Below are 113,664 nucleotides of genomic sequence, written 5' to 3'. Positions count from 1 at the left end.
TACCGGGTAGGACCAGGCGGCGGCATCGTGGACATTGTCCTGGGCGGACTTATCTTGTTGTTGCACACGCGGCTCGTCGGCAGCGGCGTAAGTCAAGACCTTGACCAGCTCTGGAACGTCAACGAACTTTGGCGTCAGGCCACCGCGCAACACGTTATCGGAGTTCGCCATGATCTCCACGCCGAGGCCGGAGACATAGGCATGGAGCTGGCCTGCGTCTAGGTAGACGGCCTCGCCGGGCGAGAGCTCGATGTGGTTGAGCAGCAATGCGCCCAGCACGCCAATATCGCCTGGGTAGCGCTGATTGAGATCCAGCACCGTAGACATGACACGGGACTTCCAATCGGCCGAGTCCGCGGCGATCAGGCGCTCGCCGGCGGCAACAATGGCGGAAATGAGCTCCTTGCGCTTGGCAGACGGAATGGTAATCCACGTGGTGAAAAGGACGCGCAGGTTGGCGGACTCGGTGGTTGCCGAGGGGTCGTCGTCCAGCATGGCAACGTAGTGGTCCAGCTCAGGGCACTCGAGGGCGGCAAAAAGCTCGCGGGTGCGCGCCAAGGGGCGGAAGCCGGCCATGGCATAGAAATCCGTGAGCGCGACAATGAGCTCGGGCTTGTGATTATCGTCCTTGTAATTTCGATTAGACGCGGTGAGTTCGATGCCGGCGGCGTTTTCGCGGGCAAAGCCCTCTTCCGCCTGCGCCTTTGACGGGTGCGCCTGCAAGGACAGCGGCTCCTCGGCCGCAAGCACCTTGAGCAGGAAGGGCAGGCGCTCGCCGTACTCGGCAGAAACGCGGCCGCCTAGCTGCCCTGCCGGATCCTCTGCAATGACCTCATTGAGCAGGCGGCCATCCACCGTGGAAGGGTCGCCGGGGTGAGCGCCGAACCACAGCTCTGCGACGGGCTTATCGGCATCGGGCTGGCCCTGCAGGTGCGGGATAAGGGTACGCGAGCCCCAGGAATAGTTGCGGGTGGCGCTGTGCAACAGCTGCATGTGTTTCTATCCTTTAGAAATCTCGTAGGCGGTCGCGGCAAAACTCCGCGTAATAAGCTGCAGTGAGCGGGCAAGATGCCCCAGGCCCGGTTCCGGGTCAATGCTGCGGACTGCAAGCGAGTTGGGCAGGTTCGCCTCTTCCTGCCCCCAGAAAACCACCTTCAAGGGTACCAAAGCGCCCTCGGCACCATCGCCATCAATGAAGGGGTCATAGAAGAGATCATTAGCCGGGGAACTATCAGAATCCCGGTCGAGCGCGCGACGCAATTCGGCTGGGTCCACATAAGCGCTCGGCAGGCCGTGTACGGCCCAGATGGTCGTAGCCATGCGGGCCACGAGGGCGTCGAGCTGCACGTGCTCGCGACGATCGGAATAGGAGTAGGGGTCGAGCACGCAGGAATGGATGATGCGGGCGCCGTCGATAAACTCGCGCAGTTGGCGGCCCGGATTAGTAGTGGCATCGCGCTCGGGAGAAAGCTGCGCAAGCTCGCGGTCCACGGCCGCCGCAAGGTCCTCGAGGGTCTCCTTCACCACGGTCGGGCCCTGATAGAGCAGGCAGCACAGCGCATGCAGGGCGGCAATGCTGCGCGCGGGCGAGCTCCCCTCGGTCGTCGGCAAGCAAGGGGTGACGAGCGTATCCTCCGGGCAGTCCTCCACCAGCGGGCCCTTGGCCGGCCCGATGAGCACGGTGGTGGCACCGCGCTGGCTGGCAGTAATGAGGGCGCGCGACGCCCAATCGCACTCGCCGGGCTCGCCGACAACCACCACCAGGTCCAGCGCCCCCACGTAGCGCGGGAGTGATTCAGTGACCACAATCGGGATCCGCAGCGGCTCGGCTAGGCCAACGCCTAGGTGGGCGGCCTGGCGGGCAATCGCGTCGGTGGGAATAATTACAAGCGAGCGGGGATTGAGCCCACTGAGCGCCTCGCCCCAGCGCTCCACTTCTCCGGCCACCAGGCGGATTTGGGCGCCTTCGTGCGCCACATCAAAAAAGCGCACGGTTTCGGCGTCATAATTACCGGTATCCATGTGGCCCAAGCATAGTCGGGCGCCCACTAAGATGAAGTCCTATGACTTCCGCACAGATTCATCCCGTAACCCTGATTGGCGGCGGCCCCGGCGCGTGGGACCTCATTACCGTGCGCGGCATGCGCGCCCTGCAGGATGCAGAGGTTATTCTTGCCGATCACCTGGGACCTACGGCGCAGCTCGATAAGCTGTGTGATATTTCTTCCAAAGAGCTTATTGACGTCTCTAAGCTCCCCTATAAGAAGTCAATCTCGCAGGAAAAGATCAACGAGCTGCTCATCGAACACGCCCGTGCCGGCCGCAAGGTGGCCCGTCTTAAGGGGGGCGATCCTTTCGTCTTTGGGCGCGGCTTTGAAGAGGTGCAAGCGCTGGCGGATGCGTCTATTCCTGCTACGGTCATTCCGGGCGTGACCTCAGCTATTTCCGTTCCCGCGGCCGTCGGCATCCCGGTAACTCAGCGCGGCATTGTCCACGGATTCACGGTGGTCTCCGGCCACCTTCCGCCCGGCCATGAGAGGTCCTTGGTGGACTGGGCAGCGCTCGCCCGCTCTGGCGCCACGCTCGCGGTCATCATGGGCGTGAAAAATGCCCCGGCGATTGCCAATGCGCTTATCGACGCCTCCCTCTCCCCCTCCACTCCTTGCGCCATCATCCAAGAGGGCACGCTTTCTACCGAGCGCGCCTATCGTTGCACCTTGGGTACCTTGGCGCAGACGATGACCGAGCACGAGATCTCCGCGCCAGCGGTCTACGTCATCGGCGAGGTGGCCGGGCTGTAGCACCCTCGAGGCCTTCCGGGTCCGCGAGGCCAACTTGTGGCCGCGCTCTACCCCACCGCAGTTGGGGTTTGGTCCGTATCGTGGCCAAAGGTCGCGGCGGAAGTGCTACGCGCGGTCAGCAGCGGGGCTTTCGGGCGCCTTATCCTGCACGATGGTCACGCCGGACTTGCGCGAACCGTGGACGCGGTGGGCGGCAGCGACGCGCTCCGGATAATCCGGGGCATGGAAATCAGCATGGGCGGCTTCCTCAGCGTTTTCGGCTTCCAATTCCGCCGCACGCGCACGCCTGGTGCGCAACGCGCCACGAATGGTGGCCGCTACACCAGCCGCGACCACGATCGCGATGGCAACGGGGGTAACTGCTGCAGGCACTGCCCAGCCAAAGTACGTCTCGGCACCGCCGATGACTTTGCCGATATTCAGGCCCACGATGGCCGTGCCCACCAGTCCGCCGAGCAGGACGGGGTTGATGCGGGAGATAAGCCACGCAGCGATGGGCGCGGTGATAGCGCCACCGATAAGCAAGGCAAGGACTGCGGCCAAGTTGGCGACAATATCGTGCCAGAGCCCCACGATAAAGCCTGCGGTAGCGCCGAAGGTCACTAGGAACTCAGCGGCGTTGACCGTGCCGACGATGCGGCGCGGCTGCTCCCGGCCGATAGCCATGAGCGTGGAGGTCGACACCGGGCCCCAGCCGCCGCCACCGGTGGAATCGACGAATCCGCCCACAAGGCCAAGGCCGGCCAGAAACGGCGTGGAGTGGGTGCGTTTATAGGCGGAGCCACGGCGGCGCGGTTGGGAAAAGCGCCAAATGAGGTTGGCGCCGATGCCCACCAAGATGAGTGCGGTCACCGGCGCGGCCGCCGCGGTGGAGATATTCGACAGCAACGTGGCGCCCAAAAAGGCGGCGATCCCACCCGGCACACCGAGACGGACCACGGTTTTCCAATCCACGTTGCCGAAGCGCGCGTGGCTCAATCCGGAGATAGCAGTGGTGCCAAGCTCGGCGGTATGCACGACGGCAGAGGCCTGCGCGGGGCCGAGGCCCGCCAGCAACAGCATCGTGGTAGACGTGACGCCAAAGCCCATGCCGATACCACCGTCCACGAGGTTGGCGGCCGCACCGGCGAGCGCAATGAGGATGAGGGTTAGCATGGCGCGAACACCTCCTGTGCGGTGCGGCGGGCGTGGTGAAAGCGATCTGCCACGAGGCCCGCGAGATCAGTGCCAAGGGGACGGTCCACGGTCGCGGGAACGCCCGCCAACCGGTCTAGGAGCAGGCCCTCGGTCACGAAGAGCGGAATAACGCGTACGCGAGAGGGGTCTTGATGCTCGCGACACAAGGACACGATCCCTTCGCGACCACCGCGGGTGGCAAATTCCACCGTCGTGGGCACGCCGGTGAGCGCGAAGGTGCGGTGGGCGAGTTTTCGGATGGCGTCGTTAGCCGCGGTATCGGAGGAACCGACGGAGTAGATGACCACCTGGGCATCGCCAGGCCGGGTACGGGAGGCGAGCACGCGGGCGAGGTCCTCACCCGTACCAAGGCCAGCGGCGAGGTGGAGGGAAAGGTGGGAGGTTGTGGAGGCGTCGGCAAGCGCGCGCGGGACGTCCACGCGCTGGTGGTAGCCCTGGGTAAAAAGCAGCGGAACCACAATGGCCTCGGTCTCCCCTAGCTGGGCGAGCTCGAGCGCGGCCGTGGTGAGGTCGGGCTCGTTGAATTCCAGGTGCGCCGCGCGGGCTGGTCGCAGGCCGGTGGCCTGGGTCAAACGCTCAATGCCGGCCGCGGCGCCCGGATGCCGCGAACCGTGGGACAGGGTAATAAGTGTGGGCATGGGGGCATCCTTAAGCCTGCGGTGCCGTGGAGTGTCCGCGGCGGGCAAGCGAGCGCTTCAATGCCTCATTGGAGGACACGGCCGGTGCAGGGGCTACCGGGGCATCGTCTTGGCCGTGAAAACGCACGGAGAATATCCGCAGGCACTCCTGGCACTTCCAGGCAAAGTCATCTTCCTCATCTGGGAAGAGGTCAGTGCCGGCGCAATACGGGCAGAAGCTGGGATGGTTGCGGTTGGGGTTGGGCTGGCGGCGAAAATTCACTGCAAGTCCTCCTCCTTGGCACGCAAGACCCAGTGGCGGAATTGCTCGCCGTCCTCGCGCTGCTCTTTGTATTTATTGACCAAGCGAATGACGTATTCGGGCACCTCATCGGCGACGACCTTGTGGCCGCGCAGCTTACGGCCCCAGTCCGGGGACAGGCCAAGGGCGCCGCCCAGGTGGACCTGGAAGCCCTCAACGCGGTTGCCCTCGGAATCGGTAACAATCTGGCCCTTCAGGCCGATGTCCGATACCTGCGACCGCGCACAGGCGTTGGGGCAGCCGTTGAGCGCGATGGAAATCGGCACGTCCAGATCGCCCAAGGTGTCTTCCAGGATGTCTACCAACTCGATGGCGCGGGCCTTCGTGGTCACGTGCGCGAGCTTGCAAAATTCCAGACCGGTGCAGGAGATGACGCCGCGGCGGAATTCGGACGGCTGGGAGTACAGGCCGGTCTCATCAAGCGCGCGGGAGAGCGCCGGAATGTCTTCTTCCTCCACATCAAGGAAGAGCAATTCCTTCATCGGGGTGGTGCGAATGCGGCTGATGCCGAACTTTTCGGCCACGTCCGCGATGGCGATGAGCTGCTCGCCGGTGGCGTGTCCCACGGTAGGCTTTACGCCAACGTAGAACTTGCCGTCTTTCTGGCGGTGCACGCCCAAGTGATCGCGGGAGCCAGGCTCAACCTCCAGTGGGATGCCATCCAGCAGCGGCTTGTCTAGGTATTCTTCCTCCAGCACCTGGCGGAACTTTTCGATGCCCCACTTGGCTACCAAGAACTTCAGGCGGGCACGATTGCGATTGCGGCGGAAGCCGTAGTCACGGAAGATGCCGACCACACCGGCCCAGACCTCCGGCACGCGCTCTAGGGGAACCCAGGCGCCGAGGGACTGCGAGAGCATCGGGTTGGTGGATAGGCCGCCGCCAACGAAGCAATCGAATCCCGGGCCGTACTCGGGGTGATTCACGCCCACGAAGGCAACGTCTTGAATCTCATGCGTGACGTCCTGACGGGAGTTGCCGGAGATAGCGGTCTTGAATTTGCGCGGCAGGTTATGGAATTCCTCGCGCGGCAGGTAGTTATTCTTAATCTCTTCGATGGCTGGGGTGGCATCGATAATCTCGTCCTCGGCCACGCCGGCAACTGGAGAGCCTAAAATGACGCGCGGCACATCGCCGCAGCCCATGAGCGTGCTCAGCCCCACAGACTCGAGCTTGTCCCAAATGGTGGGCACATCCTCGATCTGAATCCAGTGCAACTGGATATTCTGGCGGTCCGTAAAGTCCGCCGTGGAGCGGGCATAATCGCGCGAGATCTCACCGACGGCGCGCAGCTTGGCAGGATCGGCGCGGCCACCGTCGAAGCGCACGCGCATCATGAAGTACTCGTCCTGCAGCTCGGCGTTGGACAGCTTGGAGGTCATTTCGCCGCCCAAGTTCTGGTTGCGCTGAGTATAAAGGCCCAGCCACTTGAAGCGAGGGGCTAGGTCATCAGCCGGGATAGAAGAAAATCCCTGCTTGGAATAGATATCGATGACGCGCTGCTTAGCAGAAAGCCCGCCGTCTTCCTGCTTAATTACCTCATCGTTATTGAGGGGCTCGGTGCCGTCAATCTTCCATTGGCCTTCGGGCTTTTTGGCGCGGGGCGTGCGCTTGGTATTAGTCGCGGTGGTCATGGTGTAGATCTCAACCTGCCTTTCCAAAGTATTGAAAGACAACCTACCCGTCTAAAATGAGCAGACAAAGCGGTCTTTTTTAATTTCAAGTAAAGAATCGCCGTGAACTGCATGAACGGCAGTATGTTTTTAGAATCTAATTCAACTCCTTGCCGCAACCTAGACTAAACGGTTCAATTGCCAGAAAGATAAGCCACAAAAATGAACCTAGCGGTCTAGACCCCGCGCTTGAGAGAAAGGCATTCACACAGCATGAATCAGCCCTTGAAGGTAGCCGTCATCGGCGCAGGCCCAGCCGGCATTTACGCCTCCGATATCCTGGTGAAAAAGACCGGCGGCGAGGTACAGATTGACCTCATCGAGCAGATGCCCGCACCCTTCGGCCTTATCCGCTATGGCGTGGCGCCGGACCATCCGCGCATTAAGGGCATCATCAAATCCTTACACCGGGTGCTCGACACCGAGCAGATTCGCCTGTTGACCAACGTGCACATCGGCCGCGATATCACCGTCGACGAGCTACAGCAGCACTACGATGCCGTGGTCTTTGCCACCGGCGCCGTGGGCGATCGCCACCGCGATATCCCTGGCGCGGACTTGGACGGCGTGCATGGCGCCGGTGAGTTCGTGGGCTTTTACGATGGCAACCCGCGCTTCGAACGCGACTGGGATTTGTCCGCCAAGGAGGTGGCGGTCATTGGCGTGGGCAATGTGGGTCTGGACGTCTCCCGCATCTTGGCCAAAACCGGCGATGAGCTCAAGGTCACCGAGATCCCCGATAATGTCTACGAGTCCCTGGCTAAGAACCAGGCTGAGACCGTGCGCGTCTTCGGCCGCCGCGGCCCGGCACAGGCCAAGTTCACCCCACAGGAGCTCAAGGAGCTGGACCATTCCGAGTCCATCAACGTTGTGGTCTCCCCCGAGGACATCGATTATGACGAAGCCTCGCTGGCCGCGCGCCAGGAGAGCAAGTCCACCGATTTGGTGTGCCAGGTGCTCGAGCAGTATGCCATCCGCGATCCCAAGGAGGCGCCACACACCCTGCAGATCCACCTCTTCGAGCAGCCGGTAGAGATTTTGGGCGAGGACGGCAAGGTCAGCGGCATCAAGACCGAGCGCACCGTGCTCAACGGCGATGGCAGCGTGCACGGCACCGGCAAATTCACCGAATGGCCCGTGCAGGCGGTCTACTTCGCCACCGGTTACCGCTCGGATGCGGTCGATGGCGTGCCCTTTAACCAAGACAAGAACGTCATCAATAACGATGGCGGCCATGTCATCGATGCGACCGGCGCGGTAGTGCCGGGCCTCTACACCACCGGGTGGATTAAGCGCGGCCCAGTGGGGCTCATTGGCAATACCAAGTCCGATGCCACGGAGACGATTGGCATGCTGCTTGCCGACGCCGCTTCTGGCACCCTCCCCTCCCCCTCCAGCACCGCGGATATCACCGAAGTCTTTACCGAGCGCGGTATCGATTACCTGACGTGGCAGGATTGGCAGCGCTTGGACGCGGCAGAGCGCGCCCTAGGCGAGCGCGAGGGCCGCGAGCGTAAGAAGTTTGTGGAGTGGGAGGACATGGTCTCCCACTCGCGCGCCGAAGTTTAGCGGCGAATGATGGCAAGGACCTCGTCGACGATGGACTGCACCTCGTCGGCGGTCTTTGCCTCTACGTTGAGGCGCAGCAGCGGCTCCGTATTAGACGCGCGCACGTTGAACCATGCCTCGGTTCCCTTGAGCTCTACGGTCACGCCATCGAGCTCATCGACGGACTCAATCTTATCCGCCAGCTCATCCAGCACCGCTTGGGTAGCGGCCTTCTGGTCCTCCACGGTGGAGTTGATCTCACCGGAGGCCTCGTAGCGGGAGTATTCCGCCATGAGCTCGCTCAGCGGCTTATCGGACTGGCCCAGAGCGGCCAACACGTGCATTGCAGCAAGCATGCCGGAATCGGCGTTCCAGAACTCCTGGAAGTAGTAGTGCGCGGAGTGCTCGCCACCGAAGGCGGCCTTGTGCTCGGCCATCTGCGCCTTGATGAAGGAGTGGCCCACGCGGGTGCGCACCGGGGTGCCGCCCTTTTCCTTAATGAGCTCCGGCACGGTCTTGGAGGTAATCAGGTTGTGGATGATGGTAGCGCCGGGGAACTTCTCCAGGTAGCGCTCAGCGACCAGTGCACAGATGGCAGACGGGGAGACCGGCTGGCCCTTTTCATCCACCACGAAGCAGCGGTCCGCATCACCGTCGAAGGCCAAGCCAATATCGGCCTTCTGATCCACGGTGAACTTCTGCAGATCTACGAGGTTCTTTGGATCCAAGGGGTTAGCCTCGTGGTTCGGGAAGGTGCCATCGAGCTCGAAGTACAAATCGCGGACGTCGAAAGGCAAGCCATCGAAGACGGCCGGCACGGTGTGGCCCCCCATGCCGTTGGCAGCGTCAACGGCTACAACGAGCGGCTTGGAATCCTCCAGCGGCACCAGCTTGCGCAGGAAGTCGGCGTAGCCGGCAAGAATCTCCTGTTCGGCAATTGCGCCCTCGGTGCCGGTGAACTCCGGGGTGCCGTCGATAAGCATCTGCTTAATCTGTTCCAAGCCGGTCTCCTGGCCCACCGGTACCGCGCCGGCGCGGCAGAGCTTAATGCCGTTGTACTTGGCTGGGTTATGAGAGGCGGTAAACATAGCGCCCGCACACTCCAGGGAGCCGGCGGCGTAGTAGAGCTCGTCGGTAGAGGTTAGCCCCAGCAGGGTCACGTTGAGGCCCTGCGAGGTCACACCCTCAGCAAAAGCGCGCGCCAGAGACGGCGAGGACGGGCGCATATCGTGGCCGACTGCTACGGTATTTTCGCCTTCTTCCCGCAGGATGGCGGCAAACGCGGCGCCCGTATCGCGCACGAAGTTCTCATCGATATCTTCGCCCACCACGCCACGGACGTCATAGGCCTTAATTACTGCATCAAGATGCTCACGAGTTCGCATAACCTGCAATAGTACTCCCGCCCGCTGGGAAACTACCGCACCACGGGGTTCGTGTCAGTCCTGTTCCGGTTCCGCGGGCGTCGATTCATCGGGCACGACGGAAAGGTGTGCGCGGCGCGCCTTTTTGGCATAAGCCACGCGGCGGGTGCGAAAGACCGGGTGATTCGAATTGGCAGGGTCTGCCCCATCAAAGGTCGCGGAGTAGTCGATGGGGTCGGCACCGGAGCCGGCGCTGCGGTCATCGACCAAGCCGGTAGTCACGCGGCCATCTTCCTTGACGGCCTCTGCCAAAGCCATCAGGTCATCTTCCTCATCCAGCTCAATGCGATCCACACGCACCAGTTCCCAGCCCACTGGGGCGGAGATGCGGTCGCGGTGGGTGGCGCATAGGTCCCAACTGTGTGGGTTCTCCTCTTCCGCCAGCGGTCCAACGACGGCCGTCTGGTCCGCGTAAGCGTAGGTCAATGTCGCCACGGCGGGGCGGCCGCAGCCTGGGCGGGAGCAATGGCGAGAAATAGTCACAGCGCATAAGTCTAAACCCTTGGTTGAGATTTAGATAGTCTTCGCCCCGGCGTGGCTCCGCTAAATCCGGCCCGCCAGCACCTTAGAATCAGGGTCATGACCGCCGCTCGCCCGCATATCCGCCCCGCCCGCGACCGCCACGGCCACGGCATGCGCGGACCTCTCCTCCCCCAGCAGACCCCGCGCTACCGCAGCGCGCGCGAGCACTTCGACATGGCCGTATTGGAGGCCTATGCCCCCATCCAAAACGCCTTCGCGCCACAATTGCGTGGCCTCGACTTGGCCGTAGACACCATCCCGCGCATGCGGCTTTCTCCCGATATGACCGTACTACCGGATGAGATTATCGCCGATGGCCCAGTTCCCCTCGGCCGCGTGGTTCCCGCCGGTGTAGATTCCGAGGGCCAGCCCACCCGCGCGCGCCTGGTCATCTTCCGCATGCCTATTGAGCAACGTGCCTCTACCCCGTCCGAGCGTTCCGAACTCCTGGGCACCGTTATTACCGCGCTGGTGGCCAACTACCTCAACTTGGACCCCGAAGAAGTGGACCCGCGCTATAGCTGGTAGCCCCAGTAGGTTTCGCGGCAGCAGAAAAGCCCCTGGCCGCACATTGCGTGCTAGCCAGGGGCCTCACTGGACACCTTAATTATCCAATCTCGCGCTTGAGGCGGCGGCGCTCGCGGTCCGATAGCCCGCCCCAAATACCGAAGCGCTCATCGTGCTCCAGCGCGTACTCCAAGCATTCATCGCGTACCGCGCAGGCCTGGCAGATGCGCTTGGCCTCACGGGTAGAGCCTCCCTTTTCAGGGAAGAATGCTTCAGGGTCGGTCTGTGCGCACAGCGCCTGGTCCTGCCACTCCTGCTCGACGGCACCGAAGAGTTCATCGAGCGACATCTCTGCAGCAGCACCGCCACGGAGAATGGCGTTGTTATTAGCCATTTTGTCCACGCCTTTTCCTTTCTCCGAGGTTGGGTAATTCTCATCAGTGCGACCGACTGTACACCACATTCCCCTTGGGCAACCCCGCCGGGATGGTGTGGAAGTAACGGCGCCGGCCGCTGTTTCTTTCACTGATGTAATTTCACACCGGATCACTAAATATCGTCAACCCGAATTGGCGGCTTCTTCGCGCTTTCCGGCAAAAACGCAGCACACGATCCCCATCCGTCACATCTGTAACAACTGATCCCCTATGGGGGTGTAGGTAGGGGGTACTACATGTAGTGGTACCCCGTTTTTCTGTCAACAATTTTCAGGAAATTCCGGCGTGTCGCGCGCACAACGCCGCAAAGAAGGGATCCACCCCCTCCGCGCCCGCACTGATTCCGCACCATGTCGGCCGTTGCGGACAGGCGGGCTCGGTGGCCCATAAAAAGAGAGGCCGAACCGAGGCTCCATTGTCCTCAGTTCGACCTATGTCAGCTGGACCTAGTGCAGTGCCCAGACCACGGCGAAAGCGTTAAGCATCGGAGCTAAAACGCACGCCGGCATCGGGGATGGAAACGCCGGGGAAGACACGCATGCCGTCGAGAAGCTCGCAGCGTGCGCCGACGTGGGCACCTTCACCAATGACACAGTTCTCAATGACCGCGTTGGCGCCAATGTGGGCGCCGGAGGCAATGATCGAGTTGTGGATGATGGCGCCGGGCTCAATGCGCACGCCGTCGAAGACAACGGTGCCCTCCAGGCGGGAGCCCGCGCCCACCTCGGAGCCACGGCCCACGGCGGTACCGGATAGCAACAGCACGCCACCGGCGATTCCGGCGGAAGGATCTACCAGGGATTCACCAGTCTTGCCCTCAATCAGCGGGGAAGGCGCGATGCCGCGTACTAGGTCGGAGGAACCACGGGTGAAGTCATCCGGGCGGCCCATATCGCGCCAGTAGGAGTTGTCTACGTGGCCTACAACCAGCCGGCCTTCAGCCAAGAGCCCTGGGAAGGTTTCGCGTTCCACGGAAACAACGCGGTTGGCCGGGATGGACTCGATGACGGAGCGCTTGAATACATAGCAACCGGCGTTGATCTGGTTGGTTGGCGGATCCTCGGTCTTTTCTAGGAACGCAGTAACTCGGCCGTTGGAGTCGGTCGGCACGCAACCAAACGCACGCGGGTCAGCCACGTTGAGCAGGTGCATGGTGACATCGGCGTCTTTGTCATGGTGCGTGGTGAGGATGCCTTCCAGATCCATGCCGGAGAGCACGTCACCATTGAAGACCATGACCGTGTCATTGCGCAGCTTGTCGTAGACGTTGCGGATGCCGCCGCCGGTGCCGAGCGCGGTCTCTTCCACCACGTACTCGATTTCTAGGCCCAGCTCGGAGCCATCACCGAAGTACTCCTCAAAGACCTCGGCCTTATAGGAAGTAGACATGACGACGTGCTCGATGCCGGCGGCCTTGATGCGGGCGAGCAGGTGCTGCAGGAACGGGTAGTTTGCCGTCGGCAGCATCGGCTTCGGCGTACCGATGGTTAGTGGGCGCAGGCGGGTGCCGCGGCCGCCGACGAGAATCACTGCATCCGTGCTGGCACCGTGGGTGGTGGCTGCTTCAGTCATAGTCTTCCTTATGTATGCGGACAGTTTTATTCTGTGATTTTCTGAGGGACAGTGTAGAGCGTATGGCGCGCAATCCAGTTCAACGGCACGCGCACCGAGCCTTAAGAACGTGCCGAGGCTGAGGCAATAAGCCCGCGGACTCGCAGGCCCAACCACAACGCGCCGCGCAGTGGGGCCTGCCACCATGCGGGGTGGCGGTCTGCCTGAAAGCGATAGGCGGAGTTGTGGTGGGCGCGCAGCATCGCTCCGGCGTGCGCTTGGGTGGAATGCCCCTTAGCGTGGCTGATGACGGCCTCTGGGCAAAAGATGTTTTGGTAGCCGGCGCGCGTGAAGCGATCTCCTAGATCTACGTCTTCGAGATACATGAAGTAGCGCTCATCAAATCCGCCAATGGCGTCGAAGGCATCCCAGCGCACAAGAAGGCAGGAACCGGATAACCATCCGGCTGGGCGCTGGGAGGTCATATCGGCTTCATCGCGGTAGGCGCGCGACCATGGATTGGACGGCCAGATCGAAGAAAAGAGTGCGTGCCCAATGCCGGTAGCCACGGTGGGCACGGCGCGGGCCGAGGGATAGTTGCTGCCATCCGGCTCCACGATGCGCGGGCCCACGGCCGCAGCATCCGGCCACTGGCGGGCGCACTCAATGAGTTGATCAATAGATCCCGGGGTAAAGGCAACATCGGGATTAGAGATAAGGAAAAATTCCTCGTCCACGCCACCGTGCTCGCGGGCGAAGCGGGCACCCGCATTCATGCCAGCGCCGTAGCCGATATTTCCGCCAGTATCGAGAAAGTCCACCCCGGCACGTTCGCGGGCGGCGGCCTCGGGCACGCCGTCGGTGGAGCCATTATCCGCAAGCACAACATTGGTGCCGCGAGCGCAGGCGCTCGGCAGGGAGTCCAAAAAACTACCGAGGTATTCACCGGGACTATAGGTCACGGTAATCACGGCCAGCGGGGATTGATTTGGTGTAGTCACAATGGCCCCGAGCTTAGTCACAGACGCTCCTCGCACTGGGCAGGGACACTGCCCGAACACGCGAAATCGGACACGGATCACTAATTTTTGGCTTTTCTGCCCTAAACTGTCTCCAGATCCCCACCAATCTAGAAAGCCTCCACTTGTGACTTCTGAGAACACTCGCCGGGCGCGCACCATCCAGCCGGCGCCCTCTGCCGCTAGTGCGGTAAAGCAAAAAGGTTCCACGGCCATCAAGGCGATCGTGGCACTCCTGTCTGCCTTGATCCTGGTGGTATCTGGCGTGGGTTATGCCACCGTAGGCCGGCTGGATAGTGGCATGTCTTCGGCCACTGACTTGTCCCTAGACGGCCAGGGCTTGTCCGGTAACTCGCTCGATGGCGCAGTAGATATCTTGCTGGTGGGCAAGGATTCGCGCACCGATGCCAAGGGCAATCCCCTCTCCGAGAAGGAACTGGCGGACCTGCACGCCGGCGTGGCCGATGGTGAGGAAAATACCGACACCATGATGCTCATCCGCGTTCCGGAGGACGGTTCCCGCGCCACCGCCGTATCCATTCCGCGCGATACCTATGTCAAGGATCCGGACTACGGCAATATGAAGATGAATGCCGTCTTCGCCTCCCACAAGAACGCCAAGGTGGAAGAGCTCGAGCAGGAAAATGCCGAGGCGGAGGCCAAGGGCAAAAAGAAGCCGCATTCGGATAAGGACATCGAAAAGCAGGGCGTCGAAGCCGGCCGCGAAGGATTGCTGGCCATGGTGCGCACCCTGACCGGCGTGTCTATTGATCACTACGCCGAGGTGGGCCTGTTGGGCTTTACTTTGCTCACTGACGCCGTCGATGGCGTAGATGTCTGCCTCAACGATGATGTTGATGATGACATGTCTGGCGCTAAGTTCAGCAAGGGCAAGCAGACCCTCGACGGCGCCAAGGCCCTAGCCTTCGTGCGCCAGCGCTATAACCTCCCGCGCGGCGACCTCGACCGCATCGTGCGCCAGCAGGCCTTCATGGCGTCCCTGGTCAATAAGATCCTGGACAACGACACCCTGGCTAATCCTTCCAAGCTGTCTAAGATTGCCAAGGCGGTAGAGCGCTCCGTAGTCATCGATGAGGGCTGGGACATCATGGGCTTTGTTACCCAGCTGGCCGGTCTGGCCGGCGGCAATGTCACCTTCACCACTATCCCGGTGACCTCCATCGACGGCCAGGGCGATTATGGCGAATCCATCGTCACCATCGATTCCGCCGAGGTCCACCGCTTCATGGATGACCTGGCCAAGACCCACGATGAAGCCACCGATGAGTCCAAGGCCGAAGATAAGGACAAGCAAGAAAAGGCGGACAAGGACAAGGACGTCGATCCGAATATCAATATTCACGTCCTCAACGCCGGCAATATTGATGGCTTGGCCTCCGGCATCGGCTCTTGGCTGGAAGGCAAGGGCTACACGGTGGAGCGTTCCGCCAATGCGCAGCCGGGCATCTACAGCGAGTCGCAGGTGGTCGCCGCCGATCCGACGAGCAAGGAAGCTAAGGCCCTGGCCAAGAAGCTGGGCGGGGTGCCGGTGGCAGAGAATACGCAGCTCGATGACGACACCCTCATCGTGGTTGCTACCGATGATTACCAGGGACCTTCCGATAAGGAAGCCAGCGACCAGCAGCCGGAGGAAGATAAGTCCAGCCAGCCGGTTGGCACCCCAGGCAACGACTTCGGTACCGCCAAGGTTTCCCCAGAGATCGATGCTGGTGGCGACGGCCCGCGCTGCGTGAACTAGCACTTCTCCCCTACGATGGGCGGGTATGGAACTACTCGCCCATCTTTTGCGTGCCGATGCCGCCTCCCCGCGGCTTACCGTATACAACGAGTCCACCGGCGCGCGCATGGATTTTTCCGCACAAACGCTCGACAATTGGGTGGCCAAGATCGCCAATATGCTGGAAGAAGAGCTCGACCTAGAGGCGGATTCCACCATCGCTATCGATCTTCCTTCCTCGTGGCAGGCGGCCGTTGTGGCCTTGGGCGCCCTTGCTTCTGGCCCTTCCTATAGCTTTGGCGAGTCTGCCGCGCTTGCCGACGTCGTCTTTACCTCCCCTTCCCGCTACGCGGCCGCCCACGAGCGCCAGCCCCAGGCCGACATCGTGCTCATTAGCGAGAACCCCTTTGGCCGCGGCGTGGTCGAGTCCGGCGGGGAGCTTCCCACCGGCGCCATCGATTTTGGCCCCACCGTGCGCTTCTACGGCGATCAGTACTTCGGAGAAACCCAACCACTGCCCCAGCTTGTCGATGCCCCCGCTACCGCCGAGCGCCTACTTTCTACCGGCTGGTCCGATAATGAGTCTTTCTCCCGCGCCGTGCTCGAGCCCCTAGCCGCTGGCGGTTCCGCGGTCATCGTTGCCGGCATGTGCCCGGCCGAGCGCTTAGAGGAAATCGCCGCCAATGAGAAGGCCACCGCACGCCTCTAATTGTTTCTGTATGCAGGCTAGACCCAGATATACTTAGCCCTCGTTATGTTTCTGGGAATCTCTGTGGACGCATGGTCCTCTATCTTCATCGGCGTCCTCATCCTCGCTGGCACCATTACTCAGGGCACCATCGGCTTTGGTTTAGGCACCATTGCCACGCCCATTATCGCGCTCATTCGACCTGAGCTCGTGCCCACGCTCATTCTGCTGCTGGCACTGTGCATTTCCAGCTATACGCTCGCGCGCACCTTCCGCGAGACATCCTGGCGCGTGGTGGGCATTTCCTCCCTCGCCCGCATTCCCGGTTCCCTGGTGGGCGCGTGGGCAATCGCCAGCCTCTCTCCCGATGGGCTGTCCATCTTCATCGGTTGCGCCGTACTCCTTGCTATGACGCTATCCAGCTTGGGCTGGAGCCCTCGCCCCACCACCGCCAATACGCTCATCGCCGGCGTAGCCTCCGGCATCCTGGGCACCTCGACCTCCATCGGCGGCCCGCCCATGGCGCTGATTATGAAGCGCTTCGACCCAAACCGCACCCGCGGCACCTTGGCGGGCACCTTTGTCCTCGGAACCTTAATTTCTCTTATAATTCTGGCGTTTAATGGGCAGATCACCAGCACTCAGGTGACCGCAGCGGCGGCCTACTTCCCCCTCGTTGTCGTGGGTCTCGTTGCCGCCAACTACCTCAACCGTTTTATAGATAGGCGCCTCCTCAACCGCATCGTCATCATCGTGGCCATCTGCGCGGCGCTCATGCTTATTGCCGAAGCCGCCCTTTTCTAGCCCTACCCGCTACCCCTCAGCGGAAGGCCCCGGCAGGTTCCAGTTGCGGAACACGTCAACCTCTGCAATGTAAACGCCTTTAACTTATGTCACGTAACATTCACGCTTAGGCATTTTATAACCTCTTTCCACCCGCCTAAATGCAGCGTACGGCGCATATTGTGACATGTCCACAACTTTTCAACAGGGTGCCAATACCTTTCTCGCAGCCACAGGAACACCCCCACCTAGGGGTGTTACAAATTTAAGTCGATCGGCCATTGTATATACATCTATCCATCAATAATTTTTCACACACTGCCAGCCATCTAGCGGGAATAAATCCCAATAAACAGGTTGGTCTATATAAAAAATACCCACCCTCCGCTCCAGTAAATATATAGACATCTAAGAGATGACTTAATTATGAGCCTGTTTTAGCGTTTTCTTAGCGCAACACTGTGAGTTGCTGGATTTCATTCATAAGTTCATTCATTTTCTACCTGCCCAGGAGAAGTTCTATATGTCGATTCGTCGTCGCATGACCGGCCTGACCGCCGGCCTCATCGTCGCCGGCACCGCTTTCGCGGCACCGCTGGCTGGCGCAGCTACCCAGACCGAGTCCTACCCGGAGACCCCGGCTCTGAACCCGGATCTGCCAATCATCCACACCACCCACGGTTCCGACCACAAGAAGGCGAACGTCCTGAACCCTCGCCCGGTATGCAACCCGTGGGAGGACCACCGCACCGTGGTCTACAAGGTCTCCGATCGCTTCCTGCCGGCCGGAACCATCTCCACCACCAACCAGACCAAGAAGGACATCCCGCTGCAGCAGGATCTGTCCAAGTCTCAGTCCATCTCCCTTTCCGTCAACGGTGACCGCACCGAGACCACGTCCATGAACCTGGGCGGCAAGGGCTCCGGCAAGAAGGGTGAGGGCTCCTTCGGCATCTCCCACGAGATCGCCACCAAGATCGGCGCTAGCGCTTCCTACTCCCTGTCCTGGGAAGCTGGCCAGTCCATCGGACCATACGACGTTCCGCCAAACCACACCGGTGAAGCTACCTACGGCTTCCGCGTGCTGAACATGACCGGCACCCAGCAGTACTGCAAGCCTAACGGCACCTGGTCCACCCCGACCGCATGGAATGCAATGCAGCCGGTAAAGAACGAGGTTCGCGTCAAGCTGTACGACAAGCTGTCCGACTCCTACGCTCCTAACAAGGACGCTCAGAACACCACCGACGTCAATGACCCGAAGGTTGTTGAAGAGGACAAGAACCTCGAGGCTGACGCAGAGGTAATCAAGGACTCCGAGGGCAACGCCAAGGAAGCAACCGAGAAGGTCTCTGAGGCAGAGGGCAAGAACGAAGAGGCTGCCGACAAGAAGAAGCAGGAAGAGGTCGATGCCAAGGAGGACAAGAAGGACTCCAAGCACAAGCTCGACCTCGAGCCTTACCTGACCGTGTCCGGCGCTAAGCACGCTGGCTTCGCAGGCACCGTTGCTCTGCGCGCTAAGAACGTTGGCTCCGAGCGTTACTACGGCGAGTTCCCAGCTACCCAGTTCCGCGTTGACGTGAAGACCGTTAAGGGCCCGAAGGGCGTTGACCGCCTCATCACCCCGCGTTCCTCCAACGGCGCTCACATCCGTGACTTGGGCTTCAATGAGAAGACCTCCACCCGCTCCTTCGAGGTAACCCTGGCTAACCCGATTAACGCTGGCGAAGAAGCTCGCATCGCTAACCTGGACTTCGGCGACGGCAAGACCAAGGAAGGCCGCCTCATCAACAACATCGAGGTAACCCAGACCTCCCGCATCAAGGGTGATGACTCCAAGCACAACGACCAGAACGTTGACTCCCGCGAGCACACCATGAAGGACACCGGCAAGAAGGCTGAGGGCCTGTTCTAAGAACACCCTACTTCTGCCCTAGGGACACAGTTTCCTAGCCAGTCACTTCCAGAAGGCCGCTGCACCATCAAATGGTGCGGCGGCCTTCCTTCATGTCCCCCTCCCCATACATGTCATCACTCCGCTCCAGATGCCCCCCACCGAGGCCCTGGACGAGCACCCAGAAATTGCAGAGCTCTTCGCTCCTCTTTCGCAGCTGCTTACCGACGAAAAGATGCAGGAACTCAACGTCCGCGTCGACGTCGATGGCGAGGACTGCACCACCATAGCGCTGGATTTCTTGAAGGAAGAAGACCTGATCGCGGACTAGCTGCGGCACCTTAACAAGATTCTCAAAGACCGCTGCACCACCCTCGGTGCGGCGGTCTTTAACATTTATTTAACGTAGATCACAAATTTGCTTTCGTTCGCTAACACCTTCAGATAGATTGTTTATGTTAGCTCATTCACAAGTACTGAAGGATGAATTCTATGTCTCACACTACTGCGAATGCGCCCGCTTCACCGGCCAGTTCACCCACTACCGGCGGCGCAGACACCCCCAACAACAGCCAGGTGACCGCCAATAAGGCCGTCAATAGCCAATGGACAATCACGCTCTTCGGCACTGCCGTGGGCGCAGGTATCCTCTTCTTGCCGATTTCTGCCGGCAGCTTCGGCTTCATCCCGCTACTGGTAGCCACTCTGCTCATCTTCCCGATGACCTACTTAGCCCACCGTGCCTTCTCCTGGATCATTAGCTACTCGCCGCTGCATGGCGAGGACGTCCTCGCGGTACTCACCCACTTCTTCGGCCGCGGCAACGGCATCATCCTCGCCATCATCTACTGGTTCACTATCTTCCCGGTGGTGCTCATTTACGGCGTATCGATTACTAATACAGTCGATAGTTTCATCGTCAACCAACTAGGCGGACCGGAAATTTCCCGCTACATCTTGGCACCGCTATGCGTGGGACTTATGACGCTGGCACTTGCCTTTGGCAATGCCATCATGCTGAAGATTGCCCAGTTCGTGGTTTACCCGCTCATCGTGGCGCTCGCAGCAGTATCGCTCTACCTCATCCCGCAATGGGACTTGGGTTCCTTCATGGAAGCCGGCGATCACAGCGCCGGCGGTGTGCTCAAGGCCATCATCCTTATCTTTCCCGTCTTGGTCTTCTCCTTTTCCTTTGTTGCCGCCATCTCCCAATTCTCCCTGGGCATGGAAAAGGAATACGGCGCGGACCACCACGCGCAGTCCGATAAGGTCATCCGCAACTCCGCCATCCTGCTGACCCTTTTCACCATGTTCTTCGTCTGGTCCTGCGCCCTGGCCATGGGCGCGGACGGCATGCAGGAGGCTAATGACAAGAACCTTCCGGTACTCTCCTACTTCGCCAATGAAACCGGCACCCCGTTTATGGCCTACATGGCGCCCATTGTTGTAATCTTCGCGGTGGCCTCCTCTTACTTTGGCCACGCCCTTGGCACCATCGAGGGGACCCAGTACCTCTTCAACCTGGCTGCACCGAAGGCCACAAAGAAGATGTCTACGCGCACGCTTGACCTGTGGACCTACCTCTTCATCTTCATCACCACGTCTCTAGTAGGAATTTTCAACCCCTCCATCCTGGATATGATTTCTGTCGTAGGCGGCGTCTTCTTCGCCTTCATGACCTACCTGCTGCCTATTTGGGTCATCTACCGCGTGGAGGCACTAGCCCGCTTCCGCGGTAAAAAGACCAACTACTTTGTGGCAGTCATGGGCTTAATCGTGCTCTTTGCCACCATCTGGGGAATGTTCCAATAATCGCACAAAAACGTGGCTCGACAAGGACTTTTCCTGTCTGGCAAGGTGGGAGACATCATGTCAGAACAGGAAAAAGATCCCGACCTAGAAATCAAGCTCGGGCAGAACAACGAAATCAAAATTAAAAACAAGTACGAGACGTTTTCCATTGCCAATGACATCGCCATCTCCGTGGTCTTCATCCTTGGCTCGGTGCTGACGCTGGCCGGCATGTCAATGGTCGCCACCGTCTTCTATCTTCTCGGCAGCCTAGGCATGGCAGCCCGCCCGGCCATCCGCCTGAAGCGCCGCACGCACCTGCAGCGCATTGGGGCAGATGCCAATACCGCCGAAAGTTACGACTACTAGGCGCAATGGGCAGACGGGGCTAACAGTAAACTTTCAGCAACTGGCAGCGACCTATCAGGCGCAATCCATTGCAGTAGCAGCCCCGTACCCCATACTTAAATCATGCGTTTGAGAGAGCGCATACGAGAGAGATAGAGAGAACCCCTCAGTTTCCAGAGGGCGGCTAAAGCCGATACATGGAAACACCTTGTAGAGAGAGACGCCTGCGGCCCTCGGTTCCTTTTAGGTTCCGAGGGCCGCAGGCGTTTTACACGGCTCCAAGGTACTACTCGTGCAATTTATTCTTCTTCGACGCGAAGAGAACCGCGATGCCGGTCACCAGCGCCGCGGCCACCAAGTAGAAGGCGGGGGCAAGCTGCAGACCAGTGACGTCAATAAGCCAAGTGGCAATCATCGGTGCGGTACCGCCAAATACAGCGTTGGCGGTATTAAACGTCAACGCGAAGCCGGACAGGCGCACGTGGGTGGGGAATTGCTCGGAAAGGAAGGAGGGCAGGACGCCGTCGTTAAGCGCCAGCACGCCACCCAAGCACACCTGGATGATAATGACAAGGAGGAGCCCGGCGCCGTCAAGAAGCATGAAGGCCGGAATGATGGTCGCGCCCATGAACGCGGCCGCGCACAGCATCGTCGTGCGGCGACCAAGACGATCCGAAAGCATGCCGGTGAGCAAGGCAAAGCCCACATAAAATGCGGACGCCACCGAGGATGCGATAAACGCCGGCGTCGCGGCCATGCCCAACTCCTCCGACAGGTAAGTGGGCAGGTAGGTCAAAATGACGTAGAAGCCAATGGCGTTGAGCACCGCTCCCGCAAAGGCAATGGCCAGGGCCTTGGGGTACTTGAGAACCTCGCGCAGCGGGGACTCCTCTGGCCCATCCTGGCCCTCAAAGTGGGAGGACTCTTCCGTGTTGCGGCGAATCCACAGGCCGTACAGACCCAAAGGCAGCGCAATCAGGAATGGCACACGCCAACCCCAGGAATCCAGGGCGGCATCATCAAGGACTCCAGTCAGCAGCGCCGCAATGAGCGAGCCCAAGAGCAAGCCCGAGGCCGTCGCGGACGGCACCACCGCCGAATAGATGCCACGCTTGCCGGCCGGGGCAATCTCAGCCAGGTGCGTGGCCGCGCCCGCATACTCGCCGGCTGCGGAAAAGCCCTGCACCATGCGGCACAGCAATAGCAAGATGGAGGCGGCAAAGCCAATGGTGGCATAGCCCGGCAGGAATCCGATGCACGCGGTTGCCACCGACATCATCACAATAGACACCGTCAGCGTGTGGATGCGCCCGTATTTATCACCAAAGTGACCCCACACGATGCCGCCCAACGGCCGCACTAGGAACGACAGCGCGAAGAGCGCAAACGTCATGATCAGCGCGCGGCGGCCTTCCATCTCCGGAAAGAACACCCGGGAGATAATCGCGGACATATAGATATAGGCCGCATAGTCGAACCACTCGATGAAGGTGCCAATAAACGCCGCCTTAATGGCCGAGCGATGCTGGCGCTTGGTTTCTTCCGTATCCTCTACCTGCGCCGGCAGGGCGTCCTTGGCTGGGGGTTGGACTGTGAGAGGAGACATGCTCCTCACCTCGATTCTGTAGCTCTACAAGCATGTGAAACGGCGCAGCCTGACTGCGCGCATATCTTCCACCCTACAGAAACAAACTATGTTCTACGTCACTTTCACGCGCCAATGTTGCACACGTCCATCTCTGCCCCGCTTTCCGACGCCCTCCCCACCCCATTCCCAGCCACTAACAGCAACCCAACAGCCAGACCCCATGGGCACTACAGCCCAGTGCCCCATACTGAAATCGTGCGTTTGAGAGAGCGCATATGAGAGAGATAGAGAGAACCCCTGCAGTTTCCACAGGGCGGCAGATGCCGATATATGGAAACGACATGAGAGACGCCTGTGGCCTCCAGCTCCGAAAGGAACTGGGGGCCACAGGCGTTTCCCTAGCTAAAGTCTAGGCATCATGCGGAAGAAGGCCTCTGCGGAAGCTTTTTATCAAAATCAATGAGGCGACCCAAGGCCCAATCCTTATCAGTGAGCAGGCGAGAAAACACCAAACCGGCACCAATAGATCCAACTACCATCATTCCGGTCGCGACATTGGCCAATGCTTGATCCATCTGACCATCGTTCAAATAAAACACCGCCCGGAACATTGTCACGCCTGGGATCATAATCACCGCGGCCGGAACGGTAGTTGTAATACGAGGAAGACGCGCCCTTTTAGAAGCTACTGCCCCCAGCAACCCGATGATTAATCCACCCACAAAGGCTGCAAAGAAAATGGTTGTTCCCGCGTGAATTAGAATCAAACGAAGCTCATTTGCCACGGTTCCAACGCACGCCGCTACTAAGACCATGCGGCGAGAAGAGTTAAAAAGAAAAGCAAACCCAGCAATGCCCAGAAAACTTGCTAGCGGCGCCAACAGAAACCATTGCATATCCTGCGCAGGTGCAGGTGGGTCAGGACTAAGTTTTGTCAGCCAGCTAACCATAGAGACCGTGAAAGCCGCCGTGAATATGACGGTAAAGGCGTACCCCAATCTGACAATCCCCGCATCAAGATCAAATCGCGCTATGTCGATCAAAGCAGAGAAAAGTGGAAACCCGGGAATCAGGAATAAAACGGCCGCCACAAAACCCGAGGACAGTTCACTGGGCTCCACCGAACCTAAAGCTCCGAAGATCTCCGTCAACAAGAAGAAAACTATGCTTGCCGTCGCACCACCAGCAATCACTCCTCCAATTTGATGAACGTGACGGTGGAGAACTGTATAACGAACAAACTGGCCTGCAAACGCCGCCAAAGCAACCAACCCTACTGCTTCCAGCGGGAAAAAATTAAGATACGCAAACGCCGCACATGCGATCGCGGCAGCGAAAGAAAGAGTTAGACCGCCCCAGCGCTTTTTGACATTATGCTCAATAGCATCCAGCATCGCCGCTAATTCCTGAGCGGTGATCCCTGCGTAGAGGCGATTGTGGGTCAAATCTTCCAAGGCTTCAATCCGAGAGGCATCAACTGCAGGCGAATGCTGCCGAGCAATGACCGTCCGGAAGTATTCGCCGCGGTGAAACGTACAGGTAATCTGCGTCAGACCCACTGTGGCATCTAGATGGTCAAACCCCAGAGCTCGTGCACTCCGTTTCATCCCCCTAAGTACGCGATAACCAGAGGTGCCGGCACCCATTAGGAGCATTCCCACCCGCAATACAACGTCCGCCTCGACACCCATTTGCCGATGCATCTCCGGATCAAATTGTTGTGCCATCTCTCCTCCTCTGACACCGCTCTTGGCGCACAATTAAAGACCTGTCGACCCCAACCCGATAGCGCGCTTGTAGTTTCCCTAGAATCTTACGCAAAAGAAGCCTCTTGTGAATCAGGCTCATCGATCCAAGAGCCTCCACCTTGATACCCGTAACCTGATTGAGCTATTTTTTATCCTCCACCAAATGACTGCCACTATATTCACAGGCAAATGACAGACCCATGGCAGCCTAGCGCATTATCTTGAATTTGTGTGTTCGAGAGAACGCAAGAGAGATAGAGAGAACCAGTTCCAGCGCCCTGTGGCCCCAAGCGAGGCCCGGGCGTTGGAGCTGTTTTAGGGGTCTGCAGGTTGGGGCGTGGAGGAAGAAGTGGGCGTCGGAAAGCGATGCATGGACCAGATTCGCGGTTATAGATCCTACGGGCTACTCCCCCGCCACCTCATACAGCGTGCATGCCAAAAGGAATGGCCGCACACCCTATTGGAGCCGTGCGGCCGAATGCTGCGCTTCGGTTAGCTGTTTCCTAGGTAACTCAGCGCAGCGGCGATAAGGGCTTCGGTGCCGGTGCGCAGAGTGGGCTGGAGCAGCGGGGCGAAGTGCGGACTGTGGTTGGGGACATCCTTCTCTTCTTCGCGGCCGGAAAATACCCAGAAGCAGTAGGGAACGCCGAAAGCGCGGGCAATGGTGGAAAAATCTTCCGAGGCGGTGAGGGGCTCAGCGTCGAGGACGCGGTCGAGGCCGAAGTAGGACACAAAGGCTTCCTTAAGGCGCTCCGTGGTGCCCTCATCATTGCTGGTAAGCGGGTAGGAATCGTGGTAGGTGAACTCGGCGGGCTGCGGACTGCCGGCAGCTTGACACTCGGCATTGACGATGCGCTCGATCGCACCGGTGATTTTATCGCGTACCTGCTCGCTATAGGCGCGCACATTGATCTTCAGGTTGGCCTCGAAGGGGATGATATTGGCCTTCGAGCCGGCGTTGATGGCGCCCACGGTCAGCACGCCGAATTCGGAGGGGTTGAGTTCGCGGGAGATGACCGTCTGCAAGCGCATGACAATGGAGCTGGCCAGTACCACGGGGTCAACGCTGAGGTGCGGCATGGAGCCATGCGAGCCTTGGCCATAAACCTTGACGTCCATACTTACCGCGGTGGACATGAATGGGCCGGAGGCCAGCGCCACGGTGCCGGCGGGAAAGTTGCTGGCAAAGACGTGTTGCCCAAGTACTACGTCCGGCGTGGCGACCTTATCCACAAGCCCGTCATCCACCATGGACTGAGCACCGGCGGCGATCTCCTCGCCCGGCTGGAAAATGAGCTGTAGGGTGCCGGACCACTGGTTGGTTGCCTCCGCCATGAGCGCGCCCATGCCCAACAGGCTGGCCACGTGGGAGTCATGGCCGCAGGCGTGCATGACGGGGACCGTGTTTCCTTCCTGGTCAACGGCGGTATCGGTGGAGGCGTAATCTAGGCCGGTGTCTTCCTCAACCGGTAGGCCATCGAAGTCCGCGCGCAGCATGACGGTAGGTCCGGCACCATTTTCCAAGACACCGACCACGCCGCCGCCTACTTCAATGTGGTGGAAGCCGAGATCGGCAAGTTTGTCCTTGATAATGCCCAGCGTGCGCTCCTCCTGCATGGATAGCTCCGGGTGCTGGTGCAGATCCTTATACAGCGGCTCTTGCCACGCTTTGACGGAGTCATAGTTACTGCAAACGGTACGGACAGACATGCTTCCTCCTAGTGGGGTCGCGGTGGATTGTAGGGGCCAGTGTAGTGGGGTGGGAGGAAGGTGGGCGTCGGCAAGCGGGGCATCTTTGTAATGCCAGACATAGTTGGTCGGCGCTGCGACTGGCAGCATAGGCGGTTACGCTGCGGCTTTATAGAATCATTGATGACGCGTCCATCTTTAACTCATCGGCTTCTTATTATTCATCAGAAGTTTGTTTTCTGTGTAGCTGGGCGTCACCTGCCCGCCCTAGATTGACCGAGTGACTTTTCAGGAAGACTCTCTCGGAGCCGGTGGCGCCGGCACTACAACCGCATCTCCCGCACGCGCGGAAAGCCCCGGTGATTCAGCGGCGCTCGTTCGCAAGGCCGCTCGCAACCGACATAAAGAATGGCTGCTGGCTGCAACACTGCTTGCTCCCAACCTGATCCTGCTGGCCGTTTTTACCTACCGGCCGTTGCTGGACAATATCCGCCTCTCCTTTTTCAATTGGAATATCTCCAGCCCCACCTCCACCTTCGTGGGCTTGGATAACTATGTGGAGTGGTTTAGCCGCGATGACACGAAGACCATCGTGCTCAACACCCTGGTCTTTACCTTCTTCGCAGTGATTGGCTCCATGGTCATCGGCCTAGCGCTAGCCTTGCTGCTGAACCAAAACATTAAGGGCCGCAACTTTGCGCGCTCGGTGGTCTTTGCTCCCTATGCTATTTCCGGCGCAGCCATTGGCATCGCCTTCCAATTCGTCTTCGACCCCAATTTTGGCCTCATCCAGGAACTCTTGGGCTGGTTCGGCGTGGACTCCCCCAACTTCTACGCTGTACCCGGCTGGGCCATGTTCATGGTGACCTTCACCTTTGTGTGGAAAAACTTAGGTTATACCTTCGTCATCTACTTGGCGGCGCTGCAGGGCTTGGACAAGGAATTGGATGAAGCTGCCGCTATCGACGGCACCGGCCGCTGGCGCAAATTCTGGCGCGTGACCATGCCGCAGCTGCGCAATACCACGTTCTTCCTGTCCATTACGGTGTTGCTTAACTCCGTGCAGGTCTTCGACATCATCAACGTCATGACCCGTGGCGGCCCGCAGGGCAATGGCACGCAAACGCTGGTCTTCCAGATCTACAACGAGACCTTCGTCAACTTCCGCGCCGGCTACGGTGCGACTGCCGCCACCATCTTGTTCCTCATCCTGCTCATCATCACCCTGATCCAGGTCCGCATCATGGATAAGCGAGGTTAACCCAACATGGCTACTTCTACCCTTCACATGGTCACGGATGAATCCCCCGCTACCCGCCGAGCCAAGCTCATCGGCGGCTACCTGGGCATCCTGGCGGTCTTGCTGCTCATTGGCCTGCCGCTGTTTTGGATCCTGATGACCTCGTTTAAGGCCAAGGGCGATATTTATACCGACCCGGTCAATTGGCTTCCGCCGGTGTGGGAAACCGAAAACTACTCCGATGCCACCACCCGCGTGCCGTTCTGGACCTACCTGCGCAACTCGGTGCTCATTACTGCAGTGCTGTCCATCATCAAGATTGTGCTGGGCGTCATCTCCGCCTATGCGCTGGCCATCCTGCGCTTCCCGGGCCGCCACTTGGTATTCCTGCTGGTCATTTCCTCGCTCATGGTGCCGAGCGAAATCACCGTCATTTCCAACTACGCCCTGGTCAATTCCTTGGGCTGGCGCAATACCTTCGTGGGCATCATCGTGCCGCTAGCCGGCGTGGCCTTCGGTACCTTCTTGATGCGCAATCACTTTTTGTCCCTGCCTTATGAGCTGGTGGAAGCCGCCCGCATGGACGGCGCCGACCCCATCCGCCTGCTAACCAAGGTGCTGCTACCGGTTTCGTGGCCCACGCTGACCGCATTTTCCGTCATCACCATGGTCAATGAATGGAATACCTACCTGTGGCCGTTCCTCATGGCGGATACGGAGGACGTCGCCCCGCTGCAGGTGGGCCTGACCATGCTGCAAAACAACGATGGTGTGACCAACTGGGGCCCGGTTATGGCCGCCACAATCCTCACCATCATCCCAATGGTCATCATCTTCCTGGCCTTGCAAAAGTACATGATTCAAGGCCTTACCACTGGCGCCGTGAAGGGTTAGAAGGCTTCTTCCCCACCCACGCTCGCCGTTTCTAATTGCTTTATTTTCCACCCCTTAACCACGCTTTTTAAGGAGAACTACATGCTACGCCGCAAATTCCTCGCCCTGGCCTCCACGGCCGCTTCTGCTACCGCACTCGCCGCTTGTGCCGGCACGTCTTCCACCAACCCGCAGGGTGGCAACGACAACGGCGGCGACGGGGAAGTCACCGAGCTGACCTGGTGGTCCAACCACCCGGGCACCTCCAAGGACATTGAGAAAGAGATCATCTCCCGCTTTGAAAAGGAGAACCCGGACATCAAGGTCAACCTCGTTGACGCCGGCAAGAACTACGAAGAAGCGGCACAGAAGTTCAACGCCGCTCTCACCGGCCAGGACCTGCCGGACATCGTGGTGCTTTCTGACGTCTGGTGGTACAACTTTGCTATCAATGGCCAGATCGCCAATGTAAACGACCTTGCCAAGGAAGCAGGCATCGACCTGTCTACCTATGTGCAGCCGCTCTACGAGGACTACAACTACGATGGCGGCCACTTTGCTCTCCCCTTCGCCCGCTCCACGCCGCTGTTCTACTACAACAAGGACGCGTGGAAGAAGGCCGGCCTGCCGGACCGCGGCCCGAAGTCCTGGGACGAGATGGATGAGTGGTCCAAGAAGCTGGCTGAGGCCGATTCCAAGATGAAGCCCTTTGGCTGGGGCGATGCCGTAGACTACCTGGGATGGATCTTCCAGGGTCCGCTGTGGTCCAAGGGCGGCGCTTACTCTGATGACTGGGATCTGAAGTTCACCGATGACAAGACCATCAAGGCCGTCGAGTGGCTCAAGGACATCACCGATGAGAAGAACGGTTACTCCTACGTGGGCAATGACATGGCCATGGAGTTCGGCACCGGCCGCGCCGCCGCCACCGTCCTGTCCACCGGCGACCTGGCGGGTCTGACCGATACCGCCAAGTTCGAGCTCGGCACCGCCTTCTTGCCTAACCCGACTGGCGACGGCGCCTGCCCCACCGGTGGTGCCGGCCTGGCCATCCCGGCTGGCATCAGCAAGAACCGCCAGCTGGCTGCTATCAAGCTCATTGACTTCATCACCAATGAAGAAAACACCTGCTACTGGTCCCAGAACGTGGGCTACATGCCGGTGCGCTCCACCGCGGTGGACAACGAGGACCAGAAGAAGTTCATGAAGGACAACCCGAACTTCGAAACAGCTATCAAGCAGCTTCCAGAAACCCGGCCGCAGGATAATGCCCGCGTATTCCTCCCCGGCGCGGACCAGGAAATCGGCGGTGCTTTTGAAAAGATTGTGACCAACCGCGATGACGTCACCAAGGTGCTTACCGATCTGCAAAATACCCTGCAGTCCATCTACGACAACCAGGTCAAGACCGTCATCAATAAGTAGGCTCTCGCAGCCTCCCCTTCCCCACTAGATTCTGAAAGGTAACCATGGCTACTGTCACCTTCGATGGCGCAAGCCGCATCTACTCTAAGGACGCGGAACGCCCCGCCGTTGACCGCCTCAACCTGGATATTGCCGATGGCGAATTCTTGGTCCTCGTCGGCCCATCCGGCTGCGGCAAGTCCACCAGCCTGCGCATGCTGGCGGGCCTTGAGCCCACCGACCGCGGCTCCATCCGCATCGGTGGCAAGGATGTCACCGGGGTCAGCCCATCGGACCGCGACGTGGCCATGGTCTTTCAGAACTATGCCCTCTACCCCAATATGTCCGTGGCGCAGAATATGTCCTTCGCGCTAGAAAACCGCAAGGTCCCCAAGGACGAGATTCAATCCCGCGTGCGCGAAGCCGCGAAGATCCTGCAAATGGAAGACCTTCTGGACCGCAAGCCGGCCAACCTCTCCGGCGGCCAGCGCCAGCGCGTGGCCATGGGCCGCGCCATTGTCCGCGAACCGGCCGTATTCTGCATGGACGAGCCACTATCCAACCTAGATGCTAAGCTGCGTGTCTCCACCCGCGCGCAGATCTCTAACTTGCAGCGCCGCCTTGGTACCACCACCGTATATGTCACCCACGATCAGACCGAGGCGATGACCATGGGTGACCGCGTCGCCGTTCTCAATGCCGGCGTCTTGCAGCAGGTGGATACCACCCGCACCATTTATGACCGCCCGCAGAACGTCTTCGTCGCCGGTTTCATTGGCTCCCCGGCGATGAATATCTACGACCTCACCCATAACTCCTCTGAGCTCACCATCGGCTCTACCCGCATCAATCTGGCCAACTACAACTTTGAGGGCGTGGAGACCGTTACCGTGGGCATCCGCCCGGAAGACTGGCAGCTAAGCGATACCGGCAACGGCGGGGCGAAGTTCACCGTCGCGCACGTCGAGGAGCTGGGCAACCAGACCTATGTCTATGGCGAGCTTAACGACGCCACCGGCAACAGCTCCGCCGACGGCGTCCTCAAATCCTCGACCCGGATGGGTGGCCAGACCGGCATCCTGGTTGATGCCCGCGGTCGTTATGCGGTGGGCGATGCTTTCTACGTTTCCCCCGACCTGGACCGCGTGCATTTGTTTAGCACCACTACTGGGGAGCGATTGAACTAGAAGGCGGTAAAAGGCAGCAAGTTCCTCAGTTTCTTATTTTTCCCTTTGCAGACAATAAGAAACTGATATATGCTCACACACATAAGACACCCACACAATGCCGTTTACCACGGATATTGCTGGAAATATCGCACTCTGCGAACCTTAAAATCAACCGAAAGGTAACTCACTGCCTATGCCTTCTTTCAAGAAGCTTTCTGCCGCCACCCTGGCCGCTTCCGCCATCCTCGGCACCGTCGCCGCGCCGGCCGCTAGCGCCAAGAGCGATCCGGTTCGCTCCCTCATCTCCCCGGGCACATGCAAAACCATCACCAAACTGGCTAACGATGGCAAGCCGGTCCCGGATCCTTCCATCCTCCACGATGAGGACTCCGTAAAGCCCTACTTCCAGGATGGCGTGCTGGAGTACAAGGTGGTCGGCGACTTCCCGTACCGCAAGCAGCTGGATGCCGCGGTTGCCGAGTGGAACAAGGCCCTCAAGGGCAAGGCTTCCCTGAAGGAAGTTAAGCCTTCCGAGGCTGACGATGACACCGTCGCCATCATCTACAAGCCCGACCCCAACGGCTACGTGCAGGGTGCCGCCTACCCTGACCACAAGATGGTCTTCATCAAGATTCCAAATGCCCAGTACCCAGAGGCAGTCCAGGGCACCATCGCCCACGAGCTGGGCCACATGATGGGCGCGGGCCACTCCTGTGCCGGCGCGCTCATGGCCGGCGCCAACCAGAACCCCATCTCCTACCACGTGACCCCGCTGGATGCGGCGGCTGTCATCCAAGGCCAGTTCGACTAAACTGCCTGCACCCTCCCCTAGGTTCCTGTACCGGTGCCTAGGGGATTTTTATATACCCAGCCCCATCAGGGGTGTCGGCTGGGTCGCATTTGGCGGAAGAGCGGCATCGGCAAGCGGGGCGGCTGCTAACGTTGCCGTTATTCAAAGGTTTGCATAAGAAAAGGAGCCCGCTTTATGGATACGTGGGAACCCACCCTGTCAACCGGCCCGCTGCTAGGCATTGCGGTGGCCGCCATCGCCGTGATTTTGGTGCTGGTCATCTATTTCAAGCTCCACGCTTTTCTCACCCTGCTGGTGGTCTCGGCGCTCACGGCGCTGGCTGCGGGCATTCCGCTCGAGGGCATTGTGCCCACCATGACCGAAAGCTTTAGCTCCACGCTGGGCTCGGTGGCGTTGCTGGTGGGACTGGGTGCCATGATTGGCCGGTTGGTGGAGGCCTCCGGTGGCGCCAAATCGCTTGCCGACGCCATGGTTCACCGCTTCGGCGAATCCAAAGCACCCCTTGCGCTCGGCCTGGCTTCGCTGATCATGGGCTTTCCTATCTTCTTCGACGCCGGCCTGATTGTGATGCTGCCGGTGATCTTCGCCGTTGCTCGCCGTTTGGACGGCCCCGTCCTGGCCTTTGGTCTGCCGGCCGCCGGTGCGTTTTCTGTCATGCACGTGTACCTGCCGCCGCACCCAGGCCCTGTGGCGGCGAGTGAGTTCTACGGCGCTGACCTTGGCCTCGTCCTCCTCGTTGGCCTGCTGCTTGCGCTGCCTACCTGGTATATTTCCGGCTACCGCTTCGGCCTGCTTTCCGGCAAGAAATTCCCGCTGAAAGTCACTGATGCCATCGCCGGCCCGGTGCTTTCTGAGGAAGAACAACCCCTTAAGCCCGCCTCTGCCCCAACGGTGATTTGCCTCTTGCTCATCCCGATGGTGCTCATCTTCTTCAACACCGGCCTCAATGCCCTGGCGTCCTATGGCACCATCGATGCCGACGCCGCGTGGGTGCGGTTCTTTGTCATGCTTGGCCAGACGCCTATCGCGCTACTTATTACGGTGCTGGTCGCGCTCGTGGTCTTGGGGCCGCGCCGCGGCGTGGACAAGACCGCGCTGGAAAAGCTCATCGATTCCTCGCTTGGCCCCATCTGTTCCGTCGTGCTCATCACCGGTGCCGGCGGCATGTTCGGTGGCGTTCTGCGTACCTCCGGCATTGGCGACGCCCTGGCCGATTCGCTTTCCGGCCTCGGCATTCCCGTCATCCTTGCCTGCTACCTCATCGCCGTGGCGCTGCGCCTGGCCCAAGGTTCGGCCACCGTGGCACTAACCACGGCCGCCGCCCTCATGGTTCCCGCCGTGGAAGCTGGCGGATTCAATGAGCTACAGCTTGCCCTGATCGTCGTGGCCACCGCCGCCGGTTCTGTCTTCGGTTCCCACGTCAACGACTCCGGCTTCTGGCTCGTCGGCCGCCTGATGGGCATGGATACGGTCACCACGCTGAAGACCTGGACGGTCAACCAAATTCTGATTTCCGTCATCGGCTTTGCCTTGGTCTTGGTGCTCTACGCAGTAGCAGCGCTCTTTTAGGCACCAGACTTAATCCAAGCAGCAGCCTCTTCGGCAATCTCCTCGGCTGGCCGCGTCACCTCAAAGACGCGGCCAGTTTCGTCTTCTTCCAGCGGCTCCAAGGTATCGAACTGCGACTGCAAGAGCGATGCTGGCATAAAGTGCCCCGGCCGGTGCTGCATCCGCTCATGCAGCACGTCAAAGTCACCGTGCACGTGAACGAACACCACGGCTGGGCAGTACTCGCGAATCAGATCCCGGTACTTGCGCTTCAGCGCGCTGCAGCCCACCATCGCACCTTGTGGCCTATCTGCCAGCCACTGACCAATCTGCTTCAGCCACGGCTCCCGGTCCGCATCATTGAGCGGTGTCCCCGCAGCCATCTTGTCGATATTGGCCTTGGGGTGCATATCATCGCCATCGCGGTACTCCAGACCTACCAACGGCGACAGCACCTCCCCCACCGTTGTCTTGCCCGAGCCGGATACTCCCATTACTACGATGTGGCGGAAACTGTGCTGGTTCATGGTGGCTCCTTGGGTTGATTGTGTTCCTTTCAAGTTTAGGCCGACCCCTCGAACTCAGGTTAAGTAGCCGCATCTAGTGTCGAGGTCAACATTTCTCTCAAGATACAAAGCAGCCACGTTATTGCCTCAAACTGGTGATTCAAGGGCGATAACGTGGCTGAAAGTTGGGTTCCCGCGTAGCGGACGCACAGCGAATGCGTGGCGATGGTGGCCTAGGCGAGGTTCTTGAGTGCGTCGGTGACAAGGCGCCAGAAGCCGGCGTGGTCGAGCGTGGTGGCGACTTGGGTGTGGCAGGAGGCGTCGGCAGGCTCGCGCAAATCAGTGACGGTCATGCCGGTGGTCAGTGCGCCGGCAAGCTCGACGTGGACGGGGGCCTTGCGGGTTTGGACAATATCCGGATCGATGAGGTAGGCGATGGTGCACGGGTCGTGGACCGGTGGGTTATCGAAGCCCTGGTTGGCTTGGTAGGCCTTGCGGAAGAAGCCGAAGAGGCCCACGACGAATTCTGAGACTGGGGTACCCAGATCCTTGATTTCGGCTTCGACCTCTGGGGTGGCAAGCGCCTGGTGGGTGAGGTCGAGGCCGACCATGGTGACGGGCCAAGGCTCTTCGAAGACGATGTGGGCGGCCTCGGGATCGATCTTGATATTGAATTCGGCAACCGGGGACCAATTGCCCTCGTGGTAGCCCCCGCCCATGAGGACTACTTCCTTAACGCGCTCGACGATGCGCGGTTCTTTGCGCGCGGCCATCGCGATATTGGTAAGCGGGCCGGTGGGCACCAGGGTGATGGTGCCGGGCCCATGGGACATGATGGTGTCGATGATGAAGTCGATGGCGTGGGCGTCGGCAAGCGCGGTGCTTGGTTCCGGAAGCTGGACGCCCTCGACATCCATGCCGGTGGAGCCGTGGATGGCCTCGGCAACCTCGACCGGGCGCACGAGCGGACGATCGCAGCCGGCATAAACCGGAACCTCTGGGTGTCCAGCGATTTCCTTGACCACCAGGGCATTGTGGGAAACCTTATCCAAGGTCTGATTGCCGCCAACGGTGGTAATGCCCAACAGGTCAATGGTGGGATTGCCCAGAGCTAGAAGCAGGGCCACCGCGTCATCGTGGCCGGGGTCGCAGTCCAGAATGATTTTTCGCGTCATGCCACGAGCCTACTTTCGGGCGTTGACGGCCGCCACGGTGTCATCAATGGACTCGGGGCGAGGAATGAGGAAGGACAGGGCAAGGGCCGCAAGCAGAATAATGACGCCGGCGATCATGCCCGCGCGGTAGCCGTGCTCGAAGGAACCGGAAACTGCAAAGAGCACGGCGAAAGACAGGCCCGCGCCGAGGTTGAAGGCGCCGGCGTTCATGCCGGGCAGGTAGCCCTGGTTATCGGCCGGCGAAAGCACAATGCCCAGGCCGTTGAGCATGATATTGGCAATGCCGGCGTAGGTTACGCCCAAGAAAATGGAGACGAAGAGCAGGGTCCATGCGTTCGGGGCGCCGACCACGAAGATGGAAATAATCAGGCCAACGACGGTGCCAATGAGGCCGGTTTGCAGGACGTACTTATAGCCCAGCTTGGAGGCCATCCAACCGGCAATCGGGCCGAAGACCAGGCCGGCGAGGGCGTACGGGGTAAGGGTGACCCAGGAAATGGTGCTGGCGGAAATGCCGGCGCCGGCGTCTGGGTCCTGGCCGAGGTTCGGAATGAGGCCGTTCATTACGGCGAAGACGCCGGTCATGGTAAGCAGCGTGGTGGAAAGCAGTGCCCAGGTGCGGCGCTGCTTGAGGTAAGCCACCGGCACGAGCGGATCGGCGACCTTCTTTTCCACGGTCCAGAAAGTCCAGAAGCCGGCGGCACCGATGAGAAGAAGGACAATGACGAGGAACCAATTGGCCTCGGCAAGCTTGCCGGCCTCGTTGAATGCGGTGAGAACGCAACCCAGCGCCACGGCCAGGGGCAGCACACCCGCCCAGTCCATGCGGGGGGTTTCGGTGGCCGTGGATTCCTTGGTAAATACCTGGACTGCTACTACCGCGATGGCGCATAGTACTGCCATGGTCCAAAAGACCGAGCGGTAGCCAAAGTTGCCCGCCAGCCAGCCGCCGGCCAAAGCGTCAACACCCGCGATACCACCGTTTACCGAGGTCACAATACCCAGAAGCAGCGCGTATTGTTTCTCATTGAGTACTTGCTGGCGCAGCATGATGAGGCAGAGCGGGACGGTCGGCCCGGCCACGCCCTGGATGATGCGGCCGATAAGCAACACGGCGACGTTGGGCGCGATGGCGGAAGCCACGCAGCCCAGCGCAGCAACCGCCATCATGCCGACGAGAACCTTCCTGCGCCCGATGAGGTCGCCCCAGCGCGGTAGGAACAGCGAGAACAATGCCGCGGCCGTAAAGAACGCAGTCTGCGTTAGGCCAATCTGTGCGGTGGTGGCACCCAGCTCATTTTCCATCGTCGCCAAGGCAGGCGAGAGCATCGACGCATTGAGCTGGAAAGCAAACACTGCCGTAAGCAGTGCGAACATCAATGGAATATAGGAGCTGGGCTGGAGCTTTGGCGGCTCGGAGGTGGTGGAAGTCATGGCTTTAAATGTAGTTGATGAATCCTCCGCTCCATAGTGGGAAGCATGCCTCAACTTCCTTGGTGTTGCGCAGGACACCCCACTTAGCGCCACCAGCTATTTTCTCATTGTCTACTATCCATAGATTATGAAGATTCTCTCCTACATCGCCGCTGTCGCAACGGTGATACTTTCTTTAGCTTCCTGTTCCTCTCCGGAGTCACAGCCGGAAGAAACGACGACGCCTAGCACCTCAAGCACGGCCGATAGTTCTACTATCAGCTCTAGTTCCACAAGCTCTGCCCCGGAAACGACCTCTTCGGAGCCACAGCCGACATCGGAAACTGAGCCTTCGCTTGCCGACGCTCCCCTAACGAACACCGCCGAATCCACCGCAGAACCCACCCTTACCGAGTGCGTCTATGGCGGCGGTAGCTGGACCACCAAAGGTTGGTACAGCGATGGAACTATCCGTTGGGCGCAAGAATGTCAGAACCTCCACGACGAGCAGATGTCAAAGTACCCCTACCGGTGCCCGCAAACGGATCACTACGTCTCCGATCCATCTCAGTGTTCCTCCCCGGCGGGCAGCGGGAACGGGGGTTCAGATTCGGATTTGCCCGCAGCGATGACACGAACCGGCGAGGTGGAAGAAGAGCACATGCGAGCACATAAATGGTGGGCGGATTGCGTGAACGCAAACTCCCCGGAGTACTGCCGAGAGAACGATCCATGGCAGCGAGGTTCTTACTGACGTTCTCTTACTATTGCCGCAGAATTAACCAGCGATTCACTGCGACTACTTAGGCTGGAAAAGTTCCTTATAGACCTTTTAACGGAGCTTTGTATGTCTGATTTAATTAGTCGTCCTTCTTTTAATCGTCGTAGTTTCCTGCAGATTGCTGGTGTTTCGGCCGCGGCGGTGGCTGCGGGAATTAATGCGCCGGCCAAGGCGGGTGCACAGTCGAGTCTGAGTTCATGGGGTTCCTCGCAAGCTGGGGATCATCCACAGGATTCGGAGCTTTTTGGCCTGGGTGTAGCAGCGGGCACACCTAGGCACGATTCGATGATCTTGTGGACGCGCCTGGCCCCAGAACCGCTGGCCGAGGATGGCCATGGCGGCATGACCGGCGGCGATGTTCGCGTGGGGTGGGAAGTTGCGAAGGATGAGGGGTTTGGGGACGTCGTCAAGCAAGGCGAAGCCCTAGCTCAACGAGAGCTGGCGCACTCGGTGCACCCGCAGGTAACTGGACTGAAGCCTGCAACTGAGTATTTTTATCGCTTCCGCGTGGATGGCAAGGTGAGCCCAGTAGGTCAGTTTAAGACTCTGCCCGCGCCCGACGCAAAGGTGGATGATTTCACCTTCACCGTAGCTTCCTGCCAGGCGTGGTACCACGGCTATTTCACCCGTGGAAGCACATTGCGCAAGAACCAGACCTGGATATGACGATTTTCGTGGGTGACTACATCTACGAATACGGCATTGTGGAAGGCGATAATCTCTGGCGCCAAGGCGCAAGCGTGCCCGATGTTTTCAAGGCAAAGGTGGAAACGCTGGAGCAGTATCGCCTGCGCTACTCGCTCTTTAAGTCCGATGAGCACCTGCAGGCCGCGCACGCACGCGCCGCAATGGCGATTGTGTGGGATGACCACGAGGTAGAAAATAACTACGCCGGTAATTGGTCCGAGATTGGCACCAAGGCCGAGCACTTCCTCTACCAGCGCGCAGCGGCCTACCGCGCCTTCTATGAGAATCTGCCGGTTGCCCCGCCCGCGCTTCCCGATGGCCCCAATAACCGCATCTATGATTCCTTCGACGTGGGCACGCTTATGCGTTTCAATCTGGTCGATACCCGCCAATACCGCGAAGAATCTGCAGAAGATGCCAGCATCTTGGGCGCGGAGCAGGAGCAGTGGCTCAACGATAAGCTCGCCACTTCCCCAGCACAGTGGAACGTGGTGGTCAACAGCGTGGTCGTCGTACCGATCGCCGATAGCACCGATCAATGGGACGGCTTCCCCGCAGCGCGTCGCCGGCTTATCGAGTCCCTCTCCAAGGTCAGTGACCCTATTGTCTTCACCGGCGATATCCACCAACACTGTGCTGCGGAGATCCAATCAGAATCCGGCCAGCCCGTAGGCGTGGAATTGGTCGCTACTTCCATTGCTTCCGATGGCGATGGCTTCGCAGGTTCCAAGAGCACCGAGTGGCTGGAAAAACCATATGTGAAGGCCATGGATAAACGCCGCGGTTACATCAAGGTTCGTGTTACCCGCGAGCATCTTGATTCCGAATTCGTCGTGGTGCCTTGGATCGAGCGCGATGATACTGCCCCGCGTGAGACTGCATTCTCCTTCCGCACCAATGCCGGCGAGCACACGCTGCGCTCCCTCTAAACCCCGAAAGGACAATTCATCATGGGACTTTTTAGCTCGCTTTCCTCTTCTTCCTCTCGCCGCGGTTCTTCCCGCAAGAACTCTTCTAACCAGGATTCCTCTACCCCAGCTCCTGGTGCGGTTGCTGCTCCGCCAGCCGTAACCGGTGTTCAGACAGAACCGCAGCTCATGGAAAATTACGTCACCTGGGAGCCTGCCTCCTGGGACGTCGTTTTGGACCACTACCGCGTCATCGGCACTGATCCCAATGGCGTAGACGTGCTGCTGGGCAAGACCATCTTCCCTTTCTTCCACCACTCCCGGCGCGATGTTGCCGGTGAAAAGTGGTCTTACTATGTCAAGGTGGTTGATGCTGCCGGTGCTGAGTCCTCTCCTTCTGGCAAGACGACGTCTACCTCGCTGCCTTCGGTCACTGCTGGCACAGCGCTAGCCACCATCGGTTCCTTTGACCGAAAGGGCACGGAGTTTCAGTACTCCCCAAAGGACTACAAGAAGATCGTCACCGCGCACCCAGACCAGACAATCACCGTTGGACCGGATGCTACGCCTGCCGACGTCCCCTATCTCCTCCCCGGCCCCGGGGATAAGTGGGCGGGAAGCAAGGCCTACACGCTGAAGTGGACGGTGAAATTGGATAAGCCCACCGGGAAGGCGGCACTGGCGCTATGGCTCACTGATACCACCAAGCTCGGCGGCATTCTCGACGTCACTGTTAATGACCTTCATAAGCAAGTGGAACTCCCACAGGGCGCAACGCAAGGTTCGCGCCAAGGCGATGCTAGCGGGGACCCGACCCCGCTGCGCCCCGCAGCAATCGAGTTTGATCTCGCCGAAGATACCCTAAAGGAAGGAGAAAACCAGCTGGTTTTCACTCTCCGCGAAGGAGGCTGGCTTGCGTGGGATGCACTGGGGATTTTTGCTAAGTGACACCACTCAGACTGTGTTTTGCCTAGACTTGGAAAATGTTCACCAGTTTCTGATGTACGGTAGTAACATCTGCACACTCTATCTACCTCGCTAGCATCGCTAGTCTCCGGTGTTGAAAGGACTTAGCTCCCCTTATGCCTACTGTCTCTGATCGCCTAAACCGTGCCCAGCAGAATCATAATGCGGTGATTACCATCATCCCGTTTGATGAACACGCGGTGGATCTTTCGCCGACCCTCAAGGGGCTGCCGGTGGCGTTCAAGGACATTGTGGATGTGGCGTACGTACCAACCACCTGTGGCTCCAAGGTCAAAGCTGTCTGCACACCGGTGAAAGACGCGCCGGTGGTACAGCGTCTCACAGCCCAGGGCGCGCTGCCGGTGGCGAAGGCGAATCTACAGGAATTTTCCTATGGCATTTTGGGCGATGCCTCCGCGTACGGACGCGTTATCAACCCGCGCGATCCCGAAGTATGCGGCGGTGGGTCTAGCTCCGGGTCCGCTGCTTTAGTGGCGTGCGGTGCGCTCGACCTGACAGTTGGTTCCGATAGCGCTGGCTCGGTGCGCGTACCGGCCGCCTGCCAGGGCGTTTTGGGCTTTAAGCCCACCTTCGGGCTGATTCCGGTAGAAGGGGTCTTCCCCTTTGCCCCGAGTTTTGATTGCATTGGTTTCTTTGCCAGCTCGATTGACCTGATTGAGCAGGCTTTTGTTGCCACTGCGAATGAGGAGCCGGCCGCGGCGCAGGAGGTTTCTGCTATTGATGTCACGGCCCTTAAGGCCAAGGGCGAGCGTTTCGCTAAACTGTTAGCGGCGCTGGAGCGATCAGACTTTGAGCTCACCGAGGGTGCGGACTTGGAAGATACTATCGCCGCCACGGCCGAGCTCTACGAGCCGATGCGCTTGAAGGAGGTCTACGACGTCCACCGGCCGTTGCTGGACCAGCGCGATAAGTACCAGGACGTGATTCTGCAGCGCGTCCTGGGCGGGGAAAATATCAGCCAGGAAGACTACAACGCGGCCGCACGGGGCGTAGAGAAATTGCGCGAGGAAGCGCTTGCTTTGCTTGGCGACGCCTCCATTATCCTCACCCCTACCCTCGATTCCGGCCCCCTCAAGTGGTCTGATATCACCCCGGACAATACCGCGGAATCGGCCGCAAGCCTACGGCGGTGGACCGAGCCTTTCAATGTTCTCGGCTGGCCAGCCATTACCGTGCCGCTGCGCGGCGACGAGGAAGAAGGGGTGGGTGATGCGGTGCAGGTCGTCGGCAAGCCGGGCGAAGACCTGACCGTCCTACGCGTTGCCCGCGCACTGCAGGCCCTGCTCTAAGCCCCTGCTAGAAGGGTCTTTTCCTGCGTGCGCGGGCGCCAATAGGCGGCCTCGACGGCGGTGAGCTCCTTAAAGTGCGATGAGGTAAGCTCGTCCATCGCCTGGATATAGCCGGGGACCTCCTCGCGCGGAAGGCGCAACCCCATGGTCAGGTGCGGAGTCCAGCGCGGCCCACGCCCGTCCGGGTTTGCGACACTGATTTTTCGCGCGGCAATCTCTAACTCGTCGGTGGTCTCCAGCAGCCAGGCCACCGTCTGTTTACGCTTGGTGCCAAAAATGACGTTTCCTACCCGCCGGAAATCCGCGGGGATGACGGCCGGCAGCAACTGGGCGGCCAGGTCCACCACTTCCGGCTGCATCTGCGGCGAAAAGGTCACCGTAATGTGCGGGCGTTGATGCTGGACGGGAAAACCGCGCTCAGCAAGACCGGCAAAGATGTCGCGCACCTGATCTTCCTGCTTTTGCGGCAGGTAGAGCAAGATATTATCCGGCGATGCTTTACTCACGGGCGAGCGTTCCCTTTCTATAGCGAAGTGTCTCCAGCGTACCGGCCGTCGAGTAGGCAACCCCCTCTTGTGCCAACGCAAACGATTGCCGTTTAATGAGAGCCATGAGCACTTCAGAGTCATCGCCCCTCATCCTCGCCATCACGGCGTGTCCGACGGGCATCGCGCATACTTATATGGCGGCCGAGAACCTCGAGGCCGCAGCCCAAGAACTGGGCTATCGCATCAAGATTGAAACTCATGGTTCCATCGGCGTCGAGGGAACCTTTAGCAAGCAAGACATCGACGAAGCCGACGCCATTGTCATTGGTGCCGATACGGTCATTTCCAAGGACCGCTTCCACGGCAAGCGACTCGAGGCCACCGGTGTGGACGAGGCCATCAAACACCCGAAGGAACTGCTCAGCAGATCCTTGAGCGCCACGCGCTGGGAGGGCACTTCCGAGAAGACGGAAGAAGACACGCCTCGCAAAAATAGCGTAGGCCAAACCTTGTACAAGGCACTGATGAACGGCGTCTCACACATGATCCCGTTCGTGGTGACCGGCGGTCTGCTCATTGCAGTCGCCCTCTCCATCGGCGGCACGCCCTCGCCCGAGGGCATGGCGATTCCGGAAGATAGCTTCTGGAACACAGTCAATGAGCTCGGCGCCCTGGCGTTCTCGCTTATGGTCCCGGTACTTTCCGGCTACATTGCAGTGGGCATCGCGGATCGCCCGGGCCTTGCCCCTGGCCTTATTACCGGACTCATCGCCACCACCGGCTCGCTTTACGGTTCTGAGGCAGGTGCCGGATTCTTGGGTGGCATTGTCACCGGTATTTTGTCCGGTTATGTGGCTCTTGCCATTAAGAAGATTCCGGTGCACAAGTTCATCGCACCGATTTGGCCCATCATCGTCATCCCGATTTTCACCACGCTCATCGTGGGGCTCATCTTCATTTTGCTCATTGGCGCACCGGTCTCGGCCGCGTTCGAGGCAATGACCAACTATCTCGCTGGAATGCAGGGCTCCTCCGTCATCGTGCTGGGCCTTATCCTGGGCGCCATGATCGCCTTCGATATGGGTGGCCCCTTCAATAAAACGGCCTTCCTCTTCGGCGGCGGCATGATCGCGGCCGGCAATGCGGCGCCGATGGGCATGGCGGCATGTGCGATTGCCGTGCCTCCCCTCGCCGTGGGCGTAGCTACGCTCCTGCGCCGTCGCTGGTTTACCAAAGCCGAAAACGATGCGGGCATCGCCGCATTGTTCATGGGATTCTTCGGCATTACTGAGGGCGCCATTCCGCTCGCGGCTGCACGCCCGCTACAAGTCATCCCCGCCAATGTTGCCGGTGGCGCCGTAGCCGGTGCGCTCGCCGGTCTTTTCGGTGCACAAGACCACGTCATGCACGGCGGCCCCATCGTCGCGGTGCTCGGCGCGGTAGATAACGTCGTTGGCTTCTTTATCGCCATGCTTGCCGGCATCGTGGTTTGCGCTGGCCTTATTCTCCTGCTGGTGGGATTGACGCAGCGCAAGGATAAGCCGCTTGTTGCTGTCGATACGATTAGCCTCGATAAAGATCTGGGTTCTTCTAGCGAAGAGGTCATTCGCTCCATGGTGAAGCTCACCTCCGCGCGCATGTCCGATGCAGAGGCGGTCGCTAGCGCCGCATTGAAGCGCGAATCTACCCGTTCCACTGGTGTGGGTCACGGCGTGGCCATTCCGCACGCTCGGTCTGCCGGGGTGAAGGTACCAACTCTCGCCTTCGCGCGCCTTCCGCACGGCGTCACGTGGGCAGAGGGTGAGGACCCGACTACCTTGGCCTTCCTTATTGCCGTTCCGGATAACGCTGGAAAGCAGCACCTCAAGCTGCTGTCCAAGCTGGCGCGCAACATCATGAAAGAGGACTTCCGCGCACAGCTCCACGGTGCGAAGACGCGCAAGGAAGCCGCCGACATCATTTCCTCGGTACTCTCCCCTGCACCATCGACTGACAAGGCAGCCTCGACCACCCCGGCCTAAATTGTCTTGTAGCTGAAAGCGCACAGCGATTGTCCCCGCTGGGCGCTTTCCTTATGCCCACACCACGGAGGGATGCGGCGGAAGGGCGGTTTCGCAGGAGGGTGCAGTGGTAGCGAGGCGGCCCCGAGCGAGACCACGCATCACCCTGGTGCCCTCTTACGATCCTTAGACAGCCAGAAATGCACAAGGTTTCTCATAGGCCCTATCAAGAAACTGGCCAGTTTGCCAGAAAGGGACTTAAAACTAAGGCCGTATACCTTAAAACAATTTCATTTCCTTGGGAACCTGAGATATAGGTTGAAATCTACCCCCGTGGGGGCTGGGAACTGAACGCCATCACTGAGGGAATTTAGGGGTTTCCTAGCTCAAATCGAGAAGTAACTAAGAGACAATTAGTTTTACGCGACATCAACTTCATGAATCCTAATATTTGCTGGTCAGCTGGCTTTCACCCGGGAGGAATTGATTGACTTTTAAGTGAAGAGGAACGGAAGTTAGCCGTTAACACTCCAAGAGCCCCGCCCTATAGATTCCCGCTAGGCCCCAGAAGAAAGGTACCGCTCATGTTTACCCCCAAAGTTCACTTCTCCGCCAAGAAGTTCGTCGCTCCGGTACTGGCAGCAGCCGTCGCCCTCGGTGTTGGCGTAGCTCCTGCAGAGGCGTCCAACTCCTTCGGCAACTTCGGTCGCGTGAACCTTCCGGTACCATCCGTAAACCTGCCTGCTGCTCCGGCTGCCGCTGCAAAGCCGGTTGCTCCGGCCTCCAACCGCGTACAGAGCATCATCAATCACACCAACGCTTACCGCCAGGCACACGGCCTGCGCCCGGTTCGCGCCAACGCCGCACTCAATGGACTGGCTCAGGATTGGGCAAACCAGCTGGTTCGCGCCAATAAGCTCAGCCACCGCCCACAGCACTGGAACTACTACCCTTCGAATATCCCGGCCGGCAGCGAGAACGTACTGCAGGCATGGAGCGACTACTCCGATGCACAGCTGGTAAAGCTCTGGTACGAATCCCCGGGCCACCGCAAGATCATGCTCGACCCGCGTGCCAAGACCATCGGCGTTGGTGTTGCCGTCAACTCTGAGGGCAAGCTCTACGCTGTCCAGAACTACGGCCGCTAATGATTTCACAAGCTAGGACCTTCGGGCCCTTGGGCTCTAGCGGCCACGCCGCCCCCTCCCGGACCTCTTACCCGGGGCGGGGCGGTTTCCCGTTCCTAGGTGGGGGTGCGCACGTGGGTAAATGAAAAGTAACCGCCTTCACAAATGGCAGTGGCGAGGGTTACACTTAATGACATTCGAATTGTTCAACAATCTCAAGGACGGTGTTGAATGTCCACGCTCCATATCGATCTCAATGCGGATTTGGGAGAAACCACTGCGGGCAATCCGGTCGCAGATGACGCAGCGATGCTGGAAATGGTGTCCTCCGCCAACGTGGCCACCGGCTTCCACGCGGGTGACCCGCACTCGATTGCTGGTACGCTTAAGGCGGCTGCAGAGGCAGGCGTGACCGTAGGCGCGCACGTGGGTTATAACGACGCTGCAGGTTTCGGCCGTCGTTTTATCGATTACAACCCGGACGAGCTTGCAGACGAGGTGACCTACCAAATTGGCGCTCTCGACGCTTTGGCCCGTGCCAATGGCACCACGGTCTCCTATGTGAAGCCGCACGGTGCGATGTATAACGCAATCGTGAAAGATGAGGCGCAAGCAGAAGCCGTCATCAAGGGCATTAAGGCCTATGGGGACTTGCCGGTGATGTTGCTGCCAGGGGGTGTAGCGGTGGACGTCGCCAAGCGCAGCGGGCTTACCGTCATCCGGGAGGCTTTTGCGGACCGCAACTACAACCCCGATGGCACGCTGGTCTCGCGCAAGGAAGCCAATGCAGTGCTCGGCAGCGCCGATGAGGTAGTGCAGCGAGTACTTGAGGTGGCGCAGACCGGGTCGATTACGGCCGTGGATGGCACGAAGCTCGAGGTGGATGCGCAATCCGTATGCACCCACGGTGATTCGCCCGGCGCGGTGAAGCTGCTGCGCGGCGTGGTTGAACGCCTGCGGGAAGAAGGCATCGAGATTCGGAGCTTTATCTAATGCACATTAATTTTGTGGGCACGCGCGCATTGCTCATTGACCTGGATGGATTAAACCAGGTCATGGATTGGCACGCGGCGCTTTCTGCCAAGCCTTTGAAGAATCAGGTGGACTGCATCGCGGCCGCCACCACCCTGCTGCTGACATTTGAAGCGCCGGATTCGGCTCGCGATGCGGCCGAATTCCTGCAGGATTTCTCCCCTGCCGCCGCGACGGCTGCGGAAGCGCGCACGGTAGAAATCGATGTGCTCTATGACGGCGAGGATGTGGACGAGGCCGCAGACCTGCTGGGGCTTTCGCGCGAAGCGCTCATAAACTGGCATACCTCTACCGAGTGGACCGCGGCATTCGGTGGCTTTGCCCCGGGCTTTACCTATTGCGCGCCGTCGGACCCCTCCCAGGCGCGTGCTGTGCCACGCCGCTCCAGTCCCCGTACCGCGGTGCCGGCCGGTGCCGTAGGTATCGCGGGCGAGTTTTCCGCGGTGTACCCGCGCGTTTCCCCGGGCGGCTGGCAGCTTTTGGGTACCACCAATACGCCGATGTGGGATTCCAATGCCAACCCGCCGGCGCTGGTACAGCCGGGAGACCGCGTGCGCTATCGCAGCGTGGATAAGCTGCCGGAGCTTGTTGATCACTCTGCCCGCTCGAAGCGCGCCCCTGCCCGCTTGCCGCGCATGGAGGTTATCGATGCCGGCTTGCTCACCCTCTACCAAGATTTGGGCCGCCCCGGTGTGGGCGATCTCGGCGTGACCCCCTCCGGTGCCGCCGACCGCGCCGCCGCCGCGACCGCCAATGTGGCCGTGGGCAACCCGCGCGGGGCAACAGTGCTGGAAAATATCGGCGGCATTAAGCTCCACGCGCTCACCGATACCGTCATTTGCGTCACCGGCGCGACCGCCCGTGTGCGCCTCGGCGAGATGCCGGTTCACCTTGCTCGCCCCGTGCTGGTCACGGCCGGGCAAACCGTCACGGTAGACCCTGCAACGGTAGGCATGCGCAATTACGTGGCCATCCGCGGCGGTATCATCGCCGAATCCGAGCTCGGCTCCGCGGCCACCGACGTCCTTTCTGGCCTTGGCCCGGACCCGGTCACCACCAGCGATGTCATCGGCGTGCTGCCGCGCTCTACCGGCATGACCGACGCCCAGCTAGCCAACCCACTGCGCGTTTCTGAAAGCTCCGACGGCAAAACCCGCGCCACCCTGCGCTGCGTACTCGGACCGCGCGATGACTGGTTTGGCGATAATGTCTCCGCCTTCCTGGATACCGAGTGGACCGTCACCTCGGATTCCAACCGCGTGGGCCTGCGCCTCGATGGCGAAGAACCAATTGAACGCGTTAAAGACGGCGAGCTCCCCTCCGAGGGCATGGTCGCCGGCTCCATCCAAATCCCACCCAATGGCAAGCCCGTGGTCTTCCTCCGCGATCATGCCGTGACCGGCGGTTACCCGGTCATCGCCACCGTCTTGGAAGAAGATATTGATATTGCCGCGCAGCTGCCACCCGGCGCACGCGTGAATTTTGAACTCGTAGCACCCCAAGCCTTAAACACTGGAGAACAGAATGCAGATTAAAACCGTCCTCATTGCTAACCGCGGCGAGATTGCCGTGCGTATCGCCCGCGTCGCTCGCGACCTAGGCATTAAGTCCATCGCCATTTACTCCGAAGCGGACGCTGGCGCTCTGCATACCCAGGTAGCGGATGAAGCCTATGCGCTGCCGGGCAATACCGCGGCCGATACCTACATGAATGTGCCCGCGCTGCTTGATATCGCGGTGCGCGCCGGCGCCGATGCCATCCACCCAGGCTATGGCTTCTTGTCCGAAAACGCCGACTTTGCCCGCACGGTTACCGAGGCCGGCATGATCTGGATTGGCCCATCCCCGGAGTCCATCGAATTGCTCGGTGACAAGATCGCGGCGCGCCGCGTGGCCGAGGAGGTCGGCGCGCCGCTGGCACCGGGTACCTCCGATCCCATCGATGACTGGCAGGAGGCCCGCGCATTCGCCGAAGAGCACGGCCTGCCCATTGCCATTAAGGCCGCATATGGCGGCGGCGGACGCGGCTTGAAGGTCGTGGACAATATGGAAGAAATCGAGGGCGCGTTCAACTCCGCCGGCCGCGAGGCCATGGAGGCTTTCGGCCGCGCCGAGTGCTACGTGGAGAAGTTCCTCACCCACCCGCGCCACGTGGAGGCCCAGGTGCTGGCCGATACGCACGGCAATGTGCGCGTGCTCGGCACCCGCGATTGCTCCACCCAGCGCCGCTTCCAAAAGCTCATTGAGGAGGCTCCGGCGCCCGCACTTTCCGACGCCCAACGCAACGGCATCATCGAAGGCGCGCGCTCCATTTGCTCCAAAGTGGGCTACACCGGCGCCGGCACCGTGGAATACATTGTCTCCGAGGACGGCACCATTTCCTTCCTCGAGGTCAATACCCGCGTCCAGGTCGAGCACCCAGTTACCGAGGTAGTCACCGGCACCGATATCATCGCCGAGCAATTCCGCATCGCGGCCGGCGAGCCGCTGTCCTTCGATGAGGATCCGCAGTCCCAAGGTCACGCTTTTGAGTTCCGTATCAATGCCGAGGACATCCTCAATGGATTCGCCCCGTGCCCCGGCACCATCGTCTCTTTCGAGCCGCCTACCGGCCCCGGCATCCGCGTAGATTCCGCGGTGCGCTCTGGCTCTATCATTCCGCCGTACTATGACTCCCTGATTGCCAAGCTGGTGGTGTGGGGCCCGACCCGCGAGATCGCCCTGGCCCGCGCCCGCTTTGCCCTGCGCGAGTTCACCGTCACCGGCGTGCGCACCGTGCTGCCGTTCCACCGCGACATGATGGATGAGCCTGCACTCATCGGCACGGCCGCCCCAACAGACGATGCCGCTGCCGCCGGCGCCTCCGAGATCGGCGTGTTTACGGACTGGGTGGACCACAACTACCGCCCGTCTGCTGCCAACCAGGTGGAAAAGGTCGAGGCTATCTACACCCAGCGCCGCAATGTGGCCGTAGAAATCGACGGCAAGCTGGTCAACGTCGGCGTCCCCGTCGACTTCCTCGCCGCGCCGGGCGCCGCCTCGGCCGGTGGTTCTGCCTCCACCGCACCGTCTTCGGCCGGCGCGCAATCCACCGATGACAATGCGGTCACCTCCCCGTTCGAGGCCAACCTCGTGGCCTGGAACGTCGCGGACGGCGATACCGTGGCCGAGGGCGATGCCATCGCCACCGTCGAGGCCATGAAGATGGAATCGGCCATCAAGGCTCCGCGCGGCGGCACCATCAAGCTCCTGGCCGCAGAAGGTGACCGTCTGGATTCCTCCAAGGTCATCGCGACCATCGATTAGCGCTCGCACCATCATTATGCACCCCACTTTCAATGTGAGGTGCATAACTTTTTAGTACAGTTGTGGTCATGCTTTCCCAGTCTGTCGCCTCCGAGCTGCGCGAGGCCATTTCCGCCGGCGAGTTTCAGCCGGGCGAGCAGCTTAGCGAGGTCAAGGCAGCCGAGCGCTTTAACTGCTCGCGCAATACCCTCCGCGAGTCTTTCACCATGCTTGCCGCGGAGCGCATTGTCGAGCGCATCCCCAACCGTGGCGTCTTCCTCGCCACGCCGGACGCAGACTATATCCGCGACCTCTTTGCCGCCCGCGCGGCCATTGAACCGGCCGCGGTACGTTGGGGCGCTTTTGCCGACGCCCCCTCACTCGTCACCCTGACTTCCTCTGCCTTCGACTACGCGGCACGCGGCGAGCACCAGGAAGTCTCCGCCATCAATCAGCGCTTCCACCGCGCGCTGGTGGCCGCGCTAGGCTCCCCTACCTTGAATGAGCAAATGGATAATCTGCTCGCCCGCATGCGGCTTACCTTCCTCTTGGCCATCCCGCGGTACCCGCAGCTTCATGCGGACCATATTCAAGGAAATATCACCTTGGCCACGCTTATCGCAGATGGAAAACGCCAAGAGGCCGCCACACTTGCGCATGACAGCCTCATGAATACCTGCGAGAAGATCCTCGCCGTGCTGAACGATTAAGGAATGAGAAAATCTTGATCGCGGGCGTTGGTCACGAGCATCTGGCCCGGTGCGTGCGTAATAGCTAAGCGCGGCTTAGATTCCATCACGATGGCCTGCGGGGTTACACCACAGGCCCAAAAGACCGGCAGGCACCCCTCCGGCACTTCGCCCGGATCACCAAAGTCCGGGCGAGACAGATCCCCAATACCAATGGCCGCCGGGTCACCCACGTGAACCGGGGCGCCGTGAACCGCTGGGTAGCGGGAGGTAATCCGCACGGCATCGGAGACTTGCGCGGCCGGAATCGGGCGCATGGAGACCACCATGGGGCCGGAAAAGACTCCGGCCGGGGTGGTGGGAATCGTGGTTTTAAACATCGGCACGTTGCGCTGCTGGGCAATGTGGGCGACCTCAATGCCGTTATCCTGCAGCGCAGTCTCAAAGGTAAAAGAGCAACCGATGAGGAAGCTGACCATATCTGGGGTGTAGTACGAGGTGGCGTCGGCAAGCGTGGCCGTATGCTCGCCGTTTTCAAAGACGCGGTAGGCCGGAATATCGGTGCGGATATCCCCACCCGGCAGCAGCTCGGAGGTGTACTGACCGGCTTCCAGTACGCCCACAATCGGGCACGGTTTGGGATTTCGCTGGGCAAAGAGCAAGAAATCAAACGCGTATTTTTGCGGCACGGCCAGCAGGTTAGCCTGCATAAAACCGCGGGCATGCCCGGCGGTGGTGGCCATGTCATGGCTGCGCGCATACTCGCGCACCTGCTCCGGGGTCTGCATTATGCCCACAGCTCGGTAATGCCGGAGAAAGCATTGAAGCCGATGATGATGGTGAGTACCCACGCCAGGACGCCGATAATCAGCAACCACTTGGGATACTTATAGCCCTGTAGGAGGTCGCGGCGGAACCAGGCCACCCACATCACGAGGGCGAAACCGATAGGCAGGATCAGGCCATTGATGGCGCCGGCGAAGATGAGCAACTTCTGCGGCGCGGAATTGATGGCCACAAAGACTACCGTGCACACCGCAATGAAGATGATGGTGAGGATATTGCGGGTGCGCGTCGAGGCGTCCTGGGAGGTCACGAAGGATACCGAGGTATAGGCGGCGCCGATAACCGAGGACAAACCGGCCGCGAAGAGGACCACGCCAAAGGCACGCAGGCCAAACTCGCCTGCGGCATTGTAGAAGGCATCGGCCGCGGTGTTGTCGTCCGAAAGCGCCACGCCGGTGGCGACCACACCGAGAACCGCCAGGAAGAGGAGCATGCGCATGATGCCGGTGACCACGATGCCGCTTACCGAGGTATAGGTAATGTTCTTGACGTTTTCCACGCCGGTGTGGCCGGAATCAATGAGGCGGTGCGCGCCGGCAAAGGTGATATAGCCACCCACGGTGCCGCCGATAATGGTGGTGATGACGAAGAAGTCGATCTCGCCCGGCGCGACGGTATTCTTGAGCGCCTCCCCCACTGGCGGCTGGCTGACCACCGCAACGTAGAGCATAAGCAAGATCATGACCGCCCCCAGGACCGCGACGAGACGGTCAAGGGCCATGCCCGCCTTTTTGGAGAGGAAGATGAAGATGGCGATGGCCGCCGCGATGACGCCGCCGATGCGCGAATCGATGCCCAGCATCGCGTTAATGCCCAGGCCAGAACCGGCGATATTGCCAATATTGAAGACCGCTCCACCGATGAACACGAATACGGCAAGCACCCAGCCCAGGCCAGGGAGCACGGTATTGCCCAAGGTATTGGCCCGCATACCGGTCACGCACAAAACGCGCCACACATTGAGCTGGATAGCGATGTCCACGAGGATGGACAGCATAATCGCAAACGCGAAGGATGCGCCCATCTGCACGGTAAAGACCGAGGTCTGGGTCAAAAATCCCGGACCGATGGCGGAGGTGGCCATAAGGAACATGGCACCAGCCATGGCGCCGAGGCCCTTAGGCGGGGTCTTGTCCCCCGCCTGCGCCGGAGTGGCGTGTGATGTCTCAGCACTCACTAGATTTCACCTTTCGTGATGCAGGTCGCATTAATTTGTGATGCGCATCATCTTAAAGGTTGCTATGCCTTTTGTTCAACAACTTTTATGCGTTGTGGGGTGGCTCGGGGGTGATCTAGGCTACTTTTCTCGTTCGTTTTCCCAGGTGTCTAGCGATTATCCGCAAAGCTTCGTCCGGCGCTTTCATATCGCTGGGGCCAAAGCGCAGCACCACGTATCCGCGGTTTTCTAGCGCTCGCTGCCTCTTTATCTGCTGCTTAACCACGTGGGCGGGCGCCTCGCCATAGGTGCCGTCATACTTGGCATCGCCATCGACCTCGACCACCAGCCAGCCATCGAGACAGAGATCTGCCCGATATTTCCCGAGCAGCGGTTTCTGCGGCTCAATTTTCACCTGCGGGAAACGCTCAATAATAAGTGCTCGCAGATAGGACTCATAGGGCGATTCCGATCCGCCATACGCGTGCTCGATAACCTTCCGCATGGATGCTTGTCCCCTCGTGCGCTGCATCTTTGCCAGTTCTTGGCGCAGGTCATATGTGGTGACGTCGTGTTGTCTGAGGGCAGAATCGGTAGCTACCAGGCCATCTGGGAAGCCGTGTAGCCGGGCGATTTCGAGGCAGGTGCGGGCAGGATTCGTGGCGCGCACACCCGCTATCGACACCGTGGATTCTTGGAGGGACTGTACCCGGCGGTACCGGTAGCCTTTCGCGGTGAGCCTGCGAGGGGGAACGCTTCCAGAAGGCACCGCTAACTCTACCTCCTCCCCTTCCCTAGAAATTACCCACATTCCCCACAGTCGCGCGGCCGATTTGCTGATGAGGACGGCGCGGTGGGTGCTCCACCCGGCAGCGACTACTTTGGCGAATTGTTGTTTATGGCGCACCCATTGCCTCCAGGTGGCCGTGGGAACGGCGACCCAGGGCGCTATCTGGGTGAGCTCACCGCGTTGGAGGGCTAAATGATGCGGACTTTCGGCTCCGGCATAACGAAGGTTGATGAAGTGATCTGTAATCATGGTTTCATCTTCGCGGCTGGCGGGGCGGGGCACACGTCATGAGGCTCAGGAAGGTGAGTTTCCGAGGGCCTCGAGTGGACGTCGGAATATTAGGTCCAAGGTGATCGGGCCGAATTGAGGGCGGGTTGTGCTCAGATCAGCTCGATCACATTCGACCTAAAGGGAAGTAGCTCAAAGCGGCGGTGTAGGGGATAATTCAGCAGCGCGGTTAACCGTGCTTTACTAGAGATAATGGAACCCATCGAGCTCTCAGAACTAACCGGTACGCAATCGCGCACCTATGGCACCCGCAAGATCACCTCGGACATGGTCTCAGCACCAATCCATGTTGCGGTCGCGCTCTGGGACGAGCGTTGGGATTCCGCCCCCAATGGCACCATCGAAGGCTGGGTCATCGCAGTCAATACCAAACAGTCGCGTTTTGTGCGCCGCGGCCAGACGAAGAAGGGCGATATCGTCGATATCGCCGTGCGCGAGGTCAAACGCGCACTCAAGGGACTCGGCGGACGAGTGTGGATTGTCACTGGTCGCAGGCAGAATGCGTTGCGAGCGGCACTCACGGCTGACGGTTTCACGGTGACGGGAAGCTTTGCGGGAGAAAATAGGGCGTCGAAAAGCGCGAGCTCCGTGCGCAGAAAACAAGCCGGCCTGACCGCACGGAAGGCGCGCAAGATGGGTGAGGCGCCGAAAAGGAAGCAAGCGGCACAGGTAGAGACGCCGAAAGCACACTGGTGGCCGAACTTCTCGCGCGCCTCCTCGTGGGCCGAGGGCGACGTGGTGCGCATAGCCACCGATGCTTCCTCGGATACCGTATTCAAGGGGTCAATGTGCTTCGTTGCGGGCAACGGCGACTACCGGTTACGGACTCGAGAAACCAAGGCGAGCACCGATGAGCTCGAGCTCGAAGCACTGACGCTCGCGCTGAAATACCTGCTCAAGGTGGGTGCGCGCAAGGCGGTCATTGAGTCCGATTCCGTAGCCGCATTGGAGGCGGTCGAGCAGATTGTGCATAAGCGCGGCTCTAAAGCATCGCGGCCGGGGCGCACGTGGCGAGGGGTGTCTTCGGGTGCGCGGTCCCGATTCCAGCAAGCTTGGGGCGATATCCAAGGCCAATGCGAGGTCGACATTCGCCGTGTGCTCGGGCATGCGGGCGATCCGCTAAATCGGGCGGCCGACCAGATTGCGTACATGGGGTTGCGCGCGATTGCGCATCCGATGAAGCAGTCTCGCGAGACGCTGCGCGAGGGGATTCAAAAAGCTCTCTCGGCGTTGTGATCCAATTGCTTAGGGCTTAGGGCTGATCTGATCAGGCCGAATTGAGGGAGTTAAGGCCGATCTGAGGCGGCCCAGCCTTCAGATCAGCCTGATCAGTATGGACCTAACGATAAAAGGCGCGACAATGGGCGCGCTGGGAGGAGGCGCGACTGAGCCGAGCCGGCCTGCGGAGTTAGGCCAGGCGGCGGGCGCCGTCTCCCGGGCGGGCCACCAAGAAGGTAGGTTCTGGGAAGCTGCGGGATGCTGCGGCGTCATAAATGGCCTGGGCGGTGGACTCGACGTCGGAGCGCGGGATGAGCGCGATGACTGCGCCGCCGAAGCCGCCACCAGTCATGCGGGCGCCGAGTTCGCCTGCCGCTGAGAAGGCGGAGTCAAGCTCGGGGGTCGTGACCTCGTACAGGTCGCGCAGGGAAAGGTGGCTTTCGCGCATGAGGCGGCGGAACTCTGCCGGGTCGGACGAGTTGAGCGCGGTGGCGGCGGCCAGGGTGCGGTCGGTTTCGTCCACCACGTGTCGCACGCGGCGGCGGTAGAGTTCAGCCTCCTGGGAGTTAACGGTCGCGGCGAAGGCGACGGCATCTGGGATCTCGCGGATGGTGCGGCCGGCGGCAGCCTGGACGGCGTCGATGATGCCGCGGCGGGAGGCATATTGGCCGTCGGAAAGCGTGTGCGGCGCATTGGTGTCCGCGATGAGCAGCACCATGTCCTGGGCCTCGATATTAAACGGCACGCGCTCGACGGCGCCGGTGGAAAAGTCCAGGAATAGCGCCTTGCCGCGCTGGCCGAACAGGCTGGCATTTTGGTCCAAGCCGCCGGTAGAGGCGCCAACCACTTCGTTCTCGGCGCGGATGCAGGTTTGGGCCAGCTGCGCGCGGGCGGCGTCATCGGGAGCGTGACCGTGGCAGAGCTCGTAGGCGGCCACTGCCACGGAGCACTCAAGGGCGGCGGAGCTGGACAGGCCAGAGCCGACGGGGACATCAGAGACGATGGCAATATCGAGGCCGGTGCAGGTCAGGACATCCGCCGCAGTGGCGGCCCAGATGGTGCCGGCCACATAGCCGGACCAGTTGGAAGGGTGTCCGGGGCGGACATCGGCGATCGGAACCTCAGCGTGGGCAACGCTGCCGTCGAACTCGGAGGCTATCCGGAGGAGGCCATCGGTGCGGGGTGCGACGGCGACGGCGGTGTTTTGTTCCAGCGCAAAGGGGATGGAGGCGCCGCCGGCGTAATCGATGTGCTCGCCGATGAGGTTGACGCGGCCGGGAGCGGCCCACACGCCGGCGGGCTCGGGCACGTCCGGAAAGGCAGCGGCGAAGAGGTCGCGGGCTGCGGCAGCAAGTTCCGCATCGCTGCGGGTATCAATCCAGTTAAGCATCCCAGATCTCCTTGAAGCGGGCGGCGATGCGCTCCGGGGTGGTGTCATTAATCCACACGGCCTGCGAGGACTCGGAACCGGCGAGGTACTTCATGCGGCCGGGCGAGCGCATAAGCGAAAAGAGCTGCAGGTGCATGCGGATGCCAGGGCGCAGTGCCTCGTCCACCGGCGCTTGGGTCCAGCCGGCGATATACGGGGTCTTGTCCACACCATCGAAGAAGCGGTCCACGGCGGAGTAGAGCTTTTTGAGGAGGGGCGCGAGGTCGGCGCGTTGGGCGTCGGTAAGCGCGGCGAAATCGGGGACTTCCTCGTTGGGCAGGACCATAGCTTCGAGCGGCCATTTGGCGGCGGCGGGAACGAAGACGGTGAAGTGCTCGGTTTCGGTGATGATGCGGGTGCCGGCGGCGCGCTCGCGATCGAGGAGATCCTGGAAGAGGTCGCCGTCGTAAGCGCGGGCAGAATCCACAATGGAGCGCAGGCGCGGCGAAAGGAACGGATAGGAGTAGATCTGGCCGTGCGGGTGTTGGAGGGTCACGCCGATTTCCTCGCCGCGGTTTTCAAAGGGGAAAACCTGCTGCACGCCGTCAATCTGGGATAGCGCGGCGGTGCGGTGAGCCCAGGCCTCGATGACGGTGCGGATGCGCGATTCCGGCAGGTCCTTGAAGGATAGGGCTGGGTCCTCGGTAAAGCACACCACCTCGCAGCGGGCGCGGGCCGGAAGGCGCGGCACCATGCCGAGCAGGTTATCGTCCTCCGGATGCTCGATGTCTGCGGCAGTAGCAAAGGACGGGAAGCGGTTTTCAAAGACCACCACGTCATAGCTGGGGCTGGGGATCTCCGTGGGCAGCTGGCCTTCGCGCGTGGGCGCCAGGGGGTTCTCGTTGGCCGGTGGCAAGAAGGTGCGGTTCATGCGGTGGGCGGCAAAGGCTACCCAATCCCCCGTTAGGGGATCCCGGCGCATTTCGGAAGCGGGGGCGACGGAGGGGAGATCGCGGGCGTCGACAAGCACGCGGTCGGGGTGGGGCTGGTCGTCGAAGTAGAGGATCTCGCGGCCGTCGGCAAGCGTGGCAGAGGTAATCTCAACCATTAGTTTTCTCCTGGGATGGTGATGGGCTTCAGGCGCGCCCACAGCACAAAGGCGGCGGCCACGGCCAGCAAAGCAAGGCTTGCCCATAGGTTATCGCTAGCGTTCTTCGCCTGCCCGGTATCCGGGTTGATGCCTGGGTCAAGGAAGAAATAGCAGCCGAGCAAAATCAGGCCGTAGAGGCCGAGGAGTGCGGCGATGACGTTGCGCAGGTCGAATGCGCCCGCGCGCTTTTTCTCAGACATGTTGGGCTCCTTAGGCGAAGATGACGTTGAGGGCTACGGCCATCACCAGGCAAATGATGCCCAGCGGGACGGTCTGCTGGTACCAGGGCAAGGACTTTTCGGTGTAGTCCTCAAAGTGGTCCTTGGGGGTCACGGAAGAGACGAAGCCAACCAGCTCGCTATCCGGCTTGGGCTGGGTGAACAGGGTAACCACGATGGAGACTAGGATATCCACCACGAAGGCGACACCGGCCGCCACAAAGGCCGTGCCTTGGCCCGGCAGGTTGATCATGTCCGTAAAGGATGCGACGTACCAGAAAGCGATGGCGGAAGCGGTACCGGCTACGAGTCCGGACCAACCGGCGTGCGGGGTCATGCGCTTCCAGAACATGCCCAGAATGAAGGTGGCAAACAGCGGCGCATTGAAGAACCCAAACAGGGTTTGCAGGTAGTCCATGATATTGCCAAAGTTTTGCGCGAGCAGCGCGGTAAAGATGGCAATAGCGGTGGCGATAACCGTGGCGATGCGGCCGAACTTCAGGTAGTAGTCATCCTCGCGGTCCTTGACCACGTAGGTCTGCCAGATGTCATAGGAGATGACGGTATTAAAGGCCGAGATATTCGCAGCCATGCCGGCCATGAAGGAAGCGAGCAGGCCGGCGATCGCCACGCCTAGCAGGCCATTAGGCAAAAGGTCGCGCATGAGCAGCAAGATGGCGTCATTCGGCTCCGCGCGCTCCTCCATCAAATCGGCCACGGAGACGGAGGCGACCATGCCCGGAATAACCACGAGGAAGGGCACGAACATCTTGGGGAAGGCACCGATGATCGGCGTCTTGCGGGCAGCCGAAATGGAATCCGAGGCCATGGCGCGCTGAACTTCCACGAAGTTGGTGGTCCAATAGCCAAAGGAGAGCACGAAGCCGAGGCCCAGCACGATGCCGATGACGGACCACACCGGGTTCTCAAAACCGGAGATATCCGTGCCCGGCCAAGTGTGGAAGTGCGATTCCTGGGCCACCGCGTCCTTCAGCCCGCTCCAACCACCAACGCGGTTCAAACCAATGATGGTCAGCGGGGCGAGTGCGGCGATGATGACGAAGAACTGGAGGACCTCGTTATAGATGGCGGCCGAAAGTCCGCCCAGGGTGATATAGGACAGCACGATGATGCCGGCTACCAGGAGCGATACCCACATCTGCCAGCCCAGCAGGGCCTCCACGATGGTGGCCAGCAAGTACAGGTTCACGCCGGCAATAAGCAGCTGGGCCACAGCGAAAGAAATCGCGTTGACCAGGTGCGCGGCGTTGCCAAAGCGCTTGCGCATAAACTCCGGCACCGAACGCACCTTGGAGCCGTAGTAGAACGGCATCATCACAATGCCCAAAAAGACCATGGCCGGGATGGCGCCGATCCAGAAGTAGTGCATGGTTTGGAAGCCATACTCCACGCCATTGGCGGACATACCGATGATTTCCACCGCGCCCAGGTTGGCCGAGACGAAGGCCAGGCCGGTCACCCAGGCGGGCAATCCCCGGCCGGAGAGGAAGAAGTCGATGGAGCTAGACACTCGGGCCTTAGCGGCCCAGCCGATGCCTAGCACGAAGAGGAAGTAGATGGCTACCAAGAAGTAGTCCACCCAGGAGGCATCGAGCCTCAATACGGATTCAGCAGTCTCCATGGCTGACCTTTCTAGTTATTGTTCTCTGCTGCAAGGCGCAGCGTGAATCTCTGCGGTTTCTGAGCGCTCAGGCGCACGAGGTCTTGACCGCTGCGCAGCGCATTCGGCGGCGCGCTCATGGGCTCCACGGCTAATGCCTTGCCGGGGCCGCCTGCCCGCGGGAAATCGGCCGGGGTAAACATCTGCACCCAGTTCAGGCCTTCGCCCATCTCCAAGCGCACACCCTTTCCACCGGCCGAATACACGGCCGTCAGTGGGCCTTCGCCGTGGAAGCAATCGTCCCAATCCACCTCGGCGATGGGCTGATTAGCGATGCGCACCTGCTGCGTCTTTCCCGTAGGCAGGTTGCGGGCGTTTAGCAGGTGGCGCTTGCCGACGTCCACACTGAGCTCCGCTTCCTCCGCCCCCGCCCCTTGTGGGGAGAGGTAGAGGTGCAGCCCATAGGCGAAGGGAACCTCGCCGGGCTCCGTGGTGCGTGCGGTCAGCTGGTGGTGCAATCCCTGCTCATCGAGGGCGTAGATGGCCTCTAGTTGAATCGTCCACGGCCAGCCCTGGCACGGCTCAATATCAAAGGCGAGAGCCACCCGGTTGGCCGAGCGTTCCTTGATGCGCCACCAATCCACCGCGAATCCATGGATGGCGTTATTGCGCTCCGGTTCGTCGATCTCCAACTGGTGTCCGGTCCCCTGCCATTCAAACCAGCCATCTTCGGTGCGATTTGGCCACGGCGCCAGCACCACTCCGGCCATCAGCGGCGGCTTACCCTCGTAGCTTTCTACCAAGGGCGCACCGCGATAGGTCAGCGCCTTGAGTGCACCGCCGAATAGACCAATCTCGGCCGCATAATCGCCATGAGCAAGTGCGACGCTGGGGTAGTCAGCGTCAGGGCCAGCCGCTCCTCCACTGGTCATAACAAAGACCTTTCTGGCTATAACTTTCGTTGCATTTAGCCTAGGAGTACTGCGAAGCGTCGGTCAATCGTTTGCATAACTGCCGACTCAACCCCACGGTTTCAGCAGCTCACCGCCCTTGAGTTAACCTCCAGTTAACCTCTTTCGGGGTTGGAAGCGCCGGTGGACAGCGGGCCGCCACACCGGGCGGGAACACTACCCCTGCATCCGCCTCCACACTATTCGCGCCGCGGAGTGTGGCGTAGCCAAGACTTCGCGCAGGTAATTGCGCGGCATCAACCGCCACGGGGTGCGCGCGGAATGCAGGTGCACGGCAATGCCCAAGTGCCAAGCCCACAACGCTGTGCGCAGGACATGAAAATCATTAGTCACCACGTGCAATACGGAATCCGGGGCCAAGCGGTGGGCATTCTCTAGGTTTTCATTAGTGCTCGTGGCTTCCAGTTCCACCACAATGCGCTCGGCCGGCACGCCACGTTCGATGAGGTATGTAGCCATTGGTCCCGCCTCACCACGGCCGGAGACAATGATGCGCTGACCGCTATAAAGCGCCAACGCCTTATCAAGGCGCGAGCGCAGCATAGCACCGGGATAGCCATGGGTTACGCGGGAACCCAAGACGAGAAGCGGGTCAGACATGGATACCAGCATAGACTTGCCAGCTCTTGACAGGAAGATGAAAATAGCCGTACCTTTAACTCAAATGTGCAATCGATTGCACCCAGGAGGGCCGGACACCGGCTCACACACCTAAACCAAGGAGGACAGCATGGCCGGAACCACCCTCAAGGACGTGGCCGCTGCTGCCGGAGTATCCATTTCTACCGCGTCCCGCTCACTCTCGGGCAACCCAGCCATTTCGGAGTCCACGCGCCAACGCGTCAAGGATACGGCCATCAAGCTCAACTATAGGCCCAATGCTCAAGCCCGGGCATTGCGCAGCTCCCGCTCCAATGCCATCGGCCTGGTTATCCCCAGCCTGGACAATGCCTACTTCGCCGCGATGGCCGCAGCCATCGAAGAAGCCGCCGATAAGCAGGGCCTAGCCACGATGATCACCAGTTGCGGCGAGGATCCACAGCGGCTGGTCAAGGCACTCGATGCCCTCATGGAACGCCAGGTGGACGGCATTATCGCCGTACCGCTCGAAGGCGCTGAAGAAGCACTCGAGCAGGCGCGCAGCTACCGTCCGCTCGTGCTCATTGACCGCGCCCTGGGCCAAATTCCTGCAGTACTCTCAGACCCGCACACGGGAATGCAACAAGCCGTGGAACAACTCAAGGAGAAGGGGCATACGCACATCGGCTACCTGTCCGGGCCGCAGGAAACCTCCACCGGCCGCCAGCGCCTCCAAGCATTCAAAACAGCCACCCGCGGTATGCCTACCCATATCCACCACGGCAGCTACCGCCACCGCGAGGGCTATAAGGGTGCTATCGCACTCCTGCAGGAAGGCGTCACCGCGCTCATTGCCGGAGATTCCATGATGACGGCCGGCGCGCTGGAGGCCTGTCATAATGCGGGCAAGCGCATCGGAGAAGAAATCGCGCTCGTCGGCTTCGATGATTTCATCTACCTGCGCTTCCAACCCTCCCCTATCTCAGTGGTAGACCAGGATGTGGCCAGAATGGGCGAGACCGCCACAGCCAAGCTCATCACGGCAATCAATGATAAGCACCAACCGGAAGGCGAGGTGCTAGAAACCCGCTACATCCCGCGCATGTCCACCGCCCACCAACTCGATGGAGCCACGCCATGAGTAACTGCGTTTTGCGCCTGGACAATGTCACCAAGTCCTTCGGACCGGTGGAGGTTATTAAGGGGGTAGACCTCACCGTCCGCCGCGGCCAGGTGCAGGCCTTGTTGGGTGAAAACGGCGCGGGAAAATCCACCCTCATCAAGATGATTGCCGGCGTGCACGAACCAGATTCCGGCCGCATCCTGGTAGATGGCGCAGAGGTGAAAATCCCAGATACCAAGGCATCTGAGGCACTGGGCATCGCCACCATTCACCAAGAGCTCAACCTTGTACCCACCATGTCCGTGGCTGAGAACATCATGCTCGGGCGCACCCCACGCCGCTTCGGGTTGGTCAATCGCAAGCATCTCAAGGCGCAAGCCCAAGCAGCACTGCACCTTATCGGCTTGGACGTGGACCTAGACATGCCGGTGGGTGAGCTGGGTGTGGCCAAGCAGCAGCTCGTGGAAATCGCCAAGGCGCTGTCTATGAACGCGCGCATTCTCATCCTGGACGAGCCCACAGCCGCGCTCACCGGCAAGGAGGTCGATGCGCTCTTTGCCGTGCTCGAGGAGCTCAAGGCTAAGGGCGTGGCCATGGTCTTTATTAGCCACCACTTGGAGGAGCTGGCGCGCATTGCAGAGACCATCAGCGTGCTGCGCGATGGCTCTTTCATCGCCGAGGTCCCAGCCGATACGGACGAAGACGAGCTGGTACGGCTCATGGTCGGCCGCGAGATTGACAATCAGTACCCGCGCGAGGTTCCGCCTGAGCGCGGTGAGGCCCTGCTGGAGGTCTCCGAGCTGACTTCCGCAGGCGCCTTTCACGACATCACCTTCACCGTCCACGCCGGCGAAGTCGTCGGCCTTGCCGGGCTCGTAGGCGCCGGCCGCACCGAAATCATTCGCGCCATCGCGGGCGCTGACCCATACGATTCCGGCACCATCCGCGTCGACGGCACGCAGCTGCGCAGCGACGATATCCGTGCCGCCATCCGCGCCGGCGTGGGTCATATCCCCGAAGACCGCAAATCCCAAGCGCTAGTTCTAGATGCCTCCGTGGGCGATAACCTCGGCTTCGCCACCCTCTACCCCACCGCCAAGGCGGGGCTAGCAGACCGCAGCGGCCAACGCCGCCGCGCCGGTGACGTAGCAGAGAAGCTGCGCATTCGCATGGCCGATCTCTCCCAGCCCATTCGGAACCTATCCGGCGGCAACCAACAAAAGGCGGTTTTCGGCCGCTGGGTATTGGCCGGCTCCAAAGTCCTCCTCCTCGATGAGCCCACCCGCGGCGTCGACGTCGGCGCCAAGGTAGAGATTTACAACATCATCAATGAGGTCACCGCGGCCGGCGGTGCTGTGCTCATGGCATCCTCCGATCTGCCCGAGGTGCTCGGCATGTCCGACCGCATCCTCGTCATGTCCGGCGGCCAACTCGCCGGCCAGCTACCCAAAAACTCCACCCAAGATGAGGTCATGGCCTTCGCCGTATCCAACGTGACCTCCGCTACCTCTGCCTCTGCTGCCGCACCTGCCGGCACCAACCCCAAGGATGAAGCATGACCAAGAATCGAGTAGTTAACTGGGCGATGAATAATGGCGCGCTCGTCGGCCTCATTGCCCTGTGCATCGCACTGTTTATCGCTACGCCATACTTCCTTACCGTGGCGAACCTGCTCAATATCGGCATCCAGGCCGCCACGGTGGCCATCTTGGCCTTTGGCATGACCTTTGTCATCGTCACTGCCGGCATCGACCTCTCAGTGGGCTCGGTCGCCGCGCTCGGCGCCATGGTCTCTGCCTATATGTTCTCCACTGCGGGACTGCCTGGCTGGCTCACCCTGCTTCTCGGCCTGATCGTAGGTGCGCTGGCCGGCGCCATCTGCGGCATGGCCACTGCGTGGGGCAAGATCCCCTCTTTCATCGCGACGCTGGCCATGATGTCCATCGCCCGCGGCCTCACCCTAGTCATCTCCCAGGGCTCACCGATTGAAACCGCGCCAGCCGTTAACGCCTTTGGCGGCGATATCGCAGGCTTCCCCGTCCCCATCATCATGATGGTCATCGCCGGGCTTATCTGCTGGTTCATCCTTGAGCGCACGGTACTCGGCCGTTCCATGTATGCCATCGGCGGCAACCTGGAGGCCGCCCGGCTCTCGGGCTTGCCGGTCAAGCGCATCCAGATCGCCGTCTTTGCACTCTCCGGTTTCTTCGCCGCCTGGGCCGGCATGGTCATGGCCGGTCGCCTCGAATCCGCACAGCCGCAGGCCGGCACCGGCTACGAGCTCGATGCTATTGCGGCCGTCGTCATCGGTGGCGCCTCGCTCTCCGGCGGGCAGGGCAAGGCTACTGGCACTCTGGTCGGCGCGATCTTGCTAGCGGTCATCCGCAATGGCTTGAACCTGCTCAACGTCTCCTCCTTCTGGCAGCAGATCGTCATCGGCCTGGTCATCGCGCTGGCCGTCGGCTTCGACGTCATCCGCAATAAGACGGCCAACTAAGGAGCACCCGCCATGAAAAAGCTCATCGCCACCCTCCTCGTACCGGCCCTCGCGCTGGGCCTTGCCTCGTGCAATCGCTCGGAAGAAGACCGCAACCGCATCACGCTAGCGCTGTCCACGCAGACCAACCCCTTCTTCGTCGAACTGCGCCACGGCGCGCAGGATAAGGCCAAGGAACTCGGCGTTCCGCTCGATATCCAAGACGCCTCCGATGACCCCGCCCAGCAGGTCAATCAGCTGGGCAATGCCACCTCGATGGGCGCCAAGGTCGTCGTGGTCAACCCCACCGATTCCGATGCCGTGGCCCCAGCCGTGCGCGGCATCAAAAATGACGGCGTGCCCGTCATCGGCGTGGACCGCGACGTCAACGGCGTAGAACTGGATTCCATGGTGGCCTCCGATAACGTCGCCGGCGGCGCGCAGGCAGCAGATAAGCTCGCCGAGGCCATCGGGGAAAAGGGCGATATCCTCATCCTGCAGGGCACCGCTGGTACCTCCGCCTCGCGCGAGCGCGGTAAGGGCTTTGAAGAGCAGATTGCGAAGTATGGGGATATTCGGGTCGTCGGCAAGCAATCAGCGAATTTCGACCGCACGGAAGGCCTCAACGTCGCCACCAACCTGCTGCAGGCCAATCCTGATATTAAGGCCATCTTTGCAGAGAACGATGAAATGGCGCTCGGCGCGGTCGAAGCTTTGGGGGCGCGGGCCGGCTCTGAGGTCAAGGTGGTGGCTTTTGACGGCACCTTCGATGGCCTCAAGGCGGTCAAAGATGGCAAGCTAGAAGCTACCATCGCCCAACAGCCCGCAGAGCTCGGTGCCCGCGCCATCGAACAAGCCGCAGCGCTCCTGCACGGTGGCGCGGCGGAGAAGAACGTCCCCGTCGAGGTCATCACCGTCACCCGCGACAATGTGGAGGATTTCCAATGAGCAAGCTAACCGTCGTCGGTTCCATCAATGCCGATCTCATCGTGCACGCCGAGCGCCACCCGCAACCCGGCGAGACCCTACTGGGCTCTGGCGGCGACATCTTGGCCGGGGGCAAAGGCGCTAACCAGGCTGTCGCGGCCGCACAGCTGGGCGCCACTGTGGCCTTCGTGGGCGCGGTCGGCTCCGATCCCTATGCCGAGCCTGCCATGCACTATATGCGCACCTCCGGCATCGATCTCGGCGCTGTGGAGCAGGCCGATACCAATACCGGCCTCGCCGTCATTACTGTCTCGGCCGATGGCGAGAACACCATCGTCATCTCCCCCGGTGCCAACGCGCTTGTCGACGCCCCCTTTGTCTCCTCCCGCGCCTCCACCATCGCCGATGCCGATGTAGTCCTCCTCCAGGGCGAAATCCCCGCCTCCGGTTTCCAGGCCGCGGTCGAGGCGGCCCAAGGCCGAGTGGTGGTCAACCTCGCGCCCGTGGTCAAGGTCGACCGCGACTCGCTTCTGCAGGCCGATCCCCTACTAGCCAATGAACACGAGGCCGGGCTCATCTTGGACCAGCTCGGGCTGCCTTCTGAGGGCGCCCCGCGCGAGCTCGCCCACCGCCTAGTAGAGTCCGGCTTCCGGTCCGTCGTGCTGACTCTCGGCGCCCACGGCGCCTACGTAGCCACCCCGGATAGCGGCACGGATATCCCCACCCCGCGCGTGACCGCCGTGGATACCACCGGCGCCGGCGATGCCTTCGCAGGTGCCTTCTGCGCCCAGCTCCTCACCGGTGCCTCGCTTGTCGATGCCGCCACTTTCGCCGCCCGCGTCGGCGCCTTCGCCGCCACCGGCAACGGCGCGCAACCGTCCTACCCCACCACCGAATCTGCCCTGCCGGAGGTCACCGATGCGTAAGTCCGGCCTCCTCAATCCCGCGCTCACCAGCGCCGTCGCACGCCTCGGCCACACCGATACCTTTGTCATCGCTGATTGCGGCCTTCCCATCCCCCACGATGTTCCCGTCATCGACCTCACGCTTACCTTCGGCATCCCCACCTTTGCCGATACCCTGGCCACCCTCCTTGAGGAGGTCGTGGTCGAAGCCGGGACCATCGCCGATACCACCCCGCCCGAAGTGCGCTCCCTGCTTCCCGCGATCCCGCTTACCGAAGTCTCCCACGATGACCTCAAGCGCGAGGTCGCCCGCGCCTCCTTCGTCGTGCGTACCGGTTCCACCACGCCGTTTGCCAATGTCATCCTGCGCTCCGGCGTGCCCTTCTAGCATTCGTCGACGCTACAGCGCGGAAGACCAGACTTCTTCCTCGCCCTACCCCATTTGAAGCAATTCCCCGCCCGAAAGTTTAAGGCGCTCTCTCCTCCACCCCACTGGATGCACCAGTACACAACAAGCACGTCTTGCCGAAAACCTCCACGGTTGTGGCTAAAACGTGCTTGCCTCATTCACCCCTGTTTCGGCGAGCTACTCTCCCAGCAGCTTGTCGCGCAGGTTCTTATCCTTCTGCTCGACCTCTTCGGCCATGCGCTTTTGGTAATCCACCATCTTGTCTTGGATGGCGGGATCGCCAGCGCCGAGGATGCGCGCAGCAAGCAGGCCAGCGTTTTTTGCACCGCCGATGGAGACGGTGGCAACCGGCACGCCACTAGGCATCTGCACGATGGATAGGAGGGAGTCGAGGCCATCGAGATCCTTCAGTGCGCGGGGGATGCCGATGACCGGCAGCGGCGTGGCGGCAGCGACCATTCCTGGAAGATGCGCAGCACCGCCGGCGCAGGCGATAATCGCCTTCAGCCCGCGGGTATGGGCTTCTTTCGCATAAGCCAGCATCTTTTCCGGGGTGCGGTGGGCGCTGACCACGCCGACCTCGAAGGGGATGCCGAAGTCCGCGAGGACCTGAGCGGCGGGTTCAACGGTGGGCCAATCGGAATCGGAGCCCATGATGATGCCTACATGCGGTTGCATAATGTCCTTTCTACAGACAGGAATTTAAGCCCATTCGGCGTGCACGAGGAAGTGTGCGGCCTGGCGGGCAATGGTCAGGGTCTCGTCGGTACCTTCACCAGTGACGTTGACGTGGCCAATCTTGCGGCCAGGGCGGTGTTCCTTGCCATAGAGGTGAATCTTGGCCTGCGGATAGCGCTCCATTACTTCACGAACGCGCTCCGGCATAGGCATAGCGGGATCCTCGTCGGCACCTAGGACATTGGCCATCACGGTCACGGGTGCAAGCGTGTCGACTGCGCCCAAGGGGAGGTCGAGCACGGCGCGCAAGTGCTGCTCAAACTGCGAGGTGACACAGCCATCCTGGGTCCAGTGGCCGGTGTTATGCGGGCGCATGGCCAGTTCGTTGACGGAAATATCCTCGCCCGCGGGGCCATCGAAGGCAAAAAGTTCGACGGCCAGCACGCCGGTCACGCCGAGGGACTCGGCGATGGTGAGACCCAACTCGGAAGCGCGCTGGGCAAGTTCCGGTGCGAGGCCGGGGGCGGGAGCGATAGCCTCGGCACAAATACCGTTTTCCTGGCGGGACTGGGTAATCGGCCATACCTTAGCCTCGCCGGAAGGGCGACGGGCAACGAGGAGGGAAAGCTCGCGGGTAAGTTCTACCTTTTCCTCTGCCATCAGCGGGGTACCGGCCTCGAGTAACTCGGAGACCAGCTCAAAGCAATTATCGGCGGTGGGGAACCATACGCCCTTGCCGTCGTATCCACCGCGGCGTGCCTTGAGGCATACGCGGCCATCGACGGCGTCGAAGAAGGCGCGGGCATCGGCCACCGAGTCAATGGCGGCAAAGCGCGGCACGGGAGCGCCAAGCGCGGCGAGCTTTTCGCGCATCTTGAGCTTATCCTGCGCGTAGATAAGAGCGGTGGGCTGGGGCTGGACGTTAAATCCGGCGTCGATAAGCGCGGCGGAGTGCTCGTTGGGCACATGCTCATGCTCGAAGGTAATGGCATCCGCGCCCTCTGCCACGCCGCGCAGCTCCTCCAAGGAGGTGTAATCCCCCAGCACCACGTCCGGGGTGACCTGCGCGGCGGAGGAATCCGGCTTGCTAGCCAGAATCCGCAGGTGAATATCGAGTTCCGCGGCGGCCGGCTGCATCATGCGGGCCAGCTGGCCGTCGCCACAAACAGTTACAATAGGCTTTAAGTCACTCACGTCCCCCAATACTAGCTTGGATACTATGTTCACTCGTCATACCATCTTCCAAAACTCACTCATGACCGCTTTACTGGACGGCATTTATGACGGCGAAATGACCATTTCGGAACTGCTAGGTAAGGGCAATTTCGGCCTCGGCACCTTTGATGGCTTGGACGGGGAGATGATCATCTTGGACGGCACCTGCTACCAACTGCGTGGGGATGGCTCCGCGCAGATTGCGGACTTGGATCAGCGCACGCCCTACGCGGTGGCCACGAACTTTGTCCCGCGCATTACTGCCGACGCCCCCGCGGGCCTGCGCCGCGATCAACTTTCCGAGTTTATCGATAAGCTCGAGCCCTCCGCTAACTACATGTACGCGGTGCGCATCGCGGGCACGTTCAAGGAGGTGACCACCCGCACGGTGGTCAAGCAAGAAAAGCCTTACCCGCCGATGTCTGAAGCCGTTGGCGGCGACAAGGAGCTGCATTTTAAGGACGTCGAGGGCATCATCGGCGGCTTCCGCACCCCCGTGTATGAAAAGGGAATCTCGGTACCGGGCTGCCACGTGCACTTTATCGACGCCGCCCGCACCTCCGGCGGCCACGTGCTGGACTACGTAGTGGATAAGGCAACGATTGAGCTCTGCCCCGCCTCCGACCTAGAACTGCGCCTGCCGCTGACACAGGAATTCAGCCGCGCCAACCTCTCCCCCGAGGATCTGGATAGCCAGCTGCACACCACCGAGGTTAAAACCAAGGGCGATCATTGATAATCTCTGCCACGCGCTTGGGCTTGGCCACATTGGGAAAATACATCGCCCGGTCCCAGCCGTGAATCGCTAGGGACACCCCGCCCCGGCGCTTGCGGGCGCCGCGGATATCCTGCAGCGGAATCGAATCGATATTGCGGCCCTCGCGCGCGATGACGCGCCTATTAGTCACGATGAAGCGCTTGCGGCGAGCCTTATAAAGGGGAATGACAAAGCGCCAGATTCCCAGCAGCGCCCACACCGCGACGAGGCCATTGCGCAGCATCGGATCTACCGCTTGGACATCGCACCAGCCGATGGCAATCCACAGCAGGCCGGTGATGAGGATGAGCTCGAGGAAGGGGAAAATCAGCGCGCGAAACGGCGCGGAGACATCCGCGCGCTTGACCTCACCTTGGCCCATCTTCATTAGTCCCATAGCTATGGATGCTACCTTGCGTGTCTACTGTAGTGGTTTACTGCTGCGGACGCAGGTGCGTGACATCGCCTGCGGAGTAGTACTCGCCGGCGACCATGATGCGGCCGTCCTCGCCGATTTCATCGACGTGACCGGTGACATCGCCAGACGGGGTCTCCAAGCGCACCTCTTGGCCAAGCGAGGAGCAGACCGCACGGTAATCGCGCAGGAGCTGCGGATCTTGGTTCTCCCACTGCGCGATGCGGCGGCGCAGGTTCTTCAACACGGTAATGGCCAGCTCGGTGCGGTCAGTATCACGGCCTTCGAGCGCGAGCGAGGTGGCCTTTTCAATCGGTAGGTCCTCACGAGTCAGGGTGACATTGATGCCCATGCCCACGACGACGCGCGCAGATGGTGCGGCACTACCTACGGCCTTATTGACCTCTGCTTTGTTGACTTCAGCTTTATTAACCTCAGCCTTATTAACCTCGGCCTTGCCTACCTCCACCTTGGTGAGCTCGGTCTTCGGCGCGGCTTTGAAAGCTTGGCCCACGGGACCGGCCTCAGCAAGGATGCCGCACAGTTTATTGCCGTCGATATGCACGTCGTTTGGCCATTTGAGCACGGTGCCCTCGATCGAATCGGTCACCGCAAGTCCCGCGGCCAGCGGCAAGGTACCCAAGTGCTCGAGGGATTCCGGCAGCAAGAGCACGGAGAAGATTACCTGGGAGCCGGCCGGCGCGGTCCAAGTGCGGCCGAGGCGGCCCTTGCCGGAAAGTTGTTCGTCGGCAAGTAGCACGGTGCCATCCGCAACGTTGGTGGCCTGCATCAAATCGGTATTGGTGGAGCCGGTCTTTTCCACGAAATCGATGGTGGTGAAATCGTCCGCCAGCGCTGTGCGAATGCGTTCCAAATCAAGAGCAGTCATAAGCTTCAAGGATACCGGCCACCAATGGTGCTAGTGTGTTGCGCATGGCAAAGGTCACTTTTGAAAAGGTCAACATCACCTACCCCGGTGCGAGCGCGTCCACGGTAAAGGACTTGGACCTCGATATCGCGGACGGCGAATTTCTGGTACTCGTTGGCCCTTCGGGTTGCGGCAAGTCCACCACGCTGCGCGCCTTGGCGGGTCTGGAACCTACATCCAGCGGCCGCATCACCATCGATGGCAAGGATGTGACCAACCTGGAACCGGGCGATCGCGATATCGCTATGGTTTTCCAGAACTATGCCCTCTATCCGCACCTGACGGTGGAGGAAAACATGGGCTTTGCCCTGAAGCTGGCAAAGCTTCCTAAATCCGAGGTCAAAGCCAAGGTGCACGAGGCGGCGGAAACGCTCGGCCTGACCGAGTATCTCAAGCGCAAGCCCAAGGATCTGTCCGGCGGTCAGCGCCAGCGCGTGGCCATGGGTCGGGCCATTGTCCGCGAGCCTAAGGCCTTCCTCATGGACGAGCCGCTGTCCAACCTGGATGCCAAATTGCGCGTACAGACCCGCGCGGAGTTGGCCAGCCTCCAGCAGCGCCTGGGCACGACGACCGTGTATGTCACCCACGACCAGGTGGAGGCTATGACCATGGGCGACCGCGTGGCGGTGCTCAAGGACGGCGAACTGCAGCAGGTAGCCCCGCCACGCGAGCTTTACGACGCCCCCGCGAACGAATTCGTCGCCGGTTTCATCGGCTCGCCGGCGATGAATATCTTTGATTACAACGGTTCCCGCGTGGGCGTGCGCCCGGAAAAGATGTTCATCAATAAGGGACCAATGGGCTTCAAGGGCGTCGTAGACATTGTGGAAGAGCTGGGCGCGGAGTCTTATGTCTACGTCACCGTGGGTGACAAGCGCCTGGTCGCCCGGGCCGAAGGCACCCCACCGCAGCGCGGCGAGGAGGTCGTGCTGACCTTCAATCCACGCGAGGCGCACCGTTTCGATCCGGAAACAGGCCGCCGCATCGCGCAGGACTAGTTCTAGCGGAGGCTAGGCTGCGGAGAAAGCTGGGTTCGAGGGCACAGGTACGCGTCCCCACCACCCACAGCCCCTTTTCTACCCCCGTTTAGAGTTAAATAGGCCAAAATTATCCACCTTTTGGTTTCCGTATTTTAGGTTTAAAGAACCGAAAGTTTTCCGAAAGGTGAATTCCATGAAGAAATTTCTGCTTCGCACCACCGTTGCGACAACCGCAGTTTTGGCACTGGCCGGCTGCTCTTCTTCCTCCTCCGATTCCGCGGCGGGCGATTCCGCTGAGGGCGGCGCGGATGCGCGCGGCCCCATCACCTTTGCCATGGGCAAAAATGACACGGACAAGGTGACCCCCATCATCGAGAAGTGGAACGAGCAGCACCCAGACGAGAAGGTCACCCTCAAGGAGCTGGCCGGCGAAGCCGACGCCCAGCGCGAAACCTTGGTGCAGTCCCTGCAGGCGGGCAGCGATGACTACGATGTCATGGCCCTCGACGTGGTGTGGACCGCGGAGTTCGCCGCCAACCAGTGGCTGCAGCCGCTCAATGGTGACTTTGAAACCAATACGGATGAGCTTCTGCCGGCCACCGTGGAGTCTGCCACCTATAACGACGTGCTCTACGCGCTGCCGCAAAACACCAACGGACAGCTGCTTTTCCGCAACACCGAGCTCGCGGACAAGGCGCCGGAGAAGTTCGCGGACCTTAAGTCCGCGTGCAAGGCACTGGACAAGGGCAAGGACTGCCTTACCACCCAGTTCAAGCAGTACGAGGGCTTGGCACTCAACACCGCCGGCTTTATGGAAGGCTGGGGCGGCTCCGTCCTAGATAAGGACGGCAACGTCACCGTGGACTCCAAGGAGGCCAAGGACGGCCTGCAGGCCATGGTGGATGCCTACAAGGAGGAGACCATTTCCAAGGACTCCACCGCCGCCACCGAGGAAGAAACCAATATGGCCTTTACAGAGGGCAAGACCGCCTTCGCCATGAACTGGCCGTATATGTACTCCAACGCGGTTGATGCCGGCGTCGACGTCGAGGTTCAGGCCCCGCTGGGCAAGGATGGCGTAGGTGTGTCCACGCTGGGCGGCTATAACAACGGCATCAATATCAACTCCAAGAATAAGGGCACGGCGCTCGACTTCATGAAGTTCATCATCAATGAGGACAACCAGAAGTCCTTTGCGGAGCAGTCCTTCCCGCCGGTCTTGGCTTCCATCTACGATGACCCGCAGCTACAGCAGGAGTTCCCGTACCTGCCGGCACTCAAGGAATCTCTGGAGAACGCGGCACCGCGCCCGGTTTCCCCGTTCTACTCGGCGATTTCCAAGGCCATCCAAGACAATGCCTACGCTGCATTGACGGATGGCAAGTCGGTGGATGATGCCACCGCCGATATGAAGGCGGCCATCGAATCGGCTTCCCAGGGCTAAGCGCCCAATCCGGGTGAGGTAGGCGGACACCCCGCCGCCTCACCCTTTGTGGTTTTCACTCCCCTAATGGGGATAGAATCTAGCCAATACATTGCATTTCTTGAACAGAAAGGCGGTCCAGCGTGGCTATAGCTTCGCCGACTGCGTCCAAGGGGGCGCCGAAGGGGGCGTCGGCAAGCGCGCCGAAGCCCCAGCGTAAGAATTATGGGCGCGTGGCCGGGCTGATTGCTCCGGCGCTCATCGTGCTCGCCGTCATTATCGGCTACCCCATCATCCGCGCCATTGTCCTGTCCTTCCAAGGCAATAGGCAGCTCAACCCGCAAACGGGGCTTTTTGAGGAAGGCGGCTTTGCCGGGCTGGAAAATTACCTGTACTGGATTAATAACCGGTGTGTTTCCGGCACTGGTCAGATTTCTACCTGCCCGCCGGGCGTTATCGCCACGGACTTTTGGCCGGCGGTAAAGATTACGCTCTTTTTCACCATCGTTACCGTGCTGCTGGAGACCATCCTGGGCATGCTGATGGCGCTCATTATGAATGGTGAGTATCGCGGCCGCGGCCTGGTGCGCGCTGCGGTGCTTATCCCCTGGGCCATTCCTACGGCCGTGACGGCCAAGCTATGGCAGTTCATGTTCGCCCCGGAGGGCATCATCAACTCGCTACTTGGTGCGAACATTGCTTGGACCACGGACCCGTTCTACGCTCGCCTGGCTGTCATCATCGCGGACGTATGGAAGACAGCACCATTCATGGCGCTGCTTATCCTGGCCGGCCTGCAGATGATTCCCAAGGACGTCTACGATGCCGCTCGCGTGGACGGCGCCAACCGTATTCAGACCTTCTTCCGTATCACCCTCCCGCTGGTGCGCCCGGCGCTCATGGTGGCCGTGCTCTTCCGTACCCTGGACGCGCTGCGCATGTATGACCTACCGGTCATCATGATTTCTAGCTCCTCCAACTCCCCCACCGCGACCATCTCGCAGCTGGTGGTAGAGGATATGCGCCAGGGTAACTTCAACTCCGCCTCCGCGCTCTCCACCCTTATTTTCCTTCTTATCTTCGTCGTCGCCTTTATCCTCATCCGCTTCCTTGGCGCGGATGTCTCCGGCAGGAAGGCAGCTAAATAATGCGTAAATTCGGACACTACGCCGGCATCGTCTTCATCATGTTCTGGGGCCTAGCGCCCTTCTACTGGATGCTGGTAACCGCGCTGCGGGATCAGCGTTTCACCTTCGACACCACCCCGTGGCCCACCCACGTCACGCTGGATAATTTCCGCGATGCCTTGGCTACCGATAAGGGAAATGACTTCCTAGCCGCGCTTGGAAACTCGCTGCTTATCTCCCTGGTTACCACCGCTGTGGCCGTGCTCATCGGCGTCTTTACCGCCTATGCGCTCTCCCGGTATGACTTCCCAGGGAAGGGAATCGTGACCGGCATTATCCTGGCCGCCTCCATGTTCCCGGCCATTGCCTTGGTCACCCCGCTCTTCCAGCTCTTTGGCAACCTGGAATGGATTGGTACTTACCGCGCGATGATCATCCCCAATATTTCCTTCGCGCTTCCGCTGACGGTCTATACGCTGCTGAGCTTCTTCCGCCAGCTGCCCTGGGAACTAGAAGAAGCAGCCCGGGTGGATGGTGCCTCGCGCTCCCAGGCTTTCCGCCTCATCCTCCTCCCTCTGGCGGCGCCGGCGCTATTTACCACCGCGATCATCGCCTTTATCACCACCTGGAATGAGTTCATGCTGGCCAAGCAGCTTTCCACCACCGATACCGAGCCGGTGACCGTAGCCATTGCGCGCTTCTCCGGCCCGTCCGCCTTCGAATACCCCTATGCCGCCACCATGGCCGCTGGCGCGTTGGTGACCATCCCATTGGTCATCATGGTGCTCATCTTCCAGCACCGCATCGTCGCCGGCCTGACCGCAGGCGGTGTCAAGGCCTAATGCGCCGAGCCATGCTGTGGGATACCGCCCTGGGTTTCCTTGGTTTCTTTAGCGTCCTCGCGGTTATCCAAGCTGTACTCAATCTCTTCCACGACTCCCCCGCCCTATGGCCCGGCCTCCTGGCCGTCGCCCTGTGCCTCCTTACCTATCTGACCTGGCGGGCGAAAAGAAAGGACCTTTCATGAGCTGGTACCACAATGCCGTCTTCTACCAGGCCCTCGTCGGTTCCTTCAAAGCCGACGGCAATAAGGAGGTAGGCACGCTGCGCGGGGTCATCGATAAGCTGGATTACCTGCAGTGGCTCGGCGTGGACTGCCTGTGGCTTTCGCCGTTTTATGCCAGCCCCTTGCGCGATGATGGCTACGATATCGCGGACTACTACTCCATCCATCCGGATTACGGCACGATGGAGGACTTTGAAGAGCTCATTGCGCAGCTGCACCGCCGCGGCATGCGCATTATGACGGATTTGGCGCTCAATCACACCAGCTCCGATCACCCGTGGTTCCAGGCCTCCCGCACGGATCCCACCGGCCCCTATGGCGATTTCTATGTTTGGGGCGATGACCCGGAGCGCTACCCCGAAATCCGTGTCATTTTCACCGACGTGGAAACATCCAATTGGACGTGGGATGACCAGCGCGGCCAGTACTACTTCCACCGCTTCTACTCCCACCAGCCGGATTTAAACTACGATAACCCGGCCGTGCAGGAGGAAGTGTTCAAGATCTTGTCCTTCTGGATGGACAAGGGTTTGGACGGCCTGCGCCTTGATGCCATTGCTTACCTCTTTGAACGCGATGGTTTAGGTGGCGAGTCCCTGCCGGAGACCATCGAGTTTGTGGAGAAGATTCGCTCCTTCATGGACACCCACTACCCGGATGCGGTGCTCATCGCGGAGGCCAACCAGCCCCCGGCCGAGACCATGCAGTTCTATGGCAAGGGCGAGCGCTTCCACATGGTCTTCAACTTCCCGGTTATGCCGCGGTTGTACCAAGCATTGGCGCTTGCCGACGCCACCCCAGTCTACTCCATCCTCGACGAGCTGCCCGCCCTGCCGGATGGCTGCCAATGGGGTACCTTCCTGCGCAACCACGATGAGCTCACCCTAGAGATGGTGGACGATGACGTGCGCGAGCTGATGTATGAAGCTTTCCTCCCCGATGATGAAATGCGCGCGCATGTGGGCATTGCCCGCCGGCTGATGCCGCTGATGAACGGCGATCGCCGCAAGGTGGAACTCATGTTCTCGCTGCTGATGACCCTGCCGGGCGCACCGTTTATCTACTACGGCGATGAGATTGGCATGCTCGATGACACCTCGCTGCCGGATCGCTATGCGGTGCGCACCCCGATGCAGTGGGACGATTCCGAGCATTCTGGTTTTAGCACCAAAGCACCTTCCCGCCTTCCGATTGTGGGAGGTACCTCCGTGGCTTCCCAGCTTGATGACGCCACCTCGTTGCTCAACACCGTCCGCTCCATGATTGCCGAGCGCCACGCCCATCCGGATCTCGGCACCGCTCCGTGCGAGCCGGTCGAGACGGGCGAGGAAGCCGTCCTTGGCTACCAGCGCGGCGATCTGCTGTGCTTGCACAACTTCAGCGATCGCTCCATCGATCTCGGCCCAGTAGAGCTCGGGCCGTACGGCTACGCCTGGCTGCCGGCCTAAGCCTTAGCGCGCGGCTGCAGCCCCCTCTCCTACTGGCGCACTGCGCAACCACAGAGAAAAGCGCCCTGTCGGTCCTTATGGGCCGAGAGGGCGCTTAATAGTTGTGGTGGCCTAGTTCCACTCAGGCGCGTCTTCGAGGCGCAGCTCGGAGTAGCGCGCTTCTGGCACAGAAGCCGAGTATGGCTTGCCCTGAGCTTCCCACTGCTGGTCAGAGTTGCAGCGCACATCCTGACCGTCAGTGTCGAGCATGGTAAAGCCCCACACCAGTTTGCCCTGCGAGTTCGCAGGCAAGGTGTACGGGCCAACCACCTGGTTTAGCTTCCAGTGCTGCTCGCTGACGTAGTTGAAGCCATAGGTCTTGGTCAGCACCTTGGCCAGCTCGCCGGTGCCCTCAACGGATCCGGAGACCTCGATGGTCTGGGTGCGAGCCTGGGTGACGGTGTGCTTGACCGGTACTTCCTCGGCGTTGCGGTTAGCCACGCTGGTGGCATCGGTCTGCTTGAACCAGCGTCGCTTTGCAGTGACGTAGGTGCCGTTTTCACCCGGCGTCGAGCAGTGCGTGCCCGGCTTGTAATCGTCGTTCCAGCGCTGGGGCAGCTCAAAGTCCCCACCGAAATCAGCGGCGTGGGCAACGGGAGCTGCCACCATGCTCAGCGCCGCAAAGACGCTAGCGATGGACTTCTTGCTCACGTTTAGCCCCAATCGTTGTTATCGCGGGTGGATACTTCAACGTGGCGCTCCTTCGGCAGGGAAGCCGTGAAGGTGCCACCGTTGGGCTGCCACTTGTGGTCGGGGCCACACACGGTCTTCTGGCCCTCGAAGTCAGAGACAACCCAACCCGCACGCAGAACGGCGGTCTTGCCCGGAGCGATGTCGTAAGGGCCGACCTGCTCGCCAACCTCATAGGACTGGCTGTCGGTGTAGCTGGAGGAGAACGTGAAATTGATAAGATCCAACAGCTTAAAGTCGACGCCAGCAGACACGTTCCAAGTCTTGGTCTTAGTCTCCTTGATAGAGCGGGTAACAGGCAGCGGCTCATCGTTGTAGTTGGACACGGTCCAGGAACCGGCGGAACCATCGAAGTAGGTGCGCTTGATGTCAACGGTCTGGCCGGTGTCACCCGGGTTGGAGCAACGCTCACCGATGGTGGTCGGGTTAGCCGGACCCAGGTCGCGCTGCGGCAGGGCGTTAGCGGCCGGAGCGAAGATGAGGCCGGAAGCAACGGCAAGAGCCGCGGTGGTGGAAGCAATCTTGGACTTGAACATGGGAGTTTCTCCTTGCGTAGGTGAGGGTGGTGTTTAGTAGATGGTCTGGGTAGGAACCGGCAGGTCGCGGAATTCGTCCGGAGTGACGTCCTCGGTGCGGGTATTGCCGGCCTTATCGGTGATCTTGGCCTCGGCCCAGAAGCCGCTCGGGGCGGAGGTCTGCTTGTAGTTAGAGGTGAGGTCGTAGTGTCCGCTCTTGCCGCAGTGAATCTCGCGGTAGTTAATGCGGGTCATGGTGGTGCCGTACTCCACACGCACGCGCTCGCCTGGCTTGAGGTCGACGTGCTTGAGCTCGGTACCGACCGGCATATAGGCGCGCTTTACGGCACCGACGGACTCCAGCCAACCTTTCGGAATATCGCCGCGGTTGCCCTGCCAGTTGGTGTACGGGGCGTGCTCGGCGCCAACGACGAAGTCAGTGACCGGCGCAAACTCGTAGTCACCCTTGGACCAGTTGAGGAAGTCCGTGGAGTAACCAGCCTTGCGGTAGGTCGGCTTTACCGCGGTGATGTCCAGCGGGTACCAGGAGGTATCGCCGGCTTCACACTTATCGCCTTCTTTAGGCCAGGAAGGATCGTGCTGCAGATCTGCAGCAGGCTGCATGATCTCATCCTTCTTCGGATCGGCGATCTTCTCTAGGCTCGGGCCCGATACAGAGGTGTAGTTACCCTCGATCGGCTTGGAGTTTGCACCTGGGGAACGGGATGGAATTTCCATGGCCAGGTCGGACACGGAGCCGTCCGCCTTGATGATGTAGGCAAAGGCGTAGCGCTCGGCTGGGCCCTTACCGCGGATGACATTTGCGCCTGGGATGTTTTCCAGGCGGTCATCGTTGCAGCCTACGAACATGGAGATGAAGTCCTTTTCAATGACGCCGTATTCGACGCGGAAGGACTCACCCGGCTTCAGCTTCACCGGTCCAAAGGTTTCTTTATCGCGCCAGCCGTTGGTCATCTTCAGACCGATATCGGACTTAGCGGTGGTGTCCCAACCGGAAGGCAGCTTGGCCTTGGAATTGGCGTCAATCTCGTGATTGGTACCAGTTTCTACCTCGGCGGTGTAGGGCACTTCTTTGTTGGTGGTGTTTTTGAACTGCAGGGTGCCGTCGCTCATGTAGCGGCGGCCGGTTTCTGCAAAGCGCCATTCGCGCTCTGCATTATCGCCGGCGGCACTGCAGCTCTTATAGAGGTTGGAAATGGGATATGCCTGCGGCATCGGGGGAACATCTCCCGCGTGTGCCACTGGCATGAAGAGAGCCGCTACGGCGAGCGGTGCGAGCAAACGCAGTCCCTTTTTAATCACCAGAAGACCGTCCTTAATAGATCGTTAAAAATCAGGGGAAACATTCATGAAGACTCAGATAATTATAAGGGCTTACAGGGCTCACATCAATAGTTGAATGGAATTCTTTCCGCTTCCTTTACCCACCTTGAAGTGCAATAATCAGCGTTCACCTGCCTAGCACCGCAAGAATTTTACAATACCCCCTACCCCCAGATTAGGGCTCTATGACCTGGTTCCCTTTAATAAACTCCCAGGTTTTATGCCCCACCCGTACTGTAGTGGCATTTGCCACACAGTCGATTTTCACTTTGCGCCTAGCAGCGCTCCATTCCGCATTGACTGGGGTGCCCTAGTAGGGTGGGGACCCATGACTGATCTGAAAACCACCGCCGGCAAGATCGAGGACTTGGACGCCAAACTCGCCGAGTCCCGCGCGCCGCTGGGAGAAAGCGAGCCGGCCGCCCGCACCCGCGTGACGCAGCTGCTCGATGAGGGCTCCTTCGTGGAAACGGACGCGCTAGCCCGTCACCGCTCCACCGACTTTGGTCGTGAGCATGACCGCCCCTATACCGATGGCGTGGTCACCGGCTACGGCACTATCGACGGCCGCCGCGTGTGCGTCTTTAGCCAGGACGGCGAAATCTTCGACGGCACGATGGGTGAGGTTTATGCCGAAAAGCTCACCAAGGTATATGACCTCGCCATCAAAACCGGCGTGCCCATCATCGGCATCTATGAATCCACCGGCCCGCGTGTGCAAGAGGGCATCGTCACCATGGCAGGATACGCCCGCCTCATGGCGCGAGTCTCCCAGGCTTCGGGCCTCATCCCGCAGATTTCCGTTGTCGCGGGCAATACCAGCGGCATTGCGGCGTTCGCGCCGACGTTTGCCGATGTCCTCGTAGTCACCCAAGGCACCGCCCTCCACCAGGCCGCCAGCCACGTGGCCGGCGCGGAGCCAGAGACCTTCGGCGGTGCCGCAGCCCACGCCGAGTCTGGCACCGCTCACCTGGTGGCTAGCGACGACAAGCAGGCTTTGTCCCTTGTGCGCGATGTTTTGGCCTACTTCCCCGCCAATAACCGCGCCGAGGCGCCGCGAGTGGAGGCCGGTAGCGTCGCGGACTTTGATCTCAATAGCGTCATCCCGGATACCGCCGCGCAGGCCTATGACATGAGCGAGGTCATCAAGGCTGTCGTCGATGAAGGCTCCTTCTTCGAGCTTTCCGCCGAGGCTGCGCAAAACATCCTTACCGGCGTTGCCTACATCGATGGCCGCGCCGTCGGCATCGTTGCCAACCAGCCGCTGGCGCTGGCCGGCGCCTTGGACTCCGCCGCGGCAGAAAAGGCTGCACGCTTCGTGCGTACCTGCGATGCCTTCAATACTCCCATCGTGGAATTCGTGGACTCCCCAGGCTTCGTGCCCACCCCTGAAGAGGAAAAGGCCGGCCTGCTACGCAGGGCGTCGAAGTTTGCCTATGCGCAGGCTGAAGCGAGCGTCGGCAAGCTTACGGTGATCACCCGCAAGGCCATTGGCCCGGCCTACGTATTTATGGGAGCCAAGGACCTCGGCGCGGACCTGGTCTACGCATGGCCTACCGCGGAAATTGCCGTCACCCAGGCCTCCCAAGCTTCCCTGGCCATTTATGGCTCGGAGGACAAGGAAGAGGAAATGGACGAGCTCTTCTTGCACCCGTATGCCGCAGCAGAGCGCGGGCTGGCCGATAATGTTATCGAGCCATCTGCAACCCGCCACTACCTGGTAGAAGGCCTGCGCCTGCTCGAGCGCAAGGCCGTGGCCCAGGTACCGAAGAAGCACGGAACCGTTTAGGAGGGGAAATGTCTACGCCGGAAATTAAGGTAGTCAAGGGCAATCCCACCGAGGATGAGCTCGCGGCCCTGCGTACCGTATTGGCGCAGATGAGCGCCAAGCACTCGGGCGTTGCCGGAGAACGCAATGAATGGGGCAACCCGGCCGAGCGCTTCGAGCGCTTTGGGGCGCAGCGCGTCTATAACCCGTCTGCCTTCCATACCGTGCGGTACTTCTAATGCGGCTTATCCTTGCCTCCCAATCGCCCTCGCGCGCGTCTATTCTGCGCGGCGCGGGCGTGGAGCCCGTATTGGAGCCGGCCGATATTGACGAGCGCTCCCTCGAAGCCTCGCTCGCAGGCCACCCGCCGGCCGATATCGTCGCGGCCCTCGCCACCGCCAAGGCTGAAAAGGTGGCCGAACGCTACCCCACCGAGCCCGTCATCGGCGGCGATTCCATGCTGCTGCTCGACGGCGAGCTACAAGGCAAGCCCCTTACCGAGGAAGCCACCATTGAGCGCTGGCACCAGCAAGCCGGCCGCACAGCCGATCTGCTGACCGGCCACTGCCTCATCTTTGGCGATAAGCGCCATGTGGAAACGTCCACCACCACGGTGCACTTTGCCCAGGCCAGCGAGGCCGATATCGCAGCCTATGCCCACTCGGGCGAGCCTCTGCACTGCGCCGGTGCCTTCACCTTGGAGGCCATGGGCGGCTGGTTCATTGACCGCATCGAAGGCGATCCTTCCTCCGTAATCGGGCTATCGCTGCCGGTGGTGCGCCGCGCGCTCTATGCCTTTGACCTGAACGTCTCCGATTTCTGGTAGCAGCGCGCCGGCGTCGCTACAGTGGGGTGGCATGGAAATGAAAGACATGCTTGCCCCGAAACCCATTGAGCTGCCGGCCGATCCCGGCGCAGAGTCCACCTCGGATCTCGCCGCCGGCATTGTCGCCCACCCCGATTCCCCGCTGCTGTGGGCGCTCCTAGCGGAGCAGGAGCTCAAGGAGCAGGAAGGCTCCGAGCCAGCCGCTTTCATCACCGCCTACGCCTACGCGCGCACGGGCTACCACCGCAGCCTCGACCGCCTGCGTGGCAATGGTTGGAAGGGTTGGGGCCCTGTCCCCTTCTCGCACGAGCCGAACCAGGGCGTCCTGCGCGCCATCGCCGCGCTCGGCCATGCAGCCAAGGCCATCGGCGAAGACGACGAATACGACCGCATCCGCCAGATGCTTTCCGACGCCGCCCCGGACAGCGTCGCCACCCTCCTCGACTAATCCTGGAGTTCCCGCATGCCTGCCGTGACACCGCGCCGCCTACACCGCTTCTCCACCGCCGTTTTGCTCACCGCTACCCTGCCGCTCGCGCTAAGCGCCTGCGGTGCTCAGGAGGATTCTTCTTCCTCCCAAGAGCCGGTCTTTTCCAGCCAAGCACCTGCCGAGGATGAATCCTCCGGCGGGGACGATGTGGCTTCCGCTGCAACACCCTCCCCGTCGGAGTCCACCGACGGGGGCGATGAAGCGACCACGCAACAGCAGGACAAGGACAGGGACGCCGAGTGCACGGAGCTGCCTAATGACCCGCGCAAGGTCTACGCCTCTGGCACGGCCCCCGGGCGCATGCCCGCTGATGACGGCAGCGATTTCAATTACTGGATCGCCGATATTGAGAACTCCTATGACCCGTGCGCCACGATTAGCTGGATCATCTTCCGCGGCTCAATGGGTGATTTAGATGGTCCGGCGGGCACCGGCGCCTCCATTGCTGATGGCATAGCCTTCTACGTCAATGGCGCTCCGGCCAAGGACATGTCCGTCTTCGATAAGGTAGAGAGCATTACCCCGGTCTCAGACAACGAGGTCGATTTCACGTGGGGAGAGCGCAGCCGCTCCACCGCGGAGGGTATTACCGCCCACCACACTGTGCGCCTGCGGGCACAGGGCGATTCCCTCGAGGCGGTATCCGGCGAAGTCGAAGAATTTAACAAGATGTGGGTTGACCTTCCCAGCTACCAGCTTGGCACCTACGACTAACTTTTAGGCCGGCATTTAATCGCCTGGGCCTGCAATACAATGCGCCCCAGCGGAATTTCGCTGGGGCGCTCGTCGTTGCTCGCTTAATTGAGCAATCAGCTCATTACAGTGCTAGTCCATCTTGTCCAGGATGTCGCCGGTGTTTTGCGCAATGCGCACGTTTGCCACCATGGCTTCCAGAAATAGCCTGATGGCAACCATGATTGCGTAGTAGATGACAGTGCTCAGTACCGCTAGGAAGATGAAGGCAAAAATGCTTCCGAAGATGGCGGACGCGGAATCTTCCTGAATGCCATAAATGCCCATGCCGGTGGCGAAGAAGAAGGCACCGAGAAGGTGAAGGATCCACATGATGCCACCAAGAATCATGGCGACCTTGTAGATTTCCTTCACGTGGGTGAGGGTCAGGAAGTGCTTAAACTCGAACTCGAAGAGCCCGCCCAATAGGCCGTCCTTCTTGCCCAAGCCCTTGAGGGTGTCACTCATCTGGCTCTTCTTATCACCAAGAGTCTGGCCGGAATCGGCAGAAGCATCGCCTGCTTGCGGGAACTGTCCGAATCCCTGGTTCGTGGTCTGCTGCTGGGTGTAACCGCCGAAAACCGGCTGATCGTGAGCGGACTGGGCGGAACTGAATTGGTTGCCGTTCGCAGCAGCATCCGACGACGCCGCATCCGTAAATGGATTATGCGCACGGGAGGCAGCTCCCCCGCCTGGGGTGGAGGACTTCGAAGAAGCCCAGAAGTCAGAGGACTTGCCCTCCGCGCTCGGCTGCGGGGAGGAAAGAGCACTCGAATTTTCAGACTCATCAGGCTGATCGGTGTGGCCGAAAGACTTCGTCTCCTTGGCATCAGTAGAGCCGAATTCCTTGGTCTTGTTCACCTCGGAGGCGCCGGTGACCCCAGCGCTTTTCGCCGCGTCCTCGGCGCGGTGCTGCGGGGTCTCGGAAAAATCGCGCGGAGAAAAATCCTTCGGGAAGCCGTCGGAGTTGAAATCATTATCAGCCATAATCTGGTCCTTATAAAATGCTTTAGGGGATGGTAGGAAAAGGCCCCACGGTCACCCGTGGGGCCACTTGGCAGAATACAGCGTGCGCTAGGCGTTCGCGTCCTGAACGCGACGCATCGCCTCGGCGGCGACCTTTTCTTGGATACCCATGTCCAGCTCGGAGGTAAAGCCAACGCAGGAGCAGTTGATTTCGCCGAGAACGTAGGTGTCGGTGCCATCGGGGGCATCGTCAAGCATGAAGTCCGCGGTCCAGATCAAAGGAACATCCTTGGTATCGCCGAGCTTCTCTGCGATAACGGGGCGAGCCTTCTCGAACATCTCCAACAGTTCCGGCCAGGATTCCGGCTTATCGTAGGTGTACTTTGCGCCGGAGAAGAGCGTGGCAGAGAAGTTGTCGCCGCCTTCCGCTGGCTTCTTGTGCACGATGAATACCGGCTCATCCCCCACGAGGAGAATACGGATTTCACCTTCCACAATGCGCGGCATAAAGCGCATGTCCACCAGCATGCCGTTATCGCCCTCAATGTACTGGTCACAGAAATCCATGAAGGCGCCCAGCTTATAGTCATGGGTCTGGTTGTCTACTGCCTCGGTGCACTTCAGGGCGGTGTCAAGCGGGAGCGCGGTGCCCGGTTCCACGGATTGGGCAAGCTCCTGGTCCGCGAGGCGCACGCGCCAGATGCCCTCACCGGTGGAACCGCGGTTTTGCTTGAGCACCCGCTCACCATAAGACAGCGAGGTGGGGAAAGTATTATGCAGCTCTTCTACCTCGTAGTACGCGGCGGTATCGTCCGGCACCAGCGGGGTGTCATTGAGCTTGACCAGCGCATCTTTGGCGCCGTAGGCCATCATGTCCGCCGGAGTGGACATGCCTACCAGGCCGGCGTCTGCCAGCTTGGTGAGCAATTCGAAGTAGCCCTTCTCGCCACCGGGGATATTGCCTGGGTTCACGCGAGAGATATAAGCATCAAAGTTTTCAGAAACCTGGGCGTAGATCTCTTCCGCCTTGTCTGGGTGGAAGTAGATAACCTCAGCTTCCCAGCCCTGTTCCTTGATCGCATTGACGATCGGCATGGTGTCCTTACGGTGACCATCTGCGCCTTTATCGGAGCCGCCCTCTACCTCAAATACAACGATTGCCTTGTGCACTAGCAATTCCCTTCTTAGGTGGTGTTCATAGCACGTTGTCGCACCATATCCGTAGTTTATCCCAGCTTTACCTCCCCCGCGCGGCCAACTGCCCCCTCTGCCTAACCCCGCCGGCCGGCGCCCCTATTTCCCCGGCCGAGCCCTGTATCGCACACCACAGGAATGATCCCCGAGTGATCACCACGGGAAAATTCGGGTTAAAGTGGTGGGAGCGAAATACTAACCCTTATCGGAAAGGCAGGCGGACAGTGGCTGACGTTGATCCCTATCCCCCATTTCAGGAATACGCACACCCCGAGCGCCTCGTGTCTGCACCGTGGCTGTCCGCACGCCTAGGCGTCAAGGGCCTGCGCGTCATTGAGGTCGATGAAGACTCACTCCTCTATGACATTGGCCACATCCCCACCGCCACCCGCATCAACTTCCGCACGGAACTACTGAGCCCACTTACTCGCGATTTCATCGATGGCAAAGAGTTCACTGCTTTGATGCGGGACAAGGGCATTAATGCCGACGATACGATTGTCCTGTATGGCGATAAGTCCAATTGGTGGGCCGCCTACGCCCTGTGGGTATTTACCCTCTTTGGCCACAAGGATGTTCGCCTGCTCGATGGTGGCCGCAATGCCTGGATGGCCGAGGAACGCGATACTTCCTTCATGGTGCCGGACTTCCCCGTATCCGAATACCCCGAGGTAAGCCGCGATGATTCCGTCCTGCGTGCCTTCGTAGACCAGGTGCGCGAGTCCGAAGGAGCGCTCGTGGATACCCGCTCCCCAGAGGAGTTTGCGGGCGAGGCCACCGAGCACGATCCCAATGGCGATTCCGCCTACGGCACCACCATGCGCCACGGCCACATCCCGGGCGCCATCAACCTCGAGTGGGACCGTTCCATCTATCCCAACTCCTGCTTCCGTTCGGCCGAGGAGCTCAAGGTTAATTACGGAATGTTGGAGCCTGAATCTACAACGATTCTCTACTCCCACGTGGGCGCGCAGGCCGCGCACACCTGGTTTGTGTTGACGCATCTTTTGGGATTCACAAAGACGCAGGTCTACGATGGTTCGTGGTCTGAGTGGGGTAATATGGTGAAAATGCCGATTGAGCGTTAACTTTTCGGTTTCGCCACATAAACCCATATCCGGCAGGGATGTGGGTTTATTTTTGCCCAAAAACATCCCCACTCGCGTGCGTGAAAATTAACTCATGCTTTTGTGTGCAAGAATAGATTGCGTATTCAACCTAATGTGTTCAGGAGGTTGCTGCCGTGGCAGTAGAAACCAAAAAGATCTCTAAGGTTCTCGTGGCGAACCGCGGTGAGATCGCCGTTCGCGTGATCCGCGCGGCCCGCGACGCTGGCATTGCCTCCGTCGCCGTCTACGCCGAGCCAGACGCCCAGGCACCTTTTGCCTCGCTTGCCGACGAAGCCTTTGCCCTCGGCGGCACCACTTCTGCCGAGTCCTACCTCGTCTTTGACAAGATTCTGGACGCCGCAGAAAAATCCGGCGCCGATGCCATCCACCCCGGCTATGGCTTCTTGTCTGAAAACGCCGACTTTGCCCAGGCGGTCATCGACGCCGGCCTGACTTGGATTGGCCCCTCCCCCGAGTCCATCCGGAACTTGGGCGATAAGGTCACCGCGCGGCACATCGCCGAGCGCGCCGAGGCCCCTATGGCCCCGGGTACTAAGGATCCGGTAGCCGGCGCCGATGAGGTGCAGTCCTTCGCCATGGAATACGGCCTGCCCGTAGCCATCAAGGCTGCCTTTGGCGGCGGCGGCCGCGGTATGAAGGTAGCCTACTCCGCAGAGGAAATCCCCGAGCTCTTTGAATCCGCTACCCGTGAGGCAACCTCCGCCTTCGGTCGCGGCGAGTGCTTCGTGGAGCGCTATCTAGACCGCGCCCGCCACGTGGAAGCCCAGGTACTGGCGGATAAGCACGGCAACGTAGTCGTCGTCGGCACGCGCGATTGTTCCCTGCAGCGCCGCTTCCAAAAGCTGGTCGAAGAAGCCCCGGCTCCTTTCCTCACCGAGGAGCAGCGCGCCTCCATTCACGAGTCCGCCAAGCGCATCTGCCGCGAGGCCGGCTACTACGGCGCAGGCACCGTGGAATACCTGGTGGGCGCCGATGGTCTCATTTCCTTCCTAGAGGTCAATACCCGCCTGCAGGTGGAACACCCAGTTTCCGAGGAAACTACCGGCCTCGATCTCGTGCGCGAGCAATTCCGTATCGCTGAGGGCCACGAGCTCTCGCTGAAGGAAGACCCCACCCCGCGTGGCCATGCCTTCGAGTTCCGCATCAACGGCGAGGATGCCGCGGCAAACTTCATGCCGGCCCCTGGCACCATCGTGAAGTACTCCGAGCCAGCGGGTCCGGGCGTGCGCATTGATTCCGGCGTCGTCCAGGGCTCCGTCATTGGCGGCCAATTCGATTCCATGCTGGCCAAGCTCATCGTCTGGGGCCCAGACCGCGAGACCGCGCTGCGCCGCTCCGCCCGCGCCCTATCCGAGTACACGGTGGAGGGCCTCCCCACCGTTATCCCGTTCGACCAGGCTGTCGTTGCTGACCCTGCCTTTACCGCAGAAGACGGCAACTTCCGTGTCTACACCAAGTGGATCGAAGAGGAATGGGATAACCAGCTGCCCGCCCACGATGACTCCACCGATGCAGAGGCCGCCGAGGCCGAGCCTTCCCAGGTGCACACCGTAGAAATCGATGGCCGCCGCATCGAGGTTGCCCTCCCCGCCTCCTTCGGCGCCAATGGAACCCCACGCAAAAAGAAGAAGCGTAAGGGCTCCGGCGCCAAGGCCGCAGTGTCCGGCGATGCCGTGACCTCCCCAATGCAGGGCACGGTCATCAAGGTCAACGTCGAAGAAAGCCAAGAGGTTGCCGAGGGCGAGGTCCTCCTCGTGCTCGAGGCCATGAAAATGGAAAACCCCGTCAAGGCACATAAGGCCGGCACCGTTACCGGCTTGGCCGTAGAAGCAGGCGCTTCTACCACCAAGGGCAGCGTACTGCTGGAAATCAAGTAGCCTGCCCCGCTAGCCTTGGAAGAATGACTGATTCTTCCCTCGGCGTGCGCTTGGCCAAGGAAGAGGACCGCGACTATCTTACGGGCCTCTTCCCTTCTTCTATTGCGGACTGGTCCCCCATTGTGGACGGCGGGGTCATCGCCCTACCCATGGCCGCCAACGAGGACCCCACCGTTGCTCCCCGCGGCGCCGCACTCCTGCGCTACTACCCCGCCGCCGACAAAGGCCCAGCTTTCTTGGGCGATCCCTCGGCGCACCCGCTTGACGACGCCACCTGGCTCACCCCCTTCGACCCCGAGGACATTCCCGAGCTCATCGTCTCCAGCGATGACCCCGCCGCCCGCGAGTTGCTTATTACCAACGCCATCGACCTCGCGGCCGAGCAGACTGCCCCCGGCATCTCTTCTGCCACGGCCCTGCCCGGATTCGAGGAACTCGCACCCGGCAAGTTCTTCCGCCGCTTCTAGCTCGCCCCTAGGTCCGGCCGCCCTCCTGCTAACCTAGCTACGATGCTGAAAATAGATGCAACTTATGGACATTCCACCGCTTTAGGGCGCCTGAATCGCACCTTCGACACCGGGCGCGTATACGGCTTGAAGGGCCCCAATGGTGCGGGTAAATCTACGCTGCTGCAGACCTTGAGCGGCGAAATTGCCCCACTCGAGGGCACCGTTACCATCGACGGTGCCGCACCCGGCAACGCAGAGGCCGCCGGCTCCGTCATCGCAGTCGCGGACCCGGTCTTCTTGCCCGACCTCACCGTCGGCGAGCACTTCACCCTGCTTTCGCGCCGCTCCGGCGTAGACTTTGCCGAGGTCCATGAGCTCTGGGCCATCGACGACAACATCCGGAACTCCGCAGTCAGCGATCTTTCTTCTGGTCAGCGCCAACGCGTCTACCTCGCCGCCCAGCTCTATCAGCCTGCCAAGGCTCTGCTTATCGACGAACCCGAGCGCCACCTTGACCACACCTGGACCGCCTTCTTGGCCGAGGAGCTGCGTCACCTCGCCGTCGAGGGCCGTTGTGTAGTGCTGGCCTCCCACTCCCCGGCCATCTTCGATGCCTGCGACGAGGTGGTGGAGATTTCATGAAGCTTCTATCCCACGCCTCCTCAGCCATCTATTACGCCTTTATAGCGGCGCTCATCGCGAGCGTCAGTGTTTACGCTTGGCAGAATGCCGCCGAGGTTTTACCCTCGCTCGCGCAGCGCACAGCCGCGTCCCTGCCCGCCACCGCGACCATCGGCGCTGGGGTCGGCTCCCTCGCCCTCATCGTTCTCCTCGAGGCGCTCTATCCGCTGCGCAGCCTTTCCCTGGGCCGGTGGGTCTATGTGGACAGGCCGCGGGGGCGTATGCGGGGCGTCGATAAGCTGTCCATTGCCCAGCTCGCCGGCGTGAGCCTCCTCGGCCTAGCCCTGTGCGCATCGCTGCGCCTTCCGTTCTATGCGGCGATGGCCCTCCCCTTGCTGCGCATTGCGATCGGCTGGCGTTCCTTTAATCTCGCCTCGCTTCTTCGTGCGGGCCGCACCCGTGCCGTCGGCTCGTCCTCCTTTGGGCTTTTGGATTCTGAGGTTTCTGCCGATGCCATCGCCTCCCAGTCGGCCCGCCTGCGCCCCAGCTCGCGCGCCACGGCGTCGCCCAGCCGCCTCTTTTTCCGGCGCCTATACCGCCGCTGGTACATCCCGCTCGGCGCGGTCGCCGTCATGGGCCTAACCCTAGGACTAGCACCACAGCTTGGCAGCCTTGCCCTCATTGGATTGTCTGGCGCATGGACCATCGTCGGCGCCGCCACCGGCCGCGCCGCATCCTTTGGCCGCATCATCGACGGTGCTTGGCCCGACTGGGGACTTCCCTTGACCGCGACAGCAGGTGCCGCCGTTCTCGGTACCGCCTTCATCGCCGCCGTGTGGAAGCTGCCGATACTCGTACTCGCCGCGTGCTGTTTAGGACTTACCTATGCCTCCTTCAAGCGCTCCCGCCCCGCGCGAGTGACCACCATGAACATCATCGACACCGGTGGCTTCGGCGCTTCATTCTCCCCCGAAGTCTTCGGTTACTTCCTGCGCGGTGGCTACGGCATTGCGGCCATAACCGTGGTCCTCTTCTTTTAGTCGCCCTGCGCTTTCCCCAGGTACATCACTGCATTACATGCACATACCTGGGGATTTCTTTTTGGCATTATTCTGTATTACTCCACATAATACAGTTTGTGTTACTATAAGTAATACAGAAAAAAGATTGGAGGTGACAGATGTTTATTAGCCTCAACCCCGATTCAGATGTCCCTGTCTTCCAACAAATTCACGATGAATTAGTACTGGCCATAGCTCGCGGCCAGCTCTCTGATGGTGACAAGCTAGACCCCGTCCGCCGCGTCGCCAAAGACATAGGCATCAACCCGGCCACCGTGAAGAAGGCGTACGACCTCTTGGTCTCTGACGGCCTCATTGAAACCGCCGGCCGCTCCGGCTCCATCGTCAGACCCGGCGCTCACACCGAGACTCAAGAAAGACAACTAGCTGAGCAATTAGGCCGAGTAGTTGCGCTCGCCCGTGCCCAAGGCTTTAGCCCAGATGAGCTCCACACCCACCTCAGCTCCACTCTTAAACACTTGGAAGTATCGTCATGATTTTCGCACTTTTAATGGCCGTCACAACTCTCGCTATTACCTGGATTATGGCCCAAACGCCCTCCCTCGCCTCGCCCGGCACACCGCTCGGTGTGCGCGTGCCAAAGGACTACCTTTCCGATAGTGCAGTTACCTCTGCTCTTGCTGGATACAAGGTCCGTACTTGGGGCTGCGGCATCACGGCAACAATTCTGTCCCTCTTTGCCTGGAAATTGCCACTCCTCGCCGCCGTACCGTCCCTCTTGGTAACGCTCGGCGGCTTGTGGGCCTACATCTCTCAACGCCGCCGCATCATCGCCGCGAAAAAGGTCGGCGGTTGGTTCGACGAGGTTGAAACCACCATCGCTGCTCGTGTGTCCACCAACGCCAATGGCACACCCGAATTCGAAGGCATCCCCACGCCGACTTTTCCGTGGGTAACAATGCTCGCCTCCCTGTTGTGCATCGCGGCCGGTGCCATCATCGTCGCTTCCCACTGGTCCGATATTCCTGACCCCGTTCCTGTGCACTGGAATTCTTCCATGGAGGCGGATAATTGGAGCGAAAAGAATATCGGCAGCGTATTTTCTCTCTCCTTCATCGCCTTAGGAACGCTCTTGCTTTTCGCCATCATCTGCTCTTTTATCGCACATAGTGAGGTATCCCCACGTTCAGAACGCAGCATTAAAGCTCGACTGCGCAACGAGGCCAACCTCGCCTTCACGAATACCGGAATGGGAGTTCTCACCCTGCTCTTGTGTGCCGGCATGGCCTTCATGCAAGTAACCGGCCCTGTACCGCAATTTCAGCGGTTTAATGGCGCCGCCGTTATCACGATGTTGGTTCTTACCATCGGTGGCAGCATCGGACTGGTTGCATTTCTTCTCTACAAACAATCTCAATTATCTGAACAACTGCGTGGAATCCGCTTTCCCGATGAAGGCAAAGAATCACCGGACAATGACCATCTCTATAAATGGGGAGTGATGTACTACAACCCAGAGGATCCGGCGGTACTAGTGGATAAGCGCTTCGGCACAGGCGTGTCGTTCAACTTCGCCCGCTGGCAGGCCAAGGCATTCCTCGCCATCACACTTCTGGTTCTAGTCGGCTCAATAGCGCTGCCTTTAATACTCAGCTAAAAATTTTGGCATTCAGGCTAGATCACGATTTTCGTCCATACAAACCACCGATTTCGTCGACGGTTTTGGTGGTTTATATGGACGAAACTCGCGAAAAGCCGCCTGCAGACAGCACTGCGCCCCGCTTCCTAGAGGATTGCGCGAAGGAAGCGGGGCGCTGGCGTGCGTCAGTTAGTTGATGACGGCGATGAGGTCGCCGCCTTCCACCTTGGTGGCCTGGCCGATGGCCACGCGCTCGACCACACCATCCTTGGTGGCGGAGATGGATGCTTCCATCTTCATCGCCTCGATGACGGCGATTTGATCGCCGGCCTTCACCTCGTCGCCGGGCTTGGCGGTGGGGTTGACCACGCCGGCGAATGGTGCGGCGACGTGGCCCTCGTTGGAGGGGTCGGCCTTTTCGACGGTAGCGACCGTGGATTCGGCGTTCTCGTCGCGCACCTTCATCGGGCGGATCTGGCCGTTGACGTTGAGAACCACGTTACGCATGCCCTTTTCGTCCGGCTCACCCACGGCGTCGAGACGCACTACGACCTGCTTGAGGTCAGCGCGATCGGTGGAGTCCTCTGGGAAGTAGTGGACGACCTTTTCTTCGCCTTCGGTAAGACCATAGAAGAAGGTGGTATCCGTCAGTGCCTCGGTGTTGCCGTACTTGCGGCGGAACTCGTTGAATTCCTCGAACTGCTTCGGGAATAGCAGGCGATTCAGGCTGGCACGGCGCTCATCCGAGTTATCGGATTCCAGATGCGGTTGCTCTTCCGCAGGAACCTCGCTCACCTTGGCGCCGGTTTCCTCGCGGCCATCGAGCACCTTATCGCGCAGCTCCGGCCAACCGCCTGGAGGGGTACCGAGCTGGCCGCGGAGGAATTGGTTGACCGAGTCCGGAATATCGAACTTGGTGGGGTTAGCAGCGAAGTCCGCAGGGTCTACGCCGGCACCGACAAGGTGTAGGGCGAGGTCGCCCACAACCTTGGAGGACGGGGTGACCTTGGTCGGACGGCCCAGCATCTCATTGACTGCTGCATAGGTGTCCTCGATGACCTCGAAGCGGTCCGCCAAACCGAGGGCAACAGCTTGGGCACGCAGGTTGGACAGCTGGCCGCCCGGAATCTCGTGCTTGTACACGCGACCGGTCGGGCCAGGGATACCGTTCTCAAACGGAGCGTAGAGCTGACGCACGGCCTCCCAGTAGGGCTCGAGATCCGATACGGCCTGCAGGTCGATGCCGGTATCGCGCTTGGACTGGGAGAACGCTGCGATAAGGGCGGACAGCGACGGCTGCGAGGTGGTGCCGGCCAACGGCGCGGAGGCGCCGTCGACGATGTCGGCACCGGACAAGGCGGCCGCATAGTAGGTTGCCATCTGGCCGCCCGCGGTATCGTGCGTGTGGACGTGCACCGGCAGGTCGAATTCCTTGCGCAGCGCCATAACCAGCATGGAAGCGGCCTCTGGGCGGAGCAGACCGGCCATATCCTTGATGGCAAGGACATGGGCTCCGGACTCTACAATCTGCTCGGCCAGCTTGAGGTAGTAATCCAGCGTGTACAGGTTCTCCTTCGGCGACGAAAGGTCACCGGAGTACGCCATGGCCACCTCAGCAACGGTGGTATTGGTCTCGAGGACGGCATCGATGGCGGGGCGCATCTGGGAGACGTCGTTAAGAGCATCAAAGATGCGGAAGACGTCCACGCCGGACTTGGCTGCTTCCTGGACAAAGCCGCGGCAGACCGAGTCTGGGTACGGGGTATAGCCCACGGTATTGCGACCGCGCAGGAGCATCTGGATGTTCTGGTTCGGCATAGCCTCGCGCAACATATCCAGGCGGACCCACGGGTCTTCGTGGAGGAAGCGCATGGCGACGTCATAAGTTGCACCACCCCATGCCTCGACCGAGAACAGGTTCGGGGTCATGCGGGCTACGGCTTCGGCTGCAGAAACCAGGGCGGTACTACGCACGCGGGTAGCCAGCAGGGACTGGTGGGCGTCACGGAAGGTGGTATCCGTAACCATCAGCGCATTCTGCTGACGGATCTTCTCCGCCCACTTTTGCGGACCAAACTCGAGCAGGTCATCGCGGGAACCGCGCGGCAGCGGCTCGGAAAGGTCCAGCTCAGGGAGCTTATCAAAGGGGCGCAGCGCCGTCGGGCGCGTACCGTTGGGCTTATTAACGGTGGTCTCCGCGATGTACTCGAGGATGCGACCAGATTCGTCGACTGCCGGCGGAGCCTTGAGCAGGTGCGGGTGTGCATTGATGAATCCGGTGTCCACGCGGGTCTGAGTAAAGTCCGGCTCGCGCAGCAAGGCACGCAGGAATCCAATATTGGTGGCTACGCCAGAGACATGGAACTCGTTCAGCGCACGCTGGGCGCGCTGCACGGCCTGCTCAAAGTTGACGCCGCGGCAGGTCATCTTCACCAGCAGGGAGTCGAAGTTGGGCGAAACCTCTGCGCCCACGGACGTTGCACCGTCCAGGCGCACGCCGGCGCCGCCCGGCGAACGATACGCGGTCAGCGTGCCGGTATCCGGGCGGAAACCGTTATTCGGGTCTTCAGTGGTAATGCGGCACTGCAGAGCAGAACCGGTGATGGAAATCTTGTCTTGGGCGAGCTGAATATCTTCCAGCGATGCGCCGGCCGCAATATTCATCTGGGCCTTGACGATGTCTACGCCGGTGATTTCCTCGGTCACGGTGTGCTCCACCTGCACACGCGGGTTCATCTCGATGAAGACGTGGTTGCCGCGCTCATCGACGAGGAATTCCACGGTGCCCGCACCCTCGTAATTGATGTGCTCACAGAACTTCACTGCGTCAGCACAGATGCGGTCACGCAACTCTGGGTCGAGCGTCGGCGCTGGGGCTATCTCCACTACCTTCTGGTGACGGCGCTGAACGGAGCAATCACGCTCAAAGAGGTGAATGACGTTGCCCTGGCTATCGCCCAGAATCTGAACCTCAATGTGTTGTGGCTTAATGACCGCAGTCTCAAGATACACACTGCCATCACCGAAGGCTGCCTCTGCCTCACGGGAAGCCTCGGCAGCTTTCTCGCGCAATTGATCTTCGGATTCGACGAAGCGCATGCCGCGCCCGCCGCCACCGGCAACGGCCTTAACGAATACCGGGAAATTGAAATCCTTGGAGTATTCCACCAGCTTATCGACGTCCGTCGATGGCTCGGAATCCTGCAAAGTCGGCAGCCCAGCTTCCTTCGCCGCACTAACTGCAGCCGCCTTATCGCCGGTGAGATCCAAGGTCGCTGGGGTTGGACCAATGAACTTAATGCCATTGTCCTCACACGCACGGGCTAAATCTGCGCGCTCCGAAAGGAATCCGTAGCCGGGGTAAATGGCATCCGCTTCGGCCTTCTTGGCGGCGCGGATAATCTCATCAATGTCCAAGTATGCCTTGACCGGCTGCCCCTCGGCGCCGATGCGGACGGCCTCATCCGCGAAGGCGCGGTGGAAGGAGTTTCGGTCTTCGCGAGGATAGACCGCGACGGTCTTTGCCCCGGTCTCAAAGGCAGCGCGGAATGCACGTACGGCGATTTCGCCACGGTTGGCTACCAGAATCTTTTTGAACGATGGAAGCGCGGGATTAGCCACTTCTGTGTTCCTTTCAACTCGGAAGGTACTGCGATACAGCACCTCCTCTTGGGTGATCCGTATCTCAGTTTAGAGATCGAAACCTTCCTTGTCTGCCCATTTTCAAGCGGAGTTTGCCACACTATCCAGCGCCGAAACCGTTGAACGGGTGGTTTCTGCAGTCCGACCAGTAATAACAGGGTTAGCTATTCTGTAAATCTTGCAAATTTTTACCTCAACAAAATATGCAGCGGGGACACCTGCGTACCCAAGTAAACCGTTGTTGACCAAACGCCTCCCCGGCTATATGGTTACCCACATAGGTGGTAAACCCATACACCAGGGAAGGAATCACATGCCACATACACGAGAGGCCGCACCATGAGCGATACTCGGCCTATTTATCAACAGCTGGCAGGAGGAATCAGAGACATGATTATTTCCGGCGAACTCCCCGAGGGAGAACGCGCCCCCAGTACCAATGAGCTTTCAGCTTTCCATTCCGTCAACCCCACTACCTCCGCAAAGGCACTAACCGTCCTCTTCGAGGAAGGCCTGCTGGAAAAGCGACGCGGCCTGGGCATGTTTGTGCGCGAAGGCGCGCGCGACAAGGTACGCCACCAACGCCAAGAGGCGCTCAGGGAAGACTTCATCGTGCCTCTCCTCAAGGAAGGAGCCGCGCTGGGCTTAAGCGCCAGCGATATCGCCGACCTCATCGAAGCCGAAGGAGACCATCATGACGCACCTTAAGATGCACAATGTCAGCTGCAAGCGCCGCCTGCACGTGCCACACCTGGATCTCACCGCCGGCATGTATGGGCTTATCGGCCCCAATGGCGCCGGCAAGACCACGCTCCTGCGCGCGATAGCGGGATTCCTCCCTACTAAGGGCAGCATCGATACCCCACAGGTAGCGATTGCGCGCACCGGCGCCGATATTTTGCTCTCCGGTTCCACCGTGGCCCAGCACCTGCGCGCCGCACAGCATGTGCGCGAGGGTTTCGACGTGGGGTATGCGGAGGAGCTGTTGGATAAGGTGGGCGTCGACAAGCGCAGCAAGAACCGCTCTCTAAGCACCGGCCAGCGCCAACTGGTTGCCTGTGCCACTGCCCTGGCAGCGCGCACGCCGGTCACCCTCCTCGATGAGCCCTTCAACGGCTTGGATGCACCGACGCGCACGCGCCTGCGCGAGCTCATTATCGCCCACGCCTCCGGCACCCCGGACTGGCTGCTGGTGCTTTCTTCTCACCGCGCCGAAGACCTCGTCGGCCTAGTTGACCAAGTCATTACCGTGCACGACGGCACGGTCAATAAACCCACCGACCTGGAATCCCAACGGCCGCACTACCCCGTCATTAGCGGCAGCACCAAGGACGTGGAGCAAGCACTCGCGCTTGCCGACGCCCTCCCCCTCCACTACTCCTCCCTTGGCTCCACCTCCAAGGTGCACGCGTGGTGCCCGGCCCCGTTCCCGGCCGATACCGCAGCCGCCGCCCATGTCACCGTCTCCTACCTCGACGACGGCCAACTCATTGATTCCCTTGTCTCCCGCGCCCACGAATCCACCCGCACCCCACAAGAGGAGTTCTAGTCATGAAGCTACTGAAGACCTTCAACCTCAATGCCGCCAAAGCGCTCATCGTCATAAGCATCATCGTCGTTTTGCTGTGGGGTCTCCCGTATGCCGTCCCCAGCGATCCCTCTGCCATCGGCGCCAATCCAACCGGCTGGGGAATCTTCGCAGTCTTTATGTGGGGACTCTACTGTGCCTTCGCCGCAACCGAATACCGTTCCTTGCGCGGCCTAGGGATGCGACCCCGGCAATGGCTTACCAGCATGCACGCGACGCTGTGGCTAGCCGCGCTCATTTTTGGAGCCGTCGCCTGGACCGCTTACTACATCGCTCTGCAATCGGGTGCGTACGCGAATTCTTCGTGGGCAATCACCCCCGGTGCTGTAGAAGCCAGCCTTCCGTTTTGCTACGCGGCCACCTTCGGTAGCTTCGCCTGTGGCCACCTCATAACCGGATACATTGGCGCACTCATCGGTGTGGTAGTAAGTAGCGCAAACCAAAGCTCCCTATTCGTTCGGCTCCTACTAATCGCCGGCATCATCGTCGGCCTATTCCTAGCGGATGGCATCGTGATTACTCTCGCTGAATCATTTGGAGCTGTAGAAATCGGCGCCCCATGGCCCGGCATGTTTTTCTTCGCTGGTTTAGCGGTCCTTATCTGCACCGCAGCAATTCACCTCCTGGCGCGGCGTATCCAGCCATAACCCGACCGCAGAAAAGCCCCGACAAGTATGTCAGCTCCCCCACTCCGGCCAACGTGACGGTGCCGGAATGTGAGGGAGCTGACACGTTTTAGAAGGACTTTGGCGGGACCGAACGCTGCTCCTCGCCGTTATATGCGGATAGCGGACGAATAAGCGAGTTATTCTCGTTCTGCTCCACAATGTGCGCGGTCCAACCGGTAATGCGGGCCATGACAAAGATTGGCGTGAAGAATTCAATGTCGAAACCCAAGATGTGATAGGCAGGGCCAGCGGGAAAATCGAGGTTAGGCTTGATCTTGATGGAGGTATTATCCTCCATCGTCTTGGCCATGATGTCGTACATCTCAATCCATTGGGTCTGGTCATGTTGTTCGGCCAGCTCCTTAAAGGCGGCCTCCATGGTGGGAACTCGGGAATCGCCGTTTTTGTAAACGCGGTGGCCAAAGCCCATGACCAGTTCCTTGTTGGCCAGCTTCTTCTTGGTCCACTCTTCGGCCTTAGCGGGATCACCAACCTCCAGGAAGTTCTTCATAACTGCCTCGTTGGCACCGCCATGCAATGGCCCCTTGAGAGCGCCGATGGCCGCAACAATGGCGGAGTACGTATCGGACATAGTGGAGGTCACCACGCGGGCAGCGAAGGTGGAGGCGTTAAATGAGTGCTCGGCGTAGAGAATGAGGGACTTATCAAAGGCCTCGATATCGGCGCGGTTGGTAGCTGGGGAGCCTTCCTCATCACCGAAGACCATCCACAGGAAGTTCTCCGCAAAGCCCTTCTTGCGAGAAGGTTGGATGTAGCCCTCGCCGCGGCGGCGTCGGATATCGAGAGCAATGATCGTGGGAATCTTGGCCATTAGCTCAAGCGCGGTGCGACGGATATGTTCAGAGTCTTTGGTGTATTCCTCTGGGTCTTGAGAACCGATATAAGAAATGGCGGTACGCAGAACGTCCATTGGGTGACATGACAGCGGCATGGACATAATGAGGTCAATGACATGGCGCTCCAAATGGCGCAGGGCTTTCTCGCGGGCAGAGAATCGGATGAGGGATTCCTGTCCCGGCAGCTTGCCGTTCCACAGCAGATAGGCCACTTCCTCGAAGGAGCAATAGCGGGCAAGCTCTTGGACGGGATAGCCGCGGTAGGTCAGTGAGTTGGTCTCAGGAACGACCTTGGACACGGCAGTCTCATCGACGACGACGCCATACAGGCCCTTACGGATTTCGGGGGTCTGGTTCTTATCGGACATGGTGTAAATTCTCCTTAGCTTTCGAAGGTGGGACGGTAGGTGTCTTTGGAATAGGTGAATACGGATTTGTCGAAGTCGTTGTATTCCTCGTAACGCACCAGCTCATAAAGGCGGGAACGGTGTTGCATGCGCTCGAGCCAGTCGGTTTGCAAGCCGGTTTCATGCATATCCCGCAGGAAATCTTCGGTAGCGCCCATAGCCACGCGGAAGGTGGAGACGGGCCAGATGACTGCGTTATAGCCGAGGTCTTCTAGCTGTTGCGCCGAAAGCAACTCGGTTTTGCCGAATTCGGTCATATTTGCCAGCAACGGGGCGTCGACAGCAGCGCGGAATTTTTCAAAGTCTGCTGGCTGATACAACGCCTCAGTGAAGATAAGGTCCGCACCGGCATCGGCGTAAGCCTTTGCACGGTCGATGGCGTCATCAATGCCGTTGACTCCTGCGGCATCGGTGCGGGCACAGATAATGAAGTTAGGGTCGCGCCGCTCGTTGACCGCGGCGCTAATACGGCGGAGCATAATATCTGTGTCCACCACTTCTTTGCCGTCGAGGTGGCCGCAGCGCTTCGGGTTGACCTGGTCTTCAAGGTGGCATCCGGCTAGGCCTGCGTCTTCGAGTGCGGCTATGGTGCGGGCGGCGGACATGGGTTCGCCGAAGCCCGTGTCGGCGTCGACAAGCACGGGCAGGTCCGTCGCGCGGGCAATCTGGCCCGAACGCTGCGCCACCTCAGTCAAAGTGGTCAGGCCAATATCGGGAAGGCCCAAATCATTGGCCAGCACCGCGCCGGAGACATAAACTCCGCCGAAACCACCGATATCCTGAATTAAGCGCGCGGTCAGGGGATTGAACGCGCCTGGCAATCGGGTAATGGTGCCGGATTCAAGGTCGGCGCGGAATTGCTGGCGCTTTTCCGCGGGAGTTTTCAAAGAGCCAAATAGTCCAGCCATTAGAAGAGTCCTTCCGGTTTCTGGGGTGCGGCAGCGAGGTGAGCATCGGTCACCCGCACGTTTAGCTCGTTAAGGTCAGTGAGATTTTCCAAGTTTTGGACGGCGTTGAGGAAGCGCTCTTGTTCGGCCTCGTCCACGATGCCGTTTGCGAGTTTTCTGAACTTCTCTATGTATTGCTCGCGCGCAAAGGGTCGGGCACCAAGCGGGTGGGCGTCAGCAACGGCGCGCTCATCTTCTATCACCGTGCCGTCTTTGAAAGTGATCACAGCCTTGCCACCAAAGGCCTTTTCAGAAAGGTCGTTGGAGTGATAACGGCGGGTCCACTCGGGGTCCTCGACGGTGGAAATCTTGTGCCAAAGTTCGATGGTCTCCGGGCGGTTGGCACGCTCGGGAGCATAAGAAGCCTCGTGGTCCCACTCGCCGTCCTCAAGGGCGACGGCAAAGATGTACATGATGGAGTGATCCAGCGTCTCCCGGGAAGCAGAGGGATCCATCTTTTGCGGATCATTGGCACCGGTACCGATGACATAGTGCGTGTGGTGCGAGGTATGCAGAACGATGGACTCGATATCCGCTGTCCTCAGTCCCCTTTCTGCCAGGGTTTTCTTCAATGCAAAGGCCATATCAATGGGCGCTTGGGCCTGGTATTCGGCCGAGTGTTCCTTGGTGTAGGTATCCAAGATGGCTCGTTTTGGCTCGCCGTCCTCCGGCAGCGGGACGGAGTAAGTGCGCTCCGGCGAGTGCAGCATCCACGCGATGAATCCATCCTCGCCTTCCCAGATGGGCGCCGGTGCGCCCTCGCCACGCATCGCCCGGTCGACGGCCTCAATGGCCATTTTTCCCGCGAAGGCTGGGGCATAGGCCTTCCATGAAGAAATCAATCCCTTGCGGGATTGGCGGGTGGCGGTCGTGGTGTGCAACGCCTGACCCACCGCCTGGTAGATCGTGTCCCTATCCAAACCGAGCATGGTACCGATGCCGGCGGCCACGGAGGGCCCGAGGTGCGCTACATGGTCAATCTTGTGCTCGTGCAAGCAGATTCCTTTAACGAGGTTGACCTGGATTTCATAGCCGGTAGCGATGCCGCGGATAAGATCACGGCCGCTAAGGCCCTTGTGCTGCGCGGTAGCAAGAAGCGGCGGAATATTGTCCCCTGGGTGCGAGTATTCAGCGGCGAGGAAGGTGTCGTGATAGTCCAGCTCACGGACCGCTGTGCCGTTGGCTAGGGCGGCCCATTCGGCCGAGTAGGCTCCATCCACACCAAATACAGTGGAACCTCCCTCGCTTACCGGGTGTGCCTGGGCCATGGTGCGGGCGGAGGTGACAGGCCCCCGCGCCACGGAGGCCATAGCCACAGCTGCGTTGTCGATAATGCGGTTAATAATCATGTCGGTGGTCTCGGCTGGGACCTCTACGGGGTCCGCGGCTACTTCTGCCACCTTGTATGCCAAGTGTTCCTCATAGGGAAATTCCTCGGCGGATTTATGGGTGCGTACCTCGTGCTTCTTCACTAGATGGGTCCTCCTTCACTCTGCGATGCGTTGCACATCACACTAAATGCTTGAATGTGCTCTGCGCTATAAGTAGGGTGTGTGTAATCTAGCGGAACGATTCAGTGGAATCTGCAAACCTTGTGGTTTCTGCTGTTCACGGCGGCGAAAGGTGGCCGAACTAGCGATGACCAAGCATTATGCGGGGGCACGAATCCATGCACTGCGCAAGCAGCGGGGGCTAACACAGGTAGCGATGGCCAAACAGTTGGGACTATCAACCAGCTACCTCAACCAGCTCGAAAACGATCAACGCCCGCTCACCGTCACCGTGCTCATGCAGCTGACCCAGCGCTTCGACGTGGATCCCGGATACTTCGCCGACGACCGCGATACGCGCACCATCACCGACCTGCGCCGCATCTTTCCCGACGCTGCCGAAGAGTCCTTGGCCGACCTAGCCTCGCGCTTTCCGGAGCTCATGCCCCGTTTCGTAGACGTCGCCACCCGCGCCGCAGCGCGGGAGCGCTCCCCTTTTGAGCTCGTCCGTGATTTTTTCTACGACGCCCATAACTACATCCACGAGCTCGATGTCCTAGCTGAAGAGCTCGCCGGCCAGCTCGGTGACCGGGTGCTACGCCGCGGCCGTTTAGCGTCCCGCATGCACGAGGATCTCGGCGTTACCGTCCGCTTTTCCCGGCCGGGACCACGCCGCAGCTTCGATCCAGACACCCGGGAGCTTGCGCTTCGTGACGGCCTTTCCGAAGCCCAATTGGTCTTTGAAATGGCGCTCCAATACTGCCTGCTCGCCTACCGCGATGTCTGCGATAACCTCGTCTCCGAGCTTCCTGCCGGCGAGGCGCAAGAACTAGCTACCTTAGGGCTCGCACAGTACTTCGCGGCCGCGGTCACCATGCCCTACCAACCGTTCCTGTCGATGGCTGAGAAGACCCGCTACGATATCGACCTTTTGTGCAACTACTTTGGCACCGGTTTCGAAACCACCGCACAACGCCTGGCCACCCTCCAGCGCCCAGGCCTTACCGGCGTGCCCTTTTCCTTCATCCGCACCGACCGCGCTGGGAATATCTCCAAGCGCCAATCCTCCACCGCCTTCCACTTCGCCCGCTCGGGCGGGTCATGCCCATTATGGGTAGTCCACCGCGCCTTTGAGACGCCCAATCGCATCACCCGCCAGGTAGCCGCCATGCCAGATGGCCACGCCTACCTGTGGATAGGCCGCTTTGTGCAAGGAACCGCACAATCTTGGGGAACCCCTCGCAAAGAGTTCGCCGTGGGCTTAGGCTGCGATATCTCTGAGGCCGACCGCCTTGTCTACGCCGATGCGCTTAATTTAAACGTATCCGCCGCCACCCCTATCGGCCCTGGGTGTACCGCTTGCCCGCGCGAGCATTGCCCCCAGCGTGCTCTTCCTCAAGCGGATCGCGCCATCCAGGTTTCACTCAATCGCACCGCCGAGCATTCTTACTCCACCTTTTAGCGGCGCATGAAAAAGCGCCCGATCTCGACTGATTATCGAGTGCGGGCGCGAAGAGAGGAATTGGTTTCGTTTACTCCAGATCGTCGTGGGCAACGAGGCGTCGCGCGGCCTCGGTGATGGTGCCCGACAGGGACGGGTATACGGCGAAGGAATCGGCCAGCTGGTTCACGGTGAGCTGGTTCGTCACGGCCATGGCAATGGGCAGGATGAGCTCGGAGGCGGTCGGCGCAACGATGACGCCGCCGATAACGCGGCCAGAGGTGGCGCGGCAGAAGAGCTTGACAAAGCCGTGCTGCAGGGAACGCATCTTGGCGCGCGGGTTCGTATTGAGCGGCATGGTGATGGTGCGGGCGGCGACTTCGCCGGCCTCAATCTCTGCCTGGGTGAAACCGACGGCGGCGATTTCCGGGCGGGTGAAGACGGCGTTGGCCACGGTCTTCAGGCGCAGCGGGGACACGCCCTCACCTAGGGCGTGGTACATGGCTACGCGGCCCTGCATTGCGGCGACGGAAGCCAGCGGGAAGAGGTCAGAGCAGTCGCCAGCGGCGTAGATGCCGGCAATATTGGTGCGGGAGACGCGGTCAACCTGAATGTGGCCGGACTTAGCGGTTTCTACGCCGACGTTCTCCAGCTTGAGGTCCTGGGTATTCGGGATAGAGCCGATGGACATGATGACGTGGGAGCCGGTGATTTCGCGGCCGTCCTGCGTGGTGACCAGGACGTTGCCATCCTCGGTGCGGTTGACGGTTTCCACGCGGCAGTTCTTTTCCAGTTCCACGCCGCGCTCGCTCAGCACGGTCTCGAGGACGTCGGCAGCGTCGGCGTCGTCATGCGGCAAGATGCGGTCACGGGAGGCAACCATGGTGACCTTCACGCCCAGCTCAGCGAATGCGGAGACGAACTCGGCGCCGGTCACGCCGGAGCCGACGACGATGAGGTGCTCAGGAAGCTCGGTGAGGTTGTATACCTGCTGCCAGGTGAGGATGCGCTCGCCGTCCGGCTGGGCGCCGGGCAGCACGCGCGGCGTGGCGCCGGTGGCTACCAAGACAAGGTCTGCGTTAAGGGTTTCCTCGCGACCATCCTCGTTGAATACCGCGGTGACCTTGTGGCCGCCAAAGGCATCGGCTTCCTGATCCTCTGGGAAGTAGCCGCGGCCGTCAATAACGCGGGCGCCTAGGGATTCCACCGTGGCGCGGATATCGGAGGACTGCTTGCTTGCCAGGTCCTGCACACGCTTATTCAGAGCGGTCAGGGAGAGGTGGGCCTGGCCAATGCCTTCGTTGAGCTTCATATCCTCGGCGCGGCGCAAGTCGGTCTTGATATTAGCGCCGGCGATGAAGGACTTGGAAGGAACGCAGTCCAAAATAACGCTGTTACCGCCCATGCCTTGGTCTTCAATAATGGTGATTTCTGCACCATACTTGGCGCCTGCCAACGCGGCTTCATAGCCTGCCGGGCCACCGCCGATGATGACAATTCGCTTGGTCTGGTTCAACACGCACTTGCTCCTTTATCAGCTCCACTTTAAAAGTCGCTTACGAGTCTAACGTGTAGGACCTTTTAGCGCGTTAGTCTGTCTCCGCATTCTCCCCAATGAACTGCTCAACCACGGCGCCGAAGAGCTTGATGCCCACACCTATGGCCCGCTCATCCACGATGAGATCGCCCATATGCAGGTCATGCTGCTCGCCCTCGCCGGACCAGCAGCCAAGCCGCGCCATGGAACCGGGGACCTTTTCTAGGTACCAGGAAAAGTCCTCGCCGCCGGAGGACTGCGGGGCTTGCACGACGGCCTGCGGGTCGATGGATTGGGCGGCGGAGGCAAGCAGGGCGGTTGCGACGTCGTCGTTAAGCACTGGCGGAACACCGCGGTTATAGGTCAGCTCGTGTTCTACGCCTACCGGCGCGAGGACCTGCTCCACCAGCTCGGTAAAGAGGCTTTGCATATCGCGCCAGATGCCAATATCGGCCGTTCGCATGGTGCCGGTCAGGCTGCCAGTCTCCGGAATGGCGTTCGGGGCATAGCCGGAATTGACCTGGCCAAAGACCAAAACGGTGCCGGTGCGCGGGTCAACCCGGCGCGAGAGCAGCGCGGGTAGCTCGGTGATGACCTTGCCCAAGGCGTAGATGACGTCGGCGGAAAGGTGCGGGCGGGAAGTATGTCCGCCTGGGCCCTTGATATTGAGCTCCACCACGTCGGTAGCAGAAGTAATCGCCCCAGCGCGGATACCGATGCGCCCCACGCGCAGCTTGGGTTCGGCGTGGATGGCAAAAATGGAATGTACTCCCTCCAGCGCGCCCCATTCAATAACATCGGTCGCACCGCCGACCCATACCTCTTCGGCCGGTTGAAAGATGACACGAATGCCCAGCGGAAGATCGTGGACGCGCTGAAAATCCGCCAACGCGCAGGCCAGGCCGAGCGCCACGGTGGTGTGCACGTCGTGGCCGCAGGCATGCATTTTGCCGGGAACCTCAGAGGTATATTCCAGGCCGGTGACCTCCGTGACCGGCAAGGCGTCGATATCGGCGCGGAAGGCCAGCCGGCCTAGCTCCGTATCAGGGCCGATGTCTACCATGAGGCCGGTCTGTGGGAAGCGCTGTGGCTGCAAGCCATAGTCCTGCAAGACGGTGGCCAGGAAATTGGTGGTTTCCACCTCGTGGTTCGCAGTTTCCGGGTGGCGGTGGATATGGCGCCGCCACGCGATGACCTCCGCACGGTGGGCATTAAACCACTCGTTGATGAATTCCGAGATCATCCGCGTGCCTTCCCTGTCATTGAAATACGTCTGGGTGCAAAGTCTACAACTAGACCATGCGGTTCAGTAACTCAGGTGGTGATGCGGGGTGCTCTAGCTCAGGGCGCCATTCCACGTGGCGGCAAACCGACGCCGGTCCACATAGCCTTGCGGGAAGGGCGCGACGTCCTCGGCAACGGCCACCGCGGAATCGGTCAAATGCCCTTCCACCACGTCCCCACCAGCCGGCAGCAACACCGCTGGCGGGATTTCTAGGGCCAAGGCCAGCTTATATACCGTAGACAGCTGCGGATCGGCCATGGCGTGCACGCCATTCTCGTTGCGCTCTAGATTGGAAATTTGGCTGCGAGAGACCCCAGAAATCTCCGCCAGCGCCTGTTGTGAAATCCCCCGACGCTGTCGCACCCGCCGCAATTGTTGCGAAAATCCGTGGCCGTAGCTCGACCACATTAGATGAATGAAACTCATATTCTCCCCCTGGAAAGTGCGGTCGCCTTTCCAGGGAGAAGATTACCTTAAAGGTCGATATTGCGCGGACCGTAGAGGCGGTCACCAGCATCGCCCAAGCCCGGCACGATATAGGCATCCTCGTTGAGCGAAGGATCGATAGCGGCGGTGACTAGGCGCACCGGCAGATCGGATTCAGCCAGCGCATCCACACCCGGCTGCGCCGAGACCATGCAGATGGCGGTGATATCGGTGGCGCCGCGGCCAGCGAGCAGGCGCAATGCGTGCAGCAGGGAACCACCGGTGGCCAGCATTGGATCCACCACGAACACCGTACGGCCGGTCAGGTCCTCCGGCAATGCCTCCAGGTACGGCACCGGCTCGTGCGTCTCTTCGTTGCGGGCCATGCCAATGAAGCCGACCTGCGCATCCGGAATCATAGACAGGGCCGGGTCCACCATGCCCAGCCCGGCGCGGATGATCGGCACGATGATGGGCGGGTCCTGCAGGCGGGTTCCCTGTGCGGTAGAAACCGGGGTGGCGCAGTCGAAGTTCTCCACGGCAAGGTCGCGGGATGCTTCATAGACAAGCATGGCGCCCAAGTCTTTCAGGGCGGCGCGGAAAGCGGAGTTATCGCTGCGCGCATCGCGCATGAGGGTAAGGCGGGAGGCGGCAAGCGGGTGGTCTACTACGTGGATGTCCATGACCACCACTTTAAACTTTTTGGGAACCAAATGGGCCATCGGGCAGTCCAATAGGGCATGAGACCTTTCACGATCGATACTGACTATGCCCGCCACCTCGCCCGCGACCTGCACGCCCAGTCCCAAGTGGAGAATCCGCCCCATCCAATTTTGCCTGAAGATTCCGCATTCACAGCTTTCAATGAGGCCGTGCATGCCGCTCTCGATAATGTGGGCGCGCGAATGAGCGTGCTGCGCAACGATATGGGGCAGGTTGCCCACTCCGGTTTCCAGATGTCGCGCGAGGCAGAAGACACCGATGCCTCGCTAGGCCAACGCCTTGGGGCGGCGATGTAGATGCTTGATACCGCGCTTAAGCAGATTGCCGCCATGCAACCGGCGCAGCTTCCGGAGGTTGAGCTTCCTCGCGTGCCGGATCTCTCCGCCGCCGAGCCTTTGGCCGCCATCGCCCACGGCAATCCCGCTCCCCTACTCGAATCGGCGAAAAATATCGATCTCGATAATGCAACCATCTCTGCCGCGCTCAGCCAGGCCCGCACCTTGGTAGCGGGTACCATCCGGGATCTGGTGGGCATCGCTACGCAGCTGGTGCGCCAGGCCCTGCCCACCGCGCTGGGTTTCCTGTCGCTGGATCCGTCGGCGCGTGCCGCCGCTCTGGCTCAGCTGCGTGCGCTTATCTCCCAGCACTTGGGCATGGCCACTGCCCGTGTGCAGCGCCTGGTGGGCGATCTCAGCGCGGCCGCTCAGTCCTTGCAGCCGGTAGCGCAGCGGCCGGTGCACTCCGCGCTTGCCGACGCCCCCGTAAGCCCCACCGGCGCCCAGCAAGCCTCCGCTTTTCCTGCACAATCTGCGGCGGGCGATGAGGCCGGCGCCGATGCTGCCCCACACGACGCGCCTTCTCCCCCGCCAGAGCCTTCTGCCGAGGGTGGTTCGGCCGCCGGGCAGGCCGCGGTCGCGGCGGCGAAGAGCCAAGTGGGCCAGCCCTACGTATGGGGCGGCACCGGAAACGGCGGCTTCGATTGCTCGGGCCTTACCCAATGGGCGTATTCGCAAGCCGGGGTGGACTTGCCTCGCACAGCAGACCAACAGGCCATTGGTCAGCAGGTCAGTGCGGATCAATTGCAACCCGGTGACCTGGTGGTATGGGACGGGCACGTGGCAATGTATTCCGGCAATGGCGAAATCGTGGAGGCCGGTGATCCGGTGCAAACCAACCCGCTGCGCACCACAAATATGGGCATGCAATTCAAAGGCTTTTGGCGTCCCACGGCTTAAGGCCGGTGCGCTCTCGCGCGCTGCTTAGGGCGTTGGGTAGACTAAAACGCCATGAGCACCCGCGCAATTGTACCTGTAAAGCTCTCGCTGACCGAGGGCGATTTTTATACCCTCTGGGCACCCAAGTGGCGCCAACATGGCTCCGACTGGCAGGCCTTTTTGGGCGACGACGAGGCCGTCCTCGCCTTTAACTCGCCCGCCGAGCTGCTGTGCTTCGTGGAGTCTGGCACCAAGCACGATTTGCTGGACCACCCGCAGTGGGACCAGTTTGCCGGCCGCGATGCGGACCGCGTTACCCCGGCTGAGCGGAATGAATATGATCTCATCGGCATGCCGGAAGCGCTGGCTGGTCGCCCGAGCCACCGGAACGTATCCACGGTGGCCCGCAACCTGGAGATGGCCTCCGCGCTTGCCGACGTCGCCGGGGCAGAGCACACCACCATCTTCTTCGCCTCCCACTCCATCTTGCGCAATGTCTCCCGCGGCGCCGACCACTACTCCGGCGAACAGGGCATGAGCGAGTGGTCCGGTGTGGGCCACGTCATCGCCGGCAACTGGAAGAAGGTCATCGAGGACCTGGATGAGCACGTCCGCGTGGTCTCCAGCGATGACTTTGATGCGGCCAAGGTTTCCGATGCCAAGGAGCGCATCTCTTCTGCTGCTGCCGCCTCCGCTGCAGCGGCCAAGGAAGCCGAAGAAAAGCGCAAGGCCGCCGCCGAGGCCGCTGACCCGTACGATAACTCCCCGTGGGCTGCCGCCGGCATCGATCCCATCAAGATCACCGCGCAGTCCAAGTCCGTCTACACCCTCCGCACCTACCTAGACGGCAAGCCCATCTTCTTGGGCAAGTGGGGCGAAATTTTCACCTTCGACTCCCCGAAGACGCTCGTGCGCTGGATTATAGACAATGATGACCACGACCTAGCCCGCGTATCCACCTGGGAAGAGGTTGTTGCCGCCGCTAATGCCGGCGAGCTAGAAATTCAGGTCCACCCGGATAACCAGTACTCCTTCAATGGCATTGTGCGCGATATCGAAAAGGGCCCAGAGGCCGTCGATTCCGATCAGATGGCACGCTGCTATGAGGTATGCGCCGATGCCGCCGACTGGGCCGGCGACGATTCCATTAACTCCTATATGCTGGCTCACCCCCGCCTGCAGGACTACTTGGGCTACATGCTCGGCTCCACCGAACACGCCGGCTATGTGCCTTCCAAGCCATATAACGAGCACGCCGAGTCTTGGAAGGGCTTGGAAGACATGCTCATCAAGCGCTTCTCCAAGTTCTAAACCCGCACGGTTCGCACGGCCTCGCCCGCGCGTGGCATCAGCCGCCTCGACTTTCCTCCCCACTCACAGCAGGCGGGAGGAGAAGGGGGCGGCTTTGTGCGTCTAGTCGCCGCGTGCTTCTTGCTCTTGGCGTCGGCTCCGGTCGCGCATGTATTTATCGAAAAGCAGCCACACGACAAAGACGCTGAGGCCAACAATGGATCGGCCCAGGGTACCTATCCCAAAGACCCCGCCCAGAATCAGGCCGAGAACAATCAGGCTGGCGAAAGTTACGACCCACGACACGTGCGTGTTGTAGTTCATCGCTTGACCTCCCTGAGTACGTGGCCTTAAAGGTGACGGCGAAGGTGGTCAATGAGGGCGTCGATAAGCTCACGCGATTGAGGCGCTTTGGGTTTAATCTGGTCGAAGCCGTGATAGGCACCGGCCCACACGTCGAGAGTCGTATCCACACCGGCCGCATCGAGGGCCTGGGCAAAAGCCACGGATTCATCGCAGAAAAGGTCGATGCCACCGACCCCGATCCACGTCGGCGGCAAGCCGGAAAGGTCACTGCGCGTGGCTGGCGAAGCATAGGGCGGCACGTCGACATCCAAATGGTCGTTTCCCAAATACATGGACCACGCGCCGCGGTTCGGGCCCGCCGTCCAGATGAATTGGCCCACCGCACCGGACTTATCCGTGGTGCGGTGATCGAGCATGGGATAGACCAAGCCGAGCGCGCGGACCGGATGGCCCTCATCAAAGGCACGCTGCACCAGACCCGCGGCGAGGCCGCCGCCGGCGCTATCGCCGGCGACCGCGATGCGCGAGGTATCCCCGCCCAGCTTATCGCCGTGTTCTTGCACCCAGCGCAGCGCCGCGTAGCACTCATCGTGGTCCGCGGGGAATGGTTCCTGGGTGGATTTGTGGTAGCGCGGAGCCACCACGATGGCACCGAGTTCGGCCGCCATGCGAGCATTTTGCGGGTCATACATTGCCGGACCACCAATGAGATGGCCGCCGCCGTGCGTCCACACCACCACGGGGCGCGGCCCAGCATTGGCTACGCCCTGGGCATCGTCGCGTGGGGTAAGCACGCGAGCGCTAAAAGCATGGCCAGCGAAGGACGCGGAAAACTCCGTGACGTCCACCGCGTGCCGCATCGGGCGGGAAAAGTCGATGCTGGCAAAGAAGCGGCTGGCGCGGGCAAAGGTGGCGTCGGGAAGCAGATGCATTGGCAGGTACAGAACCGGGCTGCGCAACCCCGGTGCCACCTCGCGCAGGTACGGCCGGCGGCTGAGCGCATACGCCGCCATGCCCGCTACCCCAACCACACCGGTCAGGGCAGCCCCGGCCTTGAGGACTTGCGAAACGCGCATTTAGAAATCGCGCAGAATGCGCTGTGCCAGCGGCTCGGAGGAAGCCGGGTTCTGGCCGGTGTAGAGGTTGCGATCCACGATGACGTTCGGGGACATCGGATCGGTCTCCTGGTAATCCGCGCCGAGCTCACGCAGGCGGGTCTCCAGCGCCCACTTAGCGGCGGCAACCATCTCCTCGCCTTCCTCTGCATTGCTAAAGGCGGTCATCTTGTAGCCCTTGAACGGCCAATTCTCGTTATCCAAGGCCAATAGCGCGGCTGGGGCATGGCAAACGAGGCCGAGCGCGCGGCCGGAATCCATGCGCGCCTGAATAAGCTTTGCAGAATCCTGATCGTAGGCAAGATCCTCCATCGGCCCGTGGCCTCCCGGGTAGAAAATGAGGTCATAGTCTTCCTCATTGATATCCGCCAGGTTCATCGGGTTCTCTAGCGCTACGCCCAACTCTGCCAAGTAATTTTCCTGCGCCATGCGCACGTTATCTGGCAGCACCTCCAGGCTGTACTCATCTACGACGGGAGCCTTCGCCCCCGGGGTGGCGAAGTGGATATCCCAGCCTGCGCCCTGGAAGACGCGGTGCGGGGCAATAAGCTCCTCGGCCCAATAGCCGGTTGGGCGCTTGGTGCCATCGGCCAGTGTCCATTCCTCAGCAGCGGTAACAACAAAAAGTACGGAAGGCATGTAATTCTCCTTTAATCGTTTCTATTCTTCAGCGGCGTCTGCAGCATCTGCGAGGGACTCTTCCGTGTCCGGGCCAGCAAGCTCCGGATCAGATAGTTCCTCGTATGCTGGCAAGATAACCGTTTCTAGCAGATGCTGCCGTAATTCCTGGTCAGCGAAAGAATTCTCCACCGCTTTGACGGTAAGATCGAAAAATTCCTCCAGCCCGTAGCCAAAAGTCTCACTCAGCGCGAGGAACTGCTTGGTCAAGGTAGTCGCGCCCGAGGAAATGGTGCAGGTAAAACCCAGCTGTTGCAGCAGTGGCAGTGGGTGGTCGGTCAGCTCCTCGGCCTCCTCCAGTGGGGTAAAGACCAGGGGAATATGACGGTCGCGGATGTAGCCAGAGGCCTTACCCGGCACGATGCCTTCAATATTCGCAGTGAAGTCATCGATCATATTCACCGGGTGGATAAGGCGGTTCACGCCGGCCTGGGCGGCGCGCTCTACTTCTGCAAAGTCCTCGCCCACGTGAATCTGGGTGGGCAGGTATGCGGCGCGGAAGTCTGCGGCCGCGTCCGCTTGGTCCTGGGGCAGGTTGTAGCCCACCACGGGGGCGTCGTCAGGCACTACTGCCTCAGGGGCCGTGCCGGCGAGGACGAGGCGGAAGTCGAGGGAAGAAATGCGGGCTACACCGGCGGCTTCGACAACCGCGGCAGCGTCTAGGCCGATCTCTGCTGGATCCAGGTGCAGTTCCGCATAGACCACACCATCGGCGGCCAAGGCTTCGTAGCGCTCGCGGATGGTCGCGGTAAGTTCCTCCGGCGTGGCGGCCGTGGAGTTAATAGTCTCAAAGAGGGAGACCTTAGGCAGCTTGGCCACCACGTCGGCGGCGGAGTCCTTGTTTTCAGGGCTAATCAAAGGCGCGTCATGCATGCGTCCCATCGTAGGCACGGGCCTAAGATGTGTCATGTCATGAAAAGAAATATCGCTAGTTCTCTCGTTGCCGTCCTGCTCAGCGGCGCACCGCTCGCGCTGGCGGAAGAGCCGGAAACTCCGACCACCACGCGTACCGCCGCCCCGGATACCGATAAGTGCCCGCACGCCGAGCGCCCGGAAAAGGCCACCACCACCTCAGAGCGCCTCGCTCCTGGGCAGGCCTCCCCGACCCCGCTGCCGCCGGTGCATAGCGATGAGGCCTGCGGCACCACCCTGCCCGAAGGGTTCAAGGTGGATAAGGATGTGGTGGCTGCGGCGTGGATGGTCTCCGATATCGACACCGGCGAAATCATCGCGATGAAGGACCCTAACGGCCGCTACCGGCCGGCCTCCATCATCAAGGCGCTGCTGGCGCTGGTGGTCATCGACGAACTGGATCTGCTCCAGAAGGTCGAGGTGGGCGAAGAATCGGCACAGATTGATGGCTCAGCGGTAGGCATCGGCCCGGGCGGCACGTACACGGTGGAACAGCTTTTGCAGGGCTTGCTCATGGCCTCTGGCAACGATGCCGCGCACGCGCTGGCACAGGAATTGGGCGGCGACGAGGCCACGCTGCGCAAGGTCAATGAGAAGGCGGCCGAGATCGGCACGAATTCCACTTATGCGGCCAGCTACTCCGGGCTCGATGCCCCGGGCATGTCTACCTCGGCCGAGGACATTTCCCGCATTTACCGCGCGGCCTTCCATAACCCGACCTTCGCGCGGATTGTGGATACAGAGTCCGTGGAGTTCCCCGGCTGGGGCGACCTTGATGGTTACCAATTAGGCAACGATAACGGGCTCTTCCTCAATGATCCGGATGGCATTGGCGGCAAGACGGGCTTTACCGATGACGCGCACCATACTTTCGTCGGCGCGCTTGACCGCCATGGCCGGCGGCTGCAGGCGGTGCTGCTCGATACCACCGTGGAGCACGGCCCGCGCGCGTGGGAGCAAGCCCAAAAGCTGCTGCACGAGGCCTATAAGGTGCATCCCGGTGACGGTGTAGGGCAGTTGCTTGCCGACGTCCATTCCGACGCCGACTCCCCTGCGTCCCCCGCGGCAACGCCGGCGCCCGATGCCCAGGCGCAATCCGCGAACTCTTCCTTGGACGGGGTGCAGGGCTGGCTCGGCTGGGTTATCGCCGGCGCCGTAGTGTTGCTGGCTATTTGCGTGGGTGCTTTTTCACTACTTCGGCGTTAGCCCACTCATCGTGGGTGCCGCGGCGGTTATTCTTCTCCGAAATAGTGCAGGCGTGCACGCCGGCGCCCACCCAGCTGGCGAACGTACCCGGGCCCGGCACGATATTGACTAGGCGCCACCACTGGCGCTTAGCGGACTGGGTGAGAGTAAGCCGCTCCTTGGTGTCGACATCGCGCACCGTGTAGCCCATCAGCAGCTTGGCCGGGCTGGCGCCGAGCCAACACTCAGTGCCCAAGGTGTAGAGCAGCAAGATGATAGCGCCGCCAATGAACGTCGAAAGCTCATCAACGCCACCAGAGAGCAGCGCGCCGCCGAAGCTGCCGCTAATGAGCGAAAAGAAAATGAGGTCCAAAATGGCCATGCCGATGCGCGCATCTTGACCGGCACGCTGGCTAATTTCAGGCGCTGGGTGCTGTACCAGCGGTGCGGGGACGGCAGCGTTCGCCGTTGCCGGCGGGAATGGATTGTGCTGCGGGGCAAAGGGATTGCGCGCATACGGCGACCCGTAGGGGCTCGCGGTCTGCGCAAATCGCGGTTCCTGCTGAGCGTGACGCCCCGGCCCGGCCGCCTGACCGGGCTGGAAGGACTGGGCTTGCTGCTGGGTTTGCTGTGGCCGCGGGTTCCACTGCCCTACCGCACCCAGCTGTCCGAGGTCTCCCCAGGTGGGGCGCACTCCCGCCGCGCACGCCTTATCGTATTCGGACCGCTTTGCAGCAGAGCCTAAGACGCTGGCAGCGATGCGCAGCTGCGCGCGCCGCGGATCTTCAATGTCTTGGCCTTGCTGCTGCAGCAGCACATCCTTGGACTCCAACAAGACTAAAAGCTCGTGCTCGCCATCGCGGCGATCTAGTCCCCATTTCTCATAAAGATTCGGTGCGATGTCATTGGCATTCATAATGCTCCATCTTAAAGCCCACTGGCAGCGGCGGCCTCACCCCTAAGGAGGAGATTTTACTTACGGCGCAACAAGCTCCATGCGCCCACGGCCGCGGCGCCTACAGCGGCGCCAACGCCGAAGGTCGCACCTGCAGGCGCGCCTTCCTTGACCTCGTTGCGGACGCGAATAACGGCCGGCTCTGGGACCGGCGGGTGAGCGTACTTCAGGGACTCGGCGGTGGTGGCGGTCCACGCGGAGACGTACAGCACCACGCGCCAGATTAGGTACATGACCACCATGAGCACGATGACCGGGCCGAAGACCGCGCCGGCCGGGCTGCCGGTAGCAGAGGACATGATGACCGTAGACAGCT

Annotated in this window: 110 protein-coding genes and 1 pseudogene (2 of these 111 cut by a window edge); 60 read left to right on the top strand and 51 right to left on the bottom strand. The window is 60.6% G+C overall.

Annotation, left to right across the window (positions count from 1 at the left end):
* Both manA and QP915_RS02890 read right to left on the bottom strand, forming a co-directional pair.
* Window positions 1–993, bottom strand: partial view of a mannose-6-phosphate isomerase, class I gene (gene manA / locus QP915_RS02895; RefSeq protein WP_284767929.1) — the 5' portion only. Its footprint begins 237 nt before the window's first position; 993 of the gene's 1,230 nt are visible here — the first part of the coding sequence; it begins with the start codon at window positions 991–993; its stop codon lies beyond the left edge, outside the window.
* 6 nt (window positions 994–999) lie between these two features.
* Window positions 1,000–2,022, bottom strand: coding sequence for a MurR/RpiR family transcriptional regulator (locus tag QP915_RS02890; protein WP_284767928.1), 1,023 nt, complete (start codon window positions 2,020–2,022; stop codon window positions 1,000–1,002).
* Window positions 2,023–2,063: 41 nt separating this feature from the next.
* On the opposite strand from QP915_RS02890, the gene cobA reads away from it, so the two are divergent.
* Window positions 2,064–2,801, top strand: a complete 738-nt coding sequence (gene cobA / locus QP915_RS02885; RefSeq protein WP_284767927.1) for a uroporphyrinogen-III C-methyltransferase — start codon at window positions 2,064–2,066, stop codon at window positions 2,799–2,801.
* 105 nt (window positions 2,802–2,906) lie between these two features.
* Here the strand turns inward: cobA and QP915_RS02880 are convergent, their stop codons facing one another.
* From QP915_RS02880 to QP915_RS02865, 4 genes are read right to left on the bottom strand one after another with little or no spacing between them, the layout of a single operon-like run.
* The gene (locus tag QP915_RS02880) at window positions 2,907–3,956 is read right to left on the bottom strand and encodes a sulfite exporter TauE/SafE family protein (protein ID WP_284767925.1); all 1,050 of its coding nucleotides are present in this window, start codon (window positions 3,954–3,956) and stop codon (window positions 2,907–2,909) included.
* Complete coding sequence (locus QP915_RS02875; RefSeq protein ID WP_284767923.1) at window positions 3,950–4,636, bottom strand: sirohydrochlorin chelatase; 687 nt, start codon at window positions 4,634–4,636, stop codon at window positions 3,950–3,952. The genes QP915_RS02880 and QP915_RS02875 overlap by 7 nt, the downstream gene beginning before the upstream one ends.
* Before the next feature lie 10 nt (window positions 4,637–4,646).
* Complete coding sequence (locus QP915_RS02870; protein ID WP_005322420.1) at window positions 4,647–4,898, bottom strand: hypothetical protein; 252 nt, start codon at window positions 4,896–4,898, stop codon at window positions 4,647–4,649.
* Window positions 4,895–6,571, bottom strand: coding sequence for a nitrite/sulfite reductase (locus tag QP915_RS02865; RefSeq protein ID WP_239278735.1), 1,677 nt, complete (start codon window positions 6,569–6,571; stop codon window positions 4,895–4,897). Before QP915_RS02865 ends, QP915_RS02870 begins: the two co-directional genes overlap by 4 nt.
* Window positions 6,572–6,823: 252 nt before the next feature.
* Between QP915_RS02865 and QP915_RS02860 the strand changes: the two genes are divergently transcribed.
* Window positions 6,824–8,179 (top strand): FAD-dependent oxidoreductase, encoded by a 1,356-nt coding sequence (locus QP915_RS02860; protein ID WP_284767921.1) that lies wholly within the window; start codon window positions 6,824–6,826, stop codon window positions 8,177–8,179.
* Here QP915_RS02860 and QP915_RS02855 read toward each other — a convergent pair.
* Together QP915_RS02855 and QP915_RS02850 are read right to left on the bottom strand one after the other, a co-directional pair.
* Window positions 8,176–9,543: a phosphomannomutase/phosphoglucomutase gene (locus tag QP915_RS02855; protein ID WP_284767920.1), complete on the bottom strand. Its 1,368-nt coding sequence runs from the start codon at window positions 9,541–9,543 to the stop codon at window positions 8,176–8,178. The genes QP915_RS02860 and QP915_RS02855 overlap by 4 nt on opposite strands.
* 54 nt (window positions 9,544–9,597) lie before the next feature.
* Window positions 9,598–10,065 carry a DUF3499 domain-containing protein gene (locus tag QP915_RS02850; RefSeq protein WP_284766745.1) on the bottom strand — a complete coding sequence of 156 codons (468 nt, stop codon included), beginning with the start codon at window positions 10,063–10,065 and terminating at the stop codon, window positions 9,598–9,600.
* Window positions 10,066–10,161: 96 nt separating this feature from the next.
* Between QP915_RS02850 and QP915_RS02845 the strand changes: the two genes are divergently transcribed.
* Window positions 10,162–10,632, top strand: a complete 471-nt coding sequence (locus QP915_RS02845; protein WP_005322429.1) for a metallopeptidase family protein — start codon at window positions 10,162–10,164, stop codon at window positions 10,630–10,632.
* Between the two features lie 79 nt (window positions 10,633–10,711).
* Here the strand turns inward: QP915_RS02845 and QP915_RS02840 are convergent, their stop codons facing one another.
* From QP915_RS02840 to QP915_RS02830, 3 genes are all read right to left on the bottom strand, one after another.
* A complete protein-coding gene (locus QP915_RS02840) occupies window positions 10,712–10,960 on the bottom strand; it encodes a WhiB family transcriptional regulator (protein ID WP_005528147.1) in 249 nt (82 codons plus the stop codon).
* Between the two features lie 565 nt (window positions 10,961–11,525).
* A complete protein-coding gene (gene manB, locus QP915_RS02835) occupies window positions 11,526–12,620 on the bottom strand; it encodes a mannose-1-phosphate guanylyltransferase (RefSeq protein ID WP_239278732.1) in 1,095 nt (364 codons plus the stop codon).
* A 101-nt stretch (window positions 12,621–12,721) separates the two neighbouring features.
* Window positions 12,722–13,621, bottom strand: a complete 900-nt coding sequence (locus QP915_RS02830) for a glycosyltransferase family 2 protein (protein WP_239278731.1) — start codon at window positions 13,619–13,621, stop codon at window positions 12,722–12,724.
* 124 nt (window positions 13,622–13,745) lie between these two features.
* On the opposite strand from QP915_RS02830, the gene QP915_RS02825 reads away from it, so the two are divergent.
* The 7 genes and pseudogenes from QP915_RS02825 (at window position 13,746) to QP915_RS02795 (ending at window position 20,881) form a co-directional block, all read left to right on the top strand.
* Window positions 13,746–15,377: an LCP family protein gene (locus tag QP915_RS02825; RefSeq protein ID WP_239278730.1), complete on the top strand. Its 1,632-nt coding sequence runs from the start codon at window positions 13,746–13,748 to the stop codon at window positions 15,375–15,377.
* A gap of 25 nt (window positions 15,378–15,402) precedes the next feature.
* The gene (locus tag QP915_RS02820) at window positions 15,403–16,065 is read left to right on the top strand and encodes a TIGR03089 family protein (RefSeq protein ID WP_239278728.1); all 663 of its coding nucleotides are present in this window, start codon (window positions 15,403–15,405) and stop codon (window positions 16,063–16,065) included.
* A gap of 45 nt (window positions 16,066–16,110) precedes the next feature.
* Entirely contained in the window at window positions 16,111–16,848 is a 738-nt protein-coding gene (locus QP915_RS02815) for a sulfite exporter TauE/SafE family protein (RefSeq protein ID WP_239278727.1), read from the top strand.
* A gap of 502 nt (window positions 16,849–17,350) precedes the next feature.
* Window positions 17,351–18,742 carry a hypothetical protein gene (locus QP915_RS02810; RefSeq protein ID WP_284766748.1) on the top strand — a complete coding sequence of 464 codons (1,392 nt, stop codon included), beginning with the start codon at window positions 17,351–17,353 and terminating at the stop codon, window positions 18,740–18,742.
* A gap of 139 nt (window positions 18,743–18,881) precedes the next feature.
* Window positions 18,882–19,052, top strand: a pseudogene (locus QP915_RS02805) (glycine betaine ABC transporter substrate-binding protein); the annotation flags it as partial.
* Between the two features lie 161 nt (window positions 19,053–19,213).
* Complete coding sequence (locus QP915_RS02800) at window positions 19,214–20,533, top strand: amino acid permease (RefSeq protein WP_284767919.1); 1,320 nt, start codon at window positions 19,214–19,216, stop codon at window positions 20,531–20,533.
* Window positions 20,534–20,545: 12 nt separating this feature from the next.
* Window positions 20,546–20,881 carry a YrhK family protein gene (locus tag QP915_RS02795; RefSeq protein ID WP_284767917.1) on the top strand — a complete coding sequence of 112 codons (336 nt, stop codon included), beginning with the start codon at window positions 20,546–20,548 and terminating at the stop codon, window positions 20,879–20,881.
* 265 nt (window positions 20,882–21,146) lie between these two features.
* Here the strand turns inward: QP915_RS02795 and QP915_RS02790 are convergent, their stop codons facing one another.
* The 3 genes from QP915_RS02790 to QP915_RS02780 form a co-directional block, all read right to left on the bottom strand.
* Window positions 21,147–22,466 carry an MFS transporter gene (locus QP915_RS02790; protein WP_284767916.1) on the bottom strand — a complete coding sequence of 440 codons (1,320 nt, stop codon included), beginning with the start codon at window positions 22,464–22,466 and terminating at the stop codon, window positions 21,147–21,149.
* Between the two features lie 398 nt (window positions 22,467–22,864).
* Window positions 22,865–24,175 (bottom strand): threonine/serine exporter family protein, encoded by a 1,311-nt coding sequence (locus QP915_RS02785; protein WP_284767915.1) that lies wholly within the window; start codon window positions 24,173–24,175, stop codon window positions 22,865–22,867.
* A gap of 513 nt (window positions 24,176–24,688) precedes the next feature.
* Window positions 24,689–25,906, bottom strand: a complete 1,218-nt coding sequence (locus QP915_RS02780; protein ID WP_284767914.1) for an amidohydrolase — start codon at window positions 25,904–25,906, stop codon at window positions 24,689–24,691.
* Window positions 25,907–26,165: 259 nt separating this feature from the next.
* Here QP915_RS02780 and QP915_RS02775 point away from each other — a divergent pair, with 259 nt between their 5' ends.
* The 6 genes from QP915_RS02775 (at window position 26,166) to QP915_RS02750 (ending at window position 32,951) form a co-directional block, all read left to right on the top strand.
* Window positions 26,166–27,146, top strand: coding sequence for a carbohydrate ABC transporter permease (locus QP915_RS02775; protein ID WP_284767913.1), 981 nt, complete (start codon window positions 26,166–26,168; stop codon window positions 27,144–27,146).
* A gap of 27 nt (window positions 27,147–27,173) precedes the next feature.
* On the top strand, window positions 27,174–28,019 hold the full coding sequence (locus tag QP915_RS02770) for a carbohydrate ABC transporter permease (RefSeq protein WP_284768005.1): 846 nt from the start codon (window positions 27,174–27,176) through the stop codon (window positions 28,017–28,019).
* An 81-nt stretch (window positions 28,020–28,100) separates the two neighbouring features.
* Window positions 28,101–29,423, top strand: coding sequence for an ABC transporter substrate-binding protein (locus tag QP915_RS02765; protein WP_284767912.1), 1,323 nt, complete (start codon window positions 28,101–28,103; stop codon window positions 29,421–29,423).
* A gap of 44 nt (window positions 29,424–29,467) precedes the next feature.
* Window positions 29,468–30,589 carry an ABC transporter ATP-binding protein gene (locus QP915_RS02760; protein WP_284767911.1) on the top strand — a complete coding sequence of 374 codons (1,122 nt, stop codon included), beginning with the start codon at window positions 29,468–29,470 and terminating at the stop codon, window positions 30,587–30,589.
* Window positions 30,590–30,764: 175 nt separating this feature from the next.
* Window positions 30,765–31,382: a M48 family metalloprotease gene (locus QP915_RS02755; RefSeq protein WP_284766757.1), complete on the top strand. Its 618-nt coding sequence runs from the start codon at window positions 30,765–30,767 to the stop codon at window positions 31,380–31,382.
* 174 nt (window positions 31,383–31,556) lie between these two features.
* Window positions 31,557–32,951, top strand: a complete 1,395-nt coding sequence (locus QP915_RS02750; protein WP_284766758.1) for a GntP family permease — start codon at window positions 31,557–31,559, stop codon at window positions 32,949–32,951.
* On the opposite strand, the gene QP915_RS02745 is transcribed toward QP915_RS02750, so the two are convergent.
* The 4 genes from QP915_RS02745 to QP915_RS02730 all read right to left on the bottom strand — a co-directional run bounded on the left by QP915_RS02745 (window position 32,948) and on the right by QP915_RS02730 (window position 36,405).
* Window positions 32,948–33,457 carry a gluconokinase gene (locus QP915_RS02745; RefSeq protein WP_284766759.1) on the bottom strand — a complete coding sequence of 170 codons (510 nt, stop codon included), beginning with the start codon at window positions 33,455–33,457 and terminating at the stop codon, window positions 32,948–32,950. The two genes, QP915_RS02750 and QP915_RS02745, sit on opposite strands and share 4 nt — an antisense overlap.
* A 212-nt stretch (window positions 33,458–33,669) precedes the next feature.
* Window positions 33,670–34,611: a uridine-preferring nucleoside hydrolase UriH gene (gene uriH, locus QP915_RS02740; protein ID WP_284766760.1), complete on the bottom strand. Its 942-nt coding sequence runs from the start codon at window positions 34,609–34,611 to the stop codon at window positions 33,670–33,672.
* A 9-nt stretch (window positions 34,612–34,620) separates the two neighbouring features.
* The gene (uriT, locus tag QP915_RS02735; protein ID WP_284767910.1) at window positions 34,621–36,045 is read right to left on the bottom strand and encodes a uridine transporter UriT; all 1,425 of its coding nucleotides are present in this window, start codon (window positions 36,043–36,045) and stop codon (window positions 34,621–34,623) included.
* Between the two features lie 141 nt (window positions 36,046–36,186).
* The gene (locus tag QP915_RS02730; RefSeq protein ID WP_225745844.1) at window positions 36,187–36,405 is read right to left on the bottom strand and encodes a hypothetical protein; all 219 of its coding nucleotides are present in this window, start codon (window positions 36,403–36,405) and stop codon (window positions 36,187–36,189) included.
* Window positions 36,406–36,871: 466 nt separating this feature from the next.
* Between QP915_RS02730 and QP915_RS02725 the strand changes: the two genes are divergently transcribed.
* From QP915_RS02725 to QP915_RS02710, 4 genes are all read left to right on the top strand, one after another.
* Entirely contained in the window at window positions 36,872–37,471 is a 600-nt protein-coding gene (locus QP915_RS02725; RefSeq protein WP_284767909.1) for an alkaline phosphatase D family protein, read from the top strand.
* Entirely contained in the window at window positions 37,468–38,421 is a 954-nt protein-coding gene (locus QP915_RS02720; RefSeq protein WP_284767908.1) for an alkaline phosphatase D family protein, read from the top strand. The genes QP915_RS02725 and QP915_RS02720 overlap by 4 nt, the downstream gene beginning before the upstream one ends.
* Window positions 38,422–38,442: 21 nt before the next feature.
* Window positions 38,443–39,348 (top strand): polysaccharide lyase family protein, encoded by a 906-nt coding sequence (locus QP915_RS02715; RefSeq protein WP_284767907.1) that lies wholly within the window; start codon window positions 38,443–38,445, stop codon window positions 39,346–39,348.
* Between the two features lie 134 nt (window positions 39,349–39,482).
* The gene (locus QP915_RS02710) at window positions 39,483–40,676 is read left to right on the top strand and encodes an amidase (protein WP_284767906.1); all 1,194 of its coding nucleotides are present in this window, start codon (window positions 39,483–39,485) and stop codon (window positions 40,674–40,676) included.
* Here the strand turns inward: QP915_RS02710 and QP915_RS02705 are convergent.
* Window positions 40,673–41,182, bottom strand: a complete 510-nt coding sequence (locus tag QP915_RS02705; RefSeq protein ID WP_284767905.1) for a 2'-5' RNA ligase family protein — start codon at window positions 41,180–41,182, stop codon at window positions 40,673–40,675. The two genes, QP915_RS02710 and QP915_RS02705, sit on opposite strands and share 4 nt — an antisense overlap.
* A gap of 104 nt (window positions 41,183–41,286) precedes the next feature.
* On the opposite strand from QP915_RS02705, the gene QP915_RS02700 reads away from it, so the two are divergent.
* The 6 genes from QP915_RS02700 (at window position 41,287) to QP915_RS02675 (ending at window position 49,318) form a co-directional block, all read left to right on the top strand.
* Window positions 41,287–43,185, top strand: a complete 1,899-nt coding sequence (locus QP915_RS02700) for a fructose-specific PTS transporter subunit EIIC (protein WP_284767904.1) — start codon at window positions 41,287–41,289, stop codon at window positions 43,183–43,185.
* Window positions 43,186–43,748: 563 nt separating this feature from the next.
* On the top strand, window positions 43,749–44,312 hold the full coding sequence (locus QP915_RS02695; protein WP_284767902.1) for a CAP domain-containing protein: 564 nt from the start codon (window positions 43,749–43,751) through the stop codon (window positions 44,310–44,312).
* A 210-nt stretch (window positions 44,313–44,522) separates the two neighbouring features.
* The gene (locus tag QP915_RS02690; protein WP_284767901.1) at window positions 44,523–45,284 is read left to right on the top strand and encodes a LamB/YcsF family protein; all 762 of its coding nucleotides are present in this window, start codon (window positions 44,523–44,525) and stop codon (window positions 45,282–45,284) included.
* Window positions 45,284–46,858 carry a 5-oxoprolinase subunit B/C family protein gene (locus QP915_RS02685; protein WP_284767900.1) on the top strand — a complete coding sequence of 525 codons (1,575 nt, stop codon included), beginning with the start codon at window positions 45,284–45,286 and terminating at the stop codon, window positions 46,856–46,858. The genes QP915_RS02690 and QP915_RS02685 overlap by 1 nt, the downstream gene beginning before the upstream one ends.
* Window positions 46,848–48,629, top strand: a complete 1,782-nt coding sequence (locus QP915_RS02680; protein WP_284767899.1) for an acetyl/propionyl/methylcrotonyl-CoA carboxylase subunit alpha — start codon at window positions 46,848–46,850, stop codon at window positions 48,627–48,629. The genes QP915_RS02685 and QP915_RS02680 overlap by 11 nt, the downstream gene beginning before the upstream one ends.
* A gap of 68 nt (window positions 48,630–48,697) precedes the next feature.
* Window positions 48,698–49,318, top strand: a complete 621-nt coding sequence (locus QP915_RS02675; protein WP_284767897.1) for a GntR family transcriptional regulator — start codon at window positions 48,698–48,700, stop codon at window positions 49,316–49,318.
* Here the strand turns inward: QP915_RS02675 and QP915_RS02670 are convergent.
* The 3 genes from QP915_RS02670 to QP915_RS02660 all read right to left on the bottom strand — a co-directional run bounded on the left by QP915_RS02670 (window position 49,315) and on the right by QP915_RS02660 (window position 52,338).
* The gene (locus QP915_RS02670; RefSeq protein ID WP_284767895.1) at window positions 49,315–50,085 is read right to left on the bottom strand and encodes a putative hydro-lyase; all 771 of its coding nucleotides are present in this window, start codon (window positions 50,083–50,085) and stop codon (window positions 49,315–49,317) included. The two genes, QP915_RS02675 and QP915_RS02670, sit on opposite strands and share 4 nt — an antisense overlap.
* Window positions 50,085–51,248: an NRAMP family divalent metal transporter gene (locus QP915_RS02665; protein ID WP_284768004.1), complete on the bottom strand. Its 1,164-nt coding sequence runs from the start codon at window positions 51,246–51,248 to the stop codon at window positions 50,085–50,087. The genes QP915_RS02670 and QP915_RS02665 overlap by 1 nt, the downstream gene beginning before the upstream one ends.
* Window positions 51,249–51,435: 187 nt before the next feature.
* Entirely contained in the window at window positions 51,436–52,338 is a 903-nt protein-coding gene (locus tag QP915_RS02660) for a DUF559 domain-containing protein (RefSeq protein ID WP_284767893.1), read from the bottom strand.
* Window positions 52,339–52,569: 231 nt separating this feature from the next.
* Here QP915_RS02660 and QP915_RS02655 point away from each other — a divergent pair, with 231 nt between their 5' ends.
* Window positions 52,570–53,613: an RNase H family protein gene (locus tag QP915_RS02655; protein WP_284767892.1), complete on the top strand. Its 1,044-nt coding sequence runs from the start codon at window positions 52,570–52,572 to the stop codon at window positions 53,611–53,613.
* A gap of 172 nt (window positions 53,614–53,785) precedes the next feature.
* Here QP915_RS02655 and galK read toward each other — a convergent pair whose 3' ends face one another.
* The 6 genes from galK to QP915_RS02625 form a co-directional block, all read right to left on the bottom strand.
* A complete protein-coding gene (gene galK, locus QP915_RS02650) occupies window positions 53,786–54,985 on the bottom strand; it encodes a galactokinase (RefSeq protein WP_284767890.1) in 1,200 nt (399 codons plus the stop codon).
* Complete coding sequence (gene galT, locus QP915_RS02645; protein WP_284767888.1) at window positions 54,978–56,072, bottom strand: galactose-1-phosphate uridylyltransferase; 1,095 nt, start codon at window positions 56,070–56,072, stop codon at window positions 54,978–54,980. Before galT ends, galK begins: the two co-directional genes overlap by 8 nt.
* The gene (locus QP915_RS02640) at window positions 56,072–56,314 is read right to left on the bottom strand and encodes a hypothetical protein (RefSeq protein WP_005322508.1); all 243 of its coding nucleotides are present in this window, start codon (window positions 56,312–56,314) and stop codon (window positions 56,072–56,074) included. Before QP915_RS02640 ends, galT begins: the two co-directional genes overlap by 1 nt.
* 10 nt (window positions 56,315–56,324) lie before the next feature.
* The gene (locus tag QP915_RS02635; protein WP_269954111.1) at window positions 56,325–57,974 is read right to left on the bottom strand and encodes a sodium:solute symporter family protein; all 1,650 of its coding nucleotides are present in this window, start codon (window positions 57,972–57,974) and stop codon (window positions 56,325–56,327) included.
* An 11-nt stretch (window positions 57,975–57,985) separates the two neighbouring features.
* Window positions 57,986–58,885: an aldose epimerase family protein gene (locus QP915_RS02630; protein WP_284767887.1), complete on the bottom strand. Its 900-nt coding sequence runs from the start codon at window positions 58,883–58,885 to the stop codon at window positions 57,986–57,988.
* Window positions 58,886–59,080: 195 nt separating this feature from the next.
* Complete coding sequence (locus QP915_RS02625) at window positions 59,081–59,524, bottom strand: YdcF family protein (protein WP_269954113.1); 444 nt, start codon at window positions 59,522–59,524, stop codon at window positions 59,081–59,083.
* Between the two features lie 130 nt (window positions 59,525–59,654).
* Here QP915_RS02625 and QP915_RS02620 point away from each other — a divergent pair, with 130 nt between their 5' ends.
* From QP915_RS02620 to rbsD, 6 genes are read left to right on the top strand one after another with little or no spacing between them, the layout of a single operon-like run.
* Window positions 59,655–60,644: a LacI family DNA-binding transcriptional regulator gene (locus QP915_RS02620; RefSeq protein ID WP_269954114.1), complete on the top strand. Its 990-nt coding sequence runs from the start codon at window positions 59,655–59,657 to the stop codon at window positions 60,642–60,644.
* Window positions 60,641–62,185: a sugar ABC transporter ATP-binding protein gene (locus QP915_RS02615; RefSeq protein ID WP_239273406.1), complete on the top strand. Its 1,545-nt coding sequence runs from the start codon at window positions 60,641–60,643 to the stop codon at window positions 62,183–62,185. Before QP915_RS02620 ends, QP915_RS02615 begins: the two co-directional genes overlap by 4 nt.
* On the top strand, window positions 62,182–63,123 hold the full coding sequence (locus tag QP915_RS02610; protein ID WP_049378628.1) for an ABC transporter permease: 942 nt from the start codon (window positions 62,182–62,184) through the stop codon (window positions 63,121–63,123). The genes QP915_RS02615 and QP915_RS02610 overlap by 4 nt, the downstream gene beginning before the upstream one ends.
* A 12-nt stretch (window positions 63,124–63,135) precedes the next feature.
* Window positions 63,136–64,050, top strand: coding sequence for a substrate-binding domain-containing protein (locus QP915_RS02605; protein WP_049383661.1), 915 nt, complete (start codon window positions 63,136–63,138; stop codon window positions 64,048–64,050).
* Window positions 64,047–64,955 (top strand): ribokinase, encoded by a 909-nt coding sequence (locus QP915_RS02600; protein WP_284767880.1) that lies wholly within the window; start codon window positions 64,047–64,049, stop codon window positions 64,953–64,955. Before QP915_RS02605 ends, QP915_RS02600 begins: the two co-directional genes overlap by 4 nt.
* Complete coding sequence (rbsD, locus tag QP915_RS02595; RefSeq protein ID WP_284767879.1) at window positions 64,948–65,322, top strand: D-ribose pyranase; 375 nt, start codon at window positions 64,948–64,950, stop codon at window positions 65,320–65,322. Before QP915_RS02600 ends, rbsD begins: the two co-directional genes overlap by 8 nt.
* 198 nt (window positions 65,323–65,520) lie before the next feature.
* Here the strand turns inward: rbsD and purE are convergent, their stop codons facing one another.
* Window positions 65,521–66,021, bottom strand: coding sequence for a 5-(carboxyamino)imidazole ribonucleotide mutase (purE, locus tag QP915_RS02590; protein WP_239273403.1), 501 nt, complete (start codon window positions 66,019–66,021; stop codon window positions 65,521–65,523).
* A gap of 24 nt (window positions 66,022–66,045) precedes the next feature.
* Complete coding sequence (locus tag QP915_RS02585; protein ID WP_284768002.1) at window positions 66,046–67,161, bottom strand: 5-(carboxyamino)imidazole ribonucleotide synthase; 1,116 nt, start codon at window positions 67,159–67,161, stop codon at window positions 66,046–66,048.
* A gap of 79 nt (window positions 67,162–67,240) precedes the next feature.
* Here QP915_RS02585 and budA point away from each other — a divergent pair, with 79 nt between their 5' ends.
* Complete coding sequence (gene budA / locus QP915_RS02580; protein WP_284767876.1) at window positions 67,241–67,972, top strand: acetolactate decarboxylase; 732 nt, start codon at window positions 67,241–67,243, stop codon at window positions 67,970–67,972.
* Here the strand turns inward: budA and QP915_RS02575 are convergent.
* Window positions 67,950–68,390: a hypothetical protein gene (locus QP915_RS02575; RefSeq protein ID WP_005326709.1), complete on the bottom strand. Its 441-nt coding sequence runs from the start codon at window positions 68,388–68,390 to the stop codon at window positions 67,950–67,952. The two genes, budA and QP915_RS02575, sit on opposite strands and share 23 nt — an antisense overlap.
* 37 nt (window positions 68,391–68,427) lie before the next feature.
* Entirely contained in the window at window positions 68,428–69,297 is an 870-nt protein-coding gene (locus QP915_RS02570) for a biotin--[acetyl-CoA-carboxylase] ligase (protein WP_284767874.1), read from the bottom strand.
* Window positions 69,298–69,341: 44 nt separating this feature from the next.
* Between QP915_RS02570 and QP915_RS02565 the strand changes: the two genes are divergently transcribed.
* The 6 genes from QP915_RS02565 to QP915_RS02540 all read left to right on the top strand — a co-directional run bounded on the left by QP915_RS02565 (window position 69,342) and on the right by QP915_RS02540 (window position 75,380).
* Complete coding sequence (locus tag QP915_RS02565; RefSeq protein ID WP_284767873.1) at window positions 69,342–70,334, top strand: ABC transporter ATP-binding protein; 993 nt, start codon at window positions 69,342–69,344, stop codon at window positions 70,332–70,334.
* Between the two features lie 175 nt (window positions 70,335–70,509).
* Window positions 70,510–71,760, top strand: coding sequence for an ABC transporter substrate-binding protein (locus tag QP915_RS02560; protein WP_284767871.1), 1,251 nt, complete (start codon window positions 70,510–70,512; stop codon window positions 71,758–71,760).
* A gap of 122 nt (window positions 71,761–71,882) precedes the next feature.
* Entirely contained in the window at window positions 71,883–72,887 is a 1,005-nt protein-coding gene (locus QP915_RS02555) for a carbohydrate ABC transporter permease (RefSeq protein WP_374043215.1), read from the top strand.
* Complete coding sequence (locus tag QP915_RS02550; protein WP_005322533.1) at window positions 72,887–73,708, top strand: carbohydrate ABC transporter permease; 822 nt, start codon at window positions 72,887–72,889, stop codon at window positions 73,706–73,708. The genes QP915_RS02555 and QP915_RS02550 overlap by 1 nt, the downstream gene beginning before the upstream one ends.
* A complete protein-coding gene (locus QP915_RS02545) occupies window positions 73,708–73,893 on the top strand; it encodes a hypothetical protein (protein ID WP_284767869.1) in 186 nt (61 codons plus the stop codon). The genes QP915_RS02550 and QP915_RS02545 overlap by 1 nt, the downstream gene beginning before the upstream one ends.
* Window positions 73,890–75,380, top strand: a complete 1,491-nt coding sequence (locus QP915_RS02540; RefSeq protein WP_284767868.1) for an alpha-amylase family protein — start codon at window positions 73,890–73,892, stop codon at window positions 75,378–75,380. Before QP915_RS02545 ends, QP915_RS02540 begins: the two co-directional genes overlap by 4 nt.
* 111 nt (window positions 75,381–75,491) lie before the next feature.
* Here QP915_RS02540 and QP915_RS02535 read toward each other — a convergent pair whose 3' ends face one another.
* From QP915_RS02535 to QP915_RS02525, 3 genes are read right to left on the bottom strand one after another with little or no spacing between them, the layout of a single operon-like run.
* On the bottom strand, window positions 75,492–76,070 hold the full coding sequence (locus QP915_RS02535; RefSeq protein ID WP_284767867.1) for a hypothetical protein: 579 nt from the start codon (window positions 76,068–76,070) through the stop codon (window positions 75,492–75,494).
* A gap of 2 nt (window positions 76,071–76,072) precedes the next feature.
* Window positions 76,073–76,645, bottom strand: coding sequence for a hypothetical protein (locus tag QP915_RS02530; RefSeq protein WP_284767865.1), 573 nt, complete (start codon window positions 76,643–76,645; stop codon window positions 76,073–76,075).
* 33 nt (window positions 76,646–76,678) lie between these two features.
* The gene (locus QP915_RS02525; protein ID WP_284767864.1) at window positions 76,679–77,947 is read right to left on the bottom strand and encodes a hypothetical protein; all 1,269 of its coding nucleotides are present in this window, start codon (window positions 77,945–77,947) and stop codon (window positions 76,679–76,681) included.
* A 349-nt stretch (window positions 77,948–78,296) separates the two neighbouring features.
* Between QP915_RS02525 and QP915_RS02520 the strand changes: the two genes are divergently transcribed.
* The 5 genes from QP915_RS02520 to QP915_RS02500 are packed head-to-tail and all read left to right on the top strand — an operon-like array spanning window position 78,297 to window position 81,766.
* Entirely contained in the window at window positions 78,297–79,757 is a 1,461-nt protein-coding gene (locus QP915_RS02520; RefSeq protein WP_284767863.1) for an acyl-CoA carboxylase subunit beta, read from the top strand.
* 8 nt (window positions 79,758–79,765) lie between these two features.
* A complete protein-coding gene (locus QP915_RS02515; RefSeq protein ID WP_239280347.1) occupies window positions 79,766–79,975 on the top strand; it encodes an acyl-CoA carboxylase subunit epsilon in 210 nt (69 codons plus the stop codon).
* A complete protein-coding gene (locus tag QP915_RS02510; protein ID WP_284767862.1) occupies window positions 79,975–80,562 on the top strand; it encodes a Maf family protein in 588 nt (195 codons plus the stop codon). Before QP915_RS02515 ends, QP915_RS02510 begins: the two co-directional genes overlap by 1 nt.
* A 31-nt stretch (window positions 80,563–80,593) precedes the next feature.
* Window positions 80,594–81,010, top strand: coding sequence for a DUF3151 domain-containing protein (locus QP915_RS02505; protein WP_284767861.1), 417 nt, complete (start codon window positions 80,594–80,596; stop codon window positions 81,008–81,010).
* A 15-nt stretch (window positions 81,011–81,025) separates the two neighbouring features.
* Complete coding sequence (locus QP915_RS02500) at window positions 81,026–81,766, top strand: hypothetical protein (RefSeq protein ID WP_284767860.1); 741 nt, start codon at window positions 81,026–81,028, stop codon at window positions 81,764–81,766.
* A gap of 111 nt (window positions 81,767–81,877) precedes the next feature.
* Here QP915_RS02500 and QP915_RS02495 read toward each other — a convergent pair whose 3' ends face one another.
* Window positions 81,878–82,771 (bottom strand): DUF4282 domain-containing protein, encoded by an 894-nt coding sequence (locus QP915_RS02495; protein ID WP_284767859.1) that lies wholly within the window; start codon window positions 82,769–82,771, stop codon window positions 81,878–81,880.
* Between the two features lie 87 nt (window positions 82,772–82,858).
* Window positions 82,859–83,920, bottom strand: coding sequence for a Cj0069 family protein (locus tag QP915_RS02490; protein ID WP_239274378.1), 1,062 nt, complete (start codon window positions 83,918–83,920; stop codon window positions 82,859–82,861).
* A gap of 248 nt (window positions 83,921–84,168) precedes the next feature.
* Here QP915_RS02490 and QP915_RS02485 point away from each other — a divergent pair, with 248 nt between their 5' ends.
* The 7 genes from QP915_RS02485 (at window position 84,169) to QP915_RS02455 (ending at window position 90,700) form a co-directional block, all read left to right on the top strand.
* Window positions 84,169–85,032, top strand: a complete 864-nt coding sequence (locus QP915_RS02485) for a sulfurtransferase (protein WP_284767858.1) — start codon at window positions 84,169–84,171, stop codon at window positions 85,030–85,032.
* 155 nt (window positions 85,033–85,187) lie between these two features.
* A complete protein-coding gene (locus QP915_RS02480; protein WP_284767857.1) occupies window positions 85,188–86,951 on the top strand; it encodes an acetyl/propionyl/methylcrotonyl-CoA carboxylase subunit alpha in 1,764 nt (587 codons plus the stop codon).
* A 23-nt stretch (window positions 86,952–86,974) separates the two neighbouring features.
* Entirely contained in the window at window positions 86,975–87,418 is a 444-nt protein-coding gene (locus tag QP915_RS02475) for a hypothetical protein (protein ID WP_284767856.1), read from the top strand.
* A 42-nt stretch (window positions 87,419–87,460) separates the two neighbouring features.
* Window positions 87,461–88,042 carry an ATP-binding cassette domain-containing protein gene (locus tag QP915_RS02470; protein ID WP_284767854.1) on the top strand — a complete coding sequence of 194 codons (582 nt, stop codon included), beginning with the start codon at window positions 87,461–87,463 and terminating at the stop codon, window positions 88,040–88,042.
* Window positions 88,039–89,061, top strand: a complete 1,023-nt coding sequence (locus QP915_RS02465; protein ID WP_284767852.1) for an ABC transporter permease — start codon at window positions 88,039–88,041, stop codon at window positions 89,059–89,061. Before QP915_RS02470 ends, QP915_RS02465 begins: the two co-directional genes overlap by 4 nt.
* Window positions 89,062–89,201: 140 nt before the next feature.
* Complete coding sequence (locus QP915_RS02460; RefSeq protein WP_238801210.1) at window positions 89,202–89,579, top strand: GntR family transcriptional regulator; 378 nt, start codon at window positions 89,202–89,204, stop codon at window positions 89,577–89,579.
* Window positions 89,580–89,593: 14 nt separating this feature from the next.
* Complete coding sequence (locus tag QP915_RS02455) at window positions 89,594–90,700, top strand: DUF1648 domain-containing protein (RefSeq protein ID WP_284767851.1); 1,107 nt, start codon at window positions 89,594–89,596, stop codon at window positions 90,698–90,700.
* A gap of 171 nt (window positions 90,701–90,871) precedes the next feature.
* On the opposite strand, the gene QP915_RS02450 is transcribed toward QP915_RS02455, so the two are convergent.
* The gene (locus QP915_RS02450) at window positions 90,872–94,303 is read right to left on the bottom strand and encodes a pyruvate carboxylase (protein WP_284767850.1); all 3,432 of its coding nucleotides are present in this window, start codon (window positions 94,301–94,303) and stop codon (window positions 90,872–90,874) included.
* 360 nt (window positions 94,304–94,663) lie between these two features.
* Here QP915_RS02450 and QP915_RS02445 point away from each other — a divergent pair, with 360 nt between their 5' ends.
* The 3 genes from QP915_RS02445 to QP915_RS02435 are packed head-to-tail and all read left to right on the top strand — an operon-like array spanning window position 94,664 to window position 96,559.
* Window positions 94,664–95,032: a GntR family transcriptional regulator gene (locus tag QP915_RS02445; protein WP_284767849.1), complete on the top strand. Its 369-nt coding sequence runs from the start codon at window positions 94,664–94,666 to the stop codon at window positions 95,030–95,032.
* Entirely contained in the window at window positions 95,019–95,873 is an 855-nt protein-coding gene (locus tag QP915_RS02440) for an ATP-binding cassette domain-containing protein (protein ID WP_284767848.1), read from the top strand. Before QP915_RS02445 ends, QP915_RS02440 begins: the two co-directional genes overlap by 14 nt.
* Window positions 95,874–95,875: 2 nt before the next feature.
* Window positions 95,876–96,559, top strand: a complete 684-nt coding sequence (locus tag QP915_RS02435) for a transglycosylase (protein WP_284765934.1) — start codon at window positions 95,876–95,878, stop codon at window positions 96,557–96,559.
* Between the two features lie 88 nt (window positions 96,560–96,647).
* Here the strand turns inward: QP915_RS02435 and QP915_RS02430 are convergent, their stop codons facing one another.
* From QP915_RS02430 to prpD, 3 genes are read right to left on the bottom strand one after another with little or no spacing between them, the layout of a single operon-like run.
* The gene (locus tag QP915_RS02430) at window positions 96,648–97,805 is read right to left on the bottom strand and encodes a bifunctional 2-methylcitrate synthase/citrate synthase (protein WP_238801205.1); all 1,158 of its coding nucleotides are present in this window, start codon (window positions 97,803–97,805) and stop codon (window positions 96,648–96,650) included.
* A 14-nt stretch (window positions 97,806–97,819) separates the two neighbouring features.
* Entirely contained in the window at window positions 97,820–98,752 is a 933-nt protein-coding gene (gene prpB, locus QP915_RS02425) for a methylisocitrate lyase (RefSeq protein WP_284767847.1), read from the bottom strand.
* Window positions 98,752–100,263: a 2-methylcitrate dehydratase PrpD gene (gene prpD, locus QP915_RS02420; RefSeq protein ID WP_284767846.1), complete on the bottom strand. Its 1,512-nt coding sequence runs from the start codon at window positions 100,261–100,263 to the stop codon at window positions 98,752–98,754. Before prpD ends, prpB begins: the two co-directional genes overlap by 1 nt.
* Window positions 100,264–100,429: 166 nt before the next feature.
* On the opposite strand from prpD, the gene QP915_RS02415 reads away from it, so the two are divergent.
* On the top strand, window positions 100,430–101,743 hold the full coding sequence (locus tag QP915_RS02415; RefSeq protein WP_284767844.1) for a short-chain fatty acyl-CoA regulator family protein: 1,314 nt from the start codon (window positions 100,430–100,432) through the stop codon (window positions 101,741–101,743).
* Between the two features lie 70 nt (window positions 101,744–101,813).
* Here QP915_RS02415 and QP915_RS02410 read toward each other — a convergent pair whose 3' ends face one another.
* The 4 genes from QP915_RS02410 to upp form a co-directional block, all read right to left on the bottom strand.
* Window positions 101,814–103,241: an NAD(P)H-quinone dehydrogenase gene (locus QP915_RS02410; RefSeq protein ID WP_284767842.1), complete on the bottom strand. Its 1,428-nt coding sequence runs from the start codon at window positions 103,239–103,241 to the stop codon at window positions 101,814–101,816.
* A gap of 70 nt (window positions 103,242–103,311) precedes the next feature.
* Window positions 103,312–104,502, bottom strand: coding sequence for an amidohydrolase (locus tag QP915_RS02405; protein ID WP_284767840.1), 1,191 nt, complete (start codon window positions 104,500–104,502; stop codon window positions 103,312–103,314).
* Between the two features lie 93 nt (window positions 104,503–104,595).
* Window positions 104,596–104,970 carry a helix-turn-helix domain-containing protein gene (locus QP915_RS02400; RefSeq protein WP_250412699.1) on the bottom strand — a complete coding sequence of 125 codons (375 nt, stop codon included), beginning with the start codon at window positions 104,968–104,970 and terminating at the stop codon, window positions 104,596–104,598.
* A 47-nt stretch (window positions 104,971–105,017) separates the two neighbouring features.
* On the bottom strand, window positions 105,018–105,653 hold the full coding sequence (gene upp / locus QP915_RS02395) for a uracil phosphoribosyltransferase (protein WP_049378022.1): 636 nt from the start codon (window positions 105,651–105,653) through the stop codon (window positions 105,018–105,020).
* A 57-nt stretch (window positions 105,654–105,710) separates the two neighbouring features.
* On the opposite strand from upp, the gene QP915_RS02390 reads away from it, so the two are divergent.
* The 3 genes from QP915_RS02390 to QP915_RS02380 are packed head-to-tail and all read left to right on the top strand — an operon-like array spanning window position 105,711 to window position 108,218.
* Entirely contained in the window at window positions 105,711–105,989 is a 279-nt protein-coding gene (locus tag QP915_RS02390) for a chemotaxis protein (RefSeq protein WP_284767835.1), read from the top strand.
* Window positions 105,990–106,928: a C40 family peptidase gene (locus tag QP915_RS02385; protein WP_284767833.1), complete on the top strand. Its 939-nt coding sequence runs from the start codon at window positions 105,990–105,992 to the stop codon at window positions 106,926–106,928.
* 51 nt (window positions 106,929–106,979) lie between these two features.
* Window positions 106,980–108,218 (top strand): SatS C-terminal domain-containing protein, encoded by a 1,239-nt coding sequence (locus QP915_RS02380; RefSeq protein WP_284767832.1) that lies wholly within the window; start codon window positions 106,980–106,982, stop codon window positions 108,216–108,218.
* 102 nt (window positions 108,219–108,320) lie between these two features.
* Here the strand turns inward: QP915_RS02380 and QP915_RS02375 are convergent, their stop codons facing one another.
* Genes QP915_RS02375 through QP915_RS02360 form a run of 4 tightly spaced genes read right to left on the bottom strand, consistent with a single transcriptional unit; the run spans window position 108,321 to window position 111,169 of the window.
* Window positions 108,321–108,521 (bottom strand): hypothetical protein, encoded by a 201-nt coding sequence (locus QP915_RS02375; RefSeq protein WP_239274399.1) that lies wholly within the window; start codon window positions 108,519–108,521, stop codon window positions 108,321–108,323.
* Between the two features lie 26 nt (window positions 108,522–108,547).
* A complete protein-coding gene (locus tag QP915_RS02370; RefSeq protein WP_269954143.1) occupies window positions 108,548–109,579 on the bottom strand; it encodes an alpha/beta hydrolase in 1,032 nt (343 codons plus the stop codon).
* Complete coding sequence (locus QP915_RS02365) at window positions 109,580–110,257, bottom strand: type 1 glutamine amidotransferase domain-containing protein (protein ID WP_284767828.1); 678 nt, start codon at window positions 110,255–110,257, stop codon at window positions 109,580–109,582. It lies immediately after the preceding gene.
* 21 nt (window positions 110,258–110,278) lie between these two features.
* Window positions 110,279–111,169 carry an amidohydrolase family protein gene (locus QP915_RS02360; protein WP_284767827.1) on the bottom strand — a complete coding sequence of 297 codons (891 nt, stop codon included), beginning with the start codon at window positions 111,167–111,169 and terminating at the stop codon, window positions 110,279–110,281.
* A 39-nt stretch (window positions 111,170–111,208) separates the two neighbouring features.
* Here QP915_RS02360 and QP915_RS02355 point away from each other — a divergent pair, with 39 nt between their 5' ends.
* Window positions 111,209–112,414: a D-alanyl-D-alanine carboxypeptidase family protein gene (locus QP915_RS02355; RefSeq protein ID WP_284767826.1), complete on the top strand. Its 1,206-nt coding sequence runs from the start codon at window positions 111,209–111,211 to the stop codon at window positions 112,412–112,414.
* Here QP915_RS02355 and QP915_RS02350 read toward each other — a convergent pair.
* Window positions 112,377–113,309 (bottom strand): RDD family protein, encoded by a 933-nt coding sequence (locus QP915_RS02350; protein WP_284767824.1) that lies wholly within the window; start codon window positions 113,307–113,309, stop codon window positions 112,377–112,379. The two genes, QP915_RS02355 and QP915_RS02350, sit on opposite strands and share 38 nt — an antisense overlap.
* Before the next feature lie 56 nt (window positions 113,310–113,365).
* A protein-coding gene (locus tag QP915_RS02345; RefSeq protein WP_284767823.1) for a YhjD/YihY/BrkB family envelope integrity protein crosses the window boundary here: on the bottom strand, window positions 113,366–113,664 show its end. The gene runs 781 nt beyond the window's last position; only the last 299 of its 1,080 coding nucleotides appear in the window; its start codon lies off the right edge, out of view; it ends in the stop codon at window positions 113,366–113,368.

Origin of the sequence: Corynebacterium sp. MSK158 (genome assembly GCF_030229085.1) — a bacterium.
Classification (GTDB): Bacteria; Actinomycetota; Actinomycetes; order Mycobacteriales; family Mycobacteriaceae; genus Corynebacterium.
This window is presented reverse-complemented; position numbering and strand designations above follow the sequence as displayed.

Excerpts from the sequence above, each read along its gene's own strand:
- QP915_RS02700 (WP_284767904.1), top strand. The coding sequence starts at position 41,287 with ATGAGCACTTCAGAGTCATCGCCCCTCATCCTCGCCATCACGGCGTGT.
- purE (WP_239273403.1), bottom strand. The coding sequence starts at position 66,021 with ATGCAACCGCATGTAGGCATCATCATGGGCTCCGATTCCGATTGGCCC.
- uriT (WP_284767910.1), bottom strand. The coding sequence starts at position 36,045 with ATGACTTCCACCACCTCCGAGCCGCCAAAGCTCCAGCCCAGCTCCTAT.
- cobA (WP_284767927.1), top strand. The coding sequence starts at position 2,064 with ATGACTTCCGCACAGATTCATCCCGTAACCCTGATTGGCGGCGGCCCC.
- QP915_RS02680 (WP_284767899.1), top strand. The coding sequence starts at position 46,848 with ATGCAGATTAAAACCGTCCTCATTGCTAACCGCGGCGAGATTGCCGTG.
- QP915_RS02495 (WP_284767859.1), bottom strand. The coding sequence starts at position 82,771 with ATGGCTGATAATGATTTCAACTCCGACGGCTTCCCGAAGGATTTTTCT.
- QP915_RS02635 (WP_269954111.1), bottom strand. The coding sequence starts at position 57,974 with ATGGAGACTGCTGAATCCGTATTGAGGCTCGATGCCTCCTGGGTGGAC.
- QP915_RS02400 (WP_250412699.1), bottom strand. The coding sequence starts at position 104,970 with ATGAGTTTCATTCATCTAATGTGGTCGAGCTACGGCCACGGATTTTCG.
- QP915_RS02760 (WP_284767911.1), top strand. The coding sequence starts at position 29,468 with ATGGCTACTGTCACCTTCGATGGCGCAAGCCGCATCTACTCTAAGGAC.
- QP915_RS02845 (WP_005322429.1), top strand. The coding sequence starts at position 10,162 with ATGACCGCCGCTCGCCCGCATATCCGCCCCGCCCGCGACCGCCACGGC.
- QP915_RS02405 (WP_284767840.1), bottom strand. The coding sequence starts at position 104,502 with ATGATCTCGGAATTCATCAACGAGTGGTTTAATGCCCACCGTGCGGAG.
- QP915_RS02655 (WP_284767892.1), top strand. The coding sequence starts at position 52,570 with ATGGAACCCATCGAGCTCTCAGAACTAACCGGTACGCAATCGCGCACC.
- QP915_RS02800 (WP_284767919.1), top strand. The coding sequence starts at position 19,214 with ATGTCTCACACTACTGCGAATGCGCCCGCTTCACCGGCCAGTTCACCC.
- QP915_RS02685 (WP_284767900.1), top strand. The coding sequence starts at position 45,284 with ATGCACATTAATTTTGTGGGCACGCGCGCATTGCTCATTGACCTGGAT.
- QP915_RS02530 (WP_284767865.1), bottom strand. The coding sequence starts at position 76,645 with ATGTTCAAGTCCAAGATTGCTTCCACCACCGCGGCTCTTGCCGTTGCT.
- QP915_RS02605 (WP_049383661.1), top strand. The coding sequence starts at position 63,136 with ATGAAAAAGCTCATCGCCACCCTCCTCGTACCGGCCCTCGCGCTGGGC.
- QP915_RS02515 (WP_239280347.1), top strand. The coding sequence starts at position 79,766 with ATGTCTACGCCGGAAATTAAGGTAGTCAAGGGCAATCCCACCGAGGAT.
- QP915_RS02785 (WP_284767915.1), bottom strand. The coding sequence starts at position 24,175 with ATGGCACAACAATTTGATCCGGAGATGCATCGGCAAATGGGTGTCGAG.
- QP915_RS02880 (WP_284767925.1), bottom strand. The coding sequence starts at position 3,956 with ATGCTAACCCTCATCCTCATTGCGCTCGCCGGTGCGGCCGCCAACCTC.
- rbsD (WP_284767879.1), top strand. The coding sequence starts at position 64,948 with ATGCGTAAGTCCGGCCTCCTCAATCCCGCGCTCACCAGCGCCGTCGCA.
- QP915_RS02770 (WP_284768005.1), top strand. The coding sequence starts at position 27,174 with ATGGTCACGGATGAATCCCCCGCTACCCGCCGAGCCAAGCTCATCGGC.
- QP915_RS02365 (WP_284767828.1), bottom strand. The coding sequence starts at position 110,257 with ATGCCTTCCGTACTTTTTGTTGTTACCGCTGCTGAGGAATGGACACTG.
- galT (WP_284767888.1), bottom strand. The coding sequence starts at position 56,072 with ATGGTTGAGATTACCTCTGCCACGCTTGCCGACGGCCGCGAGATCCTC.
- QP915_RS02370 (WP_269954143.1), bottom strand. The coding sequence starts at position 109,579 with ATGCGCGTTTCGCAAGTCCTCAAGGCCGGGGCTGCCCTGACCGGTGTG.
- QP915_RS02560 (WP_284767871.1), top strand. The coding sequence starts at position 70,510 with ATGAAGAAATTTCTGCTTCGCACCACCGTTGCGACAACCGCAGTTTTG.
- QP915_RS02710 (WP_284767906.1), top strand. The coding sequence starts at position 39,483 with ATGCCTACTGTCTCTGATCGCCTAAACCGTGCCCAGCAGAATCATAAT.
- QP915_RS02475 (WP_284767856.1), top strand. The coding sequence starts at position 86,975 with ATGACTGATTCTTCCCTCGGCGTGCGCTTGGCCAAGGAAGAGGACCGC.
- budA (WP_284767876.1), top strand. The coding sequence starts at position 67,241 with ATGTTCACTCGTCATACCATCTTCCAAAACTCACTCATGACCGCTTTA.
- QP915_RS02820 (WP_239278728.1), top strand. The coding sequence starts at position 15,403 with ATGGAACTACTCGCCCATCTTTTGCGTGCCGATGCCGCCTCCCCGCGG.
- QP915_RS02890 (WP_284767928.1), bottom strand. The coding sequence starts at position 2,022 with ATGGATACCGGTAATTATGACGCCGAAACCGTGCGCTTTTTTGATGTG.
- QP915_RS02360 (WP_284767827.1), bottom strand. The coding sequence starts at position 111,169 with ATGCATGACGCGCCTTTGATTAGCCCTGAAAACAAGGACTCCGCCGCC.
- QP915_RS02585 (WP_284768002.1), bottom strand. The coding sequence starts at position 67,161 with ATGATGCAGCCGGCCGCCGCGGAACTCGATATTCACCTGCGGATTCTG.
- QP915_RS02755 (WP_284766757.1), top strand. The coding sequence starts at position 30,765 with ATGCCTTCTTTCAAGAAGCTTTCTGCCGCCACCCTGGCCGCTTCCGCC.
- QP915_RS02720 (WP_284767908.1), top strand. The coding sequence starts at position 37,468 with ATGACGATTTTCGTGGGTGACTACATCTACGAATACGGCATTGTGGAA.
- QP915_RS02855 (WP_284767920.1), bottom strand. The coding sequence starts at position 9,543 with ATGCGAACTCGTGAGCATCTTGATGCAGTAATTAAGGCCTATGACGTC.
- QP915_RS02610 (WP_049378628.1), top strand. The coding sequence starts at position 62,182 with ATGACCAAGAATCGAGTAGTTAACTGGGCGATGAATAATGGCGCGCTC.
- QP915_RS02470 (WP_284767854.1), top strand. The coding sequence starts at position 87,461 with ATGCTGAAAATAGATGCAACTTATGGACATTCCACCGCTTTAGGGCGC.
- QP915_RS02565 (WP_284767873.1), top strand. The coding sequence starts at position 69,342 with ATGGCAAAGGTCACTTTTGAAAAGGTCAACATCACCTACCCCGGTGCG.
- QP915_RS02865 (WP_239278735.1), bottom strand. The coding sequence starts at position 6,571 with ATGACCACCGCGACTAATACCAAGCGCACGCCCCGCGCCAAAAAGCCC.
- QP915_RS02465 (WP_284767852.1), top strand. The coding sequence starts at position 88,039 with ATGAAGCTTCTATCCCACGCCTCCTCAGCCATCTATTACGCCTTTATA.
- QP915_RS02600 (WP_284767880.1), top strand. The coding sequence starts at position 64,047 with ATGAGCAAGCTAACCGTCGTCGGTTCCATCAATGCCGATCTCATCGTG.
- QP915_RS02350 (WP_284767824.1), bottom strand. The coding sequence starts at position 113,309 with ATGAATGCCAATGACATCGCACCGAATCTTTATGAGAAATGGGGACTA.
- QP915_RS02540 (WP_284767868.1), top strand. The coding sequence starts at position 73,890 with ATGAGCTGGTACCACAATGCCGTCTTCTACCAGGCCCTCGTCGGTTCC.
- QP915_RS02745 (WP_284766759.1), bottom strand. The coding sequence starts at position 33,457 with ATGAACCAGCACAGTTTCCGCCACATCGTAGTAATGGGAGTATCCGGC.
- QP915_RS02640 (WP_005322508.1), bottom strand. The coding sequence starts at position 56,314 with ATGTCTGAGAAAAAGCGCGCGGGCGCATTCGACCTGCGCAACGTCATC.
- QP915_RS02810 (WP_284766748.1), top strand. The coding sequence starts at position 17,351 with ATGTCGATTCGTCGTCGCATGACCGGCCTGACCGCCGGCCTCATCGTC.
- QP915_RS02715 (WP_284767907.1), top strand. The coding sequence starts at position 38,443 with ATGGGACTTTTTAGCTCGCTTTCCTCTTCTTCCTCTCGCCGCGGTTCT.
- QP915_RS02455 (WP_284767851.1), top strand. The coding sequence starts at position 89,594 with ATGGCCGTCACAACTCTCGCTATTACCTGGATTATGGCCCAAACGCCC.
- QP915_RS02385 (WP_284767833.1), top strand. The coding sequence starts at position 105,990 with ATGCTTGATACCGCGCTTAAGCAGATTGCCGCCATGCAACCGGCGCAG.
- upp (WP_049378022.1), bottom strand. The coding sequence starts at position 105,653 with ATGGACATCCACGTAGTAGACCACCCGCTTGCCGCCTCCCGCCTTACC.
- QP915_RS02695 (WP_284767902.1), top strand. The coding sequence starts at position 43,749 with ATGTTTACCCCCAAAGTTCACTTCTCCGCCAAGAAGTTCGTCGCTCCG.
- QP915_RS02860 (WP_284767921.1), top strand. The coding sequence starts at position 6,824 with ATGAATCAGCCCTTGAAGGTAGCCGTCATCGGCGCAGGCCCAGCCGGC.
- manB (WP_239278732.1), bottom strand. The coding sequence starts at position 12,620 with ATGACTGAAGCAGCCACCACCCACGGTGCCAGCACGGATGCAGTGATT.
- QP915_RS02780 (WP_284767914.1), bottom strand. The coding sequence starts at position 25,906 with ATGTCTGTCCGTACCGTTTGCAGTAACTATGACTCCGTCAAAGCGTGG.
- QP915_RS02750 (WP_284766758.1), top strand. The coding sequence starts at position 31,557 with ATGGATACGTGGGAACCCACCCTGTCAACCGGCCCGCTGCTAGGCATT.
- QP915_RS02570 (WP_284767874.1), bottom strand. The coding sequence starts at position 69,297 with ATGACTGCTCTTGATTTGGAACGCATTCGCACAGCGCTGGCGGACGAT.
- QP915_RS02765 (WP_284767912.1), top strand. The coding sequence starts at position 28,101 with ATGCTACGCCGCAAATTCCTCGCCCTGGCCTCCACGGCCGCTTCTGCT.
- QP915_RS02875 (WP_284767923.1), bottom strand. The coding sequence starts at position 4,636 with ATGCCCACACTTATTACCCTGTCCCACGGTTCGCGGCATCCGGGCGCC.
- QP915_RS02440 (WP_284767848.1), top strand. The coding sequence starts at position 95,019 with ATGACGCACCTTAAGATGCACAATGTCAGCTGCAAGCGCCGCCTGCAC.
- QP915_RS02390 (WP_284767835.1), top strand. The coding sequence starts at position 105,711 with ATGAGACCTTTCACGATCGATACTGACTATGCCCGCCACCTCGCCCGC.
- QP915_RS02620 (WP_269954114.1), top strand. The coding sequence starts at position 59,655 with ATGGCCGGAACCACCCTCAAGGACGTGGCCGCTGCTGCCGGAGTATCC.
- QP915_RS02815 (WP_239278727.1), top strand. The coding sequence starts at position 16,111 with ATGTTTCTGGGAATCTCTGTGGACGCATGGTCCTCTATCTTCATCGGC.
- QP915_RS02575 (WP_005326709.1), bottom strand. The coding sequence starts at position 68,390 with ATGGGACTAATGAAGATGGGCCAAGGTGAGGTCAAGCGCGCGGATGTC.
- QP915_RS02415 (WP_284767844.1), top strand. The coding sequence starts at position 100,430 with ATGACCAAGCATTATGCGGGGGCACGAATCCATGCACTGCGCAAGCAG.
- QP915_RS02665 (WP_284768004.1), bottom strand. The coding sequence starts at position 51,248 with ATGGCTGGTGCCATGTTCCTTATGGCCACCTCCGCCATCGGTCCGGGA.
- QP915_RS02520 (WP_284767863.1), top strand. The coding sequence starts at position 78,297 with ATGACTGATCTGAAAACCACCGCCGGCAAGATCGAGGACTTGGACGCC.
- QP915_RS02660 (WP_284767893.1), bottom strand. The coding sequence starts at position 52,338 with ATGATTACAGATCACTTCATCAACCTTCGTTATGCCGGAGCCGAAAGT.
- QP915_RS02790 (WP_284767916.1), bottom strand. The coding sequence starts at position 22,466 with ATGTCTCCTCTCACAGTCCAACCCCCAGCCAAGGACGCCCTGCCGGCG.
- QP915_RS02430 (WP_238801205.1), bottom strand. The coding sequence starts at position 97,805 with ATGTCCGATAAGAACCAGACCCCCGAAATCCGTAAGGGCCTGTATGGC.
- QP915_RS02630 (WP_284767887.1), bottom strand. The coding sequence starts at position 58,885 with ATGACCAGTGGAGGAGCGGCTGGCCCTGACGCTGACTACCCCAGCGTC.
- prpB (WP_284767847.1), bottom strand. The coding sequence starts at position 98,752 with ATGGCTGGACTATTTGGCTCTTTGAAAACTCCCGCGGAAAAGCGCCAG.
- QP915_RS02500 (WP_284767860.1), top strand. The coding sequence starts at position 81,026 with ATGCCTGCCGTGACACCGCGCCGCCTACACCGCTTCTCCACCGCCGTT.
- uriH (WP_284766760.1), bottom strand. The coding sequence starts at position 34,611 with ATGACGCGAAAAATCATTCTGGACTGCGACCCCGGCCACGATGACGCG.
- QP915_RS02355 (WP_284767826.1), top strand. The coding sequence starts at position 111,209 with ATGAAAAGAAATATCGCTAGTTCTCTCGTTGCCGTCCTGCTCAGCGGC.
- QP915_RS02615 (WP_239273406.1), top strand. The coding sequence starts at position 60,641 with ATGAGTAACTGCGTTTTGCGCCTGGACAATGTCACCAAGTCCTTCGGA.
- galK (WP_284767890.1), bottom strand. The coding sequence starts at position 54,985 with ATGCTTAACTGGATTGATACCCGCAGCGATGCGGAACTTGCTGCCGCA.
- QP915_RS02670 (WP_284767895.1), bottom strand. The coding sequence starts at position 50,085 with ATGCAGACCCCGGAGCAGGTGCGCGAGTATGCGCGCAGCCATGACATG.
- QP915_RS02380 (WP_284767832.1), top strand. The coding sequence starts at position 106,980 with ATGAGCACCCGCGCAATTGTACCTGTAAAGCTCTCGCTGACCGAGGGC.
- QP915_RS02550 (WP_005322533.1), top strand. The coding sequence starts at position 72,887 with ATGCGTAAATTCGGACACTACGCCGGCATCGTCTTCATCATGTTCTGG.
- QP915_RS02375 (WP_239274399.1), bottom strand. The coding sequence starts at position 108,521 with ATGAACTACAACACGCACGTGTCGTGGGTCGTAACTTTCGCCAGCCTG.
- QP915_RS02460 (WP_238801210.1), top strand. The coding sequence starts at position 89,202 with ATGTTTATTAGCCTCAACCCCGATTCAGATGTCCCTGTCTTCCAACAA.
- QP915_RS02435 (WP_284765934.1), top strand. The coding sequence starts at position 95,876 with ATGAAGCTACTGAAGACCTTCAACCTCAATGCCGCCAAAGCGCTCATC.
- QP915_RS02840 (WP_005528147.1), bottom strand. The coding sequence starts at position 10,960 with ATGTCGCTCGATGAACTCTTCGGTGCCGTCGAGCAGGAGTGGCAGGAC.
- QP915_RS02675 (WP_284767897.1), top strand. The coding sequence starts at position 48,698 with ATGCTTTCCCAGTCTGTCGCCTCCGAGCTGCGCGAGGCCATTTCCGCC.
- QP915_RS02725 (WP_284767909.1), top strand. The coding sequence starts at position 36,872 with ATGTCTGATTTAATTAGTCGTCCTTCTTTTAATCGTCGTAGTTTCCTG.
- QP915_RS02690 (WP_284767901.1), top strand. The coding sequence starts at position 44,523 with ATGTCCACGCTCCATATCGATCTCAATGCGGATTTGGGAGAAACCACT.
- QP915_RS02505 (WP_284767861.1), top strand. The coding sequence starts at position 80,594 with ATGGAAATGAAAGACATGCTTGCCCCGAAACCCATTGAGCTGCCGGCC.
- QP915_RS02625 (WP_269954113.1), bottom strand. The coding sequence starts at position 59,524 with ATGTCTGACCCGCTTCTCGTCTTGGGTTCCCGCGTAACCCATGGCTAT.
- QP915_RS02545 (WP_284767869.1), top strand. The coding sequence starts at position 73,708 with ATGCGCCGAGCCATGCTGTGGGATACCGCCCTGGGTTTCCTTGGTTTC.
- QP915_RS02445 (WP_284767849.1), top strand. The coding sequence starts at position 94,664 with ATGAGCGATACTCGGCCTATTTATCAACAGCTGGCAGGAGGAATCAGA.
- QP915_RS02510 (WP_284767862.1), top strand. The coding sequence starts at position 79,975 with ATGCGGCTTATCCTTGCCTCCCAATCGCCCTCGCGCGCGTCTATTCTG.